Source organism: Nostoc sp. TCL26-01, from assembly GCF_013393945.1.
Classification (GTDB): Bacteria; Cyanobacteriota; Cyanobacteriia; order Cyanobacteriales; family Nostocaceae; genus Trichormus.
Genome location: NZ_CP040297.1, coordinates 1,344,387 through 1,459,729, shown reverse-complemented (window position 1 = coordinate 1,459,729; position 115,343 = coordinate 1,344,387). Strand labels below are relative to the sequence as shown.

The 115,343-nt window shown below is 40.7% G+C and carries 98 protein-coding genes, 1 other RNA gene and 1 pseudogene (1 of these 100 only partly in view); 52 read left to right on the top strand and 48 right to left on the bottom strand.

Annotation, left to right across the window (positions count from 1 at the left end; all coding sequences use genetic code 11):
* Positions 1-14 precede the first annotated feature (14 nt).
* Both FD725_RS06210 and FD725_RS06205 read right to left on the bottom strand, forming a co-directional pair.
* Complete coding sequence (locus tag FD725_RS06210) at positions 15-1,016, bottom strand: serine/threonine-protein kinase (protein ID WP_179047318.1); 1,002 nt, start codon at positions 1,014-1,016, stop codon at positions 15-17.
* Between the two features lie 229 nt (positions 1,017-1,245).
* Positions 1,246-2,154 carry an alpha/beta fold hydrolase gene (locus FD725_RS06205; RefSeq protein WP_179047317.1) on the bottom strand — a complete coding sequence of 303 codons (909 nt, stop codon included), beginning with the start codon at positions 2,152-2,154 and terminating at the stop codon, positions 1,246-1,248.
* A 246-nt stretch (positions 2,155-2,400) separates the two neighbouring features.
* Here FD725_RS06205 and FD725_RS06200 point away from each other — a divergent pair, with 246 nt between their 5' ends.
* Positions 2,401-4,410 carry an S-layer homology domain-containing protein gene (locus FD725_RS06200; RefSeq protein ID WP_179047316.1) on the top strand — a complete coding sequence of 670 codons (2,010 nt, stop codon included), beginning with the start codon at positions 2,401-2,403 and terminating at the stop codon, positions 4,408-4,410.
* Between the two features lie 124 nt (positions 4,411-4,534).
* Here FD725_RS06200 and FD725_RS06195 read toward each other — a convergent pair whose 3' ends face one another.
* A complete protein-coding gene (locus tag FD725_RS06195) occupies positions 4,535-5,542 on the bottom strand; it encodes a mechanosensitive ion channel family protein (protein WP_179047315.1) in 1,008 nt (335 codons plus the stop codon).
* Positions 5,543-5,816: 274 nt separating this feature from the next.
* On the opposite strand from FD725_RS06195, the gene FD725_RS06190 reads away from it, so the two are divergent.
* The gene (locus FD725_RS06190; RefSeq protein ID WP_179047314.1) at positions 5,817-6,734 is read left to right on the top strand and encodes a histone deacetylase; all 918 of its coding nucleotides are present in this window, start codon (positions 5,817-5,819) and stop codon (positions 6,732-6,734) included.
* 163 nt (positions 6,735-6,897) lie between these two features.
* On the opposite strand, the gene FD725_RS06185 is transcribed toward FD725_RS06190, so the two are convergent.
* Positions 6,898-7,527 (bottom strand): restriction endonuclease subunit R, encoded by a 630-nt coding sequence (locus FD725_RS06185; RefSeq protein WP_179047313.1) that lies wholly within the window; start codon positions 7,525-7,527, stop codon positions 6,898-6,900.
* Between the two features lie 97 nt (positions 7,528-7,624).
* Here FD725_RS06185 and FD725_RS33095 point away from each other — a divergent pair.
* The 6 genes and pseudogenes from FD725_RS33095 to FD725_RS06160 form a co-directional block, all read left to right on the top strand.
* Positions 7,625-7,726: pseudogene (locus tag FD725_RS33095) on the top strand (histone deacetylase); the annotation flags it as partial.
* A gap of 77 nt (positions 7,727-7,803) precedes the next feature.
* Positions 7,804-12,297, top strand: a complete 4,494-nt coding sequence (locus FD725_RS06180; protein WP_179047312.1) for a translation initiation factor IF-2 N-terminal domain-containing protein — start codon at positions 7,804-7,806, stop codon at positions 12,295-12,297.
* On the top strand, positions 12,275-13,123 hold the full coding sequence (locus tag FD725_RS06175; protein ID WP_256871862.1) for a hypothetical protein: 849 nt from the start codon (positions 12,275-12,277) through the stop codon (positions 13,121-13,123). The genes FD725_RS06180 and FD725_RS06175 overlap by 23 nt, the downstream gene beginning before the upstream one ends.
* 456 nt (positions 13,124-13,579) lie before the next feature.
* The gene (gene gshA, locus FD725_RS06170) at positions 13,580-14,719 is read left to right on the top strand and encodes a glutamate--cysteine ligase (protein WP_179047311.1); all 1,140 of its coding nucleotides are present in this window, start codon (positions 13,580-13,582) and stop codon (positions 14,717-14,719) included.
* Positions 14,720-14,986: 267 nt separating this feature from the next.
* Positions 14,987-15,448 carry a tRNA (uridine(34)/cytosine(34)/5-carboxymethylaminomethyluridine(34)-2'-O)-methyltransferase TrmL gene (gene trmL / locus FD725_RS06165; protein WP_179047310.1) on the top strand — a complete coding sequence of 154 codons (462 nt, stop codon included), beginning with the start codon at positions 14,987-14,989 and terminating at the stop codon, positions 15,446-15,448.
* Positions 15,449-16,276: 828 nt separating this feature from the next.
* Positions 16,277-18,469 carry a peptidoglycan DD-metalloendopeptidase family protein gene (locus FD725_RS06160; protein WP_256871861.1) on the top strand — a complete coding sequence of 731 codons (2,193 nt, stop codon included), beginning with the start codon at positions 16,277-16,279 and terminating at the stop codon, positions 18,467-18,469.
* A 350-nt stretch (positions 18,470-18,819) separates the two neighbouring features.
* On the opposite strand, the gene rsmH is transcribed toward FD725_RS06160, so the two are convergent.
* Positions 18,820-19,713, bottom strand: a complete 894-nt coding sequence (gene rsmH / locus FD725_RS06155) for a 16S rRNA (cytosine(1402)-N(4))-methyltransferase RsmH (protein ID WP_179047308.1) — start codon at positions 19,711-19,713, stop codon at positions 18,820-18,822.
* Positions 19,714-20,345: 632 nt separating this feature from the next.
* Between rsmH and FD725_RS06150 the strand changes: the two genes are divergently transcribed.
* From FD725_RS06150 to ctpC, 4 genes are all read left to right on the top strand, one after another.
* Positions 20,346-21,530 carry an NAD(P)H-quinone oxidoreductase subunit H gene (locus FD725_RS06150; protein ID WP_179047307.1) on the top strand — a complete coding sequence of 395 codons (1,185 nt, stop codon included), beginning with the start codon at positions 20,346-20,348 and terminating at the stop codon, positions 21,528-21,530.
* A 287-nt stretch (positions 21,531-21,817) separates the two neighbouring features.
* The gene (locus FD725_RS06145) at positions 21,818-22,357 is read left to right on the top strand and encodes a GAF domain-containing protein (protein ID WP_179047306.1); all 540 of its coding nucleotides are present in this window, start codon (positions 21,818-21,820) and stop codon (positions 22,355-22,357) included.
* Positions 22,358-22,501: 144 nt separating this feature from the next.
* The gene (gene ispG / locus FD725_RS06140) at positions 22,502-23,728 is read left to right on the top strand and encodes a (E)-4-hydroxy-3-methylbut-2-enyl-diphosphate synthase (protein ID WP_179047305.1); all 1,227 of its coding nucleotides are present in this window, start codon (positions 22,502-22,504) and stop codon (positions 23,726-23,728) included.
* Positions 23,729-23,952: 224 nt separating this feature from the next.
* Positions 23,953-25,251, top strand: coding sequence for a carboxyl-terminal processing protease CtpC (ctpC, locus tag FD725_RS06135; RefSeq protein WP_179047304.1), 1,299 nt, complete (start codon positions 23,953-23,955; stop codon positions 25,249-25,251).
* A 6-nt stretch (positions 25,252-25,257) separates the two neighbouring features.
* On the opposite strand, the gene FD725_RS06130 is transcribed toward ctpC, so the two are convergent.
* The 3 genes from FD725_RS06130 to FD725_RS06120 form a co-directional block, all read right to left on the bottom strand.
* Positions 25,258-25,443, bottom strand: a complete 186-nt coding sequence (locus tag FD725_RS06130) for a transposase (protein WP_179047303.1) — start codon at positions 25,441-25,443, stop codon at positions 25,258-25,260.
* A complete protein-coding gene (locus tag FD725_RS06125) occupies positions 25,440-25,778 on the bottom strand; it encodes a DUF433 domain-containing protein (protein WP_179047302.1) in 339 nt (112 codons plus the stop codon). Before FD725_RS06125 ends, FD725_RS06130 begins: the two co-directional genes overlap by 4 nt.
* Before the next feature lie 172 nt (positions 25,779-25,950).
* A complete protein-coding gene (locus FD725_RS06120) occupies positions 25,951-26,688 on the bottom strand; it encodes a DUF1995 family protein (protein ID WP_179047301.1) in 738 nt (245 codons plus the stop codon).
* Positions 26,689-26,930: 242 nt separating this feature from the next.
* On the opposite strand from FD725_RS06120, the gene FD725_RS06115 reads away from it, so the two are divergent.
* The 3 genes from FD725_RS06115 to FD725_RS06105 all read left to right on the top strand — a co-directional run bounded on the left by FD725_RS06115 (position 26,931) and on the right by FD725_RS06105 (position 27,750).
* Complete coding sequence (locus tag FD725_RS06115) at positions 26,931-27,206, top strand: BrnT family toxin (protein ID WP_179047300.1); 276 nt, start codon at positions 26,931-26,933, stop codon at positions 27,204-27,206.
* Positions 27,190-27,435: a hypothetical protein gene (locus FD725_RS06110; RefSeq protein WP_179047299.1), complete on the top strand. Its 246-nt coding sequence runs from the start codon at positions 27,190-27,192 to the stop codon at positions 27,433-27,435. Before FD725_RS06115 ends, FD725_RS06110 begins: the two co-directional genes overlap by 17 nt.
* 81 nt (positions 27,436-27,516) lie before the next feature.
* Entirely contained in the window at positions 27,517-27,750 is a 234-nt protein-coding gene (locus tag FD725_RS06105) for a hypothetical protein (protein ID WP_179047298.1), read from the top strand.
* An 8-nt stretch (positions 27,751-27,758) separates the two neighbouring features.
* Here FD725_RS06105 and FD725_RS06100 read toward each other — a convergent pair whose 3' ends face one another.
* The 3 genes from FD725_RS06100 to hetZ all read right to left on the bottom strand — a co-directional run bounded on the left by FD725_RS06100 (position 27,759) and on the right by hetZ (position 32,554).
* Complete coding sequence (locus tag FD725_RS06100) at positions 27,759-30,095, bottom strand: DUF3488 and DUF4129 domain-containing transglutaminase family protein (RefSeq protein WP_256871860.1); 2,337 nt, start codon at positions 30,093-30,095, stop codon at positions 27,759-27,761.
* A 282-nt stretch (positions 30,096-30,377) separates the two neighbouring features.
* Positions 30,378-31,154 carry a PatU gene (locus tag FD725_RS06095; RefSeq protein WP_179047297.1) on the bottom strand — a complete coding sequence of 259 codons (777 nt, stop codon included), beginning with the start codon at positions 31,152-31,154 and terminating at the stop codon, positions 30,378-30,380.
* 194 nt (positions 31,155-31,348) lie between these two features.
* Complete coding sequence (gene hetZ / locus FD725_RS06090) at positions 31,349-32,554, bottom strand: heterocyst differentiation protein HetZ (RefSeq protein ID WP_179047296.1); 1,206 nt, start codon at positions 32,552-32,554, stop codon at positions 31,349-31,351.
* Positions 32,555-32,762: 208 nt separating this feature from the next.
* Here hetZ and FD725_RS06085 point away from each other — a divergent pair, with 208 nt between their 5' ends.
* Entirely contained in the window at positions 32,763-33,236 is a 474-nt protein-coding gene (locus tag FD725_RS06085; RefSeq protein ID WP_179051442.1) for a hypothetical protein, read from the top strand.
* A gap of 97 nt (positions 33,237-33,333) precedes the next feature.
* On the opposite strand, the gene sds is transcribed toward FD725_RS06085, so the two are convergent.
* Positions 33,334-34,305 (bottom strand): solanesyl diphosphate synthase, encoded by a 972-nt coding sequence (gene sds, locus FD725_RS06080; protein WP_179047295.1) that lies wholly within the window; start codon positions 34,303-34,305, stop codon positions 33,334-33,336.
* 1,114 nt (positions 34,306-35,419) lie between these two features.
* Between sds and FD725_RS06075 the strand changes: the two genes are divergently transcribed.
* On the top strand, positions 35,420-35,617 hold the full coding sequence (locus FD725_RS06075) for a hypothetical protein (protein WP_179047294.1): 198 nt from the start codon (positions 35,420-35,422) through the stop codon (positions 35,615-35,617).
* Between the two features lie 66 nt (positions 35,618-35,683).
* On the opposite strand, the gene murI is transcribed toward FD725_RS06075, so the two are convergent.
* The 7 genes from murI to grxC all read right to left on the bottom strand — a co-directional run bounded on the left by murI (position 35,684) and on the right by grxC (position 45,127).
* Positions 35,684-36,547 (bottom strand): glutamate racemase, encoded by an 864-nt coding sequence (gene murI / locus FD725_RS06070; RefSeq protein WP_179047293.1) that lies wholly within the window; start codon positions 36,545-36,547, stop codon positions 35,684-35,686.
* A 148-nt stretch (positions 36,548-36,695) separates the two neighbouring features.
* Positions 36,696-38,573 (bottom strand): N-acetylmuramoyl-L-alanine amidase, encoded by a 1,878-nt coding sequence (locus FD725_RS06065; protein ID WP_179047292.1) that lies wholly within the window; start codon positions 38,571-38,573, stop codon positions 36,696-36,698.
* 322 nt (positions 38,574-38,895) lie between these two features.
* Entirely contained in the window at positions 38,896-40,734 is a 1,839-nt protein-coding gene (locus FD725_RS06060) for an N-acetylmuramoyl-L-alanine amidase (protein WP_179047291.1), read from the bottom strand.
* Between the two features lie 554 nt (positions 40,735-41,288).
* Entirely contained in the window at positions 41,289-42,722 is a 1,434-nt protein-coding gene (locus tag FD725_RS06055) for a cation:proton antiporter (RefSeq protein WP_179047290.1), read from the bottom strand.
* 552 nt (positions 42,723-43,274) lie between these two features.
* The gene (locus FD725_RS06050) at positions 43,275-44,045 is read right to left on the bottom strand and encodes a 1-acyl-sn-glycerol-3-phosphate acyltransferase (RefSeq protein WP_179047289.1); all 771 of its coding nucleotides are present in this window, start codon (positions 44,043-44,045) and stop codon (positions 43,275-43,277) included.
* A gap of 112 nt (positions 44,046-44,157) precedes the next feature.
* Positions 44,158-44,601 (bottom strand): tRNA adenosine(34) deaminase TadA, encoded by a 444-nt coding sequence (tadA, locus tag FD725_RS06045; protein WP_179051441.1) that lies wholly within the window; start codon positions 44,599-44,601, stop codon positions 44,158-44,160.
* A gap of 211 nt (positions 44,602-44,812) precedes the next feature.
* Positions 44,813-45,127: a glutaredoxin 3 gene (gene grxC / locus FD725_RS06040; protein ID WP_179047288.1), complete on the bottom strand. Its 315-nt coding sequence runs from the start codon at positions 45,125-45,127 to the stop codon at positions 44,813-44,815.
* A gap of 330 nt (positions 45,128-45,457) precedes the next feature.
* Between grxC and glpX the strand changes: the two genes are divergently transcribed.
* Both glpX and FD725_RS06030 read left to right on the top strand, forming a co-directional pair.
* Positions 45,458-46,495 carry a class II fructose-bisphosphatase gene (gene glpX, locus FD725_RS06035; RefSeq protein ID WP_179047287.1) on the top strand — a complete coding sequence of 346 codons (1,038 nt, stop codon included), beginning with the start codon at positions 45,458-45,460 and terminating at the stop codon, positions 46,493-46,495.
* 188 nt (positions 46,496-46,683) lie between these two features.
* Positions 46,684-47,970: a glutamyl-tRNA reductase gene (locus FD725_RS06030; protein WP_179047286.1), complete on the top strand. Its 1,287-nt coding sequence runs from the start codon at positions 46,684-46,686 to the stop codon at positions 47,968-47,970.
* A gap of 503 nt (positions 47,971-48,473) precedes the next feature.
* On the opposite strand, the gene FD725_RS06025 is transcribed toward FD725_RS06030, so the two are convergent.
* The 5 genes from FD725_RS06025 to FD725_RS06005 form a co-directional block, all read right to left on the bottom strand.
* Complete coding sequence (locus FD725_RS06025) at positions 48,474-48,833, bottom strand: DOPA 4,5-dioxygenase family protein (RefSeq protein ID WP_179047285.1); 360 nt, start codon at positions 48,831-48,833, stop codon at positions 48,474-48,476.
* A 92-nt stretch (positions 48,834-48,925) separates the two neighbouring features.
* Entirely contained in the window at positions 48,926-50,500 is a 1,575-nt protein-coding gene (locus FD725_RS06020) for a glycosyltransferase family 39 protein (protein WP_179047284.1), read from the bottom strand.
* Positions 50,501-50,621: 121 nt separating this feature from the next.
* Entirely contained in the window at positions 50,622-52,256 is a 1,635-nt protein-coding gene (locus FD725_RS06015; RefSeq protein WP_179047283.1) for a glycosyltransferase family 39 protein, read from the bottom strand.
* A 45-nt stretch (positions 52,257-52,301) separates the two neighbouring features.
* Positions 52,302-53,105 (bottom strand): GNAT family N-acetyltransferase, encoded by an 804-nt coding sequence (locus tag FD725_RS06010; protein WP_179047282.1) that lies wholly within the window; start codon positions 53,103-53,105, stop codon positions 52,302-52,304.
* 702 nt (positions 53,106-53,807) lie between these two features.
* Positions 53,808-54,986, bottom strand: coding sequence for a phosphoserine transaminase (locus FD725_RS06005; protein WP_179047281.1), 1,179 nt, complete (start codon positions 54,984-54,986; stop codon positions 53,808-53,810).
* A gap of 310 nt (positions 54,987-55,296) precedes the next feature.
* Between FD725_RS06005 and FD725_RS06000 the strand changes: the two genes are divergently transcribed.
* Entirely contained in the window at positions 55,297-55,842 is a 546-nt protein-coding gene (locus FD725_RS06000; protein WP_179047280.1) for a nucleotidyltransferase family protein, read from the top strand.
* Between the two features lie 97 nt (positions 55,843-55,939).
* Here the strand turns inward: FD725_RS06000 and FD725_RS05995 are convergent, their stop codons facing one another.
* On the bottom strand, positions 55,940-56,362 hold the full coding sequence (locus FD725_RS05995; protein ID WP_179047279.1) for a (2Fe-2S) ferredoxin domain-containing protein: 423 nt from the start codon (positions 56,360-56,362) through the stop codon (positions 55,940-55,942).
* A 14-nt stretch (positions 56,363-56,376) separates the two neighbouring features.
* Positions 56,377-57,003, bottom strand: a complete 627-nt coding sequence (locus FD725_RS05990) for a PadR family transcriptional regulator (RefSeq protein ID WP_179047278.1) — start codon at positions 57,001-57,003, stop codon at positions 56,377-56,379.
* Between the two features lie 166 nt (positions 57,004-57,169).
* On the opposite strand from FD725_RS05990, the gene FD725_RS05985 reads away from it, so the two are divergent.
* Entirely contained in the window at positions 57,170-57,586 is a 417-nt protein-coding gene (locus tag FD725_RS05985) for a XisH family protein (protein WP_179047277.1), read from the top strand.
* Positions 57,574-57,975 carry a XisI protein gene (locus FD725_RS05980; protein WP_179047276.1) on the top strand — a complete coding sequence of 134 codons (402 nt, stop codon included), beginning with the start codon at positions 57,574-57,576 and terminating at the stop codon, positions 57,973-57,975. Before FD725_RS05985 ends, FD725_RS05980 begins: the two co-directional genes overlap by 13 nt.
* A gap of 31 nt (positions 57,976-58,006) precedes the next feature.
* Here the strand turns inward: FD725_RS05980 and FD725_RS05975 are convergent, their stop codons facing one another.
* Entirely contained in the window at positions 58,007-58,405 is a 399-nt protein-coding gene (locus FD725_RS05975; RefSeq protein WP_179047275.1) for a VOC family protein, read from the bottom strand.
* 344 nt (positions 58,406-58,749) lie between these two features.
* On the opposite strand from FD725_RS05975, the gene FD725_RS05970 reads away from it, so the two are divergent.
* The 4 genes from FD725_RS05970 (at position 58,750) to FD725_RS05955 (ending at position 64,412) form a co-directional block, all read left to right on the top strand.
* On the top strand, positions 58,750-60,489 hold the full coding sequence (locus FD725_RS05970) for a hypothetical protein (RefSeq protein WP_179047274.1): 1,740 nt from the start codon (positions 58,750-58,752) through the stop codon (positions 60,487-60,489).
* A gap of 360 nt (positions 60,490-60,849) precedes the next feature.
* Entirely contained in the window at positions 60,850-61,578 is a 729-nt protein-coding gene (locus FD725_RS05965; protein WP_179047273.1) for a hypothetical protein, read from the top strand.
* Between the two features lie 129 nt (positions 61,579-61,707).
* Entirely contained in the window at positions 61,708-62,379 is a 672-nt protein-coding gene (locus FD725_RS05960) for a response regulator transcription factor (protein ID WP_179051440.1), read from the top strand.
* Positions 62,380-62,510: 131 nt separating this feature from the next.
* Positions 62,511-64,412 carry a CHASE2 domain-containing protein gene (locus tag FD725_RS05955; protein WP_179047272.1) on the top strand — a complete coding sequence of 634 codons (1,902 nt, stop codon included), beginning with the start codon at positions 62,511-62,513 and terminating at the stop codon, positions 64,410-64,412.
* 55 nt (positions 64,413-64,467) lie between these two features.
* On the opposite strand, the gene FD725_RS05950 is transcribed toward FD725_RS05955, so the two are convergent.
* The 3 genes from FD725_RS05950 to FD725_RS05940 all read right to left on the bottom strand — a co-directional run bounded on the left by FD725_RS05950 (position 64,468) and on the right by FD725_RS05940 (position 65,781).
* Positions 64,468-65,307, bottom strand: a complete 840-nt coding sequence (locus tag FD725_RS05950) for an Rpn family recombination-promoting nuclease/putative transposase (protein ID WP_179047271.1) — start codon at positions 65,305-65,307, stop codon at positions 64,468-64,470.
* Between the two features lie 52 nt (positions 65,308-65,359).
* Positions 65,360-65,434 carry a DUF4351 domain-containing protein gene (locus tag FD725_RS33090; protein WP_372726725.1) on the bottom strand — a complete coding sequence of 25 codons (75 nt, stop codon included), beginning with the start codon at positions 65,432-65,434 and terminating at the stop codon, positions 65,360-65,362.
* A gap of 95 nt (positions 65,435-65,529) precedes the next feature.
* Positions 65,530-65,781 carry a hypothetical protein gene (locus tag FD725_RS05940; protein WP_179047270.1) on the bottom strand — a complete coding sequence of 84 codons (252 nt, stop codon included), beginning with the start codon at positions 65,779-65,781 and terminating at the stop codon, positions 65,530-65,532.
* Between the two features lie 311 nt (positions 65,782-66,092).
* On the opposite strand from FD725_RS05940, the gene FD725_RS05935 reads away from it, so the two are divergent.
* The 3 genes from FD725_RS05935 (at position 66,093) to FD725_RS05925 (ending at position 69,574) form a co-directional block, all read left to right on the top strand.
* Positions 66,093-68,591 carry a Calx-beta domain-containing protein gene (locus FD725_RS05935; protein ID WP_179047269.1) on the top strand — a complete coding sequence of 833 codons (2,499 nt, stop codon included), beginning with the start codon at positions 66,093-66,095 and terminating at the stop codon, positions 68,589-68,591.
* Positions 68,592-68,837: 246 nt separating this feature from the next.
* Positions 68,838-69,251 carry an element excision factor XisH family protein gene (locus FD725_RS05930; protein WP_179047268.1) on the top strand — a complete coding sequence of 138 codons (414 nt, stop codon included), beginning with the start codon at positions 68,838-68,840 and terminating at the stop codon, positions 69,249-69,251.
* Complete coding sequence (locus tag FD725_RS05925; RefSeq protein ID WP_179047267.1) at positions 69,239-69,574, top strand: XisI protein; 336 nt, start codon at positions 69,239-69,241, stop codon at positions 69,572-69,574. Before FD725_RS05930 ends, FD725_RS05925 begins: the two co-directional genes overlap by 13 nt.
* Positions 69,575-69,777: 203 nt before the next feature.
* On the opposite strand, the gene FD725_RS05920 is transcribed toward FD725_RS05925, so the two are convergent.
* Positions 69,778-70,809, bottom strand: coding sequence for a CsgG/HfaB family protein (locus tag FD725_RS05920; RefSeq protein ID WP_179047266.1), 1,032 nt, complete (start codon positions 70,807-70,809; stop codon positions 69,778-69,780).
* A gap of 198 nt (positions 70,810-71,007) precedes the next feature.
* On the opposite strand from FD725_RS05920, the gene FD725_RS05915 reads away from it, so the two are divergent.
* The 4 genes from FD725_RS05915 to FD725_RS32340 all read left to right on the top strand — a co-directional run bounded on the left by FD725_RS05915 (position 71,008) and on the right by FD725_RS32340 (position 73,009).
* Positions 71,008-71,790, top strand: coding sequence for a DUF928 domain-containing protein (locus tag FD725_RS05915; RefSeq protein WP_179047265.1), 783 nt, complete (start codon positions 71,008-71,010; stop codon positions 71,788-71,790).
* Between the two features lie 415 nt (positions 71,791-72,205).
* Positions 72,206-72,553 (top strand): hypothetical protein, encoded by a 348-nt coding sequence (locus FD725_RS05910; RefSeq protein WP_179047264.1) that lies wholly within the window; start codon positions 72,206-72,208, stop codon positions 72,551-72,553.
* Positions 72,541-72,831, top strand: a complete 291-nt coding sequence (locus FD725_RS05905; RefSeq protein ID WP_179047263.1) for a type II toxin-antitoxin system RelE/ParE family toxin — start codon at positions 72,541-72,543, stop codon at positions 72,829-72,831. Before FD725_RS05910 ends, FD725_RS05905 begins: the two co-directional genes overlap by 13 nt.
* A 52-nt stretch (positions 72,832-72,883) precedes the next feature.
* Positions 72,884-73,009: a hypothetical protein gene (locus FD725_RS32340; protein ID WP_256871858.1), complete on the top strand. Its 126-nt coding sequence runs from the start codon at positions 72,884-72,886 to the stop codon at positions 73,007-73,009.
* A 26-nt stretch (positions 73,010-73,035) separates the two neighbouring features.
* Here the strand turns inward: FD725_RS32340 and FD725_RS05900 are convergent, their stop codons facing one another.
* Positions 73,036-75,696 carry a CHAT domain-containing protein gene (locus FD725_RS05900; RefSeq protein WP_179047262.1) on the bottom strand — a complete coding sequence of 887 codons (2,661 nt, stop codon included), beginning with the start codon at positions 75,694-75,696 and terminating at the stop codon, positions 73,036-73,038.
* A 168-nt stretch (positions 75,697-75,864) separates the two neighbouring features.
* Between FD725_RS05900 and FD725_RS05895 the strand changes: the two genes are divergently transcribed.
* From FD725_RS05895 to FD725_RS05885, 3 genes are all read left to right on the top strand, one after another.
* Positions 75,865-78,576: a filamentous hemagglutinin N-terminal domain-containing protein gene (locus FD725_RS05895; protein WP_179047261.1), complete on the top strand. Its 2,712-nt coding sequence runs from the start codon at positions 75,865-75,867 to the stop codon at positions 78,574-78,576.
* A gap of 257 nt (positions 78,577-78,833) precedes the next feature.
* The gene (locus FD725_RS05890; RefSeq protein ID WP_372726707.1) at positions 78,834-80,609 is read left to right on the top strand and encodes a ShlB/FhaC/HecB family hemolysin secretion/activation protein; all 1,776 of its coding nucleotides are present in this window, start codon (positions 78,834-78,836) and stop codon (positions 80,607-80,609) included.
* Positions 80,610-80,736: 127 nt separating this feature from the next.
* A complete protein-coding gene (locus tag FD725_RS05885; RefSeq protein ID WP_179047260.1) occupies positions 80,737-81,189 on the top strand; it encodes a GFA family protein in 453 nt (150 codons plus the stop codon).
* Between the two features lie 87 nt (positions 81,190-81,276).
* Here FD725_RS05885 and FD725_RS05880 read toward each other — a convergent pair whose 3' ends face one another.
* Together FD725_RS05880 and FD725_RS05875 are read right to left on the bottom strand one after the other, a co-directional pair.
* On the bottom strand, positions 81,277-82,047 hold the full coding sequence (locus FD725_RS05880; RefSeq protein WP_179051437.1) for an SDR family oxidoreductase: 771 nt from the start codon (positions 82,045-82,047) through the stop codon (positions 81,277-81,279).
* Between the two features lie 193 nt (positions 82,048-82,240).
* Positions 82,241-83,068: a nuclear transport factor 2 family protein gene (locus FD725_RS05875; protein WP_179047259.1), complete on the bottom strand. Its 828-nt coding sequence runs from the start codon at positions 83,066-83,068 to the stop codon at positions 82,241-82,243.
* Positions 83,069-83,152: 84 nt separating this feature from the next.
* Between FD725_RS05875 and murG the strand changes: the two genes are divergently transcribed.
* The 6 genes from murG (at position 83,153) to FD725_RS05845 (ending at position 90,510) form a co-directional block, all read left to right on the top strand.
* Entirely contained in the window at positions 83,153-84,226 is a 1,074-nt protein-coding gene (murG, locus tag FD725_RS05870) for an undecaprenyldiphospho-muramoylpentapeptide beta-N-acetylglucosaminyltransferase (protein ID WP_179047258.1), read from the top strand.
* Between the two features lie 576 nt (positions 84,227-84,802).
* A complete protein-coding gene (locus FD725_RS05865) occupies positions 84,803-85,372 on the top strand; it encodes a hypothetical protein (RefSeq protein WP_179047257.1) in 570 nt (189 codons plus the stop codon).
* Between the two features lie 17 nt (positions 85,373-85,389).
* Positions 85,390-85,773, top strand: coding sequence for a DUF2358 domain-containing protein (locus FD725_RS05860; RefSeq protein WP_179047256.1), 384 nt, complete (start codon positions 85,390-85,392; stop codon positions 85,771-85,773).
* A 59-nt stretch (positions 85,774-85,832) separates the two neighbouring features.
* Positions 85,833-86,105 carry a hypothetical protein gene (locus FD725_RS05855; protein ID WP_179047255.1) on the top strand — a complete coding sequence of 91 codons (273 nt, stop codon included), beginning with the start codon at positions 85,833-85,835 and terminating at the stop codon, positions 86,103-86,105.
* Between the two features lie 130 nt (positions 86,106-86,235).
* Positions 86,236-87,423 carry a TRC40/GET3/ArsA family transport-energizing ATPase gene (locus tag FD725_RS05850; RefSeq protein ID WP_179047254.1) on the top strand — a complete coding sequence of 396 codons (1,188 nt, stop codon included), beginning with the start codon at positions 86,236-86,238 and terminating at the stop codon, positions 87,421-87,423.
* 321 nt (positions 87,424-87,744) lie between these two features.
* Complete coding sequence (locus FD725_RS05845) at positions 87,745-90,510, top strand: GAF domain-containing protein (RefSeq protein WP_179047253.1); 2,766 nt, start codon at positions 87,745-87,747, stop codon at positions 90,508-90,510.
* Positions 90,511-91,155: 645 nt separating this feature from the next.
* On the opposite strand, the gene dnaN is transcribed toward FD725_RS05845, so the two are convergent.
* Positions 91,156-92,310, bottom strand: a complete 1,155-nt coding sequence (dnaN, locus tag FD725_RS05840; protein WP_179047252.1) for a DNA polymerase III subunit beta — start codon at positions 92,308-92,310, stop codon at positions 91,156-91,158.
* Positions 92,311-92,624: 314 nt separating this feature from the next.
* A complete protein-coding gene (gene dnaA / locus FD725_RS05835; protein ID WP_179047251.1) occupies positions 92,625-94,010 on the bottom strand; it encodes a chromosomal replication initiator protein DnaA in 1,386 nt (461 codons plus the stop codon).
* 169 nt (positions 94,011-94,179) lie between these two features.
* Here dnaA and FD725_RS05830 point away from each other — a divergent pair, with 169 nt between their 5' ends.
* A complete protein-coding gene (locus FD725_RS05830; protein WP_179047250.1) occupies positions 94,180-95,418 on the top strand; it encodes an HhoA/HhoB/HtrA family serine endopeptidase in 1,239 nt (412 codons plus the stop codon).
* A gap of 348 nt (positions 95,419-95,766) precedes the next feature.
* Here the strand turns inward: FD725_RS05830 and FD725_RS05825 are convergent, their stop codons facing one another.
* Entirely contained in the window at positions 95,767-96,393 is a 627-nt protein-coding gene (locus tag FD725_RS05825) for a tetratricopeptide repeat protein (RefSeq protein WP_256871857.1), read from the bottom strand.
* A 384-nt stretch (positions 96,394-96,777) separates the two neighbouring features.
* On the opposite strand from FD725_RS05825, the gene FD725_RS05820 reads away from it, so the two are divergent.
* Positions 96,778-97,746 (top strand): TauD/TfdA family dioxygenase, encoded by a 969-nt coding sequence (locus FD725_RS05820; protein WP_179047248.1) that lies wholly within the window; start codon positions 96,778-96,780, stop codon positions 97,744-97,746.
* Between the two features lie 311 nt (positions 97,747-98,057).
* On the opposite strand, the gene FD725_RS05815 is transcribed toward FD725_RS05820, so the two are convergent.
* The 3 genes from FD725_RS05815 to purB all read right to left on the bottom strand — a co-directional run bounded on the left by FD725_RS05815 (position 98,058) and on the right by purB (position 102,425).
* Complete coding sequence (locus tag FD725_RS05815) at positions 98,058-98,954, bottom strand: bile acid:sodium symporter family protein (protein ID WP_179047247.1); 897 nt, start codon at positions 98,952-98,954, stop codon at positions 98,058-98,060.
* Positions 98,955-99,154: 200 nt separating this feature from the next.
* Complete coding sequence (gene aspS / locus FD725_RS05810) at positions 99,155-100,945, bottom strand: aspartate--tRNA ligase (protein ID WP_179047246.1); 1,791 nt, start codon at positions 100,943-100,945, stop codon at positions 99,155-99,157.
* 184 nt (positions 100,946-101,129) lie between these two features.
* The gene (gene purB / locus FD725_RS05805) at positions 101,130-102,425 is read right to left on the bottom strand and encodes an adenylosuccinate lyase (RefSeq protein ID WP_179051436.1); all 1,296 of its coding nucleotides are present in this window, start codon (positions 102,423-102,425) and stop codon (positions 101,130-101,132) included.
* A 432-nt stretch (positions 102,426-102,857) separates the two neighbouring features.
* Between purB and cobW the strand changes: the two genes are divergently transcribed.
* Both cobW and FD725_RS05795 read left to right on the top strand, forming a co-directional pair.
* A complete protein-coding gene (cobW, locus tag FD725_RS05800; protein ID WP_179047245.1) occupies positions 102,858-103,922 on the top strand; it encodes a cobalamin biosynthesis protein CobW in 1,065 nt (354 codons plus the stop codon).
* Positions 103,923-104,119: 197 nt separating this feature from the next.
* Complete coding sequence (locus FD725_RS05795) at positions 104,120-104,323, top strand: hypothetical protein (RefSeq protein WP_179047244.1); 204 nt, start codon at positions 104,120-104,122, stop codon at positions 104,321-104,323.
* 52 nt (positions 104,324-104,375) lie between these two features.
* On the opposite strand, the gene FD725_RS05790 is transcribed toward FD725_RS05795, so the two are convergent.
* The 8 genes from FD725_RS05790 to FD725_RS05755 all read right to left on the bottom strand — a co-directional run bounded on the left by FD725_RS05790 (position 104,376) and on the right by FD725_RS05755 (position 110,733).
* A complete protein-coding gene (locus FD725_RS05790) occupies positions 104,376-105,323 on the bottom strand; it encodes an FTR1 family protein (protein WP_179047243.1) in 948 nt (315 codons plus the stop codon).
* Between the two features lie 193 nt (positions 105,324-105,516).
* Positions 105,517-105,951: a bacterioferritin gene (locus FD725_RS05785; protein ID WP_179047242.1), complete on the bottom strand. Its 435-nt coding sequence runs from the start codon at positions 105,949-105,951 to the stop codon at positions 105,517-105,519.
* A 156-nt stretch (positions 105,952-106,107) separates the two neighbouring features.
* Positions 106,108-107,145 carry a helix-hairpin-helix domain-containing protein gene (locus FD725_RS05780; RefSeq protein WP_179047241.1) on the bottom strand — a complete coding sequence of 346 codons (1,038 nt, stop codon included), beginning with the start codon at positions 107,143-107,145 and terminating at the stop codon, positions 106,108-106,110.
* A gap of 328 nt (positions 107,146-107,473) precedes the next feature.
* On the bottom strand, positions 107,474-107,665 hold the full coding sequence (locus FD725_RS05775) for a hypothetical protein (protein WP_179047240.1): 192 nt from the start codon (positions 107,663-107,665) through the stop codon (positions 107,474-107,476).
* A gap of 25 nt (positions 107,666-107,690) precedes the next feature.
* Positions 107,691-108,143, bottom strand: coding sequence for a hypothetical protein (locus FD725_RS05770; protein WP_179047239.1), 453 nt, complete (start codon positions 108,141-108,143; stop codon positions 107,691-107,693).
* A 22-nt stretch (positions 108,144-108,165) separates the two neighbouring features.
* The gene (locus tag FD725_RS05765) at positions 108,166-108,789 is read right to left on the bottom strand and encodes a hypothetical protein (RefSeq protein ID WP_179047238.1); all 624 of its coding nucleotides are present in this window, start codon (positions 108,787-108,789) and stop codon (positions 108,166-108,168) included.
* A 438-nt stretch (positions 108,790-109,227) separates the two neighbouring features.
* Positions 109,228-109,713: a transposase family protein gene (locus FD725_RS05760; protein ID WP_256871856.1), complete on the bottom strand. Its 486-nt coding sequence runs from the start codon at positions 109,711-109,713 to the stop codon at positions 109,228-109,230.
* A gap of 699 nt (positions 109,714-110,412) precedes the next feature.
* Positions 110,413-110,733, bottom strand: a complete 321-nt coding sequence (locus FD725_RS05755) for a hypothetical protein (protein WP_179047237.1) — start codon at positions 110,731-110,733, stop codon at positions 110,413-110,415.
* 502 nt (positions 110,734-111,235) lie between these two features.
* Between FD725_RS05755 and FD725_RS05750 the strand changes: the two genes are divergently transcribed.
* The 6 genes from FD725_RS05750 to FD725_RS05725 all read left to right on the top strand — a co-directional run.
* Positions 111,236-111,727: a pentapeptide repeat-containing protein gene (locus FD725_RS05750; protein ID WP_372726724.1), complete on the top strand. Its 492-nt coding sequence runs from the start codon at positions 111,236-111,238 to the stop codon at positions 111,725-111,727.
* A complete protein-coding gene (locus FD725_RS05745) occupies positions 111,724-112,866 on the top strand; it encodes a 5-(carboxyamino)imidazole ribonucleotide synthase (RefSeq protein WP_179047236.1) in 1,143 nt (380 codons plus the stop codon). Before FD725_RS05750 ends, FD725_RS05745 begins: the two co-directional genes overlap by 4 nt.
* Before the next feature lie 60 nt (positions 112,867-112,926).
* Positions 112,927-113,109: non-coding RNA, 6S RNA (ssrS, locus tag FD725_RS05740), on the top strand.
* Positions 113,110-113,157: 48 nt separating this feature from the next.
* On the top strand, positions 113,158-113,364 hold the full coding sequence (locus FD725_RS05735; protein ID WP_179046221.1) for a hypothetical protein: 207 nt from the start codon (positions 113,158-113,160) through the stop codon (positions 113,362-113,364).
* 384 nt (positions 113,365-113,748) lie between these two features.
* Positions 113,749-114,990: a pitrilysin family protein gene (locus tag FD725_RS05730; RefSeq protein WP_179051433.1), complete on the top strand. Its 1,242-nt coding sequence runs from the start codon at positions 113,749-113,751 to the stop codon at positions 114,988-114,990.
* Between the two features lie 79 nt (positions 114,991-115,069).
* Positions 115,070-115,343, top strand: the 5' end (the start) of a protein-coding gene (locus FD725_RS05725) for a pitrilysin family protein (protein WP_179051432.1). The gene runs 1,013 nt beyond the window's last position; only the first 274 of its 1,287 coding nucleotides appear in the window; it begins with the start codon at positions 115,070-115,072; its stop codon lies off the right edge, out of view.

Genomic DNA, 115,343 nt, shown 5'->3' with positions numbered 1-115,343 from the left:
TCACCAGATGTCTATTATCTATCGGTTTCTTGCAATTGCTGGGCTGCACTCTGTTGAGACAGCATTAAATTTGTCCCAGCAATAGCGAGTATGCAGATCATAGCTAACCCGATAAACATAGTCTGTCTTCTCAATTTCACCGTTGTGGTTAATAGTTCAATCATGGTGGGTGTACCAGTGACTTGAATGGGCTGGAGTATGGCTAAAGCATCTGCTGCATGAGCAAACCGATATTGCCATTTGGGTTCTACCATTCCCATTAACCAGGAACGAAAACGTAAATTGAGATGGGGGAGTAATTTCTGACAATGAAAGCGATCGCCATGATCAATTAACTTATGAATATCTACAGAACGGGTATCTGTAAGTAAACATAATAGTGTCGCACCTAAACTATATAAGTCTGAAGCGAAAGACAGAGTATAGCCGGATTCTGCTTCTGGTGGCATAAAACCTGGCGTTCCAGCTACTAGGCTAGTGAGGGGCATTTTTGCACCCTTAACTCTAGCTAAACCAAAATCGACTAAGTAAGCATTGAGTTGTTCATCAACCAAGATATTTTCTGGTTTGATATCGCGGTGAATTATGGGATCAATTTGCTGTTGCAGATACACCAAAATTTCTAAAATTGATATGGCAATTTGCTTAACTTCTTCAGGACTCCAATTGCGTTTTGTCCCCAAAGATAGAGCATTTTTGTACTCTTGCACCAGATAACAACCTGTGGCAGTTTCTAAAGAATTGATGTAGCGAGGAATCCGGGGATGATTGAGTTGTTGCAAGATGTTTGCTTCACGTTGATATGCCTTAAATCCAGACCACTCAACATCTACACTAGCGCAACAAAATTCTTTAATTACTACCTGCTCCCCTGTTTTGCAGTCACAAGCTAGGTACGTAATCCGTCTCCCCTCACTATTCTTTGCCAATTCGCGGATCACTTGATAACCCAAAGCCGAAATATCTGGATGCTGAATTAAGGGGGTTTTCCCTTGATTATTTACATCAAGCTCCATTAAACACCACCTGAGTTTGATTTTGTCAAGGTGAAATCAAAACATTATTCAGTACAACCCAGATTGTTAACGAGGTCGGGAGTGAGGGAGTGCTGAGTGCTGAGTGCTGAGTGAGGGAGTAAGGGAGTGAGGGAGTAAGAATCGCTATTGGCTATTGACTATTGACTATTGACTATTGACCAATGACCAATGACTCTTGCCTATTCCCCTATCCCCTATCACCTGTCACCTATCCCCTATCCCTTATCTTCTGTCCTAACCAGTCAACAATCTGGGTATTAACAACACCTGGAACTTCATCATGGGGACAATGACCAGCACCAGGAATCGGGACAATAGTAATGTCTTTGCCGTTTTCCAGTGCTTTTTCGTAAATCTTTACCCCCGTAATCGGTGTCCACGGGTCGTCAGCACCCCAAATTATGAGTAGAGGACGTTCGACTTGGGGCAATAGTTCCTCTGGTGCTGGGCCAGGTGGTGCGGTGAGGATGGAAGCGAAGACCTGTTGTGCGCCGGGATCACATGAGGGAAGGTAAAGCAGCTCGACAAGTTCATCGGTGACGGCAGTGCGATCGCGGTATACTTGGTAGAGTGTGCGGCGGATTTGGGATTTTTGGCGGATGCGATTGAAGACGAATTGACCTGTAAGTGGCGATCGCACAACACGGTTAAACGCTGACATGACAATCCTTAATGGTGGGTTCAATTCATGGGGACGATGACTCAACCCACCCGCAGAGTTGATTAACACACCACCAGCACTAATTTCGGGATGTTTTGCCAGTACAATTAAGCTTAAAAGTGCGCCAATGGAGTTACCAATAAATACGGCAGGTTCTTGAATATGGGCTGTCCAAAAATCTTTTAATAGTTCCACCCAAACGTCTACACTATACTTAATAGCTGCTTTATCTGAACCACCAAAACCCAAAAGATCCAAGGCAAAAACTCGGTAGCCAGCACTTGCTAAAACGGGAATATTTTTACGCCAGTGTCCAATAGCAGCACCAAAGCCGTGAACTAGCACCAGTGGGCGACCAGTACCCATGACGGTATACTGAATTTTGTAATTTTGCCAAGTCCAAACCAGTTTTTCAAAATTAGTAATTGTGGGTAGCGACTGAGGGATTAAAGTCATTATTAAGATTCCTATACTATTGTTTTATATAGTAAAGCTTTTTATCTCGCAATCATGTGGATGAAACAGCCTCTGAATTGATGCTTCTGTTCTCTACTGTTTCTTGTGATGAATTTGCCAAGATTCTGACTGAGTTGGAGAAATTACGATATTTTCCTAGATGTTAGTTTTATCTTCTCACAGGGATTAATAAGTCGAGGAAATTGTGAATTTTCCTTGTCTTTTAGCGAATTAACCCGGTGCTAGATGAAATATCCACATCAACGTTCCCTATCTCCTTTAAGCAAAGTCTTTCTAGCTGCTGCATCGGTAGCAATTTTCTCTCCCATATTTTCTGTTGACGCTAATCCAGGAATTTCCACCACTGTTAGTCAAAGGCTGGAGAATTCTGCCAAGCCACAACTATTGGCTGATGAATCTCTCAGCAGTGAAGATCATTTACCAGAACCTGTGAAGGTGGCAGTCCTACAAGATATCATTCAACGTACAGGTTTAGAAATCTCAGCTTTACGCATCATTCAGGCGCAACAGCAAACTTGGTCTGATGGTTGTTTGGGTTTAAAAGCAGATGGAGTTTGTAGTCAAGCTATCATGGAAGGCTGGCAAGTAGTTGTTGCCAATAACAAGCAAGTTTGGGTGTATCGTACTGATGATTCTGGGACAGTGACCAAATTAGATGAAGGAGCTACTCAGTTTGTTAATGCAGAAATCATTACTCAACAAACTTCCTCCCAGCAAACGACGAGACGCACCATCACAGCACAACGTAACACCCAAGTCAGTGCTGCTAGCACTTCAGTGAAAACCTCATCGGCTGGTTTTGGTTTGGCTATTTGGCAACCTGCGGGTAATTTTACCGATGTGATTGCGCGTGTTTCCTTCAAGGGAAAACGCCAAAAGGGCTATCTCAAGGAAAGATTCTTGGGTGATTACAAGTATAAGATTAAGCACAAAGCCAAATTTGTCAAAGGGTTAAAAGCAGGCGATCGCGTAGTCATCAGGTTGTATGATCAGCAAAACCGCTTTCTCGGCTACAGCGAATTTGAATTGCTATCGGCATACACGACAGTTAACCTAATTTTGTCTGCCAATCCCATAGAATACCCAGTTGTTCGGACTGTATATGGTGCTGATGCGAACCAAGACGGCACAATTGATAGCAGTAATAACACTTACGATTATTTTACCCAAGTTAGTGGCGACAGGGTGACTTTCTTGAGCAGTTCTCAAACTATCAACGTCAGTCAGTTTCAAGCAGAAGGTTTATCAACAGTTCCCACAAACAGTATTTATCCCACCTCTTTAACGACAGGTGGATTTGCTTTGGTGCGTCAGACAGTTAGTGCTTTTAGTTACAACTTAGCGGAAGCGTTGAAAGTAGAACCCGGTCGCTTAGTAGAAGTCAATGAAGTCAGCGAGGACGGTAATTCTGTTTATAATCTCAGTCAGATGATGATGAGTTACCGAGAGGTGGGTGTTGCTAACGGTATCCAAGTCAAGTTTAGCGATGTTTCTAGCAATCACTGGGCTAAAGATTTTATTTCCGAATTAGCGGCGTTGCAAATTCTCCAAGGTTTTCCCGATGGTAGTTTCCGTCCCGATGAACAGTTAACAAGGGCGCAGTTTGCGGCGATAATTAGTCAAGCTTTTACCAAAGTGAAAGTCCGGAATGCCATTAGCTTTAGGGATGTTTCCACTAGATACTGGGCTTATAATGCCATTCGAGAAGCTTACTCTACAGGCTTTCTCGGAGTAGCTGGTAATAAATTCAACCCAACTCAAAGCCTTTCCCGCTTAGAAGTTTTGCTCACCTTAGCGCGGGGACTTAATTATACATTCAGTGGTTCCACAGAGGCAATTTTATCGACTTATACTGATGCAACCAGCATTCGCAGTGATGTGCGGAATGCGATCGCTGCACTCACCACACGAGGTATCATAGTCAATTATCCCGATGTTCAGTCTCTCAATCCCAACAAGGTCGCTACTAGAGCCGAAGTCAGCGCTTTGATCTACAAGGCTTTAGTCAGCACTGGTGAAGTAGCAGATATATCATCACAGTATGCAGTGGAAAGTATACAACAGCGAGCTGAGGTGAATCAGGTAACAGATATCGACGATGATAACGATGAGCAAAAAGTTCGTCGCAATTGTAACCAAGGTATTGGTAACGGTTCCGAAGGTTGCGATCCCGGTAATTCTCGTCCCCACGGCGGTAGTAACGACGAAGGCGGAAGGACTCCAGGAAGGAGATAATATATGGGTAATGGGTATTGGGTAATGGGTAATTGCTAGAATCCTATTGCCTGATACCATTTCACGTTAATCATGATACACATGAATTATGTAGAGACGTTGCATTGCAACGTCTCTACTGTTTCTAACCATTTTGAACATATACATCTCTAACAGGGAAAGGAATAGAAATACCTGCTTGTTGATAACGCTTATGGAGTTTTTTAATAAATAAATGTTTACCAATGCGTTGGTCAAAATATTCGCTGACGCGCATATAAAGTGTAAAGTCTATACTAAAATCACCAAAACTATGAAATCGAATATAAGGCTCATTCGCAATTAATTCTGGAGCGATTTCTTGCATAACTTCTTTGGCAACTTCTACAGTTACTATTTCCACTTGTTCTAAATCGCTATCATAGCTAACACCAATATTCATGGTTAGGGTAATTTCTTTAGCGGGTAAATGATAGTTAACAAAAATTGCCGAAGCTAGTTTAGAATTAGGTACAATAATTACATTGTTAGAAATTTCTTTAATTGTAGTGTTTCGCCAAGAAATATCTGTAATATATCCTTCATGTCCAGCGTCTAACTTGACATAATCCCCGGTGCGTACTTGCTTAGAAATAATTAAATAGAATCCCGAAAATAAATTAGCTAGTGTGTCTTGTAGTGCTAAACCGACAGCTAAACCACCAATTCCTAAAGTTGTAATAATTGGTGTAATTGCAATCCCCACCGTTTGTAATAAAATTAATCCCCCCAATATTAAAACAGCAGCTTTAGCCAGATTAGAAATGAGTGAAGCTGTAGCTCGTTCTGTTTTATAAGTGTAGATACTGACAAAACCAGCAGTCAGTCTAGCTAAGACTAATGTGACGGAGGATAGAAAAACAATAGTAACAGTTTTTTGCAATAAATTAATAACATCTGGTTTCATGGGAGCAGTAATAATTGCTCCTAATGAGCCTGCCAGTATAAACCAAATCAATGGCATTCGTTGCAGCGATTTAAAAATGATTCCACTTCCGGGGATCTGCTTTTTTACTGCAAATATTTTTAGCTTTTTAAAAATAACTTTTTCACCAATTATTCCCGCAATTAAGCCGGCAATCAGTAATGTTATGGGTAAAATCCAATCGATCATAATCAACTAGTGGCTAAAAGTTAGATTTTGAATATTCTACAGTCTGATGTCATCATCGCCAAATTTCTGGTGCTATGAGTATCAGTTGTTAGTAGAGACGTGCCATAACACGTCTATAATTTGTTTAAACATAGTTTGACCCTTGACCTACTCATGTTTGTAGCAGTTTAAACGAATCTAAGAAAAATCTCATCTGACAAACTCAGCATTATTGTCAGCAAATACTAACTCTTACGGCATATTTAGCATCACGCTTTGGGTAACAATAAATAACATGGAGTTGCCAATTATTTACCACTCGGATTATGTCGCACCACTACCTGATGGTCATCGCTTCCCGATGGCCAAATTTCAAAAACTTTACGAATTGCTGTTAAATGATGGTGTAGCGCAGATAGAACAATTTCACACACCGACTCGTCCACCCCAAGAGTTAATCGAGTTAGTTCATACTCCAGAATACGTACAAGCATATTGTGAAGGTACACTTGAGCCGAAAGTCCAGCGTCGTATCGGCTTACCTTGGAGTCCAGCCTTAGCGAATCGTACCTGTGTGGCGGTTGGGGGGACAATATTGACAGCGCAATTAGCACTCAGTCAGGGTTTAGCTTGTAATACGGCTGGTGGAACGCATCACGCTTTTCCTAGTTATGGTTCTGGTTTTTGTATTTTCAATGATTTAGCGATCGCTTGTCGAGTTTTGCAAAAAATGGGACTCGTGCGCAAAATTCTCATCGTTGATTTGGATGTTCATCAAGGAGACGGTACAGCGTTTATTTTTCAAGATGATGAGAGTGTGTTCACCTTCTCCATGCACTGTGAAGTCAACTTTCCCGGTACTAAACAAACCAGTGATTTAGACGTTTCCTTACCTATTGGTATGGAAGATGATGCTTATTTGCAAACCTTGGCAAAATACTTACCTGATTTATTATCTGACATCAAACCAGACTTAATATTTTACGATGCTGGGGTTGATCCACATATAGGCGATCGCTTAGGTAAACTAGCTTTAACTGACACTGGCTTATTCCGTCGAGAAATGCAGGTTTTAAGTACTTGTATCAATGCAGGTTATCCCGTCGCCTGTGTTATTGGTGGTGGTTACGCTGATGACATGGAATCTCTGGTGTGGCGACACTCTTTGTTACATCGCGCGGCGAGTCAAGTTTTTCGCCAGTATAAATTGTAAGTGAGTCGGTGCGAATATTTATGTGTAGGGTGTGTTGTCGCGCAGCACAACGTACCGTCAACAATTCCAGGTGCGTTAGTCATAACACACCCTACCTCAAATTCATCTTTCTTCTTGTACATTAAATTTTTCTCGCCGACTTACATAGTAATCGTCTGATATGTTAAGCAATGACTAATTGAGTCAGATGTTTTAAAATTCTGGGTACGTCGTACAATTCATTACCAGGATTCCGGCTTAAAAAGCCTTTGGATAAACTATACTGTGGTGGATTTCCTTTGACTAATTTGACAAAAATAAATTCCCCACCACTGGTAATCATGCCAAAACTCGGTTTGTCTGGATATGGATTACCTAACATATAAACGAGAATTTGTGCCAACCCTCTTTCAATCGAATACTCGGCTTGTTTCGACTCGATTACCATCACCCAAAACTGGTCTTTTAAAACTAATGTGTCAATTTTACCCTTGATAATTACGCCTTCATCGTCATTAGCAATTTCTACGGATTCTTCGGCTTTAATATAAAAAGGAGCTATATAAAAATCACCAATAAACAGAATGGGATCTACAATTGCCATTCTCACCACATCTTCCAGCAATGGCGGGTAATTAAGCAAATTGAAATAACCTGCTTTGACCTTATCTAAAAGTTGTTTTTCTAAATCAGTGAGTTCAGGTAAATCTGCTTGCCATTCAGGGAAGAATTGCTCATCTTGAATTAATTCCAGCCCAAAATGATCGATTAAGTAACGTAAGTTGATCTCTTTTGCGGGAATTGTTTGAGTCATGAGCCAATTGTTGCGATAATTTTGTACTAGCCCTCTGATGACATTGTAACCAATATCTCGTGTATGAGCGATCGCTTAGGTAAACTAGCTGTAACTGATCCTGGCTGGGGGTGACGCTGATCATATGGAATCTCTCGTGTGGCGACACTCTTTGTTACATCATGCGGCGAGTCAAGTTTTTCGCCAGTATCAACTTTGATGCAACACGAGTAAAATCAGGAAAGTGACATGGGAAAAAAGTTGCGTATCTGAACACCTGTAAAGGAAAAGAAAGCAGTGGAGAAGCAAAGTAAAATCAGAATTTACGAATTATCCAAAGAATTAAATTTAGATAGCAAAAAATTATTAAAAATTTGTGAACGACTGAAAATCATTGCGAAAACTCAGAGTAGTACAATTTTAGAATCTGATGCGGAACGGATTCGCAGAGCTTTATATAAATTAGCGGCTGCCAAAAGTGATTCTCTAAAAAATAAAATTAATTCTGAAGATTGGAGTTATACGTTTATTGGTTCCACAGTTGATAGTTTACTGCGCCATTTCGACAGTCAAAAAAACATAGCATCCTATTCTGAAGCATGGCAGAAACGAGAGCGTGCTAATGAGTTAATGTTTGAATTTTGTGGTCAAAAATCCTGCTTATTTTACGTGCGTCGTCAAGGTGAAGGAAAAGAAGCCGGGGAACAAATTTGGGAGTTAGTTATTGCCACTGATCATGATGAGATTCCCTTACCCGCCAGACTGAAAGAACTAGGTAAAACTTTAGGATTAATCGCGGCTGTCCAAAAAGATGGGTATGGGGGTTTAAAGATTCTTTCAGCGCAATTACTACCTCTCGCCAGAGGACAAGCTGATGCTTACACTGTAGCTTATCGCTTGCGTCTACTAGCGAATAATCAGCACCAAATTGGGATTCCATTGGCGACGTTAACACGTATCAGAAATATCCCAGTTGGCGGTGATCATGTACCTACAGAAGAACAACTAAAAGCTTGGAAAGTATTTTTACAAGTTGAGGAAAAGATTGCTAAAGCACGTCAGTTTTGTATAGTTTATATCGACTATAATCTTAGTTCTAAAAGACGGCTGAGTTTGACAATCAATATTACCTCAGCCACTCTTGATGGTAATCAAGAAAACTATTTAGATGAAGATAACTTTTGGCAACGAGTTAAACAAGCCAGAAACGAAGAATTAAAGTTATTTAATACTAATCCCGTCGGCAAAAACTGGTATAGTGGTTGTCAGTTAGGAACTATTGAAGAAGTTGATATTAAACGTGGCATTATCAGCGTTAGATTAGAACGTGACTTATCAGAACATATAGCAGCAGAACGTTATCAGATACCAGATAACGGATTTTTATTTTTTCAAGCAGTTGGTGATATCCAACAAATTCAACGTAAGAAAAAAGCTCTAGAAGATTTAAATAACGGTCGCACTCAAAATCCTTACTTGGGTAATTTCTTATTTGCTGCTGCTCAAGCAAGACCAATTAAAAAAACTGTTGAATTACAACCACAAGATTTATTATTATCCTCTGCTAATCCTGGACAGAAAGCAGCAGTAGAAACGGTACTCTCAGCCAAGGATCTTGTTTTAATTCAAGGGCCGCCAGGGACAGGTAAAACTACGGTGATTGCTGAAATTTGTTATCAAATTGCCTTACGAGGTGGACGAACGTTAATTGCCTCTCAAGCTAATTTAGCAGTTGATAATGCTCTGAGTCGCTTAGTTCATAACCCAGTAATTCGTGCTATTCGTAAAGGACGAGCCGAAAAAGTGGGGGAAGAAGGACAGCCATTTTTAGAAGATCAAGTAATTGGTACATGGTTACAAAATACAGCTACTGATTGCGATCATAATCTCAGCCAACGCCGAGAAAATATCCAAATTTTTCGGCAATTACTCACATCATCACCACGATTTACAGATTACTTGAAAGCAGAGACAGAATTTAATCAACAACAGGCACAATTAAAGCAAACTCAGGCAGAATTAGAATTAAACTTCCGCCATCAAGAAGCTACATATCAGGAAAGTGTAGCCAAAAAAAGTGAGGTAGAGTTTTTAAATACAGGATTAGAAACCTTATTAAGTAATACGCAAAATATTAATTGGGAAGCACCAGAAGTTACAAATCTTCTACCATTGCTCAAACCGTACACAGAAGGTCATAGTTTAGTCGATACTTTTTTAGCTCAGGTTCGCACAGCAATTAAATATACTGATGAACTTGGCCTTGTTCGTCCTGGGTGCGGTGCGTTTGGACTTGCAGTTTGGCTGAGGGAAACGGTAGAAGCTAAATTAGCTGAATTGAAAACAACATTTACCTATGCTAGTGATGCAATTACAGCTATGGCAGAAGTTGCATCATCAGCAGAGATTTTTAAACAAAAATCGCATCATCTCCATCAGCTACAAACAGATTATCAGCAATTGCTCACTAAACAACAAAAATTACAGCCAAATCTACAAATTTGGGAAAATCGTCAACGAGAAATAGACTATATCATTTCAGCAGTAACAGAATGGAAGTCCACAGCTTTTTCTACCTTGTATCAAGCCTTGAAAGAATGCCAAAAATCTCACCAGCCATTCACAGAACCTCTGACAGAATTACCATTGGGTTTGTTGATGTTTGCTGGTAGATTAAAAATTACTATTGTGCCAAATCACTATCACCTCAATTTACCAGACTGGGCGCTATTGACAAAAGCCCTGGCTTATGAGATTGAAGGTGGTTTTAGTGACAGACGAGGCAATAAACATAATTTTAGCTATTTTGTTCAGCAAAATTTTAGCCAAACGCCAATGGTTTTGTCAAAGAGCGATCGCACTCAATGGCAAGAAATCTATCAACAGTTTGCTAATTATCAATTACTCAACCAAAATCAACGAAAATTGCTGGTAGAAAATACTCAAATTTTTTTAGTGAGGATGCAACAAACTTATAGTAAAGCATGGGAAATCGATCATCTCGATGCAACTCTCACCCGGATGACTCAAGAGTTATTAGATAGTATCCTAGTCAATGCTCGTAAATGTGTTTTACAAATCAAAACAGAAACTGATCAACAACTCCAATATTTAAAAACACAATTAAGTGAACTTCCCGAAAATAACATTAATCAATCACAAATTGTTGACGTTCAACATCAGGTAGAAATTGCCAGCCAAGATGCTAACACAAAGCTGGAACAAACGGTTAATATCTTGCAAACGCTACAACAACAGCCAAATTCACCTACTAAATTACAGATTTTAGTGGACAAATATTTGACAAAACAATCAAATATTTGGGAACAGTCAGAAGAATTTACTCAGCAAATAAATGCTTATACAAGTGCAATTAATCAGCTTGAATCTCTAATTGTCTCATTAGAACCTTTCACTATTTTGGAGATGATTAAAAAGTCTCTCCAAGAACACCTAGCACAACTAAATCAAACAACAGAAGTGTGTCGGCAAGAACTTGCTCAATTACAGAGCAAAATCAGCGAACTAGCAAAGCAATCTCAACCAAAACCATCTCCTCAGTTAATCAGTGATAGAAAATGGTGGCAGATATTATGGCAAACAATACCCGATAGACTAAAGCATAATTTTAATGCCAATAACTTATTTAACCTAGATTTATTACATAACTTTAAAATCCAGCTTACTGCTTGGCAAGAGCAATTAAAAAACGAAGAAAATTATCTGCATAAATATCAGGATTTTGTACAAGATTGGATTGCCAAAGTCCGAGATCCTTCAGAACGCGATCGCCATGATTTAAGACGGATTTATTTAGACAATTCTAACGTCGTTGGTATCACCTGTGTACAAGCTGCCAGTAAAGATTTTTCGGAAGAATTTAACTACTTTGATGTTGTCATTATTGATGAAGTTAGTAAATGCACTCCCCCAGAACTACTCATCCCAGCTTTAAAAGCTAAAAAATTAGTTTTGGTAGGAGATCATCGCCAATTACCACCCATGCTAGATACTAGCACTTTAGCTGAAGTTGCTGAGGAAATAAACACGACAAAAGCAGAATTGCAATTTTTAGAAGAATCACTTTTCAAAAGTCAATTTGAAACTGCTGATCATAGCATCAAGCAAATGCTCACCACACAATACCGAATGCACCCTAATATTATGGGAGCAATTAATCAGTTTTATGATGATAAACTAGAATGCGGTATCGCCCAGCCGGATATTAAACGCGCTCATAATTTATCAGGAAAAATCATTCAACCAAATCATCATTTAGTTTGGGTGACAATGCCGAAATCAAATGATTTTCAAGAACAACGAGAAGGAACTTCATTTTTTAATCATCAAGAAATTGATGCGATTGACAATCTCTGTCAGCAATTTGAAAATACTTGGTCTGAGCATATTATTAATGGTGAACCCCAAAAAGAAATAGCTGTGATTACTTTTTATGGCGCACAACTGAGAAAAATTGAAGAACGTTTACAATCTGAACTTTTCCCCTCATTACAAATTCGCACTGGTACAGTTGATCGATTTCAAGGTATGGAACGTCCAGTGGTTATTGTTAGCATGGTACGCAACAATAGTAAAGGAGACGTGGGATTTGCTAAGAAACCAGAACGAGTAAATGTAGCATTTTCCCGCGCGCAAGAACTATTGATAATTGTGGGTTGTCACGATTTATTTACTCATCAACCAGGTAAAATTGGTCAAATGTATTCCCAAGTATCTGATATAGTCCATGATCATGGAGGCTTGATTGATGTTTCCCGCTTCATCGACTAAACCAATTGATGATATTCTCAAAAATTTAGTCACGGAAATTGAAGCTAAAAATCCCCATTTATCAGTTTTAGCTGCGCGTCAATTCCGCTATAGTTTGCAGCAAACTTTAGTCGAAGTGACGATTAAAGAACCTCGTCCATTTAACGTCCTTGAAGAATTTATTATTCGTGCTGGAATTCAGTTTGAGCCAGCACCAACAGCCGATGAATTAGCATCTATTTTAGGACTTGATCCGGTGTTTGTTCGCAGTACGGTAAAAATTCTCCAAGATTTGCACACCCTCGAACCAAAATCACCGATTACAGTTACAGATGAAGGACGATTATTTTATGAAAATGGCTCAGTACAAAAGCCACCACATTCTACACAAATTTACGCTATTGCTAATCCTTGGGAAGAAAAAATAATTTTTCAGTTGGAACCTTTAAATAGTTTAGTCATTAATCAACCTGACTTAGAAAAAATCCTCAATCTTAATTATCCAGTTAGTGATATTTCTGAGTTATCTATTCAAGAGTTCCAAAACATTATTCAAGATTCTGAACTTGGACTTCACATCCCAGCAGCAGGAAAAATCGTCACAGCATATAAAGTATTACCACCAACTCAAATGATTTGTAAAAGAATATCAATTTTTGTAATCTATGATGTCATCGCAGATAAATTGATTATTCAAGCCAGAAATGGTAAACAAATCTTAGAATCACCATCAAACTTTCTAGAAACCTTACAAGCTGAAGGTAAAGTCAATTTACAAACATTATGTGATCTGTCAGATGAAACTATTAACTTTGAGCGTCAGCTAGCACTCCAGAAAAACAAGTAGAGACGTAGCGTGCTATGTCTCTACTTCTTGACAAGGATTTTTGGTAACTCTGATTTATTATTTATCAATAAAATTGCAACTAGTAGTCCATGTCATTTCATGAGAACATGGAATATGGGTTAGTTTTGCAACTTGATAAATTCTGTTAAACCACGCATAAAAACTATTTAGAGTAATTGGTATTGACTAATAACTAATAAATAGTGACTAGCGCAAGTAAGAGGGAAGGAACTTCATCTGCTGGTACGCTATCGCCGAGATTCCCCATGAAACTGATCAGACTTAACTATTCTGGGCTGTTGGCTATTGACAAATCAGCCATATTGAGCAGGTACTAGTCAAGAAAAGCTCAGTCTAAAGTTGCATAATTCTTAACTTTAAATTAACCCCAATGTCAGTGTAGAAGTTTGTCTAACTCGATACAATTTAGAGGCTGGGAGAGCCGAGGAGAAATAGGTGGTCTTATTAAAAGGCTTTGAAATTGAAATATATACCGGCACACCTCAAGGTGAAATCGTCGGTCTCTCGGACAAAATAGTTGCCGACTTAGACGGGTTTATGCGGGAACCAGATAGCCGCAACGTAGAATACGTAACCGAGCCATTACAGAATTATGAAAGTCTGTTGTGCGCTTTGTTGCGTCCTCGGCGTGTGTTGAGAAACTACCTGAAGCAATTGGGAGACTATACCCTGATTCCAGGTAGCACATTGTCCTTGGGTGGGAGCGATCGCTTTTTCCGTTCTAATCCAGAGAACCCCTATCACGACTATATAGAACAAACCTACGGTACAAAAGTCGTCACCGCTAGCGTTCATATCAATATAGGTATTGATGATCCAGAAGTGTTAATGCGAGCTTGTCGGCTAATTCGCTTAGAAGCACCCCTATTTTTAGCCTTAAGTGCCTCATCTCCCTTCATCGATGGCAAAGCAACGGGTTATCATTCTACTCGTTGGGGATTATTCCCCCAAACCCCCTCTCATGTACCCCTATTTACCAGCCATGCTCATCACATAGAGTGGGTAGAGGAGCAATTGCTAGCAGGGACAATGCAGAACGTCCGTCACTTATGGGTTTCAGTCCGTCCCAATGGCGATCGCCGTCCCTTTGATTTAAACCGCCTAGAACTGAGAATTTGTGATTTAGTCACAGATCCCATCGCCTTATTAGCAATCACAGCTTTATTAGAAGCCCGACTGTTACAAGTAATCGAAAATCCAGATTTAGATCCTCTCACCCAAAGTAAATTTTCCCCAGCAGAACTCGTTAGTATCACCACTAACAACGAAATAGCAGCCGCTAGTGCCAGCCTAGATGCTCAACTGCAACATTGGCAAGACGGTAGGAGCATTTTAGCTAGAGATTGGATTGCTGAACTTGATCGAGAAGTTTGGGCGATCGCCAAAAAACACGGTTTTAGCTGTTTCCTCTCCCCACTGCACAAAATCCTCCGGGAAGGTAACGAAGCTCAACACTGGCTACAACTACATAAAGTCGGCTTTGACAGCCAATGCGTCATTACCCAAGCGATCGCTGCTACTCAAGAACGAGAAATAGAACTGCAAAACAAGCTCTGTTCTCCTCTCCCAGTTTAATAGTGTGAGTCAACACTCATTAGTCAATGGTCAACAAGTAAAGAAGCACAAAGTATCAAGAAAGCAAAAACTAATGACTAATGACCATTGACTAATGACCATTGACCATTGACCATTGCCCTCAAAAAAAGTAAATTTTTCATTTTAAAATTCTAATCAATATGCCTCGCTTGACATTTATTAACAAAACCTATGATTGACCTCTGTCTATTGGTAGATTTTCTCTAATTAATATATATTTTTATACAAATCGCAGTTATACGGACAATGCCCCAGGTAGTTTTAGTTAATCCGCAAATTCCTCCCAATACAGGTAATATTGCTCGTACTTGTGCTGCTACAGACACAGATTTACATCTAGTAGGGCCTTTGGGGTTTGAAATTAGCGATCGCTACCTCAAAAGAGCAGGTTTAGATTACTGGCCTTACGTCAAGCTACACTATCACAAAACCTTTGAAGCCTTTAAGAATCTACACCAAGAACGAGGAGGTAGATTATTAGGGTTCTCTGTTAGGGGCAGTTCTAACTATATCGACTATCAATTTCAAGCTGATGATTGGCTAATATTCGGTAGTGAAACTACTGGTATACCGCCAACAATTCTCTCAGCTTGTGATACTACCTTATACATACCTATGGCTCAACCAGGTGTTCGGAGTTTAAATCTCTCCGTCAGTGTAGCTATCAGTTTATTTGAAGCTCGTCGTCAGTTAGGCTATCTCTTCTAAACCATTAACCAAAATTTAATTCAGTGAAACCACTGACAAAAAATCATTCAAGCTATGGAAAATTTGGTTTTCTAGTAATGATGGGTTCTGCCCATGTCAATCTAATTGTAAAAAATATTACTTTTTTGCTTAAGGTCAACAGTATTTATCCTGAAAAACACTGCAAACTCAGCTAGATTAACATAAGAAATTTGTATATCAAGTTCCATTCAAACGGCAATTTGAATGATAGATTTTGATGAATTAAAATCATCACTTTTTCAGGAACAAAAAGCTTGAAACCCCTTTCTTATAAAGCATTTACCCCCTTTTCGCTCCAGGTGTGTTGTGAAAGAGCCAAAAAAGCGGTTGAGAGTTAATACGGTTGTCTTTTAGGGAATAATCAACGTAAAGTCTCGTGTTGAGAAGACGGATCAGGTGAATAAACCCTGAATATATCTACAGCAGGGGCCGTTGCTTTTCCAGAAGTCTTAGCAGTTTAATTGCTAGTGGCGGCAGTAGACTCGGCAGATGTATAATCTCCAGTCAAAGCAGACAGAGCAAGATCAGCAAAGACAACTGTGGACAGCAGACTGTATGAGGTGTGAAGTGTGAGGCAGACAGGTAAACCCAGCAATCTTTAAGATTTGCTAACAGGTGTGAACTTGTCTAAATCAGAGAAGCAGGTTAATCTTGCGTAAGTATCTCTGGTGAAAGTGATCTTGATCTATCTTGTGATGTGATCTAAGTCATTGACTAGTATCCAACTGGAAAATTGAGGTCAGTTAAGCGCTAGTGATCATTAGGAGGTCGTCTTTGAAACGAGCATTGAAAAAAAGAGTGAAGGCTGTGTTGAAAAATACCCCTAACAGCGATGATGCCCCGGCAAATCAAGTTAACGAAGCAAACAAAAAAGCTAATCGCCGGGCGCGCAGACAAGCCGCGATGATTGGTTTAGCCATTTCAGTGGGAGCAACCAGCCTTTTGGTGACTCGACAAAGCGATCAAGCCCAAGCGGCTGCGCCTGTGGGTAGCCAAAAGGCAACCTCAACTATTCCTGCGGCTGAAACGGAAGTACAACCTAATTCCCCAAAACTAGCTACTCCCGTAGCTTTATCTGCCAGCACCCCAGAAAACCCCGTCATAGTAGAACCGACAGCTATTTCACAGCTACCTGGGTTGGAAGCTAAATTACAAGTCCTAGCGAGTGGTAAGTCCATCCAGCTTCCCTCCTCAGAAGTTGTGACTGGAAAAATGGCTCACACAACTGTAATCAATCAGCAATACCAACTAGGGCAAACACGCCAGCAACCACTCACTACTGCTAACAGTGCAATTGCTGGAGAAAATACACTCATAACAACCGAACCACAAATAGCAGATAGCACAACTGCTAGTGAAGAAATAAATGCTCAACTTAAAGCGCAGCAAGAATTCGCGCTGAATCGTTTAAAAGAAAAATCAAACCGTTTAAGAAGCAGTTTGTCAGAGTTACGCCCTGAAGAATCAAAAGATTTATCAAAAGCTGCTGATTTGGAGTTGACACAGCCAGTAACTGTAACCAATCAACTACCGCCATTAAATACAAACAGCACAGTCATTGAACAGCCACAAACTTTAGCTAATGGCGCTCAAGACAGCTTTGCATCAACAATCAAACAGCCAGAAGCGATTACTATACCCATCTCTGTGCAGCCAGCAACAATAGCTGCACCCACTAACACCAGAACTTACGAAGTTAAACCTGGAGACACACTAGCAGCGATCGCTAGCAGATACAACACTTCAGTTGCAGAATTAGTCAAAGCTAACAATCTGAGCAATCCTAATCAACTGCAAATCAGTCAAAAGTTGGTTATCCCTGTGGCAGGAGTTAACAACAGCATTACTGCTCAAACACCAGTAATGTTAAGTTCTCACAGCTTCCAGTATCCCGGAGTAACTAAAGTAGCTGGCTCCCTAGAAAGGAATCCCAGTGTTAACCAAAATCTGCCAATTACACAGCCATCAGTCACAACTGATAACACTGTGACAACACCAGCCTCAGTTAACAATCAGCAGCAAAATAATCAGGTTGTCACGCCAGAAACAACCTCTGTGAGCCGCAGAACTCAAGGACAAGGTGGTGATAGCCCAGTTCCCAAAGCTTTTGTAGAAATACAACAGCCACAAAACACCGGGAACCGAGTAGCCAGAGGTAAAGGCGATCGCCTGCGGAGCTTACAAGCTGAAATTCAAAGACTACAAGCCAAATACCGCACACAAGAATCTGGAAACTCTTATACAGAAGTAGCTAACAATGAAAGTAACGATTTAGCTGTACCCATTCCTGTTGCTAGTCCCAATAATTTGGCGGTCTCTCGATCTACTTCTGGAAAACAAGATTTCGCTGTACCCATTCCTGTGCCTACTCCTTTAGCACCCAGTTACAGCAATCAAACCATTCAGCCAAAATTCCGCGCTACTCGTCCAGTCAACGAGCCAGTAAATCCAGAATTTTTACTCAACCCAAGAGTCAATCAATTAACCCCCTCAGGTAGAGCCACACCTCCAAGAGGTACTGCTGTTTCTCCCCAACTACCACCTCTAGCAGCAGTAGATCAGTATCTACCACAACCAATTGATGAAACTATACCACCTCCATCAACCTCTGCAACCAACTACATCTGGCCAGCTAAAGGTGTATTGACCTCTGGTTTTGGTCAGCGATGGGGAAGACCACACAGAGGAATTGACATTGCTGCACCTATTGGGACACCAATTATGGCATCAGCTGATGGTGTGGTAGAAAAAGCAGGTTGGAACAATGGTGGTTACGGCATTCTCGTGGATATCCGCCATCCTGATGGTAGTTTGACCCGCTACGCTCACAATAGTAGGCTGCTGGTACAGTCAGGTCAACAAGTACGTCAAGGACAGCAAATAGCGGCAATGGGTAGTACTGGCTTCAGCACAGGTTCCCACAGCCATTTTGAAATTCATCCATCAGGCAAGGGAGCAGTCAACCCTATAGCCATGCTACCACCACGGGGTCGTGTGTAATTTTTGCTGATCTTCAATTAAACAGTTTCTTTAACTTGAAAGGGAGTTTTACTCCCTTTTTTGTTATGAAAAATAGCTAGTCATTGGTCAATAGTCAATAGTCATTAGTCATTAGTCATTAGTCATTAGCAATTATTACTCCCTCACTCCCTCACTCAGCACGGGCTAAACGCCCCGCTTCCGCTAACAGCACTCTCTCACTCAGCACTCATACCAATTCACTAAAAATCTGATACATATCCAAACACGGAAACCCTTGTAAAATCAGAGTTTCTTAATTTTGAATTTTGAATTTTGAATTGGTATCAGCACGGGCTAAACGCCCCGCTACCGCTAACAGCACTCACTACTCAGCACCTCTCAGCGATTCTGAGTTTAGCAGAACGAGAGCGTGGGTTATGAGCGATTTCAGCTTCAGTGGCCGTGATGGGCTTTTTAGTTAAAACTTTTAATAGAGGTGAATTTCTCAGCCCGTGTTTTACCAAACGATCTTCTAAGCTGTGAAAACTAATAATCACAATTTTGCCACCAGGAACTAACGCCAGAGGTGCTTGCTCGATAAAATTTTCTAGAGATTTTAACTCATCATTGACAACAATTCGTAGAGCTTGAAAAACGCGAGTAGCCGGGTGAATTCTACCATAACGATATTTAGGAGGAACACAAGAGGCGATCGCTTCAGCTAATTCCGTCGTCGTCTGCAAAGGCCGTCTTTCTATAATCCGTCTAGCAATCCTCCTTGATAGTCGTTCTTCACCATATTTAAAAAAAATATCAGCTAACTCTCTCTCATCCCATTCATTAATCACATCGCTGGCGGTTAAAGATTGTCTTTGATCCATCCGCATATCCAGATTTGCCGTGTGACGAAAACTAAAACCCCGTACTGGCGTATCTAAATGATAAGAACTCACACCCAAGTCAGCAATAATCCCATCAAAAACAGACGAGGGAAATTTATAAGCAGCAAAATTGCTCCGTACATAATTAACTCGTTCTCCGAATTCTGCTAACTCCTTTTGCGCCGCCGCCAAAGCAGCCTCATCTTGGTCAACAGCCGTTAATTTTACATCTATTGCCGCCTCTAAAATTAAACGACTATGACCACCACCACCTACCGTTGCATCCAGATAATGTCCACCAGAATGTACAGCTAAACCTGTAATCACCTCTTGAGGTAACACAGGTAAATGAGAAAATATCGGTTCTTCAATATCTAATGTTTTTGGAAAATCAGCATCCATGAGATTTAGCGTTAACAAATACGGTAATCATCAATTCTTGTTGAGACATAGCAGTGCTACGTCTCTACGTCTCAACGACATTATTCTTTGGAAAGATATATTTAAAAATCAAATACATAAAATGCACGTAAATTCACAGCAAACACAACCATTAAAAATAGAAATACTGAATACAAAATATCAACAATACTCTATCTGACAGAAAAATTAAAATCAAAAATATATTGCAGTATTTTTTCTGATAAATTCAGTCAATAGTCAATAGTCATTGGTCATTGGTCACTGGTCACTACTTAGCACTCAGCACTCAGCACTCCCTCACTCTCTCACTCCCTCACTCTCCTTGTCTCACCTACCCCCTGTCTCAAGACATGAAAAAAAACCAGTCCCTTAACTTCTTAGATATCGGGCTTCCATATAATAATTGAAGAAGTGAAACAAAATGAAATATCAAGCAAAAGCCCTCTGCTGCCCCCATCTCTCCAACATACCCTCGTACAGGCAATATATCTAGGGCTTGTCCCCCAAACATTGCTCCTACGAATTTGATTTTGGCAGACATGAGCAATTGTGTCTGGATGGCATCTACGCGGTTCAACTCAAAATTTTCACACTGGGAGAACACAGAATTTATGGCAAGAATTGAAACCCGCACTGAACCAATGGTGCTAAACATGGGGCCGCACCATCCCTCAATGCACGGGGTTCTGCGGCTGATTGTCACTTTAGATGGAGAAGATGTTGTAGATTGTGAACCGGTTATTGGCTACCTCCACCGAGGAATGGAAAAAATTGCCGAAAATCGCACCACCGTCATGTATGTCCCCTACGTTAGCCGATGGGACTACGCAGCTGGAATGTTTAACGAAGCTGTCACCGTCAACGCACCGGAAAAACTAGCAGGTGTCGCCGTTCCCAAACGCGCCAGTTACATCCGCGTCATCATGCTGGAATTAAACCGAATCGCCAACCATTTGCTATGGTTTGGCCCCTTCCTGGCTGACGTAGGCGCTCAAACTCCCTTCTTTTACCAGTTCCGGGAACGAGAGATGATTTACGATTTGTGGGAAGCAGCCACAGGTTACCGCATGGTAAATAACAACTACTTCCGTGTTGGTGGAGTCGCAGCAGATTTACCTTATGGTTGGGTAGATAAGTGTGAGGAGTTTTGCGACTACTTCCTACCCAAAGTTGATGAATACGAACGCCTCGTAACCAACAATGCTATCTTCCGCCGTCGGATTGAAGGTATTGGCACAATCACTCGTGAAGAAGCGATTAACTGGGGACTTTCTGGGCCAATGCTACGTGCTTCTGGCGTGAAGTGGGATTTACGCAAAGTAGACCACTACGAATGCTACGATGATTTTGACTGGGATGTGCAGTGGGAAACTGCTGGTGATTGCCTAGCCCGTTACATCGTGCGCATGCGGGAAATGCGCGAATCCGTCAAAATCCTCAAGCAAGCGATTAAAGGACTACCCGGAGGCCCCTACGAAAACTTAGAAGCCAAGCGTCTAGCAGCCGGGAAAAAATCCGAATGGGATGCCTTTGATTACCAATACATCGGTAAAAAAGTTTCTCCCACCTTTAAAATGCCCAAAGGCGAAATCTACGCCCGTGTAGAAAGTGGTAAAGGTGAACTAGGAATTTATTTAGTAGGCGATGATAACGTCTTCCCCTGGCGGTGGAAAATTCGTCCAGCCGATTTCAACAACTTGCAAATTCTTCCTCACTTACTGCGAGGGATGAAAGTTGCCGATGTTGTGGTGATTCTCGGTAGTATTGACGTAATCATGGGATCTGTAGACAGATAGCGATCTTTGGCTGGGTATACCTTACCCAGCTATTTATAAAAGTTTCAGTAGTAGCATAGCAAGCCGAAAATTTGTCAGTATTTTCTTAGATAAAAATCAAATTAGTGATTTAGTTTACTTCAACATAGTTAAAAATATATATTAATTTCCAAATCTTGGAAAAGTAGATGGGGGCTAGCTTTGCAATCTGTATTATTTATACTTGTACAAAATACGATTGTTCAATCTAGGTTCGATAAATTACTATTTAAAACTGACATACTTGGCTGATTTATATTTTTAGAACTGTGCAAATTTACTCTGAGTCAGAATTTGATCCTAACTCAAATAAGCCTACCGAACAGGGTTTACAAAGAGTCCTCAATCGTCTGATCCAAACCATGCAGAGAGATGCTCTAATTCGCCAAACAACGAATCATTTGAGGGAATTGTTGCAAGTTGATCGCGTGGTTTTATATTACTTCTACTGGCAATGGCATGGGCAAGTAACCTTTGAATCTCTCCGTTCAGAGGAATTTTCCATACTGGGGTCAACTGGGCCAGATGAATGTTTTAATGATGAGTACGCAGCCTTATATTTAAATGGCAGAGTCAGAGCGATCGCCGATATTGAATCAGAATTAATATCTCCTTGTCACCGAGATTTTCTTCAAAGCTTAAAAGTCCGGGCTAACCTAGTCGCACCAGTGCTGATTCCCAGAGGGTTATGGGGCTTGTTAGTCGCTCATAATTGTCAAGAACTACGTTCATGGTCACAATCAGATATTGAGCTAATCCAAGCAGGAGCGCAAACTCTGGCAACATCGCCGCATATTTTAGAAACTTAACTTAGGGTTGGTTGGCTCGGTACATAAGTCTCATTTCTTTTCTTTTTTGCGATCGCATCGCCCAAGAAAGCCCCCACTATGGCAATCTGAAAGACAGAGACTTTTGAATCTGATATTTTAGCTACACATTCGCCTAACAAGGTTATGCAAACTCTGCCCACACCCGTAACATCTAATAATTTAACCAACCCAGCCACCTTTGATACCACCATCAAGCGTCGCCAAACTCGTCCAGTCAAGGTAGGAAATGTCACTATCGGCGGTGGCTACCCTGTGGTAGTCCAGTCAATGATTAATGAAGACACTCTGGATATTGATGGTTCTGTAGCCGCGATTCGCCGTCTACACAAAATTGGCTGTGAAATCGTCCGCGTCACAGTCCCAAGCATCGCCCACGCCGTCGCATTAGCAGAAATTAAACAAAAACTCATCCAAACTTATCAAGATGTACCAATTGTGGCCGATGTCCATCACAATGGCATGAAAATTGCCTTGGAAGTCGCCAAGCATATCGAAAAAGTCCGGATTAATCCGGGATTATACGTATTTGAAAAACCAAACGCCAACAGAACCGAATATACTCCCACTGAATTTGCCGAAATTGGCGAAAAAATCCGCGAAACTCTAGCACCTCTGGTGATATCTCTGCGTGATCAAGGTAAAGCCATGCGCATCGGTGTCAATCACGGTTCTTTGGCAGAAAGAATGTTATTTACCTACGGCGACACCCCAGAAGGGATGGTGGAATCTGCTCTAGAATTTATTCGTATTTGTGAATCTCTAGATTTCCGGAACTTAGTGATTTCCATGAAAGCCTCACGGGTTCCAGTCATGGTAGCCGCCTATCGTCTCATGGCTAAACGGATGGATGAATTCGGTATGGACTATCCCCTACACTTAGGTGTCACAGAAGCAGGAGATGGGGAATACGGACGCATTAAATCCACAGCCGGGATTGCCACATTGTTAGCAGATGGCATTGGTGATACAATTCGCGTCTCCCTGACAGAAGCGCCAGAAAAAGAAATTCCCGTCTGCTACAGCATTCTGCAAGCTCTAGGTTTGCGGAAAACAATGGTAGAGTATGTTGCTTGTCCTTCCTGCGGACGCACTTTATTTAACTTAGAAGAAGTGTTGCACAAAGTCCGAGAAGCTACTAAGCATTTAACCGGACTAGATATTGCCGTCATGGGTTGCATCGTCAACGGCCCTGGAGAAATGGCTGATGCTGACTACGGCTATGTAGGTAAAACCCCTGGCTTGATCTCTTTATATCGTGGTAGAGAAGAAATCAAAAAAGTGCCAGAAGACAAAGGTGTAGAAGAGTTGATTAATTTAATCAAAGCAGATGGTCGTTGGGTAGAGCCTTAGAGATTGGGGACTGAGGACTGGGGACTGGGCTAAATTCTTCCTAATCCCCAATACCTAATCCCTCATCCCCATAATTTGAAATTTGTGTGAACGCCGACTGGCTATGTCGCCGGATTCTACAGTATTTTGATGAAGTTAGGAATACATACTCGGTCGTTACACTTTACCCTGTGTTAGATTGAGCATACTGACTATAAATTTTTCCCTCTGACGCAGCTGTCATTATGGTGATTACAAAAAGTAGGCTTGTTTTGGGTGCTACGGCAGTAACACTCTCCACGATCGCAGTTACTAGCCTTGGCATTCATTCGCGCGGTCAGGCTTTATTTAAAGCAAGTCCGAAAGAACTAGTAGATGAAGTATGGCAAATTGTCCAGCGACAATACGTAGACGGAACCTTTAATCAGGTTGATTGGCAAGCTGTCCGTAAGGAATACTTGAACAAGTCCTATAGTAGTCAGCAAGATGCTTATAAGTCCATTCGGGAAATGCTGAAAAAGCTGGAAGATCCTTATACCCGGTTTATGGACCCAGAGGAATTCAAGAATATGCAGGTGGATACCTCTGGCGAATTAACAGGTATTGGTATCACCATCAGCCAGGATGAGAAAACCAAGCAATTAGTGGTAATTGCGCCCATTGAAGATACACCGGCTTTTAAAGCTGGGGTGCTGGCTAAGGATATCATTCTCAAAATTGATGGCAAAAGCACTCAGGGTATGGATACTAACCAAGCTGTATCCCTAATCCGGGGTGCAGCTGGTACACAGGTAACTTTGACAATTCAGCGTAATGGTCAACAAAAACAGTTTGCCATCAAACGAGCGCGAATTGAAATTCATCCTGTACGCTATTCACAAAAGCAAACGACTATTGGTAAGGTGGGTTACATCCGTCTGAACCAATTTAGCGCCAATGCTGGCAAAGAAATGCAGCAAGCTATTAAGGATTTAGAAAAACAGCAAGTAGCTGGTTATATTCTAGATTTACGTGGAAATCCTGGTGGTTTACTGTTCTCCAGTGTAGAAATTGCCCGGATGTGGATAGATAAGGGCACAATTGTTTCCACTGTTGACCGTCAAGGAGAACGGGAAAAAGAAGTAGCGAACGGACGCTCTTTAACTGATAAACCTTTAGTAATCATCGTCGATAAAGGTTCAGCCAGCGCTAGTGAAATACTTTCTGGTGCATTGCAAGATAATAAACGAGCTGTGATTGTTGGTACACAAACTTTTGGTAAGGGCTTGGTGCAATCTGTTCGTCCTCTGGATGACGGTTCAGGTTTGGCAGTGACAATTGCTAAGTACTTGACTCCCAATGACAGAGATATTAACAAGCACGGGATTGATCCTGATGTAAAAGTGGAATTAACTGATGCTCAACGCCAAACCTTGTGGTTACGTGAGCGTGAGAAACTTGCCACACAAGCAGATCCCCAATTTGCCAAAGCAGTAGAAGTGTTGGGTAAACAAATTGCTGCTAGGGGTGTACCAACAGCCGAGAAAAATAAAACTCCTCAATAAGCAAAGTTACTGGGGTTGGCACTTGCCAGCCCTAATTAATCCGATGCGACGGGCGATCGCTTCCTCATGTGAATCAAAAGGCCCCCACTGTTCGATGATCTCTACGTTACTCTCAGCAATCTGATCGCTAGTAACTATTTCACAATGACCAGAGTTTTGCTTGACAATATGCCAAGTTTGTGTATTATTCATAATAATTTTACTTGATTTCGTCTAGCAAGTAAGCGCTCACGTATTCCAAGTGGATTAAAACGTTGCTCAATTTCTTGTTGAATCACCGTTGCTTGGTGTTGACGTTCTAATAGATATACATCAACTTCAGCTTTATGTCTCAAATAATAACCAATGACTAAATAAATATCCGACAGATGAAGCGATGTGTATTGCTCTCCTATTTCCTCTGCTGTAGCACCTTCAAGAAAAGCTGTCACAACTGTGTCCAAAGTAACGCGAGTTTTACCAACTCTTACAATGCCATGAGCATCAACCTCTAAAGGTGCAAATTCAACTGCAATTGCTAATGTCATAGGCTAAACCATGTTGTTGTTTCATACTATCAAAAGTACTGTTAGTGGGAACGATTAGTCTGTGCCTAGAAACAAACCCTAACATCTAACAGAGGAACTGAAGTGGAAATAGGGAACATTTATTTTCTGGTGTTCCCTGATTTCTCATACTTTATACTACCTCTGCTTTTGCTTAGTTATTCAATGCTCTAATAAACCTCTGCAAACTTTTAAAGACACCAGGTTTTTTCCCTGGTGTATTATCTTTACCTGTAGTTTGCGATTGTCCTTTCATCAAAATTAAATCTAGTTCATCCCCTGAAGGCTTTTTCGGTAACTCAGCAATTTTTACCCAAGTGTCGCTGTTTTCTACCCACACCTCCCATTGTCCAGGATAGGAACGGAATAGAGCAGTTTCATTATCTATAGGACGCAGGTAGTAACAGGATTCAATTGTATTGAGGAAACGTTCGCGGGTTTGTCTGGCTGCATAACCAATGCCGACAATACCAGCATCTTCTAAACGAGGATTTAAAAAAATAGTAGGGCGATCGCCAATAATCGCACAAATTTTTTCCAGTTGTGGTACTTCTACTGATGTGGGGGCAATAAATAAGACAATCTCATCTTCTGGCTGAATCTTGGATTGAATCGAAGCAGCTCTACCTGTACCAATATCAGAAATTTGAAACGTTGCATCTGCCCAATCACGCCGGGCTAAAGCAGCTGCACCCGCATCAGCAAAAAAGACTTTTAAGCGAGATTCATACTCGGTGAACAAAGGCAGAAACTGTTCTGCCACAGGCATGAATTTGAGTTCAGGAAACAGCAAGTCAACTTGTAGGCGCGTATAACCATCGTCTAAAGCGGCTTTGGTAGCTGCACGGGATTGAGCGATCGCTTCTTCTAGGCTATTTGGTAATTCTGGCATAGGTGATGTGTCTGGCTGGGGTGTTATTCCTATTGTTTCAGTATTAGCTCCTATTTTCCGCAGCAGTGACACAGAGAGTTACTTTAAAAATAAAGAAAGAACGATAGCTATATATTATGTCATCAGCAGCCATCACGACTGTAATTAGAATGATGGAGTCTTTGCTAATTGATGTACAGGAACGCATTGCAGATCAGCAGTTTATTACCTGAAGCGAATTCTAGAGTTGGATAAAGTTACATATGGAATTTGAATGGAACACGGACAAAGCGATATTAAACCTTGATAAGCACGGTATTTCCTTTCAAGAAGCTGCAACCGTATTTAATGATCCTCTATCTGTAACTTTCCCTGATCCTGCTCATTCCATCGAGGAAAACCGCTACGTTATCATTGGTGTATCTCAGTTTGGACAACTTTTAGTTGTTGCACATACTGACAGAGAAGAAAAGGTACGAATCATCAGTGCCAGAAAAACAACCCGACAAGAGAGGAAGTTTTATGAAGAAGGAAGTTGAGAACGAAATGGAAGATGAATTAAGTACAGAGTATGACTTTGCTCAAATGCAGGGAGGTGTTAGGGGCAAATATGTTGAGAGATATCGCACAGGAACAAACTTAGTACTTCTAGATCCCGATGTTGCCCAAGCTTTCCCTAATGATGCAGCAGTAAATGAAGCATTGCGATTATTGATTCAGATTGCCCAGCGCCAGCAGCCCAGCACGGCGATGGGGCGTACGGAGTAAAATGTGCCAGAAATATTATTGAAAAAACGAACTGGGATTAATGTTAATTTAAAAATAGAGAATGGATAAGAGCTATATACTATGTCATCAACAGCCATCACGACCGTAATTAGAATGATGGAGTCTTTGCCAATCGATGTACAGGAACGCATTGTAGATCATCTGCGAGAATACGTTGATGAATTGCAAGATGAGATTAAATGGAATAGTTCATTTCAACAAACCCAATCACAATTGATTGCTGCCGCTAAACGAGCTAAACAAGAAATTGCCGAAGGAAAAGCGACAGCAATGGACTATGATCAACTCTTGTAAAAAAGTAATTACGAATTACGAATTACGCCAGTCTTCTTTTTCATTTCCTGCCATCTTTGTCTTAGTTGATTTAAATTAGGCTTCTGACCACCATAACGCCAACTCACATAGGCTTGGCAAATTTCATCTATTACTTGAGCAGTAGCTGGGGCATGATGCTGATAAGAGACACTTGCATACTCAAAAGGTGTCTGTGCTGGATGTTTACCTAAACCTTGTTTAGCTGTCCATTGCAGCATTTGTTGATAGAGGCTTTCCATTGGTGGCAGTTTACCTAACCAACGACGGTTACGCCAAATTTTCCACTGTGTCCAACCTAGCCAACCAAAAAAAGCGATAGTTGTGGACAAAGTTAAACCAGTGAATACACCAAACCAACCTTGAGTAAATAAAGCCAAAAACCAAGCGATCGCTTTACTAATCCAACTAAATAATGTCCCAAAAATATTGTTGAGAAAACCCGTCACTGGGGAAGGTAGCCACCCAGCCACCCATTGCCAAAATTGTCGCAACACACTAAAAGTCTGTACGTCTTCTACTGAAGGTGGAATTAGAGGATGATTGGGAATGGGGTCAAAAGCAAACCATCCATATTTAGGGAAATATACTTCCGTCATGGCGTAAGCGTCCGTGTTACGCACAACATACATTCCTGTGAATGGGTTAAATTCTCCCGCACCAAACCCTGCTACTAACCGGGCTGGGATACCAACAGAACGCAGCATGACGGTAAGAACTGTCGAGAAATGGTCTGGATAGCCACCTTTATGCTTGAATAAAAAAGCATCTACCAAATCTTCCTTTTCATCCAAATAAGGAAACTCAAAAGGATTTTGGGGGATGGAATAGTGTTGTTTCAGGTATTGAGCTAAATACAACGCTTTTTCATAGTTAGAATTGAGAGTTTTTTGCGACTTCCATACCAGTTGTTGATTATAGTTAGCTAAAATTTCTTCAGTCAATTGCTTGACTTTTGGCGCAATTTCTGTAGGAACTTGCAAATAATGACTCTTAATACCTAGGGGATAATTATTAGAAGCTGTTCCCAGTAAAGTGCGATCGCGGTATGGAACCTCAGAAATAACGGTATAAGTCAAATCTTCTGATAAACCTACAGGTGCGCGTAACCCATCTTCTTTGTCTACCGCAATCATTGGTGTGGGAAAGAAAATTTCCTTGGGGTAAGACATAGCCGGAATTAGGTTAGGCAATTCCGATACTACAGTGTAAGTCTGCACCACTTCCTTGGTTTTTGTAGCTATTGGTGGTGGTGAGAGATAAATTTGATAAGACCAAGGCGATCGCTTAACAGTTCTCACATCTTCATTGCGGGAAATTTCCCAACCCTTACCCGTGTAACGATCAAAGGCTAATACGCGCCAAAAACCCTCAACTTGCGATCGCACCCGCATCACCACCTGGGGTTTCATCTCTCCCCGTAGGTTTTGGTTCATCTTACTATTGAAGCCGTAATAAAAGCCGCTATCTACCTTTCCCGGCTGACCATTTTGATTTTGATTGCTACTATTACCCTGACCATTACCTTGATTATCAGCATTACCCTGACGCACATAACCAGGATTAATAATACTGCGACTAGTAAAACCGTTTTTCACCTCAATGGGCGCACTCACAGGAAATGTCCGCAATTGATAACCAGGAAACCGGGGTAAAAAAGCAAAAACCACCAGTCCTAAACCGACAACTACACTAAACAGTACAAAATAGAAAGAGAAACCAGAAGATAATTTAAACGCTTTTGACTGTTGACTGTTGACTGTTGACTTTCCTAGACCTAATTGAGAACGATAATTGATTACCAAAGTAGGGAGAGCGATCGCTAAAAATAATAATAATACAGGTGCAAACGCCAAAGTCTGACTCAATGTTGCTGCCACACCCAATAAAATTAACCCAATCACAATTGAATATCCCAAATCTTTCCGACGTGGGACATCAAAACTGTGGAGTATTTGCAATTGAATTAGTAACTCCGCTAAAGCCAACCTAGTATCATTCAACTCACCAATTAATCGTCCAAAAAAAGCCCCCAGTCCGATTAACATCCCGATAGCGATACAAAACTTGATGGGAATATTAGCTTGGCGACGATGGTAATAACTCCAGCCAAAACCCAGGAAACTTAATGGAATTGCCCAGAGACTAAATGTAGTCCCAGAGGCAATATCCATCGCCACAATTCCCGTAATTACCAACGCTAGCACTAGTACCCGCAAGGAAATTGAATCTTCTACTTCTGTTAACAACGACCCCTGGGTATTTTGTCGCCAATCTAAACCCACAGGTAGACGCGACAACAGATTCATCCTGGTTAATTTAAACATTTCTATTGTTGTCTGAGAAGAAATAAAGTAGATGCTGATAGAGACAAACTTTCGGGAAGTTCCTCTCAGAAAACAGGAACTCCCCGAAAGTGGCCTTTGGGAGTATAAGGTAAGTCGTAAATTTTCATTCTCGTTGCGGGTTATCGTAGAAGCCCTAATGACCCTTGATTGAGAAAAATTAGCTGGAAATGTCTTAAAAAAGTCATGAGTGCTGAGTCTTGACTAAAAATCTCGCCTCTAGCCCCTTTTACATACTTAGTGTGCTAACGTTGGCAATTTCAGCTAAATTGTCGGATTAATCACAAATACCAACGGTGGCTGATCGAGTTCAGGACAATCAACCTCTAATGTATAAGTGGGTTGGAGTTGTTTGCAGCATAACTCTACACTCAAAGCCCCAGGACTGGTTGACTGAGCCATTGCTAGAGTACCATTCCCTTGTAATGTCAAAATTCCTGGAGTTGGTAAATCACTGTGGACAACTAACTGTGTTACATCACCTTGGGAATAGTATTCTACCCGCAAAGTTAAAGCACCGACGCTAGTTAACCAGAGTCTTTCTACCACGGGATTAGTTGGTGACACTGGTAATGTGAGATTGTCTAGCAATTGTTTAGCCGCCAGCAAGGACAATGCCATTTGCTGACGAGAACCTAAATCTAAGTAATCGCTCTCAATACTGGGGATTGCTTCCACAGTATCTGCCGACCGATAGGTGCTTCTCAGTACTAAACCAGCTATATCATTAATTGCTTGTGATTCACTGGGGAATAAATTCTCCACTACCTGAACTAATTTTGCACCCAAAGGTAGTGAAGATGTGACCATTTGTTGACATCTTTCTAACAATTCCCGAAAAACTTTTTCCGGTAAGGTGACAGGTAGATTCAGCTTAGATTGCTGGGCTAACCATCCCCAGTTAGGAACCAATGTCAATGATGGCTCTTCAATATAATCTGGGTATTCGACAATTTGGTTTTCCCAGGGAAACAAGGGTGGGTGGTTTTCGATGTGAATTTGTAGCCGACGCTTGAGGACAGCTTGAAATCGTTCTTGCACAGTAGGAATTTCTCCTAATAAAAAGGTTTGGGGCTACCTTCTCGATGTCAACTCACCACTTTTTTAAGTAGCAACTTAATTTGAGAAGGGTATCTCCCTCGGCAACATCCTGACAATCTTTTATCTCATTTTCGTATTTGTTGACAAGATTTGCCAACAAACCGATGGAGTAGGGTTGTAAGGATTCTGAGTTACTATTCATGAGTAGATGCACTAGATCCGGACACTAGGGAATTACGAATTTCCCAAGCTTGTTCCAAAATCTTAAACCACCGTTTCTGTAGTTGTGCCATTGACAACCCTAAAGTTTTAGCTATTTTATCGTCAGATTGTCCTTGTTGTTTCAGGTCTAGCAAAGACCTTTGTTTATCGTCAAGCTGTGCTGTATAAGCATCCCACTGTTGGGGAGTCAAGCCCAAATTAGTATGCAAGGAAGCTTCGAGCCACTCATGTACTAATTCCCAGCGATGTAATAAAGCGAACCGAATCAAATGATACTTGAAGCGTTGTTGTAAGTAATCTCGCTGACGTGGAGTTAAACCTAAAACATTTTCAATTTCTTGCGCTGACATATCCTGAAGACGCAGAGAAAAATAATCAGCACAGTCAGATTGTTGTTTTTGCTCCAAATAATCCATTAATTCCGTAATCACGACGGAGCGTAATGTATCTTCTTCTGGTTCGGGTTCTGCTTGAGTAGCCATTGCTGATCGCAGTTGCTGAACTGCTGGTTCTTCCCACGAACCATCAGATTCATTGGAACTACCTTCGGCGGCTTGTTCGATATCGACGTTGGTTTCTGGAGGTTGCTGTTGGGAAAAAGTTTGCGCTCTCAGGATGATCAACTGCTGCTGTCGTCCAGGTAAAGGAATCCGCCGCTTACCATAGCGTTCGGTGAATGCCATATACTCTGCCAACTCTAAAAGAGTTTGGGGACGGTAAGTAGGGCCAAGTTGATTTTCTCGACGAAAAGCGTTTAAAGCTTCTAAATAAAAACTTTGTAGGAAATCTTCTATGATAGTCAGTCGCCCTTGATAACTCAGTTGGCGCTGGGGGGGATTAATGTAACGATAAATAATGGCGCTGAGGGTGCTGTGTAATTCTACCCTGCCTCGGTTGGAACCTAACTGATAATATCTCAGACATTGTTGTAGCCGGTGCTTGGCTAGAGTCATGGCTGAACTTTCTACAGCACCAGAAGCTTGAATCCGTTTACTTTCGTGGCAAATTCGGTATACTTCAGTAGTGATACGATTTGCTACATCATGACAATTCTGCTCGGAAGCTTTGGTAAACTGCTTTAGTTCCTTGTAAACCAGTTGGAAGATTCCCTCCACACCAATAGAAATTTCTCCCAGAATATTTGCGGTTGGAATAGTTGCTGTTGCGGCTGAATTCATAGTCTCGGTTATCAAAAGACCCTAACATAAAGTTAAATAAAACCTGTGACGACTTTGGGTATTGGCTTTTGACGTTTTGCGGATAAGCTAAACGTGTGCCAATCATCTTGTTCAAGATGTGGCTAATTTTATTATTCCCAACTCTCATGGAATAGATCACATTGCAATGAATGTTGTTGCCATTACCCAGGAGCCGTTGACAAGTCATATGGATTTAAAAGCACAAATACAATCACTGATTAACAATGCACCCGACGATGGCGTAACACCAAATCTTGTATCAGCAATTGCTCCTACGCTTGTGGCGATCGCTCAAAAATTACGTCATTCCCAGTACTACATTCTCCAAAATGCGGAGGGTAGCTGGGTGCTAACTACCTTGAGCAATCGAGCAAACCCAGGAATCGAAAAGCGTGTTATCTACGCTTTCCCTACCATACAGGATGTCACCCTAATTTCCACTGCTGGGCTAGACCCTCAAATTAGCCCTAACATCACCCCAGTGACCCATATTTTGTTCCAATTGGTAGCATTAGAACCCGTAGATAGCATCATCTTTTTGGAAACGCCGGGTCAGACCACCCACACCTTTGAATTATTGCGGACTGATTTCCAAAAACTCATACAGCAACAGTTACAACAGATGCGATCGCCTAAACCCATACCCCCAGATATTGCTTAGAAACAATTTTGGATGTAGGAGTTTTTCAATACACCCCCACATCCAAAATTTTCTCTGTCAAAAATCTCAAATTTAAAATCAAAAATTTTAAAATTGACTAATATAATCTGCTCAGTGTGTATTCAGCTATGTTGATCAGCGCTTGATGAGATTCTGAGGATGGTAAATTAGCTAGATGTTCAATCGCTGACTTTGTATGGTCAGCAGCTAACTCTCGCGCCTTTTGTATGCCTTGACTATCTTGAATCAATTCCAGCGCTTGCTCTAAATCCCCTTCTTGAGCAAATTCTCTTTCAATTAGCACCTCTAAATATGGGTTCTCCGCTAAAGCGAATAGCACTGGTGCAGTCAGATTACCACTTTTGAGATCAGATCCAGCTGGTTTACCCAGAGTGTCTGTCGTGCTGGTGAAATCTAAAATGTCATCGACAATCTGAAAGGCTATACCCAAATGACGACCATAGCCATACAAATGTTCAGCCATTTCTGGAGAAACTTCGCTCAATAAACCAGCAGCTTTAGAACTGTTAGCAATTAATGAGGCCGTTTTATAATAGCTCTTGTCGAGATACGTCTCGATGGAAATACCCGCATCAAACCGATTCAGCCCCTGTTGAATCTCCCCAGTGGCTAAATCCATAATGACTTCTGAGAGCAGTTTTACCACCTCCAAGTTATTTAAATTGGCTAAATACCAGGAAGATTGGGCAAACAAAAAATCTCCCGCTAATATGGCAATTCGATTGCCAAACAAACTGTGAACGGTGGGGACACCCCGCCGCACTTCTGATTCGTCTACTACATCGTCATGCACTAAGCTGGCCGTGTGAATCATTTCTGTAATTTCGGCTAGGCGGCGATGACGAGAGGTAATGTCTTGCTCTAACATTGTCGCGCGTGATATCAGCAGCACGATCGCTGGTCTAATACGCTTTCCCCCAGCTCCGAATAGATGCTCGGCTGCTGCAAACAAAATGGGGTGGCGATTTCCAACTAGCTGTTTCAGGTTATCTGCTAGTATTCGCAGGTCTGCTTCCACAGGGGTAAACAGGGAGGTGGCTGGGGTCATGGATGGGCGGACTCTGACTTAGGTTACGAAAGTTTACATATCCTATACTCATTTTAAGATAACCCTGTGACAGTGCAAGATTTTGCTTGAGAGATTCTCATTTTAGTCAATAGTCAATAGTCAATGGTCAATAGTCATTAGTCATTAGTCATTAGTCAATGGTCATTAGTCAATGGTCATTAGTCATTAGTCAGCACCTTCCGACTTCCACTTAGTACTCCCTCACTCCCTCACTCCCTCACTCTCTCACTCCCTCACTCAGCACTCCACACTCTCTCGGAGCTACTTATGAGTATCTGTTTAGCTCAAGTTGCTTCAGTATTTTACGTACAATATATTTGTACGTCATTAATTATACTTACTACTTTTTAACGGAAACACTTTCTTCTTTCTGCATATGTTGTTTCCTTGGAAAATTTGGGTTGAATGATGCACATCTTGAGTGGCCTTGAATACAACCCGCGATATACATCCTTTGGCACGATTGTTACTCAGACAAAATTAGTTATTTTTAGGTTAAGATTCAGTTCTCCTAATCTATGTGGAACCATCTAGAAAATTTGCAATTTAGCCTCAAAGTTAGCTTCAAAGTTAGAGTTGTTGTGTTACGCTAAAATGTAGGGATTTTAAATTTTTCAGTTATTCACTCCACAGCAGTAAATCACTTTTCGAGTGGTTTTACTCGATAGTGTCGTGAGTCACAAATATTGCATAGTCAAGCCCAGAATCAAAAAAGTGTTTTTTGGCTTCTGAGTGTTGTTATGTGAAAATCTTTAGTGAGAGCAGGTAATTCTCATGGGGGAAATTGCTGCAAGTTTTGGGCTTATGTTGAGCGTAAGCATTGCTTCTCATCTAAAGATGTCAAGAAAAATCTAGCGGACTAGGTAGGCTGCTGATGAGCGCACTTCTGATCACTTTCGAGTGATTAGAATGCTGTCGGATGTATAGTCTGCAAAAAATCAACTAAATAAGTCATCCGTAAGGCAGAAAAAATTAAACCTTTACGGGACAGTTTGTCACAGCAAAACATGACCACCAAGATGTATTTGGTTGGTTGGAGTTTGGCTAAATTTATGCAACTTAATTATGTATTTGAAAAAGTGCTGGTGGAGAAATGATATACGGGAATATGCCTATGATGATTTTTATTCTGGCTGCTGGATACTTATTCACAGTTTATCTATTACTAGGGTTAGCCAAGCGAACCGGAAAAAAATCTAGTATGAAAAATCTGTCGGTGATGACTACAAATAATAGTCAGCCAGAATTGTCTGTTACTCCCACAATTAGTGAGATAGTCAATAGTCAATAGTCATTAGTCATTGGTCATTAGTTATGAGACTGTTGACCTTTGACTGTTGACAAACTACGCAAAATCTTATTGGAGTTGGGAGACTGGTAGACCGAAATCCACAGCTTCAACTAGTGGTGTACAACCTAGCCACTGTACGGCTGATTGAGCGAATTGTTGGGGACAACCGCTAACAGCAAAGCGTGTGGGGAGTGGTGGATGGGTGTTGCTTAAGCCGAGTAAGTCTAGCTCTTGAGCGCAAGCTGTGGTGACGTGAACCGCAGGGTCTATAATTTTGACTTGGGGTGGGAGGAGCGATCGCACTACGGGCGCTAACAGAGGATAATGAGTGCAGCCATAAACTAGGGTGTCAATATCTTGCTGAAGTAGAGGTTCTAGATAACCTCTAGCTACTTCTGTAGTGTACGGGTCTTGAATGCGATTTTGTTCAATGAGTGGGACAAATTCTGGACAACCAACTTGCCAAACTTCTACATTAGGGTCTATTTCCTGAATGGCTTGGCGATAAGCGTTACTTTTAGCTGTAGCTGGAGTAGCAATCACACCAATTCGTTTACCCTGCTGCACAGCTGCCTTAGCCCCAGGCAGGATCACGCCGAGAATAGGAATATCATATTCTTGGCGAACAATATCTAAAGCCAGCGCAGAACTGGTATTGCAAGCCATAATCACCATTTTGACGTGTTGGTGTTGCATCCAGTCGAGGATATCCCGAACAAATTGTAAAATTTCTGCTTGGGAACGGATGCCATAAGGGAGTCTAGCTGTATCACCAAAATAAACCATAGACTCATGGGGCAATTGCCGATAGAGTTGGCGTAATACCGTTAACCCACCCACACCACTGTCAAACACCCCAATGGGGGCGCGTTGAGGTTCTTGATTTGAGAAACCGTACAGATTACCTTGAAAGCTGGAAGATGAATACACAGGCAAGTATTGATTGATATTTTTAACTTAAAATACAGAATTTAGCAGACAATTTGCTAATTGACTACTAAATTTTGCATCTACACGCAGTTTAATTACCACCTCTTTAGTGAATAATTTTAACTAAATTGTTAACTTGATGAAATTTTTACCGTATCTTTAAATATTGCAGGATACCACGAGCGATCGCCTCTGCCATACGGTTTTGATATTCTGGTGAGCCTAACCTGGGATTATCTTCCCTACCAGTCATATAACCAGTTTCTACCAAAATCGACGGCATAGAACTTTTTCTGAGGACGTAGAATCTGGCTTTGCGTGTACCTCGGTCTTTGAGAGTACCAATCTCACTCAGGATAGTTTGGCGGACTGTTTCCGCTAGGGCATACCCACTATCGTAGTAATATACTTCTAAGCCATTAACATCGGGACGGCCGTCTACAGAATTGGCATGAACGCTGACAAACAAAGTGGCGTTGGCTCTCTCGGCAATATCTACTCTTCCTTGTAACTCCACAAAAAAGTCAGCATCTCTTGTCAGCACTGTTTGCACACCATTCTGCTCTAAAATCGCCGCAATTCTTCGACCAATAGGTAACACCACATCTTTTTCTAATAATCCACCTAGACCCGGTGCGCCAGAGTCTTTACCACCATGTCCAGGGTCAATAACCACCAAAAATCTACCTCTCGGTACTGGTTGAGAGATGTTTCTGGGATTACGAGTATTTATATCTGGCAATTGGGAACGATTTGTTGGTGGTAGGGGTGGTAAACCAACTGGGGGGATAAATCGCCGAGAACCTTGTAACTCTAAAGCTAAAAGCTGGTTACTAACTTGATTTAGTTCCCCAATTTGTACACCAGCCGAGGGTTGTACTAAAACAATTACTGTATTGTTGGTTTGGGGTTGTAGCCGGACTCGGAGGATAGGGCTATTGGCATTTAAATTGGGGCCAGTAACTCTAGAAGATAATTTAGCGTTATTAATAATAATACGGAATAATCCAGAAGACCTATCCCAACCACCTTGAGCTGATACAGGTTGGTCAGAACGAATTAATAATCGTGTACTATTCTCATTCAGTTCTACCGCTTGAATCGTGGCTAGTGTATCTGTATTGACAGAAATATTGTTAGGAGGATTATCTCTGGGTAATGTCACAATTCCCCGACTAGGGATAACTATAAACCCACCAACACTACTAGTACTTACCCGCCAGTCAGGACTGTTTTTATCCACCTGCATGGAAATGCGTACAGTCTGTGGTTTTGTTGACAATTGGGTAAATTGAATTCGGTTGACACCATAACGATTAATGGTTATGTCTTTTTCTAAATCGGGTGATAACGATGCACCAGCAACATTAATATTAATTACCCGCTTATCGTCTGTACGCTTGACTTGAATCTGAGGTGTAGTACCACGGGTACGAATAAAAAATCCATCACCTGTAACTCTTAAACTTTCAATTTGCGTGACAGCAGCAATGTTGTTGAGCGGTGGTTCTGGAGTAGTTGGTGTAACAGAGTAAACATCTCTAGGAGATAAGATAGAGGAGGTGTCTGGTGTATCGATTGGTGTAGTTGGTACTTCTTGCTGCTGGGCAATTTGTGTTGAGGAAGATACCTTTTCAAGCGTTGGCGTAGGTAATTGTACTGTCCAGCGATTAGGACTAATACCAACAAATTTTACTTGCTGGGGGTCGAGAGTGTAACCAGGAGTGAGTTCAACAACGATCCGTGTAGTTTGGGGGTCGAACTGTCCCACACGCACAGCCCGAATTGCCCCACCGATGGGTTGGGTTAGTTGAGGTTGCCCAAAGGTTGTATCTGGCAAATCTATAACTAGGCGCGTTGGGCTAAAAATCAGTTGCGCCTTGGGTTGTACAGCACCATTAGTAGTAATCTCCAAACGATTTTGATTGGCATCAAAGCGCCAAGAGTCGAGTCTTGCAGCCAAAGCCGGCGACGATAGTAAGAAGATAGTTCCCACAGTACCGGATAGCAACCAGTGTAATTTCACAATTTTTTCTCCTGATGGGCGTTCATGAAAGCCGTCAATAATTCCCAATGTTGGCAAATCCTCACACCGTCACCGTTTAGCTCAACTTTAGCTGTTAGGCAATAAAATTTTGCCTTGGTATAAAAATACAACTAATGGCGTAATATCTTAACACGCTGTTTTGATTTTGCCATGAGATGAAGACAGAAGGTGGAGGTTGAAAATAGAGAGATTTGGGAAAATTTACCGCCAAATCTCTGGCAATAGCGGCAATCAGAACCATACAGATAGAAAAAACGTACATTATGCAGATGCTTTCCCAGACTGATGAACTAACTACTGATTATCTTCTGAGGTACTGGAGGATACCACGAGCGATCGCTTCTGCCATTTTATTCTGATAAGCTGAACTTTGCAGATTCGCCACGTCTTCTCGACCAGTTAAATATCCTGTTTCCACCAAAATAGAGGGCATAGAACTTTTTCTCAGGACATAAAATCTCGCTCGTCTAACTCCTCTATCCCGGACGTTCAGACTTTGGCGAATGTTGCTATGAACTATCCGTGCCAAACTCAAACCATTGTCGTAATAATAGGTTTCCAAACCACTGACATCGGGACGACCTGCACCTGCCGAGTTAGCATGGATACTGACAAATACATCAGCTCCAACTTTTTCTGCCATTTGTACTCGTCCTGGCAGACTAACGAAATAGTCAGAAGAGCGAGTCATAATTACCTGCACGCCATTTTGCTGTAAAATTTGGGCAATACGGGTGCTAATGGGGAGAATAATATCTTTTTCTCTGACTCCACCGATACCAATAGCACCTGGGTCTTTACCACCATGTCCAGGATCGATGAGTACTACTACTTTACCTCTGGGAATCGGCCGTGTTCCTGGTTGGGGTTGGGGACGAGGATTTGTGGAATCTGGTAATTGTCCTTGGATGGGAGGTAAAGGAGGTGTGGTTAGTAATCGACGAGAACCTTGTAACTGTAGTGCTAAAAATCGACTGCCGATAGGAGTGAGGGAAACAATTTGCACTCCGGCGGCTGGTTGGACTAAGACGACGACAGTGTTAGGTTCTTGTTTTTGCAGGCGTACTCGGAGGATGGGACTATTAGCGTTTAAAGTCGGCCCGGTGACATTGGGGTTTAATTTGGCATTAGGAATTGTGATGCGGTAAAGACCAGTATTTCTGTCCCAAGCACCATTACCAGATAAAGCTTGGTCGGCTCTAATGACTAATTGCGTACCATTGTCAGAAATATCAATAGACTGAATAGTTGCTGGGGAATTGGTTGTAGGTAATCTACTAGGTACAGTAGAAGTATTCTCATTATCATTATTGTTATCAGGCAATCTGACAACAGGGCCAGGTAAAACCACTAACCCACCAGCACTGCTGTTAGTGGCTTGCCAGTCTGGGCTATTTTTATCTACACGCAACGCCATACGCACAGCAGGTGTGCGTGTTTGTAACTGGATAAATTCTACTCGACTGACACCGTGTCTGTTGATATTGACATTTCGCTGTGTTAAACGCGGTGATAAAGTTGCACCAGCGATATCCATAAATATAGTATTGCGATCGCGGCTGCGATTTACCTGAATTTGCGGATTGCCGCCACTGGTACGCACGAAAAAACCATCACCTGTGACTTGTAAACTTTCAACTTGCGTCGTCCCGGTTGTAGCGCTGACGGTGTTTTGAGAAAACTCTGGTTTGCTATCAGAGTCGATGGTGACTACATTGTAAACATTTTCTGGTGGCGACTCGGCTTGCTCAGATGTGGGTGTGGGTAACTGCACCCGCCAACGGCTAGCGGTAATGCCGACAAATTTGATTTGCTGGGGGTCAAGAGTGTAGCCAGGAGCCAATTCCACAACGATGCGTGCGGTTTGGGGGTCAAATTGCCCAACACGTATAGAACGAACTTTACCACCTATAGGCTGGGTTAGTTGCGATCGCCCAAAGGTGGTGTTCGGTAAATCTATGACTAGACGTGTGGGGTTAAAAATCAGTTGCGCTCTGGGTTGTACAGCACCAGTAGTATTAATCTCTAACCGATTTTGATTGGCATCAAAGCGCCAAGAATCCAGCCTGGTTGCCAAAGCTGGCGATGATAGTAAAACGACAGTTCCAACAGTACCAGATAGTAACCAGTGTAATTTCACAATCTTTTCTCCTGATTCGCATTCATCTGCGCCGTCAATCTTTCAACATAATTGGCAAGTTGTCACCCTTTTACCACCTAAATACCAATTCCAGATATTATCCAGGAAGCCAGCTACAAAATGAAAAAACCTACAAATTGGTATGACTTTGAGTTTTAAATACCTTCTATCCTGTTTTTTCGGTATAAAAACACAATTTAATGGCTGAGAATATCAGTATGCCCTTGATTGTTGACGTGCTATCAGAACACACAATTTTGATAATAAAGCATCAAATAGAACATTAATTTCACCAGTATTTACCATATTTATTCAAGACTTGAAAATTTCCAATACAAATATTTGATCAGATAAAAATAAAATTGACAATCTCAGGGGACGGAGATTTGGCAACAGAAGTTTCCCCGGAAAGGAAGGGGACAAGAGGGGGGAGGGGAGCAGAGGAGCAGAGGAGCTAAAAAAACTCAGCACTCCCTCACTCCCTCACTCCCTCACTCAGCACGGGCTAAACGCCCCGCTTCCGCTAACAGCACTCATCACTCCCCTTCCCTATCTCAAGAATCCAAGCTATTATTCACATTCCCACTATTTGCTAATGGCTGCCCGGTGGAACCATCTAAGAGTATTTGTTCGGCATCGGTTGCTATGTCGTCTGATTCTGGGAACACGAATCTCAGCAAGGGAGGCGCTAAGAAAGTTGTCAGAATAACCATCATGATAATTGCTGCTCCTAATGGTTTAGACAGAGCGCCACTAGCCGCACCAACACCAGCAAATACTAATCCCACCTCACCCCTGGGAATCATCCCCACACCAATTGCTAAACGATTAATTGGAGATTGACCAAAGACACTCAGACCTGTGATTACTTTACCGAAAATGGCTACGGTAATCAGGAAGGTTGCCATAATTAAACCTTCTCGGTTGGTGGGAATAGCTGGGTTGAGTACGCCCAAATCGGTTTTTGCGCCTACAGTGACGAAGAATATAGGCACTAGCATATCGGCAATAGGGCAGACTTGTCTTTGCAGTTCTTTGCGCTTATCTGTTTCTTCCAGAACTAAGCCTGCCGCAAAAGCTCCCAAAATCGCTTCTAACTGAATTACAGCAGCGAAGTACGCCATGACAAAAGCAAAGATAAATGCTGGTATTACCAATCCGCCGCGTGTTTTGAGTATATCAGCGATCGCTACAAAGGTTTTATTGAACACGTTACCCAAGACGATCGCCCCCAAGAGAAAGCCACTAGCACTGATAATTAGATAAATAACTTTACCCACATCAACTGCACCATCTTTAGCTAGGCTGGCAACCACTGCCAAGACAATAATCCCTAGTACATCGTCAATGACAGCCGCACCCAGGATAATTTGCCCTTCTTTAGAATTGAGCTTGCCTAATTCTGAGAGTACTTTAGAAGTGATGCCGATACTGGTGGCAGTTAAAGCGGCTCCTGCAAAAATAGCAGGTACAGCACCAACACCGAACAAAGTCATTAACCCCACAGTTCCTAATGCAAAGGGTACTGTCACCCCCACAAAAGCCACAACTGTGGCTTGAATACCCACTGCCATTAAATCTTTTAAGTTTGACTCTAAGCCAATTTCAAACAGCAGGATAATTACTCCCAATTCTGCCAACACAGAAACGACTTCTGACTGAGCAGCAAACACGGCTGGCGTTGCTTCTGGACTCAAACCAGCAGTCGTTTGCAGAAAAGCCATAATTAGAGAACTGGAACTGTCTGCACCACCTCCAGGAAACACCAGCAGATGCAAGACAGATATACCCACTATGACACCACCTACGAGTTCACCCAAGACTGGGGGTAAACCCACTCGATTAGATAACTCACCACCAACTTTACTGGCTAGGTAAACTACTACTAAACTCAGCAGCACTGCGGCTACTACCATGGAACTGTCTGCGGCTGCGGTTGCAGTAGCCAACAGAGGAAACGATAAGTCAATTGCATTTACAAGCTGCATTTGTCAGGCATTGTTACGAGAACATCTTCTATTTAATTTTTACTCCTTTATGAAATTAACATTTGCTTGAAATGAGATTGTTGTTTGAGAGGATGTTTGAAAAGTATCATGCGTAACATCAAAATCTCAAAAACCTAACCCCTAACCCCTTCCCTACTAGGCTATCCATTACCCGGATCTTTCTTAACATTGCTGTAAGCCAGAATGTGAGGGAATGACAGAAGGAAACAACGACAGCATGATTGACTTTGGAGACAGAAAATGTACTAATACCAATTCAAAATTCAAAATTCAAAATTAAGAAAGCCTGACTTTACAGGGGTTTCTGTGTTTGGATCTGTATCAGATTTTTAGTGAATTGGTATAAGGTAGAGTGCGATCGTTAACTACAAAGATGTATGTATTTTTCTTTTTTCGTATGAAACCACCCTGCTCTCCGACGCGGAAAGGGGAGTCAAGAGCATAATACATCAACGAAAAATAAAGGTTTTAAAGCCTCAAACGTTAGACTCCCTCACTCTCTACTCAGCACTCCTTCACTCCCTCCCTCCTTCAAGAATTGCTAACTTCTGCAAAAGCACGATGACTCGTTACTAATTGGGGATTACTTAAATGTTGTAGTGTTCTAGTTAAGTCCTCTGTGAGTCGTTTGGCGTTTTGCTTGAGCTTGCCATTGGTGTAATCTTGGACATTGATGGCCGAGCCAATCTGAATACTCACATCTGTACCCCAATGTGGGTGAGGCTGGCTGTAGTTGATGCTAATGGGTAAAATTTTGACACCCAGTCCTGGGTGGCTAGATTCTGCACTCAAAGCTAGACGAGCAATTCCGGGTTTGAGGGGGTGTAATTTGCCATCTCGAAAAATATTCCCTTCTGGATAAATAACTAACATCTGCCCGTTTTGAATCACTTCTACAGCGTGGCGTAGAGCCGTCACAGCTGGGTTAAGGGTATCAACAGGAAATCCCCCCATCCGACGCACAAACCAACCTTGTAAGCCTTGGCATTCAGTCATCGTCACCATAAATTTTAAGTCTCGACCTGTGACGTAACGACCGGCTGCATAAGCTAACACAAAAGAATCCCAACGCGCCCGATGGGTCGGAGCAAGGATAACAGGGCCAGTTGTGGGGATGTTTTCTTGTCCTGTAACTTGGATGTGGCGAAAAAATGAGGGCAAGAGCAAGTGGTAACCAACAAAATACACCAAGGGACTCAACCAAGGAGAAACCCGTGAAGTACTAACAGCCACCTGCGGATTATTCGGAGTATTTGTTGGTTTGATGTGGCAAGGATCAGACGCACAGAGAAATTCCATCATGACGGTAGCTGCAAATTGTCGGGTAAAATATAGCGGAATCTTGACTTAGTTACACCGTAAATATTCTTTTGTCAGTTGTGTCATAGTAGATGGACAGTTTCACCTCTGTCTGTTATTTTTGCTGAAGTCTTTGAGTAGCAAACCAGCTCTGCAAATGCTGGCGACAGGCTGATTCTAGAATGCCTCCAATCACCTGTAGACGATGATTAGAAGCAGCACTGTCAGGGATATTAATAACAGTACGGATTGCGCCAGTTTTAGTATCGTCCACTCCATAGACAAGCATACCTAAACGTGCTTGCACGATCGCACCAGCACACATTGGGCAAGGTTCTAAAGTTACATACAATGTACACTGATGTAATCGCCAAGTTTGTAAATTTTGCGTTGCTGTTCTCAGTGCGATAATTTCGGCATGAGCTGTGGGGTCTTGGTCGCGCTCTTTACGATTTTCTCCTTCTGCCACTAGATTACCACTATCATCAATAATCACTGCCCCAACCGGCACTTCCCCTGCATCACCAGCTATCTTTGCTAGCTCTAATGCGTAACTCATCCATCTTTTGTGTGTGAGATATTCTGGATTTTCATTCAAGTCACTGCGCTCCCGAATTTAAGATTCAAATTATTTATGAGCAACCAGGTCAGCGACTTCTCAAAGAAATCGCTGACCTGAACTGCTAGATATGTCAGTTAATTCAGTTATCAGTTTCATCTTTTGGGTTCCATAGACTTGATAACTGTTCACTGTTCACTGTTCACTGAATTTAAGCCGCTAGTTGCTCTAAAACAGGGTCAAGCCGACCTTTGGTATCTAATTCATACAGGTCATCGCAACCGCCAATATGTTGATTATTAATAAAAATTTGTGGGACTGTACGCCGTCCATGAGCGCGTTCTGCCATTTTGGCTCTGGCTGCTTCATCACCATCTATTTTGTATTCTGTGAATTGCACACCTTTCCACGCCAGTAACATTTTGGCACGAATACAGTATGGACAAGTTTGCCAAGTATATATTTCTACATTGGCTTTAACTTTTTCTGGATGACGACCTAAAAAATTATTGATTAAATTCAACATAGATTTTGAGATTATTTTCAGATTATTTATGGGGTTGGGAAAAATTATAAAAGAGGGGTTGAGGTTGTGGTTACTACCAGAGGTTGATCTTGCGGAAATCTCTGAGTAGCTAGGCATTTGCCGGAAAATAATGTTTTTTTGTGTCTTGTTTTTACAGTACTTTAGTACTAAAAATTGGTCTTTTGGTATCTAATTATCGGCATTAGTCGCAAAACTTAACACATACGTCAGTAGATACAATTTTCCACAGGTATCCGCCCTTTGGTAGACTTGAAGACTGAAAAGGCTAGATAAAACGACGGAAAGTCAAGCAGTTGAGAGGGCGCTTCTGTGGAAAATACACTTGGATTAGAGATTATTGAGGTAGTAGAGCAAGCCGCGATCGCATCCGCTAAGTGGATGGGTAAAGGCGAAAAGAATACTGCTGACCAAGTAGCAGTAGAAGCAATGCGGGAGCGTATGAACAAGATTTATATGCGCGGTCGGATTGTGATTGGGGAAGGGGAACGTGATGACGCTCCCATGTTGTATATCGGGGAAGAAGTTGGTATCTGTACTCGTGCAGATGCAGCAGATTTCTGCAACCCTGATGAATTACTGGAAATTGATATCGCTGTTGACCCCTGTGAAGGTACAAACTTGGTAGCCTATGGACAACCTGGTTCAATGGCAGTTCTAGCAATTTCAGAAAAAGGTGGCTTATTTGCGGCTCCTGACTTCTACATGAAGAAACTAGCAGCACCTCCAGCCGCTAAAGGTAAAGTAGACATTAACAAATCAGCCACAGAAAACCTGAAGATTCTCGCTGAGTGTCTAGATCGCTCTATTGATGAACTTGTAGTAGTCGTGATGAAACGCGATCGCCACAATGATTTAATCAAAGAAATCCGCGAAGCAGGCGCAAGAGTGCAGCTGATTTCTGATGGTGACGTAGGTGCAGCTATATCTTGTGGTTTCGCTGGTACTAATATCCACGCACTTATGGGTATTGGTGCAGCACCTGAAGGTGTAATTTCCGCAGCTGCCATGCGGGCTTTGGGTGGACACTTCCAAGGTCAATTGATCTACGATCCAGAAGTAGTGAAAACAGGTTTGATTGGAGAAAGCAAGCAAGCTAACCTTGATCGTTTAAAGTCCATGAACATCAATGACCCGGATAAGGTCTATGACGCTCATGAACTAGCATCTGGGGAGACTGTTCTCTTCGCTGCTAGCGGCATCACCTCTGGTAATCTCATGCAAGGTGTACGCTTCTTTCATGGTGGTGCTAGAACTCAAAGCTTGGTTATTTCTAGCCAATCTAAAACTGCTCGTTTTGTGGATACTATTCATATGTTCGAGCAACCCAAGATTGTGCAACTGCACTAGAAATTAGGGACTAGGGACTAGAGACTAGGAACTAGGGGAAGTAGGGAGAAAACGGGCACAATTTTGCCAAAATCTCCCCATCCCCAATCCCCATTACCCCTTATTCCCAGAGGGGGCCCCGAGTTCCCCAATCCCTAATCCCCATCCCCCAATCATTAATAATCCATTACTAATTCACCAAATAAGAAATGAATATTGCAGTGGTGGGGTTAAGCCATAAAACAGCCCCAGTCGAAATTCGGGAAAAGCTGAGTATTCCAGAACCACAAACAGAAAGTGCGATCGCGCAACTTGCCAGCTATCCCCACATTGATGAAGTCGCTATTCTCAGCACTTGTAACCGTCTAGAAATTTACATTGTGGCTGGTGAAACAGATCATGGTGTCCGGGAAGTGACTCAGTTTCTGTCTGAGCATAGCAAATTACCAGCTCATGCTCTCAGACAACACTTATTTGTATTGCTACATGAAGATGCGATCATGCACGTCATGCGGGTGGCGGCGGGATTAGACAGCTTAGTTCTAGGAGAAGGGCAAATTCTGGCTCAGGTGAAAAATACTCACAAACTGGGACAGCAATATAACGGTATAAAAACAATTTTGAATCGATTATTTAAACAAGCACTTACCGCCGGTAAACGAGTGCGTACCGAAACTAGTATTGGTACTGGTGCAGTTTCCATTAGTTCGGCAGCTGTGGAACTGGCACAAATCAAAGCCGATAATTTAGCTGGTTGTCGAGTAGCCATTCTCGGTGCTGGTAAAATGTCTCGGCTGTTGGTACAACATCTCATTTCTAAGGGTGCTACACAAATTAGTATTGTTAATCGCTCTCGTGAACGTGCTGAGGAATTAGCTCGCAATTTTGCTGAACATCCTATCCGCATTCACTTGCTCTCAGAAATGATGACAGTAATTTCCGAAAGTCATCTAGTGTTTACTAGCACCTCTGCAACTGAACCAATCCTAGACCGGACTAAGTTAGAGATGGTTTTAGCACCTAACCAACCTCTGATGTTATTTGATATTTCCGTACCCCGTAACGTCCATACAGACGTGAATGAGCTAACTCATGTGCAAGCGTTCAATGTGGATGATTTGAAGGCGGTTGTTGCTCAAAATTACGAAAGTCGCAGAAAGATGGCGCAAGAAGCTGAACGTCTCTTAGAGGAAGAAGTGGAAGCTTTTGATGTTTGGTGGCGCAGTCTAGAAACTGTCTCCACAATTAGCAGTCTGCGGAATAAAATCGAAACTATCCGCGAACAAGAATTAGAAAAAGCTTTGTCAAGATTAGGTTCGGAGTTTGGCGATAAGCATCAAGAGGTAATTGAGGCTTTGACAAGAGGAATTGTTAATAAAATTTTACATGATCCTATGGTGCAATTGCGAACACAGCAAGATGTCGAAGCTAGAAGACGCTGTATGCAAACCCTACAAGTCTTATTCAACCTAGATGTAGGTGAACAGTTTAGCTAAGACAGTTGAAGGTTTTGCTATTTGATAATTCGTAATTCGTAATTTGTAATTAAAGAGGTTGTTTGAAAAGTAGTTGGCTGTAATTTTAGGCACTTATTGATCCCCTTGAGCCTCCCCTTAAAAAAGGGGGAATATGAATCAAAGTCCCCCTTTTTAAGGGGGATTTAGGGGGATCTAAAAGTATTTGATACATTACTAAGGACTTTTCAAAAATCCTCTAAAGAGGGTACAAGCCCTAACTAATGGTAGCTACGAATTACGCATTGTTTTGACTGTTTCATCGAAAAAGTCGGGGGATTCTGAAGAATTTTACTAAGAGGGTGTTAGAAAAGTTTCAGTAGGTATAAAAATGTCATTCTGACTGGAGCGCAGTGTAAGGAAGAATCTAGGTTTTGTGGCACATACCGAGATGTTTCATTCCGCTACGCTGCATTCAACATGACAAAGAAACAGACTTTTCAAACGTCCTCTTAACGTTATCAATTGCGGTTGCACAGCACAATTCATGACAATGAATTCGATTTTTGCAGCGCACCGATATTGAGCGCTAACTTGTCTCCCAACCAGAGAGCAAAACGAGTATGATCACTAACATCATCACCTGTTAAAGGATGAACAAGAATATTTAAGTCTTCACGGTTAAGCATTAGCCAAGGAATCACTTGAGCAAATTCCTCTGATGAAAATGCAACTTGATACATTGCTTGGGGATGAGGGCCAATGGGTTTTTCATGCCATCTCCCTAGCTGTACATGAAAATTAGCACCTAATGCTTCACGTATGCGGGAAGCGGCATCAAAACTGGTGTTATCGAAGTAAATATGAGCATGAAAACCAGTAATTTTGATAGATTCTTCAGTCATTACTTGCAGCCCCCGTTTGTCGTATAAGTTCCATCATCAAAACATAGGAATCAGAAGATGTATAATCTGATGATAGTGGCTTGATCTTAGTTTTAATATTCTAGCTGCCAGAGTCCTCCTGCTGGTACTATCGGCACTAGTTTACCCTGTGCTGGCTCAATTAGCTTAACTAGTTTTTGCGAAGGACGAAAAAAGAATAGTTGAGATTTGTCTGCCAGAAGAGATTGGAGGTTATTATCTATCTGTGGTGGTTGACTGAGCAATAGTAATCGAGCTTGATCATGAAGTAAATAACTAAGAGAAATTAAATCCCCTAAATTAGTCCCATCATTACCTGCGTCACTGATGATAACTGGAGCAGAAATAGTGTTGATACGTTGAGCTATTTCAGCATTAAAATAACTGGGTATGTTAGTCCACCAAGTATGAGAATAGGCACTAACTGTAGCAGAGGCAATGCTACCTGCAACTAGCACAATCGAAATACCTTGCCATAGGCGTTTTACTTGTATTAACTTAGTTGTTAACAGATAAGCTATGGCTAGTTGTATTCCAGGAAAGCAAGAAATAAGATAGCGACTGACAGCAGAACGTTTTGTGCCTAATAGTAAATCTGGTACAGCTAATATGAGAAAGGGAACAAAAATTGTAGTTAAAATAAATAGCCAAGTAGCGGGATGAGTGCGTCGGTAAAGTTCATAAAGAGCTATAAAAATTAGCAATAAAATTGGTATTCTCCAGATATAAGTCCAGATATTATCAAAGCCAAAATCTAAATCAAAAAATAAAGCTGTAAAACTGAGTATCCAGAGTTTAACTAAGTAAATAATATCTCCACCTTTAGCCCAATTTGTTGTATCTAAAACTCTTTGATAATTGGTTTTGATCACTAATAACCACGGACTATAGAGAATAATTGAGGCAGCGATCGCTAAAATTAACAAGCTCAACTGTTTAATATCAAACTGACTTGGTTTTTCTGTTAATTGTCTCAGCAATACATAAGCTACATGAGCAATCATAGTCAAACCAAAGAAAGGATGACCATACAATCCGACGGTAATTGCTACAGTATATAATCCCCAGTTATACCATTTAAAGGAGCGCAAAGCCCTGAGTAAAATTAGACTACTAGCAATGACGCAGAGTGTGAGAAAACTATACTGTCTGGCAATTTGAGCAAATAAAATATCGAAAGGAGAGATAGCTAAAAGCGCTGTTGCTAGCCAAGCTGTTATCTGTGATGAAAATAGATTTATTGCCAAAGCATACATCAAAGATAATGCCAAAAGGCTGAGGACGACTGCTAATGCACGAGATGCAGCAATGGAACTACCGAAAATCTGCATCCATAAACGAGTCATGAGAAAATACAGTGGTGGATGCTGAGGATCTTCCACTGCTAAAGATTTGATAGTATCTTGGAAGGTGCTTCCGGGTTGAAGACGCTGATATTTTTGTATTGCTTGTGGGGAAAGAATTTGGTTTTTAAAAATTTCTTGGCTAATTTCTTGACCTGTAAAACCAGCTGCGCGAAAAGTAGTATAAACTTCATCATGCCAGTAAAGTTTGTAGTCGAGGTGAAAGCAGCGAAAAAATACACCTACTACCAGCAGCACAACAACAAACAACCTTAACCAACTCGGTGCAAGTTTGAGAGACTGCATAGTAAATCACTAGTATTTTACGTTCAAAATAGAATAATATTGGATGCGATCGCTGATCATTTCAGCAATCTTGCTGAGTATAATTTAGTAAGTATAGAAAGTTGTATATCTGGAGATAGATTTAGTTTTCTGGCAACTCTCCTTTTTTCACTAATTTCCAAACTAAATAATCATCATCTCCATAAACAAGATGCGGTTGTAACTGGTATCTATTAGCTATTTGCTGTCGCCACTGATTCGTAGGATTCAGGAGAAAAATATCAGTAACATCATTGGAAATATTAGGCATACTCTGGTCTGGCATTAATATAAAGCGTACTTTTGAGTTTAAAAGATAGCTTAAAGAAACAACATTGCCGTAATTAGTTTCTGAGAAGTTAGTAATTACTAATGGACGAGGTTTTTGATTAATTAAGCTAGCAATCTGTGGATTACCAGAACTCACACCCTTATTCCACCAAGTTTCTGCTGGATAATATAACCTAGAAGTTGCCAAACCACAAATAATCAGGAATACTAATATAACTTGCCAAATACTGCGACGGGTAATATTTTTATGGTGTATTTGGATAGCTAATAAGTAAGCGACAATTAGCTGTATGCCTAAATAAGAGGGGATTAAATAAGGTTCAGAACCTGGAGGGATACCACCAGAAACTAAAGCTGGCCAGATGAGAGGTAATGCAGGTACGATGATTAATATAATTAAAAACAACCAAACTTGAGATTTAGTTGTCACACATAAATAGTAAATTGCGTATATTAATAAAATCAAAAACAAAGATATGATTAAATAATTGATAGGATTTTCCCAACTAATATTTAAATCCAAAAAAATCCGACTTACTTGCATGAGTAAAAACGGCATTAAAGGTATGAAATTTATATCTTGATTGCTACTACCATCTGATGAGAGAATAAACTGAAAGAAATTAGCCACGGCAATCATCAACCAAGGGACAAAAGCTAAAAAACCGAAAACTGTGGCTAATACATAAGACCTGACAAGTTCAGTTATACGAAATTTAGCTATAAAAATTATATAAACACCATGAGCAACGGCAACAAATGCACTCCACAAACAAATATATAAACTCAATGCTAAAGTAATTACATAAATTCCCCAAGTAGTAAAAGGGTCTGACAGTTGAGTTTTTGTAGATAAATCATGGTTTTCCTTGGTGTTGAGACGAATGGCTCGCAATAAAGCCGCGCTAGCAAGAATAATTGTGACTAACCAAAAAATATATTCTCGTGCTTCTTGGGCGTATATTAGATAAATAGGTGAGTTAGCTGTGAGTGCGATAGCTAAAATAGGTAACGACAACTGCACATCAAATAATTCTCGACAAAGCCAATAAATACTGGGAAATATCAATAAACTAGCAATTGCTGATAAATATCTAATTACCCTCACCGAATTGCCAAAAATTTCTACCCAAAATCTGGCAATAATATAATATAAAGGTGAATGTTCTGGGCTTTCCACCGCCAGAGACATAGTTGTGTCATTAAAACCTTTATCGACGTTAAGATTTTGGAACTTAAGAATACTTTCCTTGTCAATTATCTGACCATTAAATATTTGCGATTTGACTTCAGCTACTGTATACCCAGAAATTCGTAATGATGTGTAAGTTTCCTCTAAAGAATAAACTTTGCTCTCAATATTAAAAAAGCGAAATAATATACAGATTACCAAAAGAAAAATCATTAAAAACCGTAACCAACTCGGCACAAGTTTAAAATGCCGCATAACTCAATTTCTCAATTTATCAAAGTATTTGTAACAAAATATTGTTTATTTTTTCAAGCAATTAGGATAGTACCATCTAGTAAATTCTTGAATATTAGATATTGTTAAAAAATCAATGGTTTTAAATTGGCGATCAATGGCGGGCAAACTACAAATTTTTGCTCCAATATTTAAATATGCTTGTAAAATCTTGGGAATTTCCACATGACATAAATCTGGTAATTCTTGAGATATATCTAGAGAATACTGTGAATGAGGATAGACTAAAATATTTTGATGGATTAAATCATTTTGTTGAAAATAATCATAAGCACAAGCTGCTTCCCAAGAACATTGTGTGAGTAAAGAAGCGCAGCCAAAAAAGTATTTACTACAACTCCAAATCAGATAATTAGCTAAACCTTCCCACAATAATAAAAGTGTTTGAATGCTGCGATATTCTTTAGCAATACAAGCACGTCCCACTTCCACAGATGCTTGTAATACAGCATCAGGAATAGTCCTGAGATTAAATATGTCAGCTGCATCAAAGCCTAACCCTTGAGAAGCCATTTTATAGGTTTGCATTCTATATGTGCCGATAGTTTTGCCACTGAGTTTAGAAATTAACATCAAATGATGACACACGGCATCAAACTCATCTTGATCCATTTGCGTTAATTTAGAGCTAGAAAATCCCAAACCTAATTCTAAGTTAAAAACTTCAAACCGTAAGCGAAAAATAGATTTTAACTCTTCTTTAGTCGCAGCAAGTTTGAGGATATACTTATCAGTCTCCAGAATGGGAAAATCTTTGAGAGTAGAAGGAGGACGAAGTGGGTAATTAATGTGGTGATAAGAAATTTCCATTTGTCTTCCAACTTAAATATGTGAAGATATCCTAACTTTAAGAAGTTACTTACTATACAAAAAGAGTATTTTATGTATAGACGTGTCAAAGTGATATTTACGCAGTTTCTCGCAAAATAATACTCCAAATCAGTTAAGGATATTAAGTGCTTATATTATGTGCTTAATTCACCAAAAAATCTGGCAATAAGATACAGAATTTGCTAAATATCAAATTTGGATAACTATCATTCAATACGGTTCAGTGGAAGATAATTGTAGTCGGGTGGCAAAGCTTAAGTAGTGCATTAGGCATAGCTTGGATTGAACAAAGCAAATCTCAACAATCGCAAGGCTTTTGGCGTTGGGTAACTCTTCGAGAAGGCTACGCCCACGTTCTTCAACTTAACTTATACCAATTTGAATAAAGAATGCGACAGATACACATCCCCAAAACATTGTCCTGTCTGGATTCTTAATTTTGAATTTTGAATTTTGAATTGGTATTACTATGTGTCGCAAATATCTTTATCATACACATAAATTATGTAGAGACGTTGCAATGCAACGTCTCTACATAAAAATCTCTTTCATATTTACTGGAAATTGGTATTAGGAGTTAGACAAGTCTTTTTTGACCTCTCCCTCAACCGCAACGCCAAGAGCGAGTTTAGTAACTTTGACTCAGCACTCAACACTTTCAGATTTTAATTGCGAATTATTTTAAGCTACAGGCACAAACTCAGTTTTGACTGTTGCATAAGCCCAATCTAACCAAGGAAGTAAGGCTTCAATATCTGCGGTTTCAACTGTAGCGCCTCCCCAAATCCGCAGTCCAGGGGGTGCAGCCCGGTAAGGTGCGATGTCGTAGGCTACTTGTTGTTTTTCTAGCAGTTTGGCTAGTTTCTTGGTAAATTTCGCTTGATCTTCTGCACTCAACTCAGTAAAAGCAGCATCGACAATTTTTAAGCAAATGGAAGTGCAAGAACGAGTTTCTGGAGTTTCTGCTAAAAAACCTGCCCAGTTGCTTTGTTTAACCCATTTAGCGATCGCTGATAAATTAGCCTCACTCCGACTAATTAAACCAGCCAATCCTCCAATACTTTCTGCCCAAACCAAAGCATCAAGAGCATCTTCTACACACAACATTGATGGTGTATTGATGGTATCGCCTTTAAAAATGCCCTCAATGAGTTTACCTTTTTGTGACAGACGGAAAATTTTTGGGATCGGCCAAGCTGGTTGATAGGTTTCCAGCCTTTCCACGGCGCGGGGTGAGAGGACGACAACACCATGCTGTGCTTCTCCACCCAATACCTTTTGCCAAGAGTAGGTGAGAACATCAATTTTGTCCCAAGGGATATCCATTGCAAACACAGCAGATGTAGCATCACAGATAGTTAAACCTTGGCGATCGCTCTTAATCCAATCACCATTCGGCACTCTCACGCCAGATGTTGTACCATTCCACAAAAACACTACATCATGGCTAAAATCAACTTCATCCAAATTTGGCAAGCTACCATAAGGTGCTTTCAGTAACCGCACATCCGGTAACTTCAACTCATCTACAACATCTTTGACCCATTCTTGACCAAAACTTTCCCAAGCTAAGATATCTAAAGGTCTTTGTCCTAGTAGCGACCACAACGCCATTTCCACAGCACCAGTATCAGAAGCCGGGACAATACCCAAACGATAATCTGCGGGAATATCCAGAATTTTTTGAGAACGCTCTATGACTTCTGATAGTTTAGCTTTACCATCTTCAGACCGATGAGAACGACCCACACAAGCGTTTTGTAGATGCGACACAGACCAGCCAGGCCGCTTGGCACAGGGGCCAGAGGAGAAACGAGCATTGTTAGGCTTAGTTGTTGGAGGAGCAAGATACTCTGACATGGTTGCAGGAGGTTGCAGGAGGTATAAGTAGTAATAATGTAGATACTAGATTACAGGATAAACGGGGCAAAATTAGTTAATGGTCATTAGTCATTAGTCATTGGTCATTGGTCATTGGTCAATAGTCATTAGTCAATGGTCATTGGTCATTAGTCATTAGACACCTCCAAAATATAATTTAGAGACGTAGCACTGCCACGTCTAAGTGTTTAAATGAGTCATTGGTTATTAGTCAAAATATTTTTGTGATTGTCTCTTGTTGTTGCAGTGTACAGTATTTCTGAGACGCTGTATCTTAACCTGGCAAAAGATGAATGGCAACACTCGCTTACAGATGATTTTGGCTGATACACCTGTTGATCAAGTATTACCTGCGATCGCTAAACTCCATCTCCCTGACTGGTGGTTAGCTGGGGGTGCAGTCCGCAACACCGTTTGGCATTCCATCTTTGGTAACGAGTGTCAGTTATTCATCAAAGATTTTGATATCGCCTTTTTTGATGAAGCGGGAAACCGTTCTCAAGAATTGCTAGCTAAAACCAGCCTCACAGAACAATTTCCCCAGCACCAATTTGATGTGAAAAATCAAGCCAGTTTCGCTCGATGGCGTGCTGGTAAACGTCTCTACACCAGTACAGAAGATGGAATTAAAGATTGGTTACACACGGCTACTGCTGTCGGTGTAAGGTTAGATGCCAATGGAGAATGGGAATTTTTCACCCCTTACGGTTTAGATGATCTATTTGCTGGTACTATCCGACCTACACCAAATCATCTAGATGATCCAGATGCTCACAATAAAGCATCAGGGTTTCTCTCAAAGTGTCCATATCTGCGGTTAGTCGATGGTCAATAGTCATTAGTCAATGGTCATTAGTCAATGGTCAATGGTCATTAGTCATTGGCCAATAGTCAGAACTCTCTCACTCAGCACTCCCTCACTCAGCACTCTCTCACTCTTTAATATATGAATAAAGAGTAGAGCGATCGCTGTTGGGATCGACAATTAAGCACTCACTCTTGCCATTGGCTTTGCTAACAAGCACTACAGTCACACCTTTCTGGGGACAAACTCCCAAACAACCAGTGCTAACCACGCGAAATTCACCCCACAATCCATCAAATTTCAGCTGAGATTTTAACCAATTTAGTAAATCTTCTGATTCTGAAGCACTTCTAGCCGTTCTAGTCGAATGCTCTTGTCCGCACTGGGAACACACAAGTACTAAACCAGATTCCCAGCGAGGAGAGACAGTTGGCAAGGGAGCCACTGATGGCGGGTGAGCATTGATAGTCTGAGGTAAGGGAGATGGGGATGAAAACTTTCTCAAGATACGCTTGATAAATGCTTTTATCCGCTTAATCAGCTTCTTCATTTACGAGTTCCTAGCTATTTTTCTGCCAGTATTGTGTAAATTTCTCGTTTCACCTGTTCTAGTAGTTCCCGGACTCGTTGCATTCGTTCTACATTGCCACTACGCGCAACTTGCATGACTGCAACGGCTAACTCTCCCGCCGCATTCCGCAACTCCATCAACTGCTGGGGTTTACCTTTGACAAAGTTTTTAAAAGCATCCCCAGGGGAATCTAAATCTTCTTGTTGGACACGCCCAGACAAGAGTTTTCTACCCTCATCTGTAATGGTGTAAATCCGTTTACCACCTTCAGCTTGACTCGTCAGATAGCCTCCATCCTCCAACATTTGCAGGGTGGGATAAACCGAGCCGGGACTGAGGCGACGAAAACCACCATAGCGGACTTCCATAGCTTTGATTAAATCATAGCCATGACTGGGATGCTCGGATAACAATTCCAACAACAGGAATTTGATATCACCCCGGCGAGTGCGATATTCCTCTCCCCAACCACGCCCAAACATCTCATCACCCCAGTCTCTACCATGATCTCTACCACGATGCCGACCATGCTGAAAGTGATGATTGAACATTAATCGCTCGTCTGGGCTAACGCCTACCCATGCAGGTGTGAAAAAGCGTGGACGAAAGTGTTTAAACATAAGTAAGTCCTGAATCTATTTCTTCTACTATACGATATATCGTGATATATTACGATATATCGGAATAGAATTTTTGATTCAGGATTTTAGGGTGCAGGTTTTCTGATCCCAGACCCTAATATGACAAGCTCGTAAGAGCTAACTTCACACCTCAAAATACAACTTCATGCCTGCCAAAGACCTTTATCACGATGCTGTAAAAAATGCTTTGATTAAAGATGGATGGCTAATAATTGCTGATCCTTACATAATTAAATATGAAGATGCTGAACTGTATGCTGACTTAGCCGCAGAAAAACCAATCGCAGCACAACGCCAGGGGCAGAAAATTGTTGTAGAAATCAAAAGCTTTGTGGGTAAATCTCAAATGTATGATTTTCACAATGCCCTTGGACAGTACATCGTCTATCGCAACCTCATCCAAGTCAGCGAACCTGAATATAATTTGTACCTAGCAATTGACGACATTGTTTATTTAAACTTTTTTCAACGTCCATCAGTTCAACTCATTACCCGCCAAAATAATCTGCAATTAGTTATCGTAGATATCCAACAGGAGCAAATCGTGCAATGGATACTTTAACCCAATATCGTTATATAGTTCAAGAAACTATTAAAAAATACTATGACTTGGCTAATTCTCAACCCGCCAACACGAAACAAACTAAAATTAGCGATGGTATTCCATCCAGTGTAACTGATGGCGTTTTACCTAACGTAAGCGATCGCCTAATTTTAGACGATCAACGCGATCAATACCTGTGGTTGCGTTGCGGCTGGGATAGTAAAAGACGAGTGCAGCACATTATCTTATACCTCCAGATTCAAAACGGTAAAATCTGGGTGGAAGAAGACAACACCAACTTAGAGATTGTTGATGCTCTGTTAGCAGCAGGTATCCCCAAAACTGATATTATTTTGGGTTTCCATCACCCTAGTAAAAGGGCCTTAACTGAGTTCGCCATTACATAGAAACATCAAGACATTTGTTTGATTATGTCAATCATTTGAGTGCATAATCAGGCTGATACTCAACTAACTCAATTTCATTCCCATCAGGATCATTGACATAAATTCTGTGCTTGGTTTCTGGTGCTGTCATCGTGTAATATTCAATCCCTTGTTTCTCCAGCCATTGTTTCATCGCTTCCCCATCTGCAATCACAAAGCCGACGTGATTAATCCCAATCCCTTCGTAGGGTTGCTGTAAGCGCTTTTGCCCAGCATAATCATTCAAGGATATATAGAATTGATGATTGCCAAAATGTATCCAGCGATCGCCATTATCTGATTTTCCTTGAGCGCGTACATACCAATCAGGAAATAGAGTTTGGTAAAACTGCTGAGTTGCATCAATATCTTGACAAGCAACGTTGAGATGTTCAAAGCGAGTAAAGTTCATAATTCGCTCCTTTTAAGTTGAGATTGTTTATTTAAGTTCTTGTCTTAATCATAGTCGATATGACTATGAGTTGTGTTCGGAATTTTTAAGAGTATTATTTTTGACAGAAGTTCTAGATTAAGTACCACTGATTTTATTTGGTATAAATATTTGTATTTATGTGAATATTTATACATGATTTCACATACTAAAATATATTCTCGCCTAAGATTTATTTAAGTTCTGAAATTCAGAATACTGCATAAAATCACAACATTAAACAAATAAATCAATTAAGACATTCGCGCTTGGTTACTTACTAAGTGACAATAGCATTTGTCAAAATAGAAAAAGGGAAGTTATTAATGATGAAATTCCAAAAAATTGCTTGTGCTTTAACTCTTGCTAGCACCTTAATCACAGGTATGACATTTAAGGCTAATGCTGAACAACCCCTGGGAGTAATTACCCGTCAGAGTGAAGTTGCGCCGGAAGGAAGCGCGCGTGAGATTAAAGGAGTGTTTCTTCTAGAAAATGTGACGAAATATCCCTTAATAATTGAACTACCATCAATCAAAAACGAGTCATACGCATTTAGTTTAGGAGAAGGTAGAATCTTGCTAAAGCCTGGCGAGTCAAGAACTGTAACTTATACTGGAGGGATTTTTCAAGATGGCAAGTGGCAAATTAACTTTGATTTAAACCTCCGCAGTGAACAGGGAATACTCGCTGGTCGGCATACTGTAGATATTTACTTTTTAGTAGAAAATGGTAAATATCAAGCATCCACTTATGAAAAACTATTTTTAGTTCCAGATGAAAGAGATTCAGTCTTGGGAGATTCATTTTCTGTTAACAAAGATGATGGTTCCATACCTCGCGCTCCTGTAGGTAATATTAGAAGGCCAGCAATGAAAGAATTGCTGAATATGGAGCGAGAAACAATTTTCAAAATTCCCACAGAATCATCAGGTGGCAAAGAAAGTCCAAATATTATTAAAGTTAAGCCGGATCTTATCCGACGGACTATTCGCAAACCAGTTTTAAGGGACTTCCCTCAACCAAAATCTCAGAAGTTAAATAAAACCTTGCTAGCAGCAGGAACTGTCCAAGCAAATGGGGTATTTTCTTGGAGAGGCATGGACAATTTATTACATCCTGCCTTTGGTTGGCGTGTACGCGCCTGGAGACAACAGGGTGGTAGCTGGGTAAACGTAGCAGAAGATTGGATTGAGGCTAACGGTACATGGAATCTGTCATTTCCTCAAGAAGCAGGAAAAGTCAAGTTTCAGTATGTAGCCTTTAACCGCTTTTTTACACCGCAAACTTCTGCTGGAGATACCTATCGCTGGGTAGGGCCAGAAAGAAATAGTGTCAGCTTAAGTCATAACGAAGGCAGTTGGATAGCAAATACTTCCACTGGTGCAGTCCGGGGTTTAGGTGAAATTTATGATGAAGGGATGAACCTCTGGTCTAAACTTTACTGGGATGGAGGGATTAATCCATTAAGGAAAGATTCGATTAAAGTGGTTTTCCCCAATACAGCCTATGATTGCGGCAATGGTAGTGGAGTGCCTTGGAGTTGTGCTAACACTGGTGGGAATATTTGGTTAATTCCATCTCACGCTAGCCGCAACGGGGTGATGCAACATGAACTGTCTCACCAAATTAACTATGAGTACTGGAACAATAACAGACCTCCCGGTTCTGGTGGTAGCCATACTCTAGGTGACTGTTATACCCCTGGTTTAGCGATGATGGAAGGCTTTGCTAATTTTATGGTGTTCTGGACACAATCTGACCGTGGTGCATCTCCTGATGGTGGCTTTGATTTTGCTGTAGAAAATCCTACTTTTGCTTGTCAAAATCCCATTAATCGGAACGAGTCATGGGTAGCAGCAACATTCTGGGATTTACACGATACCCGCGCTGATGGACAAGATAATTTGTGGTTTGTTCACCCCGGTGCGGTTCCAGGGATTTATTTAAGAACTGGGATGAAATCTGGTATGGCAGATTTTGCCACTATCTACCGCAATGCGGCGAATGCTGAACATCGCACAATTATCGATAATATTGCTCGTCAGGACTTTATTATTCCTTAGTTGATACTTCTATGCCCACATCAATACACATCTGGTGAAAATGAATGTAGAGACGTTGCAGTGCAACGTCTCTACAAGCATTTCGGGCAACGCAGAATTAATTTCTACCAGATGTCTAATATGCCTCTTGCATGAATCCGGTTAACCCGTAATACCTAATTTTTGGTTACTGTGATTGAACCTGACATAACTCATTGTTAGCGATAATGGTTGCACTTTTATGCCAATAGTTTGGCTGTTCCTTGCTATCTATCCGAGAGCAAAAGAAAGTATACTCAGTCATCTGTACATTTATTAATTGTCTACATGACATATTGATACTGATGTAGTTGTAGAAAATTAGTCCTCTAGAAGACAGAAATGCTTGTTCTCACATACTTTGTAGTAATTCTTACTTGTGTTGCGGTTTTATTCTACTTGTTAATATCTTATCAGCAAACACAAAGAGCGTTAATTTGGTGGAATAGTAGGCAATGGCTGAGAATGTATCAAGCTGGTGAAACAATTCAAAATGGTTTGCTGCAAGAGTCATTTGTTATCCGCAGACATTTAGAAATATCATCTATAAATCCCGCTTTCTCTCAACCAGAGCAAGACCAATATTTCTTGGCAACTATCGAAAAGTTTCATCATTCTTTAAAGGAACTAAGTGACTATTTATCTCCTCCACACATTGATAATAGTCTACCGCTAGCAATTTGGTATTTATTAACTAAATGGGAATCACGCCTTCCTGGATTAAAATTGCAAATAGAATTGCCTACGGAATGGCATCAGGAATTACCTTCTACCAATCGTTTAATTTTGATGATACTAGAAGAGTTTTTGCAAATTACTTTAGCAACAATTCCCAATACCCTATCTATATTTATTAGCTTAAGACCACGAAAAAACTTTAGTGAAATTATGGTTCGATTGACTGATTCAAATATACAAAATAAAACTTATAAATCAAACTTTCTAGAGTTAGACTATCTGCGATATACATTTAATTTTTTAATATTTGGAGAATGCTTGTATCAGCACAACAATAATACTGAAACTTGGTATTTCCGTTGGCAACATTTACGGACAGATATGAACATATAGAACTAATATTTGATTTCCGAATTAAAAGACATGGATGTGGTGGGAAATGCCCACCCTACAAATACTATCGCTAGAACTCTATTGCTTGAATACGCAAATCAATTCACTAATCAAAATGGATGCCTATATATGTATCAATGTGTAGAAAAGCCAAACAAACAGAAAATTTTGGTGATTGATGATCACGAATCAGTTTTATATGCAACTGTCAATGTATTAAAGCAGCATTATCCAGAAGCTGATATTTTCCAAGCACAAACCATTAAATCAGCACTCAATCAAGCTGAAAGTATCAAGTTTGATTTAATTATATTTGATTTATCTATGCCAGCAAACGTTGGGGAAACTGCTCAAACTGAGAATGGTATTCAGTTAATTAAGACCTTGATGCGTCAATATCCAACTCTCAATATTGTGATTCAAACCGCAACTCCTCGTGCTTTAATCCGACTCAAAGCAGCAATTAGTAATCATGAAGGAGGTTTTACAGTTGCAGATAAAGGCTTGCCAATGAATGAGATGTTAACTAAAGTTGATTGGGCGCTGAGAGGTGTTAATTATACTCCTAAAGAAATGCGTTCTGGCTTGGAATTAAAACCAGAATGGATCAAAGTTATACAAATGGCATTTAAAGAAGGATTACATGATATTCCTATTGGACAGCGACTGAATGTTGCTGAACGAACAGTTCGCCACTATTGGACTAAAATTTACGATGTGTTAGGAGTTTACCCAGATAAGAGCAAGAATCTCCGCATTCAAGCTGAAATTCGCGCAAGAGAAGAAGGGTTAATTGATTAGTCAGATTAATAGTAGGGTGTGTTATGGACTTTAGTCCTAACGCACCTAAGATTTTTGATGATGCGTTAGCCCACCGATGAAATATTTAGGAAAGTATTAACTAATAAAAATGTAAAATCTCTAAAAATTTTATGATTTCTCGATTTTGGAGAAAAATTAATTTAGAAAACAAAACTTTCTATTTAGGACTAATACCAGGATTTTCGGCAATTCTGTTTATAATAATATTGCGATTGTTGGGGACATTGCAATTTCTAGAATGGTCTTTGTTTGATAAGCTTATGTACCTGCGTCCCCAAGAAAAATTAGATGAAAGAATTTTGATTATAGGGATTAATGAGAAGGATATAAAGCAGATTAAATCATATCCAATTCCTGATAGAGATATTGCTAAACTATTAAAGCTATTAAAAAGTTATCAACCCGTTGTCATTGGACTAGATATTATCAGAGACTTACCACAAGAACCAGGACATAAGGAAATTGTGGAAATTTTTCAAACAACTAAAAACTTAATTGGTATTGAGAAAGCTATAGGTGATACCAAGGGTGAATTTTTTCATGCTCCACCTAATTTACCTGATAAGCAAATAGGATTTGCTGATGCTTTAATTGACACAGATGGCAAGCAAAGACGTAGCCTTTTAATGGCACTAAACAACGATAAAAAATGGCGATTTTCTTTTCCTTTGAAGTTGACAGAGTGTTATTTAAAAACAAAAAATATTTTTTTAGAAAATGTAGAAAATGACGAGTATGGAATCAAGTTTAATTCAACTATTATACCTCGATTTCAGCCCAACTCAGGTGGATATATTCGAGCCGATGCTAACAGTAGCCAAATATTAATTAATGTGCGCGATCGCCAAAAACCTTTTCACAGAGTTTCCCTCACAGAAATTCAAAGCGGCCAGGTCAATCCTGATTGGATTCGTGGCAAAATAGTCATGATTGGGATGACTAGTTCCAGCGCTAAAGATTATGCAACTTCATCAGCAATTAATAGCAAAAATCCAGCCCTAATTCATGGTGTGGAAATCCAAGCTCATGTAGTGAGTCAATTAGTTAGTGCAGTATTAGATCAGCGCTCAATGATTAATGTTTGGGCTGATGGCTGGGAATATTTATGGATTATTACTTGGGGGGTTTTAGGATTAGTTTTAGGGCGTGTCATTTACAATCCCTGGAAGCTGCTGTTTGGGATGGCGATCGCTATTTTTTGTCTAGTGATAATCTGTTATGGATTAATTATTATTGGTTGGTGGATTCCCCTTGTCCCAGCATTTTTAACTTTAGTCTTGAATGGTATAGGTTTAGCAGCTTTTTATCGATACAATGAAGCCTTAAATCGCATTCAAGACCGACAGCTAATTATCGACCAAACCTTCGATGCTATCCATAGTCATCCCTTGCAAACATTAAACATCATTTTGCGAGAAGTGCAAAGCGATGAAAGCTTATCACCTCCAGAATTTGTATCTAAACTTCAGCAACTCAATCAAGAATTACGCGATGTTTATGATTTAGTCAGACAAGAGGCTGTAATTGACGTAGATAGTTTTTATTTACAACAAGAGCAAAGACTAGATTTATCTCAACCTTTGGATGAAATTCTCTTTGAAGTCTACAACGAGATTGTAGAACGAGATTATACATACTTTCAAAATATCAAATATAAAGTACTCAAATTTGAACCACTTGATGAACGCCATTTAACTACAGAACAAAAACGAAGTCTCTGCCGTTTTTTAGAAGAAGCATTGCGTAATGTCAGAAAATATGCTCATGGAACTACTCGTCTTGAGGTAATTTGTACTCAAGAAGAGGGGAAAAATGTCATTCGAGTCGCAGATAACGGTTTAAAGATTGAGGCGATGGCAGATTTATCTCCACATTCAGGGATGGGAACCAAGCTAGCTAAAAATTTAGCCAAACAGTTACATGGTGAATTTAAGCGCTATCCTAATTCACCAAAAGGCATGGTTTGTCAACTCACCTGGACTGCAAAAAAATTCTCGTTGTGGCGATTTTAGCTCCCCGACTTCTTTAGTAATTTCTAACATTTTTTTCTACCTCTGTGCGATTAGCTTAAGCCTTGAGTGCTTCTAACCATGAGTGCAAATTAGCCATACTGGTAAAATCCAGCAATGCTTCGCCCAGATTTTCTAATTGCTCTAAAGATAGAGTTTCCACCTGCTCACGCACCTGTTGCGGTAATTCTCCTACTCGTCGAGTTAGTTGGCGAAGAATGAGCGATTTTTCTCTTTGTTCTGCCTCTTCCTTAATTTCTCTGTAAACTCGTGTTTCTTGGAGTGTAATACCTAACATTTTTTCTACCTCTGCGCGGCTAAGGTGTTCAAACTTGTACACCATGATTGTAGTAATTAATTCAATTATGGCGCGATTTGTAGTTGCAGTCTGTTCAATAGCAGAACGTTCTAGTAAATATCTAGCTTCCTGTGGTGCTAGTTGCTCATTTACCGTTGTCAACACCATTAAAGCTACCCACATAGGTAAGGCGCGAATATCTCCTAACTCATTCAAATATATCCGATGCACTTGTTCGCTAGAAAGAAATGCTCGGTGAGGATAAAGATCACTTTGTTCCAGACTACGTGATGGGTAAATAATGACTATTTGCCAATCACTAAACCTATCCCGGTAGCGATAGAAATATAACCAAGATTCGGCAAATACTCGCTCATACAGTCTTTCATCCTTGTAAAACTGCACTTCACAGAAATACACTGTCCCCGGATTTCCGGTTTCTGGTGGGAGAAACACGCCATCAATCTCAAATTTTGGTTCTTTGACAGCTACTGAATCAAATTTATATTCATACGCATTTGTCGGTGGATTTGTCAATAGTTCAAATAGCAGTGTGGGTGATTGTTGAAACAGTTTGTAAAATATGGAATCTCGACGCATGAGATATGTTACTACACGAGCAATGATGAAGGCGATCGCGTACTCCTGTTGATTAGCTTAAGCCCTCAGTAACCATACTGCTAAAATCCAGCAATGCTTCGCCCAGATTTTCTAATTGCTCACGCAAAAGTAGTAGGGTGTGTGACGCTCCGATCAGATTTTAAAGAAGCAATGAGACTTATAGCGTCACGCACCAACTAAGTAGTAACGCATCACTAATCCTCATTCCTCTCCTCGCAGCAACCGTTCTCGATGCTCATCTCCTTCCCGTCGAGTCCCCGAAACCCATTCCTGAGCATCCTCACCCAATAGCGGATAGGGAGCCATACCCTTCAAATCGTTCCATTTGCGTTTTGGTTGCGCTTGAGTGATATGTTTCTTCACACGTTCCACCAAATGCCCCATCACTGTCAATTGCTCTTCTGGAGTCAGTTCTTCAATCTCGCTTAAAATTTTTTCAAGTGAGGGACTCATTAACTTAACCGTTGTCAACTGCTACAAATTTTAGCGTCTTTACTCCTGTAATGGGCTGTGGAAGGAGGGGATCTATACACAGCAATTTTCCATCTTCAACCCAATACAAATAACCGCTCACTATATTTTGCGCCAAAATGCAACCAAGATGGCACAAAGGTGCAATCAAATTGGCAGAAATGGCTAACAAATCCTCATGTCAATTATTTATTGTGTTAATCAAACGCAGTTGTGATGAAATTTACAAGTCATTGCATCATTCATCAATTCATATCTGAAACATCTACAAACCCAAAAAGGAGAATACAAATATGGCTATTTTTTTACTGAACGATAACTTTAATTCTGAAAACAACGGTGTTTGGAAATATAACTATACTAATTTAGCTAATTGGACTATTACCGATGGTAGTCTTGATTTAGTTGGTAATGGCAAGGATGATTATTTACCGAGAAATGGTTTGTATTTAGATTTAGACGGTAGTACCAATAATGCTAGTCGCCTAGAATCTAAAACAATATTTAACTTTAATACAGGAGATAAAGTTACTCTCAGTTTTTCCCTAGCAGGTTCTCAACGAGGAGATACTAATTCTGTTGCTGTATCTGTTGGAAATCTGTTTAGTGAAACTTTTATCCTCAGCAGTTCTCAACCATTCACTAAGTTTACCCGTAGCTTTACAATTACTTCAGCAGCAAATGGAAAGTTGATTTTTGACCATGCTGGTGGAGATACTTACGGACTGCTGCTGGACAATGTAGAGTTAATTAGAACGGCCAGTAATAGCCTCGAAATAGCCAATTCTCAAACAGAATTTTCAGCTATTCAAGGACAAAATAACTGGTATTACGGTTACTATAACGGGCCATTTAATAGTTCTGATTTCCAATTGATGACCCAGTTTATCGATTCTTCTACTTGGTTCGTTCAAGAAGGAACTTATTGGACAAATCTAAGAGCAATAAGTGGTCATCCTAATGGAAAAACAACAGGTGGAGGTCGGCTACCTGTTGAGCAATGGGCAGTTCGACGTTGGGTAAGTGAAATTGACGGTACTGTTGATATTTCTGGAGATTTAAAATCTCTTAGCAGCAGCTATGGCATTGTTGGACGAATTTTCGTTGACGGGGTAGAAACTTGGTCACAAATTCTAGATGGAGGACAAGGCATTAATTATAAAGTTAGAGTTGCCGTAAATAAGGGGTCATTTGTTGATTTTGCTCTCGATCCTAGAGATAGTAATGATTTGTATGATACATCGGAATTTACAGCTACAATTTACAGTAACACTTCGCCAAATAACGGAACCTTAGTTTTTAGTTCTCCTCAATTTAGTGTCCGAGAAGATGGAACCCCTATCGCAGCTGTAACTGTCACTCGCACCAATGGTAATGATGGGGCTGTGAGTGCCAAAATCAACTTAAAAGATGGCACAGCTAAAGCACCAAGCGACTACAACAACACAGCAATTACTGTTAATTTTGCCGATGGGGAAACCAGCAAAACCGTTACCATTCCTATTGTCAATGACATCATAGATGAATCTAATGAAACCATCACACTTACTTTAAGTAATCCCACAGGTGGCGCAACCTTGGGTACAGTCTCTAATGCAACAGTTAGTATTATCGATGACGACCCTCAACCTATAATCAAACTCAGCGCTAATCAAACCATTGTCGAAGGTTTAACTAATCCTCAAAACGCTGGTTACACCATCAGTTTATCAAATCCCAGTAGCCAAACTATCACAGTCCAATACACTACGGCTAATGGTACGGCTACAGCAGGTTCAGACTACACCGCCACAACTGGAACTCTGACTTTCAACCCAGGAGATACGAGTAAGGTCATCAATATCCCCATTCTCAATGATTCAGTCAACGAAGTTGATGAAACCTTTACTCTGAAGCTGACTTCTCCTACCAATGCGACTCTGGGGACAACCAATACAGTCACGACAACTATCACCGATACTCTGAGTACTGCGGTTACTACTACGTTACCCACTAATGTGGAAAACCTCACTCTTACAGGCACAGCAGCCATCAGTGGGACAGGGAATGCAGGTAATAACATCCTCAAAGGTAATAGTGCTAATAACACTCTTGCTGGTGGTGATGGCAATGATACTTATGCCTACGTAGCTAATACCACCTTGGGAACTGACACAATTACAGAAACTACCACAGGCGGTATCGATACGATTAACTTTACTGGTAGCACTGTGGGTGTGAAGGTGAATTTGGGTGTGACGACATCGCAAACGGTGAATAGCAATCTCAAATTGATTCTCTCTGCCAATAATGTCATCGAAAACGCTACGGGTGGTGCAGGAAATGACCGTCTGACTGGTAATTCGTTGAATAATATCCTCAGTGGTGGTAGTGGTAATGACCAAATCCAAGGTTTAGCTGGAGATGATACTCTCTTTGGCGGTGCGGGTGATGATATTCTCACTGGCGGTGCTGGTAGGGATAGGTATCTGTTCCAAGGTGGTGGAGTCAGCACTTTAGGTGTTGATTACATTAGCGACTTTGCTGTAGGACAAGATTTGATTGTGTTGAGTAAGGCTAGTTTCACAGCTGTGATTAATGGTGTGGGACAAGCTTTATCTGATTTTGCTGTTGTCAGTGATGATGAGTTTGTCAATGCCAGCAATGCCCGGATTGTGTTTAGCCAAGGTAGTGGTAGTGTGTTCTACAATCAGGATAGTAATGTTTTGGGTACGGGAACTGTGTTTGAGTTTGCCCGTTTGGGTAATCCTGATATTACTTTGAGTGCTAGTGATTTTAGTTTGATTGCCTAGATATACACAGAACCCCGACTTTTTAAAAAGTTGGGGTTCTTGTTTTTTAGAAAAAAATCCACATTTTTAAACTATTATCTTATTATACTGTATAGCAATTTTCAGTTACACGATAGGTACACTCTAAATTCTAGTCTCTAGCCTCTGATCTCAATGAGATGTACCTAACTCAAACGAGAAACGCTATGAGCGAATTATTCAAACCCCAAATCTGTATTAAGATGAGGGTAGCTGTGTTGTAACGCTATGGCTCGTGATTTATTCCACAATATTGTGAAGTCTGCATTACAAAAAGATGGCTGGATCGTCACAGATGATCCGCTAAATATTCGATGTGGTGGAGTTGATGTTCAGATTGATCTGGGTGCGGAGCAACTTATATCTGCCCAGAAAGCAGGAGAAAAAATAGCAGTTGAAATTAAAAATTTTGTCAGTGCCTCAAAGATTTCAGAATTTCATATGGCACTAGGACAGTTCATTAATTATCGTACTGCTTTACGGGCTGAAGAGCCAAATAGAACCTTATATTTAGCAGTACCATTAGTAATTTATAACGACTTCTTCAACTTACCTTTTATTCAAACTGTAGTCATTGAAAACTCTTTAAAGCTAATTATCTATAACGTTGAGACGGAGGAAATAGAAAGATGGATAAATTAAATGAATATCGGATAAAAGTCAAGCACTTATTAACTAAATATCTCCAGTATAAACCCAGTTATGGCGATGTCGAAGTTGAACAGATTTTTGATAATGAACATGATCATTATCAAATTCTTAGTGTTGGATGGAATAATCAAAAAAGAATTTATGGGCCGATAGTTCATCTCGATATCAAGAATGAGAAAATTTGGATTCAGCAAAATACAACTGAAGCTGATATTGCTTTAGAATTGATGGAAATGGGTGTGCCTAAACAAGATATTGTTATTGGTTTTCATACACCAAAAATGCGCTATTTATCGGGGTTTGGGGTAGGATAAAGTTTTAAATAATACTAATTGTATAAATTTTAAATATACATAACTTCAAGTTTTCTACTCTTGATTACCTCAACTATCTCCGGTATCTTGATTTTACCCCAGTCTGTGCGATCGCCTACTAATATCATTTCACGTTAATCATGATACACATAAATTATGTAGAGACGTTGCAATGCAACGTCTCTACTAATTTTATTAATATATTATTGAGCAGGTTTAGCCATATCCCCAACTTTGAATTTTCCCCCGGTAGTAATTTTGCCCACGCTAGATGTAGCATCCACATCAACTAGTTCAATCATGCCTATTGACTGGGTAATACTGCGAATTACTCTACCATTTGTGGGGTCTTTTACTTGTTTCGTCACTCTTTCTATTGATAGCTTCATCCCAACTCGATAGCCATCAGATTTGCCTTTGTTTAAAATTACAGTATTGCCAGTGATATCAGCTATAGCTGCATTAACACTAGGTAAAGGTTTTGGTAAGGCTGCTAAATTGGCTGATTTGGTATTCAATTCAGCAACTACTTGATCGATGGCTTTTTCAGTTGCTTTAGTGATTAATTTGCCTTCATTACTAGTAGCAGAACCGCCACCAATACCAAATACGCTGACTTGAGTATCTGACTGACTATCATTACCATTACCTTCAGCTACAAATAATATTTCGGCTGTATTTGTATTCACTACTCGAATATTTAATTTGACGAAAGCATCGGTATCAGTGGTTGCTGCACCGAATCCAAATAAGCCGCCTCCAGATTGTCGTTGCTGAATGTCAAACTGTGTAACTGAGCCAATGATTACTGCTTCTACACCTAAAATTCTGCCAATTTGGGCTGCTGTACTAGCATCGACTCTTCCAGAGTTACCTAAATTTTGTTCTCTTAGAATAGCATCTATTTGACTGCGTTCAATGACAACAAAATTACCGTTTTTGACTAACTTATTGACTAGAATATCGCTGACACCCTTACTTCCTCCTGAAAAAACTGATAATAAGCTAGGATTGCTAACACTGCTAAAATCAAAATCGAGAACGGCAACTCTCGGTTTTTCTCTAGTTGCTGATGCGGAATTATTCTGTTGAGCTATTTGGAAAATCTGTGTTTCTTGGGCATTAGCTGATTGTACCGCAAACAATCCTGAATTTATGATTAAATAGGAAGCGATCGCTGGCACATATAAGCCCAATTTGAGATATTTGTTTTGATATAAATTATTTTGATTCATCTGTTTATCCTCTAGGCGAAAAATTGAAAAGTTAAACTACCCGCATTTTTTAAGAAATCGGGGATCTTGCTTGCCATAGCACTCAAGAAAATTTATTTCCAATGACAGATGTATATTAGAATTTATGTGAATTAAGTATTTTGCACCTTTCTGCCAAAATGTTGGCATCTTTCAGCATTTTTTCGCCAAGCATTAGCTATGAGTCAGAATTTCTTTACACTAAGACAATATTTAACTAGCAAACTGCTGTTTAGTTGCACTCTCATACTATATTTAATCCTCACAACTACAGCTATAGCTAAATACACACCCCCGAAAAATCCCTCTAATCCCACAACTCCTACTGGTTCCAATGGGAGCAGAGGTAATGGATGTCAAGGAGATGCAAAGACAAGCCTAACAGCCCTTGCACCGCTTACTTATATTGGACAAACGGTGTCTTTACAACCGACATTTGTTTGGTTTGTCCCAGATTCTCAAAGTCGAAAAATTGAATTTACTATTTATAAGTATGTGAATGGTAAGTTCGAGAAGATTGACACAATCCTGATGCAAAGTTCGCCGGGAATTATGACATATTCACTTGCTAATACTAAAACTAGTTTATCAGTGGGAGAAAAGTATTTATGGCAAGTTGCTTTATTATGTAACCTTAACCATCCTTCCAAAAATTTAATTGCTAGAGCTGAAATTGAAGTGGTGACAATAGCACCTAGTTTGAAGAATGCACTTGCTCGGACAAAGGAGTTTTTGCAACGTTCAGATTTATATGCTGAAAAAGGATTATGGTATGATGCAATGGCGGAAATACTAAATAATTCTGTTAATAAAGCATCAATTTTCCAGCTATTAGTAGAACTCAAAAATTTAGAACTAGACGAGATTAGCAAAATTTCCGAACCTGCGCGTAAGAAAAGTTTGCAACAACAAGTTTTGCGACTGCAAGAAATTATAGCGACTGAACAATTAAATCTTAAGTAGGGGAAGCAAAAAGTGGTGTGGATGTTCCTCCCACTTTAGAGGACGTTTGAAAAGTCTGTTTCTTTGTCATGTTGAATGCAGCGTAGCGGAATGAAACATCTCGGTATGTGCCACAAAACCTAGATTCTTCCTGACGCTCCGCTCCAGTCAGAATGACATTTTTATACCTACTGAAACTTTTCAAACACCCTCTTATTGCCGTTGTATTATGGCGTAGTGCAATGCACCGTGTTATCCGGTGGTGCGTTAGGCGCTCAAAGTATCTTTTTCGAGGCAATTCATTCTCAAATGTGCGCCCCTAACAAACCCTACATTAATTAGATATCTTGTTGATCAAGTTGGTGCAACCTGCTCGAAGGGCTGATGATTTATAATTGCTATATTTATAGCAGAGCTACTAAAAAATTCAAAGCTTATGACAGAAAGTAATATTAAGCAGCAAATTTTAGAACATCTGGAAATATTACCTCCAGAACAGGTAAAATGTCTTGTCTTAACGTGGCTTATTGATACATCTGCTTCCTTAGAAGATTTTGAATGGTTACTGACAAATCAATCTATTCAAACGACAACAGAATCATTGGAGTATGGTGAGATAGATGCAGGATTAAATTTTCAACCTCTGACTGAAGCGCAAATGGTTCAGCAGAGTCAATCTGCTCTGGAAGCTTATCTTCGCACAGGTTCAGGAATACCCCATGAACGTGTGCGTGAATGGGCAGATAATTTAGGAACTAATCAAGAGCGTCCATGTACCAGATAGTTTGGACAGAAGCTGCAATTGATGACTTAAATCGTCATCACAATTTTATCAAAGTTAATAATGATGATGCAGCAAGACGCGCAGTACAAGCAATTGTCTCTTCAGGTGAGAGTCTACAACAAAATCCTCATCGAGGCGCAATTGTAGACGAGATAGGAGGATTGCGAAAACTTTTAGTTTCTTTTGGTAAATACGGCTTTATTATTCACTACGTTATTCTGGAAGATGATGTTGTGATATTACACATTTATCACGGACGAGAGAATCGACCTCGCTAAAAAATTCAAAGCTTATGACAGTAAATCTTAAGTAGAGAAAGCAAAAAGTGGTATGGATGTTCCTCCCACTTTATTGCCGTTGTGTTGTAGCGTAGCGCAACGCACCATGTTATCCGGTGGTGCGTTAGGCGCTCAAAGTATCTTTTTCGAGGCAAATTATTCCCAAATGTGCGCCTAACACACCCTACATTCTAAATAGTTTCTTTACAGCCAATTACCAATTAAAATTAAAGGCGACCAATAAGCAGGGTGAGCAAGTTGTCCTGTTGTTGTTTTTCCGGTAATCATTTCTATTTGAGCAGATTGTAAAGCTTCCGCTTTACTCATGGTAGGATTATTTAACAATTTGTTGTAGAAACTAATAGCAATTTGTGCTGTGGAATTATCTTGAATTGCCCACAGGGAGGCTAAGGTGCTTTTTGCTCCTGCTTGGACTGCAACACCTGCTAATCCTAATGCAGAACGCTCATCCCCTACGGCTGTTTGACAAGCAGTTAAAGTTAACAATTCTAATGACTGATTGCTGTGAGTAATTTTCCGAATTTGCTGTTCTAATTGGTTGAAAGAAAGTGTTTGATTATTGCCTGTGGTTGTGTCTTTTTTACCTGTAATAATAAACGTATCTTCTGGTTCAGTCCCAAATTCGCCATGTGTGGCGATGTGGATAATTGGGTAGGCTTGTTGCTCTAGTTCTTTATTTAGGCGATCGCTGGTAAAATTATCATCAAGTAGTTTCTTCCCTGGAATCGTCGCCAGCACGCCATCTATTTCTGTCTGCACCTCAGAAAGTGGTTGATATATCTTACGATTAATAGTGGCATTGACAGTTAAACCCAATGCCAACATCCGCAAGTTTCGGCGATTTGCAAGATTGCTATCAATCAGATTTAAACTGGGAATTGTGGCAACAGCATACTTTTGAATCAGAAATTGTTCTCCATCATAAAGTGCAGCCATCGGTACACTTCGCAATATGCCATCTTGGATAAATACCAAAGTTTTGATGTTAAATTTCTGGAGTTCTGTAGTGAAAGGCTGAATCAGCCAATCATACATTTGTTTGGCTAGTCTGGTGTCATATCCGCCAATGTCATTGTAGTAAGTTTCTAAGCTTCTGCGAAAGTCGTTAATTGTGTTGATAAAATCTTGGCGGTTGATAGCAATTGAGCTTGATTTATTTTCACCACCTGGAAGAGTTAAAATGACTGCAATTTTATCTTCTAAGATAATAGTATTTAAAAAAGCTGTTTTTGGATCACCTTTTGCTTGTATGCTGGTTTGGGCAAAGGGCGCAATAATACAATCATCACCAAAATAATTCTGTAATTCTGCAAGTTTTAGGGAATCCATTGTGGTGAGAATAGAACTTAGATTATTCTTGCTATCTTGAGAAACTAGGGATTTATTGGCAGTTTCTCTTGGTTCTGCTAAACTCAATCTCAATGCTACTAAATCACGATAAATCGGCTCAATTGTATCTCGGAAATCAAATTGAATATCTCGATTTGCTGTTAAGATATCACGACGAATCGTATCTAAAGTATTAGTTGCTCGTTCATAAGCAGAAATCGCTGCATCTATTTTTCCCTGAGCTTTAAAAATGCGTCCAGTTTGCCATTCCCACAAATACAAACTATCCTGTGCTTTTAAGCCTTGTTCAGCAGCTAATCTGGCTTTATTGGTAATTTCCAGAGCTTTTGCATATTCTTGACGACATTCATATATATGTCCTAATTCCCCTAAAGCAAAGGATTCTGCCCGAAAATCACTGATTTTTTCAGCTATGGTGGCGGCTTGATTCAGTAAAACTGTTGCTTTTACTGATGTTTCAGGTTCAAGACAGCTAAGTCTCGATGTGGTTTCAGTGGTGATAGGTTGGAGTAAATGCACTAAGTTGATAGCTGCATACACACTTCCACGATTTTGTGGTAAACGTTCTAATAAGCTAATTGCTTGTTGTAAGCTGTTGGTAGCCTTAGTTGTCTCCTGATTACGGTAATATAGGGGGATGATTCGTAAATGCGATCGCATCTCTCCCACAACATCGTTTTGACTGCTGGCTAGCTTTAAACTTGCTTGCAGATATTCTAAAGCCTTGGTATCCGCTTGTTTCCCTTCATCCAGAAGTTTTTGCGGTTCGTCTCCCCGTTGTGTTGCTGAATCTGCTTGTCGATATTTAACTAAAGCTTGGCTAATGTGAGCATTACCTAAACTATAGAAAACTGAACCACGCAAGGCAGGTATATTAAGTTTATTAGCAATGGCTAGACTTTTTTGCAGATGTGTAATTGCTAATTGATAATTGCCTGTCAATCTATTTGCATCACCCAAACTTCCCCAAGCTGCGGCTTCGCCAAGTAAATCTTTGTGAGTCTGAGCAATTTGTACAGCGCTGTCACTACTGCAATGATTGTTTTTATCAGGATTACATAAAAGAGCGATCGCTTTTGTGGGTTGTCCTAAACTACTATACACCTGAGCAAGTTCAGTGAGCGATCGCCCCACTTGCTGCAAATTCCCCTCTTGACGATAGTAAGTGATAACCTGCTGCCACTGTGCGATCGCTTGTGTGCTTTGCCCAACTTCTCGATAAACCCGCGCCAAATTTTCGCGCACAATCAAAGATGCAGCCGTATCTTGATTTTGTTGATAGATATTTAAAGCTTTTTCCCAACTTGCAATCGCTGCTTTTATATCTCCACTTTGGTAAAGTTCCAACCCTCTATTAACAAGTTGATTTGTATCAGGAGATTGGGCGCTGACTCTAAGTTCCAATGTACCCAGCCACAAGCAAAACATCAAACTGCACAGAAATATAAATCCCAGCCAGCGACGCACTTTTAATTTAATGTTTTTACTTTGCATAAGGAAAATTTTTATCAGATGCTTAAGTTTAAACATAGTATATTTACGGTAAAGATTTTATAAACTTAGTTTTGTATTTTAGCCATAATCAAGTATATTTACGAATATTCAGATCCACGACTTCTCTGAAAAGTCGTGGATCTAATACTTTCGCGCCATCATATAGTCATGCAAAAAATTATTAAAACTCTCACCCAACTATGTGTAATAAGTTGGCTAGTTTACATTGCCAATGGAAAAGTAGTTTTAGCCCAAAGTAGCAATATTGTCCCCGATGACACCCTAAACTCCGAAAGTTCGCTAGTGCTAGAAAATCTCTTTGGCAGGCCTATAGAATTAATTCTAGGAGGAGCCATTCGAGGTCATAACCTATTCCACAGCTTTCGAGAGTTTAATGTTAGTGAAGGACGAAGCGCTTATTTTATTAGTCCCAGCGCTGACATTCAAAATATTTTGGCAAGAGTGACAGGAACAAATCGTTCGGAAATTTTTGGTGTTTTGGGTACTCTGCAAAGTGACTTTACTCGTTCCAATGCCAATTTATTCTTAATTAATCCCAATGGCATTATTTTTGGTCAAAATAGTAGCTTGAATCTTCGTGGTTCATTCGTCGCTACAACTGCGGATGCAATGCAATTTAATAATCAAGGATTATTTAGTGCTGCAACTCCCCAAGTTCCTCAACTTTTGACAGTTAATCCTTCAGCTTTTTTGTTTAATCAAATCCAACCTGCACCAATTATTAACCAATCAAGAGGAGCAAATCTTTATCCAACAAAAGCAACAGGACTGACCACAAGCTACGGTAAGAGCTTATTATTCTTAGGTGGTGATGTCATTTTAGATGGAGGATTTTTAACAGCTTTTGGGGGAAAAGTTGAATTAGGAGGACTCGCAGACAAGGGTAGTGTTGGATTAAATATAGATGGTGATAATCTCGATTTAATATTCCCAACTGATGTTAACAAAGCAGATATTTATTTAAACAAGCAAGCATTGATTAATACAACTGGATTTAGTGGTGGTGAAATACAGTTAGTAGGTAATAGCATCAAAATTACAGAAGCATCCATAATTTATTCAGCAACCGTCAGAGATCAAAACGGTAGAGACATAAAAATACAAGCATCACAATTAGATATTTCTGATGAGTCTGGAATTCAAACACTTACAACAACTGGGGGAAAAGGTGGAGATATTATCATTGATACGCAAAATTTGAATATGTCTGGTATGTCTGGTATTCCTGGCATTGTTACACGTACAGACGGGGCTGGAAATAGCGGGGATATTTTTATTAATACAGAAAACTTGAATATGAATTTGGGTTTTATTAGTTCTGTAACTTTAGGCGCTCAAGGTAATGCAGGCAATGTATCAATACGCGCTAATGATTCTGTCAACTTAAATACTAGTATCATCAATACCTTCGCTTTGGGTTTAGGTGATTCAACTGCTCAAGGTTCTGGAGGAAATTTGCTAATTGAGGCTAAAACGTTAAATGTTGCAGATGTATCTGCTATAGCAAGTACCAGCTTTTTAGGAGAAGGAAATCCAGGTAATATAACGCTCAAAATTGCAGATTCTATCAATTTATCAAATAGCAGGGTATTTGCTAGTTCTTTTAGTGTTGCGTCGGGGGGTAATATTAATATTGAAACTGGTACTTTAAATATCCGCGATGGTAGTCAAATAATTAATAACAGTGTTGATCCATTCAGCATTGGATTTTTAAACGTTTTACAGAATAATCCCATTGATGATCCAGTTATTCAAGAATTATTCATCACTAACTTACCAGACATATTTGATCAGATTATTGCAGCAGGCGCTCCAACTAATCTTGGTCAATTAAACTCTGGAAACATAAATATTCATGCTACTAAATCAGTAGTCATGAGTGGTAGATCACCATTTGGACAAATCCCTAATGTCATATCTACTGAAACTCAAGGTGCAGGAAAAGCGGGAACTCTCACTTTAGAAACAGGAGAACTAATTGCTACCGATAATTCTGTCATCTCAACTCAAACTACAAGTTCAGGTGATGGAGGCAACTTAATCATCAAAGCTGGTACAGTTGACTTAACTGATAATGCTCAAATTGTTGCCCTAAGTGAAGGAACAGGAAAGGCTGGTAATATTGATTTGAATGTTGCCAGAAATTTGAATGCAAATAATAGTAAGATTTCTACTTCCTCTGTAGTATCTTCTGGTGGAACTATCAATATCACTGCCGAAAATATCCGCCTTTTTGGTAATAGCGATATTCGCACGAATGTATTTAGCGGTGAAGGTGGCGGCGGTAATATTATCCTCACCGCTAACTCAATTATTGCCCTTGATGATAGCGATATTCTCTCATTTGCGCGTGATGGTAAAGGTGGTGACATTAGATTCAATACTCGTGCATTCTTCAGTTCTCCCTTGTATAGTCCTAATACTATCAAATCTGACATTGCTACTATCAATACTCTTGAAGGTAATCAACAAGTTGAAGTCAATGCTAGCGGGGCAATTTCTGGAACCATCACCGGTATACCTGATATAAGTTTTCTCCAAAATAGTTTGACAGAACTACCACAAAACCTGACCGATCCTAACGCCTTACTTGCTAATAGTTGCATTGCTAGAAGTAATAATCAACCAGGCGGTACTTTTTTCATCACAGGTTCCGGTGGCTTACCTGAACGTCCTAGTGATGCACCATTGTCTACATATTCTACTGGAAATTTCCAGTCTGTATCCAGTGCAAATAGTTCGTCTACAAGTAGTGTTAAGCGTCCCCGATGGAAAATTGGCGATGCAATTATCGAACCACAAGGAGTGTATCGACTGACAAATGGTAAGAGAGTTTTAGGTCGAGAATGTGCTTATTAAATGTAGTGGAGCGACACGACTAAAATGATGCAAAAAATTGTAGGTTGGGTTGAGGCTTTGGGAAACCCAACATCAAAATCCATACTAGGTTTTTCATATCCATGTTGGGTTGCGCTGCGCTTAACCCAACCTACATCTACATCTATAGCATTTCCTAATCTGCTGAGTTACTAACGCACCATCTTGTATAAAGGTGCGTTAGGCTAAAGCCATAACACACCCTACTTAAATCTTGGAGAATAGAGGAGAATTTTAGGGTGAAAAATGTCTGTGTGGGTGAATATATTTATCGGTTTCATATTAGAGAATTTATTGCTAGTTTAAGCGGAATTGTATTTTTTTGTGGAATTAATCATCAAGCTTTTGCTCAGTCAACATTACCAGCCGGAGTTACCATTCCTGCAAATACTCCAAAACGTGTACAAGAAACTATTCCTCAACCCGCAGACTCTCCTCAACCCATTCCAGCAACTCCCGAAAATCCTCCTACACAATCAGTCCCTACACCTACAAACCCAACCCAAAATCAACCAACTTCTTCGACAACTGAACTTTTTCCAGTCAAGAAAATTGAGGTTTTAGGCAATACTATTTTTCAAAAACAAATCAGCCAGCTTGTTCAAGAATACGAACAAAAGAAAGAAATATCCTTTGAAGATTTAATAACTTTAAGAACTAAAATTACTAAATTTTATGTTGACAACGGTTATATTACATCTGGTGCATTTATTCTCAACGATAGACCTGATGATATTGAAAATGGTAATGTGACAATTCAAATTGTCGAGGGTAGATTAGAAAAGATAGAAATTCAGGGACTCCAAAGGTTAGAAGAAATCTATGTCCGCAGTCGCATCAAAATCGCTACAACTGCACCATTAAACAAGCAACGTATAGAAGAAGCTTTACAACTATTACAAATTGATCCAATTATCAAACGAGTTAATGCTGAGTTAATTGCTGGGAGTAGCCCTGGATTAAACATCTTACGAGTTGAGTTACAAGAAGCGCCAGCTTTTCATGCAGGTATTGTAATTGCTAATAACCAATCTCCTAATATCGGTTCAGTGCAAGGTAGCGTCTTTGCGGTACATGATAATTTTACAGGTTTTGGTGATCAACTCAGTCTGGAATATGGTTCGACGGAAGGGTTAAATATTTACAACATCAGTTATAAATTACCAATAAATGCCAGAAACGGTACTATAAACCTGCGTTATAGCAACAATAACAGCAAAATTATTACAGAATCCTTTGCATATTTAGGTATTCGTAGTGACTCAGAGACATTATCTTTTGGTTTCCGTCAACCATTAATCAGAAAACCTCAAACTGAATTTGCTGTGGGGATGGGTTTTGATTTACGTCGCAGTCAAACCTTTTTACTCGATAATATTCCTTTTTCTTTTTCGGCAGGTGCAGAAAAGGGTGAATCTAGAGTGAGTTTGATCAGATTTTACCAAGATTGGGTACATCGGAGTGCCACACAAGTTTTAGCAGGGCGATCGCAGTTTAGTTTTGGCATCGACGCTTTTGATGCTACAGTCAACAACACGGGTACTGATGGACGTTTCTTTTCCTGGTTGGGACAATTCCAATGGGTACGGCAAGTATCCAAGAGAATCTTACTATTAACCCGCATCGCTGCCCAGTTAACGCCCGACTCCCTCCTCACCCTGGAAAAATTCAGCCTTGGTGGTGTCGATACTGTGCGGGGCTATCGCCAAAACCAACTAGTATCAGATAATGGTGTCTTGGGTGCAGTCGAACTACGTATTCCTCTCAGCACCAACCCCAAAACCCTGCAACTCAAGCCATTTGTAGAAATTGGCGGTGGCTGGAATAATCGTGGAGATAATCCTGATCCTAGTTTAATTGCTAGTACAGGTTTAGGTGTGGAGTGGCAAGTTTTTCGTAGTTTAAATCTGCGTTTAGATTATGGTGTTCCTTTAATTGGCGTGAAGGATAAAGGCAACTCTCTGCAAGATAATGGATTTTATTTCTCATTGCAATATCAACCAGACATCTGGTAGGAATTAATTTTGCGTTGCTCGAAATCCTTGTAGAGACGTTGCACTGCAACGTCTCTACTGATTTAATGTTGTGGATATTATTAAACTGGTAAAATCAAGCAATTGGTGATTCTAAGGAAAAAGACTTGTGAGTTTTCCGTATACTGGGGGTTGTCAATGCGGACAAATTCGTTATGAGATCCGTGCTGAACCATTAACTTTGTATTTATGTCACTGTCGAGAGTGTCAAAAACAATCCTCTAGTGCTTTTGGGATGTCGCTGACTGTTCCAAGGGATGCTATCGTCATGATTCAAGGGCAACCAAAGGCTTGGACTCGTAAATCTGATAATGGGCGTGAAGTTACGAACCTATTTTGTGGGGATTGCGGAACGCGATTATTTCATGAACGGACTTACAATCAAAATACTATCAATGTTAAAGCTGGAACTTTAGATGATACAAGTTGGTTACGGCCTGTCGGCAATCTGTGGACACGTTCTGCTCAACCTTGGGTGAATATTTCTGAGCAAATGCTCAATTATGATGGGCAACCAGAGGATGTTAATGCCCTATGGGAAAGATGGCAACAAAAAAATTGATCGATCCATCGGTAAAGATATGGTAGAGACGTAGCACTGCTACGTCTCTACATTTTGGTGGATGGTTGTGATTAATGGGGAGATTTTTTAACTGCGTCGATGAACTAGGGTAGCACCAGCTTGATCAACTGGCATGAGGATAACTTCATTTATATTGACATGGGGCGATCGCGTGGCGCAAAACAAGATCACATCAGCCACATCATCGGCTGTTAGGGGTGTTACTCCTTGGTAAACCTTGTTGGCGCGTTCATCATCACCATGAAATCTGACGTTGCTAAACTCTGTTTCTACCATCCCCGGATCAACAGAAGTAACACGTATTGGTGTACCTAACAAATCTTGTTTTAAACCTTCAGAAATCACTTTAACGGCAGCTTTTGTGGCACAGTAGACATTACCACCAGGGTAAGTTTGATGTCCAGCGATGGAACCAATATTGACGACATGACCACGACTACGATTTACCATCCCCGGAACCACATAACGGGTAAGATAAAGCAGACCGTTAATATTGGTATCGATCATTTCTTCCCAATCTTGAAAGTCGCCTTGATGCAGTTTATCCAAACCGCGACTTAAACCAGCATTATTAATGAGAATATCGATATTTGACCAAGCAGTAGGTAGGTTAGATATAGCAGATTCTACAGCAGAGCGATCGCGCACATCCAACTCCAACAAATGAACCTGGGAAGAAGTTAAATTTAACGTCTCCACGAGATTTTGCAAACGTTCCCACCGCCGCGCTGCCAAAATCAATTTTGCACCAGCACCAGCAAAAACCTTAGCGCAAGCCTCACCAATACCACTACTTGCACCAGTAATCAAAACAATCTGATTTTCCAAAGAAATCATGGTTAGTCCAGAGTCAATGGTCAATTGTCAATTGTCCAATAGACATCTCCAGAAATTAATTCTGCGTTGCCTAAAATCCTTGTAGAGACGTTGCACTGCAACGTCTCTACATTCATTTTCACCAGATGTCCAATGAATTTGTAATGCGTAATAATCTTATCAATTACCCATTACCCATTACCTATTACCCTGACTATTTCACTACCTGCAAACGCTGTGTCACTACCGTCATGCCGCCACCCCGGAGGATCACAGCCGAAACCCAGTGATTACCAGGGGTAGATGGGGCGCGGCCGATTTTAAACAAACCACCGGAATTGAGTAATTGTAAGTCTACAGATGTGGGATTGAGATATTTATTGGCTTGAATCGGTTCTTCTAGTGCTGTACCCAAGAGTAAATCATCACCTAACGGTTCTTGAACGATCGCATCAAAAGTATATTGCTGTCCAATTTTCACCTGTTCTGGTAATCTTACATCCAGTTGGGGCGGTTTGTTACCGGAAGTAATTAAGGTACGTTCCGATAAAATCTCTTGACGAGCAATTCTGCCACTGATAATGCGCTGACGAGACTTAATTGTGGTGTTGAGTCCCAGATTATTGGTGTTTGCTGAAGGTAAACCCGTGATATTGGTGACAGTTTCCGCAATAATGGTATTACCTTCAGATTTCCAAGACTGTAGTTGTGTGGTGTATTGCAATTTAGGGTAGCGTTGCCAAAATGTGAGTAGGGCTTTTTCCATATTTTGGTAGTTCAGCCCATCCCCATTTGTAAAAGTGGGGCTATAAAACTGCAATACTCCCTTAACATCGTTCTTGCTGGCAGCAGCGTCAATTTGCGTCAACAGGTTTTTTAATTCAGTTGGGGCATTTGGGGAAGTGTTATTTTGAGCTACTTCCGCCGCTTGTGTGCGTTGCCAACCGTTAACTAAACTGCATGATAGTACACACAAAGTCAGCAAAATAGCATGGGAAAATCTGCTTTGGCGTTTCAGTAATAAAAAAATCATGTTAGTCATGGCGAAGAATTTACTGATGGGAGTAGAGAAGGTAAGGAAATTGTTTTATCTTAGTTAAGCTAGGCGCTAAACGGTAGAGTTTGAATGGCAAACGCACCAATAAAATTACTTATAGCTGCCAGTGGGACTGGTGGACACTTGTTTCCGGCGATCGCATTGGCTGATAAACTACCAGATTATGAGATTGCATGGCTGGGTGTCCCTAATCGCTTAGAAACTCAGCTCGTCCCGAAACAATACACCTTGAATACTATTGCAGTCGAAGGGTTTCAGCAAGGGTTCGGTATTTCATCTTTAGTAACATTAACTAAACTTATAACTTCTGTTCTCCAAGTCCGGCGACTCTTGAAGCAAGGTAATTTTCAAGGAGTTTTCACGACTGGCGGATATATTGCTGGCCCAGCAGTAATTGCAGCCCGTTCTTTGGGTTTACCTGTAGTTTTTCACGAATCTAATGCTTTACCAGGTAAAGTCACCCGCTTTTTCGGCCCCTGGTGTACGGTGGTGGCTTTGGGATTTGATGTAGCGGTGAAGTATTTACCCAAGGCGACAAATGTCTATGTGGGTACACCTGTGCGATCGCAATTCTTAAATGCGGGTGATCATCTGCAACTAGATTTACCCATCCCTGACAGTGTACCGTTAATTGTCGTCTTTGGTGGTAGCCAAGGCGCGGTGGCTGTAAATAAATTAGTCCGTCAGGCTGCACCAGCTTGGTTTGCGGCTGGCGCTTATGTAGTCCATCTGACAGGCACTAGTGATGCCGATGTCGATAGCCTCAAGCATCCCCAGTATATAGAATTACCCTTCTACGACAACATGGCAGCGTTGTTAAAACGAGCTAGTTTAGCCATTAGCCGTTCTGGTGCTGGCAGTTTAACAGAACTAGCCGTCTGTGGCACACCAGCAATTTTGATTCCTTACCCCTTTGCGGCGGAAGATCATCAATCCTACAACGCCGATGTATTCACCAAAGCCAATGCAGCCTTAACCTTTAAGCAATCAGAACTAACAGCCGAGTCATTGCAAACCCAAGTTTTGCATTTGTTAAATTCCCCCCACGAATTAGCCAAAATGAGGGAAAATACCAAAGCGATCGCAGTTCCCGATAGCGCTGATAAGTTAGCAACTTTAGTGCGGGAAGTAGTAGAAAGATAGATAGAACTTACGCACTCAACCAAACCCGAATTTCTCACGAAATTTCTAAAACTTGAACCCAGATGATTTCGCCCTCATCCCCTCACCCCTTCTCCCATGTTTGGGAGAAGGGGGACAAGAATTCCTCTCTCCCAAATGTGGGAGAGGGGTTGGGGGTGAGGGAAAAACGTTGTCACCAAGCAGCTTTCACGTTAAGTTAACACCAATACTCATGAACCCGCCCGTACCGTTTTGTGAGAAATGCAGGCAAAAACCCTTCTAATACCAATTCACAAAAATCCTGATACATATAGCTTACTCGTTGGGTATTGTCCGCCCACCGTTAAAACGGTGGTCTCATAGCTTAAGTCCATTAAAATGGACTCTGATATTCAGTCCTCTTGAGAGGACTTTAGCTATGAGACAGGGATTTACAATCCCTGACGGACTGACGGACTCACGTATTTGTATCATTATTAAAGTGAAATGGTATAAGGGTAGTCAATAGTAAACAGTGAACGTTTATTAACTGATAACTGATAACTGATAACTGATAACTGATAAGCGGTACGCTAGAGCAAAAGCTGAAAAAAGACTATGAAGCCTGAAGAAATTGCCGAAATTCTGGCAGAATTATTTGGCACAGCAGACGTACAAGCGATCGCGCCTGGATCGTGGCAAATAGACAAACTCACATTTAGACTGCTAGTACTACTGTCAGAAGATCACAACTGGCTCAGGGTTTTACTGCCAATTGTGCCATTACAAGAAGCTCAATCATTTTTAACACAGTTTCTTGAAGCCAATTTTGATGATACTCAAGAAGTCCGCTACGCTTTGTATGACGAGGTGATTTGGGCAGTCTATCAACACAGTAGCATTAGTTTAACAAGTGATGATTTAAGAGGAGCGATCGCTAGACTTGTATCTTTGCACGAAGTTGGCTTAAATGAAGTCTTCAATCGATTAATCGAAACCCGTGTCCGGCAAATCATCCAAGCCGCAAAGCAACAAGGACAATCCCTAGAAGCCACCATGCAAAACCTAGAACGGTTTTATGCCGAAGGAATGTTAGGAGAACTTAACCAAACAGCACAAGCTAGAGAAGAAGTTTTAGCAGCTTGGCAACGGCAATTAGAACGCCTATGGAACGAAGTCAGCAGCTAGTATAGTAATGCAACACCATGAATATCATTGACATACTCAAACAAGACTATCAAAGATTTCCCATTGATCAAACCTACAGCATTTACGCCCAAGATGTCTATTTTCAAGACCCACTCAATCAGTTTCGTGGGATTAAACGCTATCAACAAATGATCAAGTTTATGCAAACTTGGTTTTTAAATATCAAAATGGATTTACATGATATTCAACATTTAGGAGACAAAATTAAAACTGAATGGACACTAAGTTGGAATACTCCTGTACCGTGGAAACCCCGCATCTCAATTTCCGGCTGGAGTGAACTTGGTTTAAATGCTGATGGCTTGATTGTTTCTCACATTGATTACTGGTACTGTTCCCGTTTAGATGTAGTTAAGCAGCACTTAATTTTTGGTAAATAAACAGTAATATTATGGCAAATTAGGAGAAATAATATACTTAATCTTCCAGAGCGATCGCCATGACTGATGAACAACTCCAGCAACTCATCGAAACCAACGCCAGAACCGCACAAGCCATGTTAGATGAGATGTCAGAAGCACGACACGAACGTCAAGAACTCCGGGAAGGGATGATACAGCTACAAAAATCGGTTGAGCGCTTGACAAAAATCCAAGAAGGTATATTTAATTTACTCGTTTCTGTTGATGGCGATCGCCCAACAATTCTCAAAAAACTCTCAGCCATCGAAAATAAGCTAGATCAAGTCTTGCAGTCCCCAAAAGAGCAATAAGTATAGATACCTAAATGATCATATTTAATTGTCTCAAACCTGCCCAAGCCGCATTTATTCTCGTTAAACCATTGATAATAGAAATAGCGTAAATAAATGTAAACAATTCTCAGGCAGGGTAGGATTATTCATGCGAGTAATATTGATGACAGGGAAAGGCGGTGTGGGTAAAACCTCAGTTGCGGCTGCAACTGGACTCCGTTGTGCAGAACTGGGCTATCGTACACTGGTTTTGAGTACAGACCCTGCTCATTCCTTAGCAGACAGTTTTGACATGGAACTGGGACACGCACCCCGACAGATTCGACCAAACTTGTGGGGTGCAGAACTAGATGCACTACAAGAGTTAGAAGGAAACTGGGGTGCAGTGAAGCGCTACATTACCCAAGTTTTACAAGCCAGGGGTTTAGAAGGAGTCCAAGCGGAAGAATTAGCCATCCTACCAGGTATGGATGAAATTTTTGGCTTGGTCAGAATGAAGCGTCATTATGATGAAGGCGAGTTTGATGTATTAATTATCGACTCTGCACCCACTGGTACAGCATTGCGACTGTTGAGTTTACCAGAAGTCGGTGGTTGGTATATGCGACGTTTTTACAAACCATTTCAAAACATCTCCGTAGCGCTGCGGCCGTTAGTAGAGCCGATTTTTAAACCCATCGCGGGATTTTCCTTACCAGATAAGGAAGTGATGGACGCACCTTACGAGTTTTATGAGCAGATAGAAGCGTTGGAAAAAGTACTCACAGATAATACGCAAACTTCTGTGCGTCTTGTTACCAATCCAGAGAAAATGGTCATTAAAGAATCTCTACGCGCTCATGCTTATTTAAGCTTGTATAACGTGGCAACGGATTTAGTTGTGGCTAACCGTATTATCCCCGCAGAAGTTGAAGATCCATTCTTCCAACGTTGGAAACAAAATCAGGAAGAATATCGTCAAGAAATCCACGAAAATTTTCATCCACTACCAGTTAAAGAAGTACCACTATTTTCCGAAGAAATGTGTGGTTTAGCAGCATTAGAACGTCTCAAAGAAACCCTCTACAAAGACGAAGATCCAACCCAGGTATATTACAAAGAAACAACTGTCCGAGTAGTTCAAGAACAGAATCAATATAGCCTGGAATTATATCTACCAGGGATTCCCAAAAATCAAATTAACCTGAGTAAAACTGGAGATGAACTAAATATTACTATTGGCAATCATCGCCGGAATCTCGTCCTACCACAAGCTTTAGCAGCTTTACAACCCGCCGGTGCAAAGATGGAAGACGACTATCTAAAAATTCGCTTTGCAGACAATATAAAAGTCTAAAATGGCTCGTAGGTGAAGGCAAATTCAGCGACAAAATTTGTTTTAAGATTGACATAAAAAAGACATGAATAACATCATGTCTTTTTTATTGTGATTTTTTATCTGTAGGCTCAATCTGAATATTGACAAAAATTACTTTGACTTTTCAACTTTTTTAAAAACATACTTTTTTCAAACAAAAATTTATATAAAAATATAGTCAATTTTCCGAGATTTTTTTGCCCGTAGTTTTACTGTGGACAATTTGAATAATTAAAATTCAAAATGTTTTTATATTTGCTAAGAATAGCGTAATTTTCCTGAACTTAATTTAAAAAAGCAATGTCACCGATCGCCCAACCAGATTTGCAGGTTAGTTTGAATCAAGAAAGTGTATTGCGTCGTATTACAACTCGTATCCGTCAGTCTTTAGAGTTGGCAGATATCATTGCCGCGACAACAGCAGAAGTACGTTCTTTGCTGGGAACTGACCGAGTAATGATTTATAAATTTCATGCAGATGGCAACGGTCAGGTCATTGCTGAGGCCATTTATGAAAATCGTTTACCATCTCTGTTGGGGCTAAATTTTCCAGCCGATGACATTCCCCCCCCAGCACGAGAACTGTTTATCCAAGCGAAAGTACGTTCAGTAGTAAATGTAGAAGCAGGACAGATTGGCCAAAGTACCCTGCGGAACTCAGAAACCGGGGAATTTATCTCCGAACAAATCTGTTACCGTTCTGTAGATCCTTGTCACATTGAATATTTAACAGCAATGGGAGTCAAATCTTCAGTTGTTGCGCCGATTTTTCATCAAGACGCACTCTGGGGTTTATTAGTATCTCATCACTCAGAAACCCTGAATATTGCTGAGAACGAGTTAGAAGCCATACAGATGGTTGTGGATCAACTATCAGTAGCGATCGCTCAAAGTCATCTTCTCACACAAGCCCGTGCCAAAGCCGAACGAGAAACAGTTATTAATCACATCAGTACTCTGCTACACTCTTTACCCACCATTATCTTACAACCAGCTTTAGAAGCAACTGTTGCGGCTTTGAACGGTGTTGGTGGTAGGCTGTGCATCAAACACCAAGCTTTTAACTCACAAAATGCTGGGTCTGAAAGCTTCATAGAATGCTTAATCCCCGGAAATGATTGTATTCAACTTTATACCTGTGGACAGCAACCCATTATTCCAGAACAAAGTATCTATCCACTGATTGAGCAATATAGTATTTGGCAGGAAAACTACAAATCTCATCAAGGTGATGTCTTAGCCATATCTGACATATATCAAACTCCAGTATTGCGAACCTTGCAAGCCGCCTTTCAACCAACTAAAATTCGTAGTATTTTGATGATTCCCCTAGAATACCGTCAGCAGTTACTAGGGTATTTAACTATTTTTCGCAATGAGATAGATACAGAAACCCTTTGGGCTGGTCAATTTGATCGAGATCAAAGACAACTCTACCCCCGTATTTCCTTTGATATCTGGCGTGACTCAAAAACAGCACAAGCCCAAGAATGGAAAATCACAGAAATTGAACTAGCTAAAGAAATTGGTAAACATTTTGCCTCAGCCATTCAACAGTACGAACTATATCAACAAGTACAAGCCTTCAACGAAAATTTAGAAAAACAAGTCAAAAGGCGCACTTGGGAATTACAACATACTACTGAACAACAACAGGCTGTATTTGGTGTAATTACCAAGATTCGAGAGTCGTTGGAAACTAATACTATTTTTCAAACAACCACTAAAGAAGTTTGTCAATTAATTAAAGTAGATAGAGTTTCTGTGTATCGCTTCAACAAAGATTGGGGTGGCGAATTTGTCGGTGATTTTGAAGCTACCAATCCTCACTGGTCAAATGAATCAAAAATAGGGATTAACATAGTTTGGAATGACACTTATTTACAAGACACAGAAGGAGGACGTTATCGCTACAACGAGACGTTCACCGTAGATGATATCTATAAAATGGGCTTTGCTAAGTGCCATCTTGAAAATTTAGAAGAATATCAAATTCGGGCTTTTGTCCTGGCTCCCATCTTTTTTGGACAAAAACTTTGGGGTTTATTAGCAACATATCAACACACTGGCCCGCGTGAATGGAAAACCTCAGAAGTTAATTTTCTCACGCAAATTGCAGCTCAACTAGGAGTAGCACTACAACAAGCAGAACTACTCAGCCAAACAAAACAACAAGCAGAAGAATTAACTCAAGCACTCCATCATTTACAACAAACTCAAACCCAACTTATTCAGACAGAAAAAATGTCTTCATTGGGTCAATTAGTAGCAGGTGTAGCTCATGAAATTAACAATCCAGTAAACTTTATCTATGGCAACCTTAGCCATGTTAGTGAATACGCTCAGGATTTGCTCACAATGCTAGAACTCTATCAGCAAGAGTGTCCCCACCCCAGCCAAGAAATTCTCGCACAGGCAGACAAAATGGATTTAGAGTTTTTATCGGAAGATTTACCAAAAACTCTATCTTCTATGGAAATCGGAGTAGAACGCATCCGGCAAATTGTCATGTCTTTAAGGAATTTCTCGCGTTTAGATGAAGCTGAGAAGAAAGCTGTAAATATTCACGAGGGTATTGATAGCACCTTGCTAATTTTGCAGCATCGCTTAAAAGCAAAACCAGAGAGTCCGGCTATTCATCTGATCAAAGAATATGGTGAACTGCCTTTAGTAGAGTGCTACGCCGGACAGATGAATCAAGTATTCATGAACGTTTTAAGTAACGCACTTGATGCCTTAGAAGATTACAGAGAATTACAACCAAAAACTAATATTGGGAAAATTTCTATTATTACCAGTATTGGTCAAATTCAAGATAATATTAAAAGTATAGTCATCCGCATTGCTGATAATGGCCCAGGCATACCGGAGGCAGTCAGGGTAAGAATATGTGATCCATTTTTCACAACTAAACCAGTAGGCAAAGGTACAGGTTTAGGGTTATCAATTAGTTACCGAATTGTTGTCGAAAAACATGGTGGTGTTTTTAAATGTGATTCACAACTAGGCTCAGGTACAGAGTTTTGGATTGAAATTCCAGTTCAGCAAATGGGGAATAGTCAATAGTCAATAGTCATTAGTCAATAGTCATTGGTCATTAGTCAATAGTCATTAGTCATTGGTCAATAGTCATTAGTCATTAGTCATTAGTTATTAGATGTAGGTTGGGTGGAGCGAAGTCCAACCCAACATAAGATCAGAATATTGGCTGAGAAATATTTGGCTGATACCATTTCACATTAATTATGATAGACATAAATTATGTAGAGACCTTGCAATGCAACGTCTTATACCAATTCACAAAAATCCTGATACATATAGCTTACTCGTTGGGTATTGTCCGCCCACCGTTAAAACGGTGGTCTCATAGCTTAAGTCCATTAAAATGGACTCTGATATTCAGTCCTCTTGAGAGGACTTTAGCTATGAGACAGGGATTTACAATCCCTGACGGACTGACGGACTCACGTATTTGTATCATTATTAAAGTGAAATGGTATTACCTGGATTTCTCACAAAACGGTAGGGGCGGGTTCACAAAAGAGCTTCAATCATTCACGAATATCTCGTTAACCCGCCCCTACAGCCTCTGGACTGCGGTTTTACAAATTTTGTGAGAAATTCGGGTTTACTGTTTCACTTGCTTGTCTCATGAAAGCGAGTATTACGTAGCTTGCTTCCGCGTTGCGTCATTACGAATTACGAATTATCTTAGCTTCTCAACTGTACCGGCATAGCTAAATAAGTCATCTTCAAACCTCCCAGTGGTGTAAAAATCACGGGAGTTAGGGTTTGATTGAGGTGCATTTGAATTTCTGTTGATGGTAGAGCTTTTAATCCTTCCATTAAATACTTAACATTGAAAGCAATTTCTATATCTTCTCCAGAAATTTCCGCGCTCATTGACTCTCTACCACTACCCATTTCTTGCGCTTCACAAGATAAGGTGAGTTCTTGAGCATTACTATCTATAGTTAGTTTGACGATATTATTTTTCTGGTCAGCTAAGACGGCGATGCGCTCTAAAGTGCTGAGAAATTGTTTGCGTTCAATGGTGACTTGTCGTTCAAATTGCCGAGGGATAAGTTGCCGATAGGCTGGATATTGACCTTCTAGGGTGCGGCTAGTTAGGCGTTGGTTTTGCCAAGCAAAGACAACTTGACCTTGATCTAAATATAGGGCTACGGGTTCATCAGAGGAAGCGTTGTGAACTAGCATTCGTTCGAGTTCTCGTAACGCTCTAGCTGGTACTGTGACTTCTAGTTGTTCTTGATTATCTTCCAAAGGGCGTTCGTTGGCTGTTTCGACTACCGCGAGGCGATGTCCATCAGTAGCAGCGAATTCCAAGGAGTCTGGTTTGACTGTCAGATGAACTCCTGTGAGTACTTGCTTAGTTTCGTCTGCACTAGTGGCAAATAATGAACCCCGTAAGCCTTCAATTAAGGCTGTGGCTGTGAGATGAATGGCTTCGGTACTTTCAATGAGAGGTAATTCGGGGAACTCTCCAGCTTCCATTGCTCTGATTTGATATTGTCCCGTTTTTGGTGTGAGTGTGACATTGATACCTTCCCCTGTGGCTGGGTTTGATTCATCATCTAGGGTGATTTCTCCCTCTGGTAGGCGTGAGGTGATGTCTACTAGTAGTTTAGCCGGCAGTGCGATCGCTCCCCCTTGCCACACGTCAGCATTAAAGCTGGTACGGATACCCAAGCTGAGATCAAAGGCTGTTAGACTGACTTGGTTAGTTTCCGCATCGGCTTGCAACAGCACGTTAGCCAGCACTGGATGAGTCGGGCGTGATGGTACAGCACGATTGACGAGGGAAAGATTGGTACTGAGGTCACTTTGGGCGCAAACTAATTTCATAGGGGAGTGGAGAGTGGGGAGTGGGAAGAAAATTTTATCTAACTGGGCTATTTTAGCGTCTCTGAAAATGTTGTAGATATATTTGTTTTTGACTCAATGGCAGTAGTTGAAAATTGTGGAAAACTTGTGGAAAAAGTCGAGAAGTTTTCCACAGGGTAATTATACTTAGGTTAAGTTTTCCCCGATAATTATCAAGTTTTCCACAATTAATCACGACTTTTCCACAGATAGTATTGATATTTAATCTATTTTTATACATTACTTAATACTCTCAAATGCCCCAGTGAGAGCAAGTTGTGGAAAACTACTATTTGTTATGAAGATGATTTTTGAGAACGGCTAGTCATTTTGATCCGATCGCCAAGCTGACGTAGAGTTTCTGATAGATGGCGATCGCTCTCTTGGAGTTGAGCAATCTTGTCACAACTGTATAACACTGTGGTGTGGTCTTTGCCACCAAACTCTTCACCAATGCGGGGGAAACTTAAATCAGTATGTTGCCGCATCAGATACATCCCAATTTGCCGCGCCCAGCTAATTTCCCGCCGTCGAGAATTACTTTTTAGGTCTTCAATGGAAATATCAAAATTCTCAGCAATCACCGTTAAAATTGCTTCTGGTGTCGCAGCAATTTTTTCCGTTGGTGTCTCTAAAACAGGGGCAATATTTGCTACGGTCATCTGTAAACCCCAGATGGAAATATAAGCCAAAGCTCTGGTTAAAGCTCCCTCTAGTTCTCGAATGTTGGAAGTATAGTTAGAAGCAATATACTCAATTACATCACGAGGTAAGCGTATATTTTCATACAAAGATTTCTTTTGCAAAATGGCCATTCTTGTTTCCAAATCTGGGGCTTGAATATCAGCAATCAACCCCATAGAAAACCGAGAACACAACCTTTCTTGTAGGCTAGGAATTTGGTTGGGTGGACGATCAGAAGCGATGACGACTTGTTTACCTGCTTCATGTAAAGTATTGAAAGTATGAAAAAATTCTTCTTGAGTATATTCTTTGCCTTCAATAAACTGAATATCATCAACCAACAGCACATCAGCAGCTCGATAATGTTCTCGGAAACTCTGCATACTGTCATTGCGAATAGCTGTAATTAAATCGTTAGTGAACTGCTCGGTAGAAACGTAAAATATCTTAGAATCTGGGCAAATTTCCCAACGATAATGCCCAATTGCCTGCATGAGATGAGTTTTGCCTAAACCTACACCACCACATAAAAATAACGGATTAAACTCTCGTCCAGGAGATTCAGCCACAGCCAGAGAAGCTGCATGAGCCATGCGGTTATTTGCTCCCACCACAAACCGGGAAAATACATACTTCGAGTTAAGTTCTGTATTGATTTGTCTTTTAGGATTAACAGTTTCCGAGGTATGATTTGGGGTTGATGATTCCCAGACTGAGCGATCGCTGACTTCACCTAATTCTTCATCTTTAGCGATAGTGATGTAAATTTCCACCGGATATCCCAAAATATCTTGTACGACATTGGCAATGGTATTGATGTAGTACTTCTGTAACCAGTTACGGGCAAAGGGATTAGGCGTAATTATGACCAAACAATTATTTTCTAAGCGTTCCGCACTAGCAGTTTTAATCCAAGTTTCAAAGGTGGGACGAGACAGTTCTAGTTGTAAACGTTCCAGTACTTGACTCCATAAACTGTCAATAGAAATTTCCGTCATTTACCTACCACCTTTGCTGCTAATCGTCACAATAGAAGATATGAGCAAGCACTAATTTAGCATTCACAAACTCTAGACCTATAACTAGTTTTTGAGTTGTAATCATTTTGGGACAAACCCGTAGGCAATATCCTAGCACTCACAGACCAACACGGAGAAGCAAAGACACATGAAGACAACAGAGTATAACAATCAACACAGAAATAGCAAGCAGGAAGTCAACAGTGTGATTTTGATGTTACTGAGTGGTTTAGCGGTGGTGTCTGTGGGCGGTTGCTCTCTTCTACCTGCCAGAACTGTACAGTCACAAAATGAAACCCAGCCTCAAACAGCTAATGATACCGTGCCGGCGATCGCACCACCAGCGATTATTTCCTCCTCTGGCGATCCCAACTTTGTGGTTAAAGTGGTACAAAGTGCTGGGGGCGCAGTAGTCAGGATTGACTCAGCGAGAACCATAACTGCGCGCGTACCAGAAGAATTTAATGACCCCTTTTTCCGCCGCTTTTTTGGCGATGGCACACCATTACAACCCAGACAGCGCGTAGAACGGGGTAGTGGCTCAGGATTTATTATTAATGCTTCTGGGCAAATTTTGACTAATGCTCACGTAGTAGACGGTGCTGATACGGTGACGGTGACGCTCAAAGATGGGAGAAGTTTTGATGGTAAAGTCCTGGGTGAAGACCCAGTTACAGATGTAGCTGTAATTAAAATTAATGCTAATAACTTACCTACCCTATCTTTAGGTAACTCCGAGTCCTTACAACCAGGTGAACCAGTCATTGCCATTGGGAATCCCCTGGGGTTAAATAACACAGTCACTTCGGGAATTATCAGCGCCACAGGTCGTTCTAGCAGTGATATAGGTGCTAGTGATAAGCGCGTTGACTATCTGCAAACAGATGCGGCAATTAATCCCGGTAACTCTGGCGGCCCCTTGTTAAATGCTCGTGGTCAAGTTATTGGCATGAATACAGCGATTCTTCGCGGCGCGCAAGGCTTGGGATTTGCTATTCCTGTAAATACTGTCCAGAAAATTGCCCAGGAATTAATCTCTACTGGTAGGGTAGACCATCCTTATTTGGGCGTGCAGATGGTGACATTTACCCCAGAAATTAAAGAAAGAATTCAGGACAGATTTGGCGATCGCATCAATATAAAATCAGATAGGGGTGTTTTGTTAGTGAGTATTATCCCTAACTCCCCTGCTGCTACAGCCGGACTCAGACCCGGTGATGTCATTCAAAGCATTAATAATCAACCTGTAACAAAAGTTGAAGAAGTCCAAAGACTTGTGGAAAACAGCAAGATTGGCAGTCCTTTACCAATCCAAATCGAACGCAATGGGGAAACTAAACAATTAACAGTCAGTCCAGCACCTTTGCCAGTGCAGAGGGAAGGATAGTTGTCACAATTGTTTTACTGCCTGATCGTAATCACCTCGCTAATCAGGTATATTTATTTGATGTAAGAGCTTTTCTTTGTGGAAAGCAAACTGCCGATCAATCAAGTTCTCGGCATTGGTCGCTTACATTTTTATAAAAATACGACCAGAAAACTTTATCTCATCAGGCGCATCTGACATATTTGGCACACCATTTGCTATTTTTATAATTGAGGACAAGATTTATTCTTGTCCTTTATTTTTGCAGAGATTTTCTCCAATCAGAATTCATCACAAATAGACATCTGGTAAAAATCTTTGTAGAGATGTTGTAGTGCAACGTCTCTACAAAAATTTCGGGCAACTTCGTCATGAAACAGCAGGATTATCTGAAGTTTTGATCCTTTGCAACATTTGCTCTACTTGGCTAGCTTTTTCATTTCTATTCTGTTGTTTAAATATATTTAAAGCTTTTTCCAAAGAAACTAGTGCTTCGTCTTTTTTGTTAGTCTGCAATAAAGCTAGTGCTAAATTTGTGAGTGCATCGGCGTAATTGGGGTTGATTTCTAGAGCTTTTCTATATTCTGTAATGGCATTATCCCAGCTACTTTGACTAGCATATACCATACCGATCGCATTATAGGCTAGGGCATACTGTGACTTAAAGCGGATGGCTTCTCGATAGGCGCTGATGGCTGCTGCTGTTTTCTTATTGCGGAAAAATACATTGCCTAATTGAAAATGACCAAAGGCATCTTCAGGAAATTTTTTCAGGAATCTACACAGGCTAGCTTCTGCACCGGGGAAGTTACCTTGAAAGTATAGCTCATTGGCTTGTTGGATTAATTGCGATCGCTCTTGTTGCGGATCTGCAAATTGTGCCTGTTTTTGTAATTGTTTTTGTCGCGGTTGTTTTTCGGTGTTGCTTAAAGTTTCCTGACAGGCGAGTTTTTCTGGCGACTGTTCCTGGGCTGTGGCTGGAGGCAATACACTCATCGTTGTGATGATACTCAGTGTTATACAGCTTAGAGGTTGAATAAATCCTGATTTCATTGCCCCACTCTCTCAATTATGCTCTATTACTTATGATACCTTCTCACCTTACACCCCTAAATTTCCTCACAGCCAATTCCTGACTAAATTTAAAGGCAATTTGCCCATATTAAAAGCCTCCGAACCTCGATTTTTTGCACAAATCGAGGTTATTTTTGGTTTATTTAGGGATATTTACAAAACAAAATACGGTAATCCTATCAATTTACCGTATAATACTTATGGCTTGATCGCTTCCTCCGAGATATTGCTGGTATTTAACTGCCACACCCAGGAAGTGAACGAGTGCCAACACAGCATATATGGAGTAAAATCCTGGAGATTTATATGAGCAACAAGCATATTGAAGTCAAACCCGTAGCTGGTTTCATCGGTGCAGAGATCAGTGGCATAGACTTGTCACGTCCTCTGCACGATGAAGCAGTTGCGGAAATTCGTCAAGCATGGTTAAAGTGGAAAGTCATTTTCTTTCGTGGTCAGAATATTGACCATGCTGCCCAGATTGCGTTCACATCTCGTTTTGGTGAAGTAACCTATGCACATCCCCACGAAGATGAGCCAATCGAAGGCTTTGCACAAATACTACCAATTGACCGCAGTCGCTACGAACGCCGTAATGGTTTGCGCCGTTCCAGCTACGAAAGCCGTTGGCATACTGATGTGACAGCAGTTGTTAACCCACCGGCGGGGTCTATTTTGCGGGCGGTGAATGTCCCCAGCATTGGTGGTGATACACAGTGGACTAATCTAGTTGCAGCCTATGAGGGTCTATCAGAACCTCTACGGAAACTAGCAGATGAATTAAAAGCAGAACATCGGTTCAATGCTCGTTTACGAATTCCCAGTAATAGCAAACTCGCTCAACGAATTGCTGCTAACCCACTGGTGTCAATTCACCCAGTCGTGCGGGTTCATCCAGAAACAGGTGAACGTGCATTGTTTGTCAATCCTGGTTTCACATCTCACATTCTGGATGTGTCACCACAAGAAAGCGAGCTGCTGCTAGAGTTGTTCTTCAACCAAATCACTAAGCCAGCCTATACTACCCGTTTCCGTTGGCACAATGGTGATATCGCATTCTGGGATAACCGCGCCACCTCACATTTAGCTCCCCAGGATTTAGATCATATAGAAGTTGAGCGCGTACTCTATCGCACCACCATCACTGGCGATGTTCCAGTTGGGCCTGATGGTTTCCGTTCGCAAATAGTTGAAGGTGAGCCGTTAACCAGTGAATTACCAACTGTCCTCAAGCAGAAAACTGAGAAGGTGTTAGCAGAACCAGCACTAAATTGAGCTAGGGAGTGCTATTCAAGTCAATCGCATAAATTATGTAGAGACGTTGCATTGCAACGTCTCTACCATTCACATTTAAAGGAAATTGGTATAAGTCCTATGATCCTCTAAGAGGGTGTTGGAAAAGTTTCAGTAGGTATAAAAATGTCATTCTGACTGGAGCGGAGCGCAAGGAAGAATCTAGGTTTTGTGGCACATACCGAGATGTTTCATTCCGCTACGCTGCATTCAACATGACAAAGAAACAGACTTTTCCAACGTCCTCTAAGAAATTGATGGCAAAAGTCCTCTGAATAAGCTTTCTCCTCATGCTAAACCTTACTCTCTAAAGGTTGCTGAAGCGATTTGGTAGCAGCCAACTTTCTCCCGTAGCTAATAGCAATCAATCCTGTCACATTCATAAATAAACTGTAAATTGCGGCTGGTATTGCCATCTCAGGATTGTTGAGTAATCCGGCGGTAATTGCGATCGCTAGTGTGCCATTTTGAATCCCCACCTCAATCGCAATGCAGATTTGCTGGGGAGAATTGAGGTTAAATAACTTGCTCACATAAAACCCCACCAACATTGAGATAGTATTCAACAGCACCACGCCAACTCCAACTTGGAGAATAAAGCCAGGGATACGGTTCCACTCACGAATAATCAGCACGAGAATAATTGCTGCTAGTAAAGCAACTGCTAGGCTGCTAGTCACTTTTTCCAGACGACGGGCCATTTCTGGAAATATCTGCCGCACCCCCATTCCTAACCCTATAGGCAGAAGCGTCATCAGAAAAATTTGCACTATTGTAGCACCAATGGGTAGAGCGATCGCCGCAGTTTGTCCAATGAAGTGCTGGTATGCTAGGTTTCCCAACACCGGAATAGTAAATACTGTAATCACACTGCTAAAAGCTGTTAGCGTGACTGAGAGTGCAACATCACCTTTAGCAAGGAATGTAATTATATTTGAAGATACCCCACCTGGACACAGTGCGACGATCATTAACCCCATAGCGATCGCAGGTTGCATAGGTACAACTTTAGCAATGACAAAACCAATCATAGGTAAAAAAACTAACTGACTGATCAAGCCAATTGAGACAGCTTTGGGATACTTTTTGACACGTTGGAAATCTTCTGGTACAAGAGATAAACCCATTCCTAGCATAATGATAGCCAAGGCTATAGGTAAAACAACCGCACTCAAAAAGCTTGCTTCCATAATCTAGGGAATAGGTTACAGGTTACAGGTTACAGGAAATGGGGAACAGAAAGAACCAAGCCGCCCATAAGGGGTGGGATTTTCACCTAAAAGTGATGAGTGTTGTGGCAGGGTAAGATTCCCGTGACAACACCCTCATTGGCGTATAGCCCTTTGGGCATGAAAACAGCGTAGCAGGACGTTAGTCCATTGCGACTTTGTTAAGATGGCTTGGGTTTGTAAGTCGAAGTCACCTGTAATTCTTTCAACTGCTTGACATCTACACTAGAAGGTGCATCTGTTAATAGACAACGTGCTTGTTGTGTCTTCGGAAAAGCGATGACATCTCGAATAGATTCTTCCTCAGCTAGTAACATTACCAAACGATCTACACCGTAGGCAATGCCACCATGAGGCGGTGTACCATATTCAAACGCTTCTAGTAAAAAGCCAAATTTATTTTGTGCTTCTTCCGGAGATAAACCGATGTTTTCAAACACCTGTTCTTGAATGTCCCGTTGATAAATCCGCAGACTACCACCACCAACTTCAAAGCCGTTGAATACTAAGTCGTAGGCTTGGGCGCGGGCAGTTTTTAAGTCATGCAAATCATCTGGGTGTGGTGCGGTGAAGGGATGGTGGAGTGCTTCTAGCCGCTTTTCGTCAGCATTCCACTCAAACATGGGGAAATCCACAATCCAGAGTAAGTTAATTTTATCTGGATCAATTAAACCAAACTCTTTAGCGATCGCCTGTCGTAATCTATCTAAAGTTTTATTCACAGTCACCGCATCACCAGCCCCAAACAATAACAAATGTCCTGGTTTGGCATCTGTGCGCTGCAAGATTTCTTGCTTTTGGGCATCTGTCAAGTTATCTTTAATCGCTCCGATGGTGTCAATTTCTCCATCCTCTCGCACCCGGATGAAAGCTAAACCTTTCGCACCAGCTTCGCTAGCTTCTTTAAATAAATCACCACCTGGCTTGATGCGAACATTAGAAATTTGTTCATTACCGTTGGGAATGGGCAGAATTTTCACAATCCCCCCATTAGCTACAGCCTCCCGAAAGACTTTAAAACCAGAGTCTTTCATCACGTCGGAAACGTTAACCAATTCCAACCCATAACGAGTATCTGGTTTATCGCTACCATACCGTTCCATCCCTTCGGCATAGGTAAGACGGGGGAATGGACGATGTAACTCAATTCCCTTCACAGTTTTGAAGATATGACAAACTAACTTTTCGTTCAGTTCGATAATTTCTTCTTGAGACATGAAACTCATTTCCATGTCCAACTGCGTAAATTCTGGTTGTCTGTCAGCGCGTAAATCTTCGTCACGAAAGCAGCGAGCAATTTGGTAGTATCTATCCATCCCCGATACCATGAGTATCTGTTTAAATAACTGGGGAGATTGGGGTAAGGCAAACCACTCACCAGGGTTGACGCGACTGGGTAAAACATAGTCCCGTGCGCCTTCTGGGGTAGAACGAGTCAGGATGGGGGTTTCAATTTCCATAAAACCTTCTACATCCTCCAAGTAGCGCCGCATTGATTTGACGACTTGATGACGTAGCTGCATATTACGCGCCATGCGATCGCGTCGCAAGTCCAGGTAACGATATTTTAGCCGCAAGTCTTCCCGCACTGACTCCGTATCGGCACTGGACACTTGGAACGGTAACTGTTTGCGGACACCGTTCAGCAAAGCAATTTTATCGGCATAGATTTCTATCTCGCCTGTGGGGATGCGCGTATTCAGAGATTCTTCTGGACGTTGTGTTACCCTACCAGTAATTTCGACGACGTATTCATTACGCAGAGCATTAGCTTGCTCGTAAGAATTTGGGGTGCGTTGAGGATCGCTGACAATTTGGACAGTGCCAGAGCGATCGCGCAAATCTAAGAATATCACGCCCCCATGATCGCGGCGACGGTCTACCCATCCATATAAGGTAACAGTTTCTCCAATATTCTCTTTTCGGAGTTCGCCGCAATAGTGAGTTCGCATAATTGTTAATCTGTTCTTCCGGGCTAGATTGGCTAGTGAATGTCAAAGCTTTCCCATTATCTAGCATCAATCGTATCTAATTGAAGGACAGTTGGCATATTATCTTGGCAAAAAGCAGCGTAATGAGGAAATGATTGTGTAGAGACGTTGCAATGCAACGTCTCTACAGGAATTGACACAAAGATTAAATGTCTAAACGGTGATAAATTTGCTCTAAATGTTTGAGATGCTGTTGAGGGTCAAAACACACGGCAAGTTCTGCTGGTGATAGCTTTTGAGTCACACGGGCATCTTGACTAATCAAGTCATGGAAGTTACCTTCTGGTTTGTTCCACGCCGCATGGGCATTTTGTTGAACGATCGCATAAGCTTCTTCGCGGTTCAATCCTTTGTCTATCAAGGCTAGTAGCACTTTCTGACTAAACACAACCCCACCATAACAGTTGAGGTTTCGCGCCATATTTTCGGGATAGACTAACAGGTTTTTCACCAAATCCGTGACTTCCTTTAGCATAAAATGCGTCAAAATACAAGCATCTGGTAAAACCACCCGTTCCACAGAACTGTGAGAAATATCTCGTTCATGCCACAAAGCCACATCTTCTAAGGCCGCACCAGCGTGACTTCTAATTAGTCGCGCCATACCTGTCAGCCGTTCGGAACGGATGGGGTTACGCTTGTGAGGCATGGCACTAGAGCCTTTTTGCCCCTTAGAGAAAAATTCCTCAACTTCCAGAACGTCTGTTTTTTGGAGATTGCGAATTTCCACAGCAAAGCGTTCAATAGAAGCGGCGATGAGGGCTAATTGTTGGACAAAATCAGCATGGATATCGCGGGAAATCACTTGTGTAGAAGCTGTATCGGGTTTAAGTCCGAGTTTTGCACAAGCGATCGCTTCAACGCGGGGTTCAATATTAGCATAGGTTCCCACAGCCCCAGAAATCTTGCCGACAGCAATAGTTTCCCGGAGAATTTGCAGCCGTTGTTGGTGTCTTAGTACTTCTGCCAACCAACCAGCCAGTTTAAAGCCAAAAGTGATTGGTTCGGCGTGAATACCGTGCGATCGCCCAATCATTACTGTATAACGGTGTTCTCGTGCCTTCTGGCGAATTACCTGAATCAAATCTTCCAGGCGTTGCGCCAAGACATCCAAACTAGCAACTAATTGTAGTGCCAACGCTGTATCAAGGACATCCGAACTAGTCAAGCCCAGGTGAATATAACGTCCAGCATCACCTACATACTCATTGACATTGGTCAAAAAGGCAATGACATCGTGGCGGACTTCCGCTTCTATCTCTAAGACTCGCTGCGGATCAAAATCTGCTTTAGCTTTAATTTCCTCAACAGCATCAGAGGGAATATAACCCAGTTCCGCTTGGGCTTCACAAACTGCAATTTCTACCTGGAGCCAGGTTTTGAACTTATAAGCCTCAGTCCACAGGTTGCCCATTTCGGGCAAAGTATAACGCTCAATCAACGTTCGCGGCAGAATACAACTGTCATATTTTACCTTGCTTTGTCTGTCAAGGGAACAGGCAATAGGCAATAGGCAATAGGCAATAGGTAGAGAATCTGTGTAATTAACGTGAGTTCGATGCACAAGATTTTGACCTCACCCCCAGCCCCTCTCCGACGCGGAGAGGGGAGCAAAGAGCATCACGTATCAACGAAAAATTAAGCTTTTAAAGCCTCTCTCCTTGCAGGGGAGCCAGTTGCGTGGGCGGGTTTCCCGACTTGAGCAAACTGGCGTGAGAGGTTTGGAGAGGGGTTTTTCCAGTCGTCGAACTCACGTGTAATTAATTGTGTCCAAGTAATTAACGGGGAAAAGTTAGCTTTCAATCTACCGAGAGATCAGGCAAAATGCAAAGAGGCTTAATTTATCGCTGCTGTATTAAATACTGATCAAATAATGGCAACCAAGATTCCTGTTACAGTAATTACCGGCTTTTTAGGTAGTGGTAAAACTAGCCTAATTCGCCATCTCTTGCAAAACAACCAAGGTCGTCGCATTGCTGTGTTAGTCAACGAATTTGGCGAACTGGGTATTGATGGCGAGTTGTTGAAATCCTGCCAAGTTTGCCCAGAGGATGAAACTGAGGGGAGTAATATTTTTGAACTGACTAACGGCTGTTTATGCTGTACCGTCCAAGAGGAGTTTTACCCGACGATGCAACAGCTACTCAAACGGCGCGATCGCATTGACTGTATTGTCATTGAAACTTCTGGTTTAGCTTTACCCAAACCATTGGTCAAGGCTTTTCGTTGGCAAGAAATTCGCAATGCTGCCACAGTAGATGCAGTGGTGACAGTGGTAGATTGTGCGGCTGTTGCATCGGGGACATTTGCCAGTGATTTAGAGGCGATCGCTTCCCAACGCCAAGCTGATGATAGTCTAGAACATGAAACACCATTACAAGAATTGTTTGAAGATCAACTAGCTTGTGCCGATTTGGTGGTGTTGAGTAAAACTGATTTGATAGACGAGAAAACGAAATCACAAGTTGAAGAATTAGTCAAGCAAGAATTGCCCAGAGTGGTGAAAATTGTCGAGAGCGATCGCGGTCAACTCGATCCATCTATATTATTAGGATTACAAGCTGCCGTTGAAGATAATTTAGATAGTCGTCCCAGCCATCACGACACAGAAGAAGACCACGATCACGATGAAGATATTATTTCTACCCATCTGATTTTAGACCAGGCCTTCGACCCAGAACAATTACAACAAAAGTTGCAAGCGATCGCCAACCAACAAGAAATTTACAGAATTAAAGGCTTTGTTTCTGTACCAAATAAACCGATGCGTCTAGTTATGCAAGGTGTAGGAACCCGATTTGATCAATTTTATGATCGCCTTTGGCAACCAGCAGAAGCAAGACAAACCCGCTTAGTCTTCATCGGTCGTGATTTAGATGCAAACGAGATCAAATCTCAGTTGCTAGGAGAGTCAACGGTCATTTTTCACGGAGAATAAATTCCTCGCCGGAAAAATTTTAGCCACCCTTTCCAATCTCCGTCTGTGCGGATAGCCATGAGTCGATCATGGTATTCTATTCTCGCTCATCAAATAGGAATGTAAAATATCTACCATCGCTGGTACAGTCGCCATAATGCGTCTATGTTTGTCATAATAAGTAGCCAAATTGCTCACGAGGCATGGCAGATTGAGTGATGACAGACAACCAAATTAAAATTCACCTACTCGTTGGTATCCGAGGGTTGACTTTATTGGTTTTCTACACAGAATCTGACTGCTGGCAATTTCGGTTGCTGAGTTTGGGTGGTAGTGTCTTTGGACAAAGCAAAATATATTTTACCGCCCAAGCAGCTGAAAAAGCAGGACGTGAATGGATTAATAATGATTTCCAGGATTAAGTTTTTTGCCTCAAAAATTTGATGATTTTATCTAATCTTTCGCAGTACTAATTCATCGTTTAGCAACTGATAAATTTTTACTAGATTTCATGGCCCCACTATTTAAACTGCGGAAATATAAACCACCAACGGTGAGTAAAAATATCAGATATCCTAATGCTTGGATGAGATAGAGATGTTCTCTATAGCCAAATAAAGATTTGAGAACAATACCAGGAAACTGTTCATCTGGCAATATTTTCTGAGTATTCCAGACTAGCGGACCCAAGATGCAAGAGTGAATTTTTGTGAAACGTTCGTAATAGAAACAAAGACTTTCAGAAGCACGACTACTCAGAGCTAAATTAGCGATCGCATCATCAAAATGTGTCAAAGTAGAAACAACTAAACCCGCAACGATGAGTACTAAGAAAACCCCCATGACTTGAAAGAATTGGCGGATATTAATTTTTACTCCCAACTTAAATAAGAGTACACCGATCGCCACGGCAGTTGCCAACCCTCCAAGCGCGCCTATGGTGGGGACAAATCCCTGTTGGAAATTGGCGGCGATGAATAAAACCGTCTCAAAGCCTTCACGCAGAACAGCCACCAAAACTAAACTAAAAACACCCCAACCAGCACGAACATTTTGTGATAATGCTTCAGTAACAGCGCCTTCTACTTGCGCTTTCATGAATTTGGCTTGCTGAGTCATCCAAATTAACATCCAACTGAGCATAGCGATCGCTAGTACACTAAATATGCCTTCTAGCATCGGCTCTACTGTGGTTGTGTACTGGGGATTGGCTGCACCCACAACTTTAATTATCCAACTAAACAGCACGCCAATCAAAGCGCTGACGATAATTCCCACGCCGACACCAGCATATACCCAAGAGTTGAGGCGGGATTGTTTAGCTTTTTTTAATAAAGCCAACACAATTCCCACCACTAAAGCAGCTTCTACTCCTTCTCGGAGTGTAATAACAAAAGTAGGTAGAGCAGTACTAAAGTTCATGGTTTTTAGTCATTGGTCATTGGTCATTGGTCATTAGTCATTAGTCATTGGTTATTGGTCATTAGTCAACCAATACCTTCGCCATTTTTTGGTAGCTTGGGTTCTTGCCTTAACCCAACTTTGTATATTTAGCGAAGGTATTATCAACAGTCTAGAATTAAAGCTCTGACTATTGACTATTGACTATTGACTATTAACTGAAATCGCGCAGCATTTTTTTCAGTTCAAGATTGTGTAGTTCTTCTTGTCCAATCATGCTCCGAGCGAATTCTTCAAGATAAATACTGGCATTGGTTACAGTATCTAACAAAGTTTTATACATTTCCAATGCTTTCTTTTCATGAGACAAGCTTTCTGCCAAAATATCCTTGACAGAATGCTTATAAGTTTCCTCCATTGGTGTGATTCTTAGGGTAGGATGTCCATCTAAACCTGTCAGGATTTCTCCTACTTGTTGAGCATGGAGTAGAGATTCACTGGCTTGGGCTTTGAAAAAAGCCACAATGGGAATACGGTTAGGGCCAGTCACCATCAGGGAATAATGTGTGTAGCGCACTACCCCGGCGAGTTCAAACTCCATGATGGCGTTGAGAATGTCTATCGTTTTTTTGTGGTCAAGCTCTTGCATTAGTTGTTAATTACAATTGAGAAATGGAGCGTCGTCATGAGTAAGAGATTACAGGTGTTAAAAGCTAAGATAATGTTCACTTTTAACTTTTAACAATAGCCTCATTGCTCATTCATTTTAAACTTGTTAGTTTATCACTCCCACCGAGTTATTAATCTATTTTTGTGCTTGTGTGCTGGATTGATCAATCACCTTTTGCGAGTTTAGCTCAATAGTTTTGACTAACTTGGTGACTTCATCAGGTGTTTTCACAGGTTTTGCTGGTGGGATAGCGGCTGGCCAGACTTTGATGAGTTCAGCTAGACTAGTTTCAATAGCTTTGTGGGCTTCTGGATTCGCTTGGGCTACCTGTGCCGCAATCCCTTGATACAATTCGTTGGTGTAGACGACAAAACCACGAGAGTCCTGATATTCAATTGCCGCAGCTATTTTACCATTAGCGATCGCTGCTCCATACTCGGAGTTAGCTGCATCCAACAAGCCGTTAACCACTTGCAAGATAAATCCCGGTTTGGTACGTTGGGCTTCTGGTAAGGCAGCGATCGCACCATCAATTGCCTGCACGGAAGCAGTAAAATTAGTCTTGACTTTCGCATCTTTGGGCTGAGATTTGACCAAATCTTGCAAACTCACCAAAGTAGTCTTAAATTCCTTAACTTTACGTTCATTAAGTTGTTCTTCGACATCCACATAAATCTCTTCTACCGGGTGTCCTATATGGGGTTCGGCTTGTTTTGGCTGATTTTGATCAAGCAGTTCTTTTGCAACTAACATATGACCTTTCATTAACCCCATTTTGGTCATATAGTCAACGTCCTTAGCCTCACCCGTTAACACCACCTCTTGCACAGTTACCATGTCTTTAATCTGGTCAAACTGCTCTTGAGTGATTACCTTCTTAGTGACTAAATCTTCTGGGCTACCGTAAGGGCGATTAGCTTGAATTTTGTTTGATAAAGCTGGTACACCTAATTTGGCTTCAAACTTATCCAACTCCGACAAGATAGCATCATTGATATTAATTTTGGCTTTACTACCATGACTACTATGATTCACAGCCTCGGTTGTCTGAGTTGTAGAGTTGACAGTAGCTGGTGGCGAATTTTCTGCTGTTGGTGTTCCACCAGTGCAGGAACTGAGAGAAACAATGACACAAGCAGCCACAGCCAAACAGATGTAACGAGATTTCATCATTTTTGCGCCTAAAGGGAATTAAAAGCTAAAAATTGCTAATTTTTCAGCTATTGCCAAGCAGGAAACTTGATATATTTTTGCAATAGATATTATGATGATTTATCATAAATGATAGAATTTATCAACTAATTCCCACAACTTCCAGTTAAATTTAACGATATTTTTGAACTTACTGAGTAACTTAGAAAACTCTGAGATTTATAATTTAGATTAGGCAATAGCCTAGTTTTGGCAATTCCCAGGTATTAACCTGGGAATCAAAACACAAAAACACAAAAAACCAACTAGACTCCGTGTTTGTCTAAAACCTTAAGACGACAGGGAGTCTTTACTTTTCAGACACAGCAAACTTACCGTCAATTGGCAAAGATTTCACATGATAACCGTGAAATTTTTCTTTTTGACTAACGCGCATCATCGCTGTCGGGAATGTCATAGCCATGAGTGCAAAAACTCCCACCAACATCCAGACATATTTATGCAGTTGTTTGCTTGATATGTATCTCTTTTCTAATTCCATAATTCTCGTTCTCCACTCTTTCTAGTTAACTCAACGGCAGATAGGGAAATAAGGGATGCCAACTCATTGCCGTAGCCGCAATAATTAACACAGACATCCAAAAAAAGATGGTTCTCGATTTAATCTGTTTGTTGTGCCAAAGCATAGATAAAATCGCCCAACTAATTAGCCAACCCAGCAACAACATTGTTTCCTTACCTGTATAACTGCCAATATTGCCCCATAACTTGCTAGGGTTATCACTTCCTGGTATCCATTTCCCCAACTCCCAAATCATTTTTTCTCTAGCTTTAGATGTGTCTGATAAGTGATGAATTACCATCATTGTGAAACAGCCAATCCCCGCACTAATTAATGCTGCTGCCGCTAACCCAGAACTATGAGGTGGATTTTGTGAACCCTCCGCTAAAGTTCGCGGAAACCTCTTCAAATAATTCCAAAATCGACTATAAATAGGTTCAGAAATTTGTCTCACCATTACACTATCCTCAAATATTTGCTTACAAAGCGTGGATTTTGGCCACACCTAAACCTGTGACTAATCCACCCATTGCAAAAAACATCATTGCCATTAAAGCTACACAAGTAGCTGTTAAAACTGGACGGTTTTGCTTCTCTAAAATTGCATCACCGTACTTCCATAAAATCCAAGTACAAGCTACTCCTAAAGGCAAAGTAAACAAAACACTAAATTCGTGATACTCCATGAGAACATATTGTCCTAATGGTGAATTTTCCTTTAGCCATGCCCTTGCACCTCCAAATTCCATGCCAGCACGGTAACGCATATATGCCAAATTACCTGTAGCTATCCCTAAAAAAGTGATAATAGTTGACCAAAATGTCAGGGTACGCATCTGGGGCAAAATTTTACTAACTCCTCTCAATAAAGGAAAAGCTAAATGCCCCGTGTACACAGCGACAACTGTGGCTAACAATGCACCAAAGCCATGAATTGTTCCAAGCCATCGCTGCCAAGGACTAGGATGTAAGAGATTAAAAAAGGGCAAGAACATAAACATTCCTGCTGATAAAATGCTTAATCCATAAACAGCAACCTTAGCAATATCTAGCTGCTTAGGAAACTCATGGGAACTTGCTTCAATCTGTGAGTCTAGCACCATAAAAACCTCTCCTTGATCTGAAAAAACTATTGATTCAATCTAGCTGATATGCGGACTTTTTCTTCTAACTATCTACTGTCACACCAGGAAATATCCCACTAGATAGAAGAATTAATAGTTCTTTAATGCTGATGTATTTGAGAATACATATTTTTGCAGGCAAAATGAATATTTTTCATTTAGAAATATTCTATTTCTTAGTAATATGGTGATAACTTTTTCTTATTATTTTATTAGTGAAAATCCTGTATATAGGAATCAAATCTGATTTGATTTTTGAATAAAATTAAGTATTTGTAGGGTGCGTAATTTCTGACTTCTGAATTCTTCTTCAAGACTTCAGTCTAACGCACCGCAACCCTGAATTTGGTGCGTTGCACTGCGTGACAACACACCCTACGTAATTTTCAGAAATCAAGGCAGACTCCCCTATATTTGCTAATTTTTATGACAAGAATTAACTGATAACAACTTGAATTTATCTACGTCAAGTTTGGCTTGTTGTTTTTGCTCAACATAATTAACAATATTCTTGACCTGTTCAATATTTAAATTCTCTTGTTTGCTGATTTGTTCAATGCTAGAACTGTGAACTTGAGAGTAAATATTCACTTCATATCTTTGTGTGTACTTTCTTCTATAATCAATAAAATTTAACTGCTCTGTAATATAACGTTGACAGATTCGACAATAAAATTGTCGGCGAGGTAACTTCAAGTAAACAGGTTTACCAAAAGCTGATAAGTCTCTGACTAAAATGGGTCGTACTTGATGTAGTTCTTCCGTGTAATCATGGAAATATGAACAATAAATTCCCTTGGCTAAAATTTTCAAATTAAAGGTTATTGCATCCGGGGAATAATGCCAAGAATCTACTTCTACTCCTGGTAAATCTAGTAAATTTGTGAAATCTAATTCCATCATAGAATTTGAACTGTTAATAAACAGTTACTACAAAATTGTCGGTTATGGGAATTCAGTATGAGTTGATCCTTCCTATCTTTAAATAGAAATCTTTTGCATTAAGTAAAGCACACTATTATCAATCACCAACACTCATGCTCAAGTTTCTAAAAACTAGCATCAGGCATTTAGTTAGTGCTGGCTACTTCTGGCTGATAGTCAACAAGCTTATTTTTTGCTTAAAAGTCAATAGATGTATGGTAGGGTTTTGGGTGATTGAACTAGATAATTGTATTTTTCGCAATAGTATTGCAAATAAATCACAATAAATACAATATGTGATCTCCGCTTTATTGTCAATTACTATCAATTATTTTTGAACATAAAGTCTCTATGCCATAGCTTGATGAATAGATTGGGTGATAGTAAAAGAATTTGATGCACTCTTTGAGCCTGAGAGGCTGTTTGAGAAGTCTTTAATAGTGGCGTGGCAAGGCTAAAATAGTGTTGTTGCGTACTCCTTCGGAGAACCCGCAGGGTAGTGCAACGCACCGCCAATGAGATTAAGACGGTGCGTTACTTCATTAACGCACCCTACAAAAATAAAAATCTATCACCACATTTAAAGCTTGCCACGACACTACTAATACTAAAAACTGCTCTTGCTGAAGGTAAAGTCAAGAGCAGTTGTTTAATGATATAAAGTCCTGGATTTTTAATTTACGCATCTTCAGGTTCAAGTTGAGCCACTGTAACTGCATTCACAGCAAAAGCAAATACTAAAGGCATAGGACATCTGAGAACTAAGGTAGAAATTACTGCTAAGACAGTGCTAATCACTGCTGAGAATGACCAGATTTTTTCTTCAAAAGTTAGGCCTTTTTCTGATTTAATCACTCTGAGAACATGAACTGGAATTGGTTCAGGCATCACACATCCCGGAGGAAAAGCCCAATAATGATTCCGACGTTCTTCAAATAATTCTGTCCAGCCGTTTTCTTCGCACCAGGCTTCGATCCATTCAATAGAGTAGTGAGTCATAATTACAGTTACTGATTGGTCTTGGAGAATTTGTTTATTTGGGGAAGATAAATCTTGAGAAAATGTATAGTTAGCTAGTAGCTACATTATGGAATTAAGATTAATACTCCTCATATAGAGATTAAGCACCAGAAACATCAATTTCGCACTTAATGCTCACCTTGATTAACAGACTAACAGTCTACATTCTCCAATGAACATAAAAGACAATAAACTTTACTATCAACAACTTCAGGTTAACAATTGTAAATATGCCGATTAGTGATTGCTCATATTCATATCACCAAAACCATCGATAAAAATCAAGAATTGTAAACAAAGGCTGATTAATTACTAAAGGTTATTGACTTAATACTTTACATACCTACTCCAGCAATCATGGGAAAAATTGGGGATCTCAACCTGATAAATGAGCTGATCACTGGATTTTTATGACAAAATGTTAAGCAGTGAATGGGAAAAACTGCCAGTGGCAATGAAAAAACAACCAAGTCGTCATATCATGACTTTGTGGCAACAAGGATTAATCATAGCGTTAGCGATCGCCTTATTTTGCCTACCCTATCCAGCGCTAGCAGATTGGACTCATCCTTTATCATTTAGCAACGCTGAATTATCGAGGCATAACTTTGCGGGAGAAAGTTTACAAGCGGCGGAGTTTTCTAACGCTAACCTAGAAATGACAAACTTTGTCGGTGCTGACTTACGTGGTGCAGTCTTGAGTGCTTCGGTGATGACACAAGCAAATCTCCACGGAGCAGATTTAACTAATGCTATGGTCGATCAGGTAAACTTAACAGGAGCTGATTTAAGTAATGCCGTTTTTAAAGAAGCTCTTTTACTCCGCGCCATATTTAATGATGTGAACATAGAAGGTGCAGACTTTACTGACGCAATTTTAGATAAGGCACAAATCAAAGAACTTTGTACGAAAGCTAGCGGAGTCAATTCACAAACCGGCAGAGAAACTCGTGATTCCTTGGGATGTCGATGAAGCGTGTAGGTATAATTGGTGGCGGACAGCTAGCTTGGATGATGGGAGATGCAGCCAAGCAGCTAGGTGTAGAATTAATAGTGCAAACTCCCAGTCATCTTGATCCGGCTGTATCCATTGCCCAAGATATTGTTTTAGCCGATGTTGATGATGTTCATGGTACAGAAATTTTAGCCCAAAAAAGCGACATCATTACTTTTGAAAACGAGTTTGTCAATTTAGAGGCTCTAGCAGTCTTAGCCAATCAAGGTGTTTGTTTCCGTCCCAGGTTAACAGCTTTAGCACCTCTTTTAGATAAATATCACCAGCGTTGCTATTTACGCGATTTAGGTTTACCCGTTCCCCAATTTTTTGCTCTCGAACAACCAGAAAATATTCCCTCCATCATTGCACATTTAGGTTTTCCCCTAGTCCTCAAATCTCGTCGCCACGGTTATGACGGACAAGGTACATACATCATTGATGATGCAGCCAGCTTGGAGCAAATCATAGAAATAAATCAGCCCAGAAATACAGCATTTTTAATCGAAGAATTTATCCCCTTTCAACGAGAACTAGCGGTAATTGCTGCCCGTTCCGTAGATGGGGAAGTTGTCATCTATCCAGTGGTAGAAACTCAACAAGAAAAACAGGTATGTCGGCGAGTCATTGCACCTGCCGATATTACCCCTGAGCAAATGGATGTGTCAGAGGCGATCGCTCATAAACTATTAAATAGCCTGGAAGTAGTCGGAGTATTTGGCATCGAATTATTTCTCACAGCCGCAGGTAAAGTCTTAGTCAATGAAATTGCCCCCCGTACCCACAATTCTGGGCATTTTTCTCTAGATGCTTGTGAAACTTCGCAATTTGAACAGCACCTCAGAGCCGTTTGTGGCCTACCTTTAGGCAATCCCGCTTTACAATGCGCCAGTGCTGTCATGGTCAACCTGCTGGGGTATGAAGATTCTCAAAGTGATTACCAAAATCAGCGCCAACAAATAGCCACCATTCCCCAAGCCCACGTTCATTGGTATGGGAAAACAGCATCTCGTCCAGGGCGAAAACTAGGACACGTCACTGTTTTGTTAAACCAACATAACCAAACTGCGGCGTGTGAAATTGCCAACACCATAGAAAATATCTGGTATTCTGGCTAAATTCCCCAGAGAAATTTCTCATGCCCTACACAACATCTATTTGAAAGCTATAATGAGTGAGTTGCACTACGACGTTGGTGACTGCCATCAAGTTTTTTGATCTATGTCTTTAAGAAAAAGGGAGCTAACATCTCTCGTGGCAGTAAACCGGGCGTGTACCCGGAAACTTTAAACGACGAAAATCGGTTCCCCCCTGGTTTAACCAGGTCATAAACTTAGGTAAAACGGCGTTGTGGTGAACTCAAAATTTTTAGCTCCCAAGGTTTAGTTAAAACCTGGGAGCTTTAATTTTTGGTCAATGGTCAATGGTCAATGGTCAATGGTCAATGGTCAATGGTCAATGGTCAATGGTCAATGGTCAATGGTCAATGGTCAATGGTCAATGGTCAATGGTCAATGGTCAATGGTCAATGGTCAATGGTCAATGGTCAATGGTCAATGGTCAATGGTCAATGGTCAATGGTCAATGGTCAATGGTCATTAGTCAATAGTCATTAGGAGCCAGCTGCTTGCTGGAGGTTCCCTGTTGTGTAGACTGGCGTTCAAAATCAAGGTTTTTGGACTGTTGACTACCCTCAGAAGAGTTTTTTGGTTCAGTCGTAAGTCCTATTATCTCAATAGCAGACAGAAAAACAAAATTTCTGTTACCTGTCACCTGTCACCTGTCACCTGTCACCTGTCACCTGTCACCTATTCCCTATTCCCTGTTTGGTAAATACAATCACCTCTTCAAAACCAAGACCCAAAGAAAAATCCACTCTGTATCGACTTTTGTATCACTTGATTCCAAATTGGGTGTCATTCAGAGTTAATATTACAAAAATAAAGTTAAATTGTGGTTAAAGATACAAAACATTGTCACAACAACAATTAACAGACTCTGTGTTTCCAGCCTCAGTTTTCCGACTAGACAATGGTTTAACCTTTATTCATCAAGAGATTCCCACTACTCCCGTAGTTGTGGCTGATGTTTGGGTGCGCGCTGGGGCTATGTGTGAGCCAGAACCGTGGTTTGGCATGGCACACTTTTTAGAACACATGATTTTTAAAGGTACAGCCACCTTACCCCCAGGAATGTTCGATTCTCAAATCGAAAACAGGGGTGGAGTCAGTCATGCTGCTACCAGCTACGATTATGCCAATTATTCTCTGACAACAGCTGCACCTTACCTAGAAGATACCTTACCTTGCTTGAGTGATCTACTGATCAACGCAGCAATTCCCGAAGATGAATTTAGCCGCGAACGGGATGTAGTGCTAGAAGAAATCCGCGCTTGCTATGATGATCCCGATTGGATAGGCTTTCAATCTTTGCTGCAAAGCGTTTACCCAAATCATCCCTATGGACGTTCAATTTTGGGGACTGAGGCAGAACTGATGCAGCACTCACCACAAGCAATGCGTTGTTTTCATCGCGCACACTACCAACCGGAAAACATGACAGTGGTAATCGCTGGTGGTATTGCCCAACAGCCAGCCTGGGAATTAGTGCATCGTTCCTTTGCTAATTTTGCCGAACCTGTTGAGTGTCCACAAATCTCACCAGTCGCTAAACCAGTCATCACAGGAATTCATCGTCAAGAATTAGACATACCACGGATAGAGCAAGCCCGACTACTGCTAGCCTGGGTTGTGCCAGGAGTAGAGCAACTGCGTACAGCTTATGGTTTAGATTTGTTATCAGTATTGTTAGCAGAAGGAAGAACTTCGCGCCTAGTCCGAGATTTGCGAGAAGAATTACAACTTGTCCAAGGAATTTGTACTAACTTCTCTCTGCAATGTGCATCAAGTTTATTTACAATTACCGCTTGGTTAGAGCCAGAACACCTAGAAACAGTTGAAAACTCGATTTTAAGTCATCTGCATGACATCCAAACCATAGGGTTGAGTGAACAGGAACTTACTCGTACACGCAGACTCTTATGTAATGAATATGCCTTTTCCACAGAAACACCCAATCAGCTGACAGGACTTTATGGATATTACAACACGATCGCCCAAGCAGAGTTAGCCACAACCTATCCCCACCAAATTCAATCATTTGAGATCCCAGAACTGCAACAATTAGCTAAACAGCATCTTTCATTAGAAAATTATGCTGTAACTATCCTCAAACCTCTGTAGTCAATAATCAAAAGTCAAAAGTCAAAAGAAATAATTCATGACCATTGACCATTGACCATTGACTAATGACCAATAACTAATAACTCCAACTGTGAAACCTCCTGTGTCTCATTCCCCCATCCACCGCACTGTTTTCCACAATGGCATTGTCTTGCTGGTAGCAGAAAACCCAGCAGCCGATATTATTGCGGCACGAATTTTTGTCCGTGCTGGTAGTTGCTACGAAAATCGAGAACAAGCAGGGTTATCCCATTTGCTAGCAGCAGTGATGACAAAGGGATGTGCAGGACTTTCCAGTTGGGAAATTGCCGAACAAGTCGAATCTGTAGGCGCGAGTTTGAGTACAGATACTT

What these genes read in the sequence shown, in the direction of transcription:
- FD725_RS06210 (WP_179047318.1), bottom strand. Translation starts at nt 1,016, where the DNA reads ATGGAGCTTGATGTAAATAATCAAGGGAAAACCCCCTTAATTCAGCAT.
- FD725_RS06205 (WP_179047317.1), bottom strand. Translation starts at nt 2,154, where the DNA reads ATGACTTTAATCCCTCAGTCGCTACCCACAATTACTAATTTTGAAAAA.
- FD725_RS06200 (WP_179047316.1), top strand. Translation starts at nt 2,401, where the DNA reads ATGAAATATCCACATCAACGTTCCCTATCTCCTTTAAGCAAAGTCTTT.
- FD725_RS06195 (WP_179047315.1), bottom strand. Translation starts at nt 5,542, where the DNA reads ATGATCGATTGGATTTTACCCATAACATTACTGATTGCCGGCTTAATT.
- FD725_RS06190 (WP_179047314.1), top strand. Translation starts at nt 5,817, where the DNA reads ATGGAGTTGCCAATTATTTACCACTCGGATTATGTCGCACCACTACCT.
- FD725_RS06185 (WP_179047313.1), bottom strand. Translation starts at nt 7,527, where the DNA reads ATGACTCAAACAATTCCCGCAAAAGAGATCAACTTACGTTACTTAATC.
- FD725_RS06175 (WP_256871862.1), top strand. Translation starts at nt 12,275, where the DNA reads ATGTTTCCCGCTTCATCGACTAAACCAATTGATGATATTCTCAAAAAT.
- trmL (WP_179047310.1), top strand. Translation starts at nt 14,987, where the DNA reads ATGCCCCAGGTAGTTTTAGTTAATCCGCAAATTCCTCCCAATACAGGT.
- rsmH (WP_179047308.1), bottom strand. Translation starts at nt 19,713, where the DNA reads ATGGATGCTGATTTTCCAAAAACATTAGATATTGAAGAACCGATATTT.
- FD725_RS06150 (WP_179047307.1), top strand. Translation starts at nt 20,346, where the DNA reads ATGGCAAGAATTGAAACCCGCACTGAACCAATGGTGCTAAACATGGGG.
- ispG (WP_179047305.1), top strand. Translation starts at nt 22,502, where the DNA reads ATGCAAACTCTGCCCACACCCGTAACATCTAATAATTTAACCAACCCA.
- ctpC (WP_179047304.1), top strand. Translation starts at nt 23,953, where the DNA reads ATGGTGATTACAAAAAGTAGGCTTGTTTTGGGTGCTACGGCAGTAACA.
- FD725_RS06130 (WP_179047303.1), bottom strand. Translation starts at nt 25,443, where the DNA reads ATGAATAATACACAAACTTGGCATATTGTCAAGCAAAACTCTGGTCAT.
- FD725_RS06125 (WP_179047302.1), bottom strand. Translation starts at nt 25,778, where the DNA reads ATGACATTAGCAATTGCAGTTGAATTTGCACCTTTAGAGGTTGATGCT.
- FD725_RS06120 (WP_179047301.1), bottom strand. Translation starts at nt 26,688, where the DNA reads ATGCCAGAATTACCAAATAGCCTAGAAGAAGCGATCGCTCAATCCCGT.
- FD725_RS06115 (WP_179047300.1), top strand. Translation starts at nt 26,931, where the DNA reads ATGGAATTTGAATGGAACACGGACAAAGCGATATTAAACCTTGATAAG.
- FD725_RS06110 (WP_179047299.1), top strand. Translation starts at nt 27,190, where the DNA reads ATGAAGAAGGAAGTTGAGAACGAAATGGAAGATGAATTAAGTACAGAG.
- FD725_RS06105 (WP_179047298.1), top strand. Translation starts at nt 27,517, where the DNA reads ATGTCATCAACAGCCATCACGACCGTAATTAGAATGATGGAGTCTTTG.
- FD725_RS06100 (WP_256871860.1), bottom strand. Translation starts at nt 30,095, where the DNA reads ATGTTTAAATTAACCAGGATGAATCTGTTGTCGCGTCTACCTGTGGGT.
- hetZ (WP_179047296.1), bottom strand. Translation starts at nt 32,554, where the DNA reads ATGAATTCAGCCGCAACAGCAACTATTCCAACCGCAAATATTCTGGGA.
- FD725_RS06085 (WP_179051442.1), top strand. Translation starts at nt 32,763, where the DNA reads ATGGATTTAAAAGCACAAATACAATCACTGATTAACAATGCACCCGAC.
- sds (WP_179047295.1), bottom strand. Translation starts at nt 34,305, where the DNA reads ATGACCCCAGCCACCTCCCTGTTTACCCCTGTGGAAGCAGACCTGCGA.
- FD725_RS06075 (WP_179047294.1), top strand. Translation starts at nt 35,420, where the DNA reads ATGATATACGGGAATATGCCTATGATGATTTTTATTCTGGCTGCTGGA.
- FD725_RS06055 (WP_179047290.1), bottom strand. Translation starts at nt 42,722, where the DNA reads ATGCAGCTTGTAAATGCAATTGACTTATCGTTTCCTCTGTTGGCTACT.
- FD725_RS06050 (WP_179047289.1), bottom strand. Translation starts at nt 44,045, where the DNA reads ATGATGGAATTTCTCTGTGCGTCTGATCCTTGCCACATCAAACCAACA.
- tadA (WP_179051441.1), bottom strand. Translation starts at nt 44,601, where the DNA reads ATGAGTTACGCATTAGAGCTAGCAAAGATAGCTGGTGATGCAGGGGAA.
- grxC (WP_179047288.1), bottom strand. Translation starts at nt 45,127, where the DNA reads ATGTTGAATTTAATCAATAATTTTTTAGGTCGTCATCCAGAAAAAGTT.
- FD725_RS06030 (WP_179047286.1), top strand. Translation starts at nt 46,684, where the DNA reads ATGAATATTGCAGTGGTGGGGTTAAGCCATAAAACAGCCCCAGTCGAA.
- FD725_RS06025 (WP_179047285.1), bottom strand. Translation starts at nt 48,833, where the DNA reads ATGACTGAAGAATCTATCAAAATTACTGGTTTTCATGCTCATATTTAC.
- FD725_RS06020 (WP_179047284.1), bottom strand. Translation starts at nt 50,500, where the DNA reads ATGCAGTCTCTCAAACTTGCACCGAGTTGGTTAAGGTTGTTTGTTGTT.
- FD725_RS06015 (WP_179047283.1), bottom strand. Translation starts at nt 52,256, where the DNA reads ATGCGGCATTTTAAACTTGTGCCGAGTTGGTTACGGTTTTTAATGATT.
- FD725_RS06010 (WP_179047282.1), bottom strand. Translation starts at nt 53,105, where the DNA reads ATGGAAATTTCTTATCACCACATTAATTACCCACTTCGTCCTCCTTCT.
- FD725_RS06005 (WP_179047281.1), bottom strand. Translation starts at nt 54,986, where the DNA reads ATGTCAGAGTATCTTGCTCCTCCAACAACTAAGCCTAACAATGCTCGT.
- FD725_RS06000 (WP_179047280.1), top strand. Translation starts at nt 55,297, where the DNA reads ATGAATGGCAACACTCGCTTACAGATGATTTTGGCTGATACACCTGTT.
- FD725_RS05995 (WP_179047279.1), bottom strand. Translation starts at nt 56,362, where the DNA reads ATGAAGAAGCTGATTAAGCGGATAAAAGCATTTATCAAGCGTATCTTG.
- FD725_RS05990 (WP_179047278.1), bottom strand. Translation starts at nt 57,003, where the DNA reads ATGTTTAAACACTTTCGTCCACGCTTTTTCACACCTGCATGGGTAGGC.
- FD725_RS05985 (WP_179047277.1), top strand. Translation starts at nt 57,170, where the DNA reads ATGCCTGCCAAAGACCTTTATCACGATGCTGTAAAAAATGCTTTGATT.
- FD725_RS05980 (WP_179047276.1), top strand. Translation starts at nt 57,574, where the DNA reads ATGGATACTTTAACCCAATATCGTTATATAGTTCAAGAAACTATTAAA.
- FD725_RS05975 (WP_179047275.1), bottom strand. Translation starts at nt 58,405, where the DNA reads ATGAACTTTACTCGCTTTGAACATCTCAACGTTGCTTGTCAAGATATT.
- FD725_RS05970 (WP_179047274.1), top strand. Translation starts at nt 58,750, where the DNA reads ATGATGAAATTCCAAAAAATTGCTTGTGCTTTAACTCTTGCTAGCACC.
- FD725_RS05965 (WP_179047273.1), top strand. Translation starts at nt 60,850, where the DNA reads ATGCTTGTTCTCACATACTTTGTAGTAATTCTTACTTGTGTTGCGGTT.
- FD725_RS05960 (WP_179051440.1), top strand. Translation starts at nt 61,708, where the DNA reads ATGTATCAATGTGTAGAAAAGCCAAACAAACAGAAAATTTTGGTGATT.
- FD725_RS05955 (WP_179047272.1), top strand. Translation starts at nt 62,511, where the DNA reads ATGATTTCTCGATTTTGGAGAAAAATTAATTTAGAAAACAAAACTTTC.
- FD725_RS05950 (WP_179047271.1), bottom strand. Translation starts at nt 65,307, where the DNA reads ATGCGTCGAGATTCCATATTTTACAAACTGTTTCAACAATCACCCACA.
- FD725_RS05940 (WP_179047270.1), bottom strand. Translation starts at nt 65,781, where the DNA reads ATGAGTCCCTCACTTGAAAAAATTTTAAGCGAGATTGAAGAACTGACT.
- FD725_RS05935 (WP_179047269.1), top strand. Translation starts at nt 66,093, where the DNA reads ATGGCTATTTTTTTACTGAACGATAACTTTAATTCTGAAAACAACGGT.
- FD725_RS05930 (WP_179047268.1), top strand. Translation starts at nt 68,838, where the DNA reads ATGGCTCGTGATTTATTCCACAATATTGTGAAGTCTGCATTACAAAAA.
- FD725_RS05925 (WP_179047267.1), top strand. Translation starts at nt 69,239, where the DNA reads ATGGATAAATTAAATGAATATCGGATAAAAGTCAAGCACTTATTAACT.
- FD725_RS05920 (WP_179047266.1), bottom strand. Translation starts at nt 70,809, where the DNA reads ATGAATCAAAATAATTTATATCAAAACAAATATCTCAAATTGGGCTTA.
- FD725_RS05915 (WP_179047265.1), top strand. Translation starts at nt 71,008, where the DNA reads ATGAGTCAGAATTTCTTTACACTAAGACAATATTTAACTAGCAAACTG.
- FD725_RS05910 (WP_179047264.1), top strand. Translation starts at nt 72,206, where the DNA reads ATGACAGAAAGTAATATTAAGCAGCAAATTTTAGAACATCTGGAAATA.
- FD725_RS05905 (WP_179047263.1), top strand. Translation starts at nt 72,541, where the DNA reads ATGTACCAGATAGTTTGGACAGAAGCTGCAATTGATGACTTAAATCGT.
- FD725_RS32340 (WP_256871858.1), top strand. Translation starts at nt 72,884, where the DNA reads ATGGATGTTCCTCCCACTTTATTGCCGTTGTGTTGTAGCGTAGCGCAA.
- FD725_RS05900 (WP_179047262.1), bottom strand. Translation starts at nt 75,696, where the DNA reads ATGCAAAGTAAAAACATTAAATTAAAAGTGCGTCGCTGGCTGGGATTT.
- FD725_RS05895 (WP_179047261.1), top strand. Translation starts at nt 75,865, where the DNA reads ATGCAAAAAATTATTAAAACTCTCACCCAACTATGTGTAATAAGTTGG.
- FD725_RS05880 (WP_179051437.1), bottom strand. Translation starts at nt 82,047, where the DNA reads ATGATTTCTTTGGAAAATCAGATTGTTTTGATTACTGGTGCAAGTAGT.
- FD725_RS05875 (WP_179047259.1), bottom strand. Translation starts at nt 83,068, where the DNA reads ATGACTAACATGATTTTTTTATTACTGAAACGCCAAAGCAGATTTTCC.
- murG (WP_179047258.1), top strand. Translation starts at nt 83,153, where the DNA reads ATGGCAAACGCACCAATAAAATTACTTATAGCTGCCAGTGGGACTGGT.
- FD725_RS05865 (WP_179047257.1), top strand. Translation starts at nt 84,803, where the DNA reads ATGAAGCCTGAAGAAATTGCCGAAATTCTGGCAGAATTATTTGGCACA.
- FD725_RS05860 (WP_179047256.1), top strand. Translation starts at nt 85,390, where the DNA reads ATGAATATCATTGACATACTCAAACAAGACTATCAAAGATTTCCCATT.
- FD725_RS05855 (WP_179047255.1), top strand. Translation starts at nt 85,833, where the DNA reads ATGACTGATGAACAACTCCAGCAACTCATCGAAACCAACGCCAGAACC.
- FD725_RS05850 (WP_179047254.1), top strand. Translation starts at nt 86,236, where the DNA reads ATGCGAGTAATATTGATGACAGGGAAAGGCGGTGTGGGTAAAACCTCA.
- FD725_RS05845 (WP_179047253.1), top strand. Translation starts at nt 87,745, where the DNA reads ATGTCACCGATCGCCCAACCAGATTTGCAGGTTAGTTTGAATCAAGAA.
- dnaN (WP_179047252.1), bottom strand. Translation starts at nt 92,310, where the DNA reads ATGAAATTAGTTTGCGCCCAAAGTGACCTCAGTACCAATCTTTCCCTC.
- dnaA (WP_179047251.1), bottom strand. Translation starts at nt 94,010, where the DNA reads ATGACGGAAATTTCTATTGACAGTTTATGGAGTCAAGTACTGGAACGT.
- FD725_RS05830 (WP_179047250.1), top strand. Translation starts at nt 94,180, where the DNA reads ATGAAGACAACAGAGTATAACAATCAACACAGAAATAGCAAGCAGGAA.
- FD725_RS05825 (WP_256871857.1), bottom strand. Translation starts at nt 96,393, where the DNA reads ATGAGTGTATTGCCTCCAGCCACAGCCCAGGAACAGTCGCCAGAAAAA.
- FD725_RS05820 (WP_179047248.1), top strand. Translation starts at nt 96,778, where the DNA reads ATGAGCAACAAGCATATTGAAGTCAAACCCGTAGCTGGTTTCATCGGT.
- FD725_RS05815 (WP_179047247.1), bottom strand. Translation starts at nt 98,954, where the DNA reads ATGGAAGCAAGCTTTTTGAGTGCGGTTGTTTTACCTATAGCCTTGGCT.
- aspS (WP_179047246.1), bottom strand. Translation starts at nt 100,945, where the DNA reads ATGCGAACTCACTATTGCGGCGAACTCCGAAAAGAGAATATTGGAGAA.
- cobW (WP_179047245.1), top strand. Translation starts at nt 102,858, where the DNA reads ATGGCAACCAAGATTCCTGTTACAGTAATTACCGGCTTTTTAGGTAGT.
- FD725_RS05795 (WP_179047244.1), top strand. Translation starts at nt 104,120, where the DNA reads ATGACAGACAACCAAATTAAAATTCACCTACTCGTTGGTATCCGAGGG.
- FD725_RS05790 (WP_179047243.1), bottom strand. Translation starts at nt 105,323, where the DNA reads ATGAACTTTAGTACTGCTCTACCTACTTTTGTTATTACACTCCGAGAA.
- FD725_RS05785 (WP_179047242.1), bottom strand. Translation starts at nt 105,951, where the DNA reads ATGCAAGAGCTTGACCACAAAAAAACGATAGACATTCTCAACGCCATC.
- FD725_RS05780 (WP_179047241.1), bottom strand. Translation starts at nt 107,145, where the DNA reads ATGATGAAATCTCGTTACATCTGTTTGGCTGTGGCTGCTTGTGTCATT.
- FD725_RS05775 (WP_179047240.1), bottom strand. Translation starts at nt 107,665, where the DNA reads ATGGAATTAGAAAAGAGATACATATCAAGCAAACAACTGCATAAATAT.
- FD725_RS05770 (WP_179047239.1), bottom strand. Translation starts at nt 108,143, where the DNA reads ATGGTGAGACAAATTTCTGAACCTATTTATAGTCGATTTTGGAATTAT.
- FD725_RS05765 (WP_179047238.1), bottom strand. Translation starts at nt 108,789, where the DNA reads ATGGTGCTAGACTCACAGATTGAAGCAAGTTCCCATGAGTTTCCTAAG.
- FD725_RS05760 (WP_256871856.1), bottom strand. Translation starts at nt 109,713, where the DNA reads ATGATGGAATTAGATTTCACAAATTTACTAGATTTACCAGGAGTAGAA.
- FD725_RS05755 (WP_179047237.1), bottom strand. Translation starts at nt 110,733, where the DNA reads ATGACTCACTACTCTATTGAATGGATCGAAGCCTGGTGCGAAGAAAAC.
- FD725_RS05750 (WP_372726724.1), top strand. Translation starts at nt 111,236, where the DNA reads ATGACTTTGTGGCAACAAGGATTAATCATAGCGTTAGCGATCGCCTTA.
- FD725_RS05745 (WP_179047236.1), top strand. Translation starts at nt 111,724, where the DNA reads ATGAAGCGTGTAGGTATAATTGGTGGCGGACAGCTAGCTTGGATGATG.